Here is a 115,343-nt window from a genome sequence, read left to right as displayed (position 1 = left end):
TGCTTGTCTGCAGACCGTTTTGGTCAACTTGATGCGGCCTAAAATCAGAGCGGAAATAAAAAAAGAATTAGAAGAAAATCCTCCTAAGATTAAAAAAGATGTTTCTAAGGTTGAAAGAAAAATTGATACTGCAGAAAAAGTTTCAAAAACTAGCACATCAAATAACTCAGATAATCTTCATAATAAAAATAGAAAACGGAATGTTGGAAAACAAAAACGGGGTCCAAAAAAATAGTTTTCAGATATTCGCAACTTCATTTTCTGTAAGTAAAACCGTTTTATTAAGTATAAAAAAGCTGTGTCGAAAGTTTATTTTTGACACAGCTTTTTTATACTATTAATTATCCACAATTATGTTTTCTTACATCTTATTTCATTGTTTTTATTTTTACTCATTTCCGCCTTGTCCACTATTATCAGACCAACGATAAAGAGGTATAGCTGGCTTATCGCTTTGGCTGTTGTCTTTCGTTTCAAATAAGCCTTTTTTGCTTTTAAATCTCACTTTTTGCTTAGCACGTTCTACATCTTGAGCAGTTTTAATGTTTTGCCTTTCCCAGCTTAACAAAATCTTGTCAATATATTTTAAACTATAGGCTTGGTTAAGCACAGCTTCTCGTAATGCCAAGATTATCAAATCAGGAGCATAATTATCTTGGTGAAGCCAAGAATCAATTGTTTCAATTTCAATTGGAGACAATGGACGGCCAAATTCTACTTCAATACTGCTGTACACTTTATCTTGAGCAGCCTTTCGATTATTTTGACCCTCGCTTTGCTGCTTTCTCTTACCTAGTATTTCGAGCTTTTCATACAGCAGATCAAAACGGTAAACATCCTGGCTCTTCCCATCTTCATCAGGAACACTAACAATTTGCATGACTTTTTTTTCAATTAGGCCATGCAACATTTGATAAACTTCCTTTATCTCCTTACCCATCCTTTGTGCTGTTTTTTCAATAGACGGAAACAAGCTACCTGCTTGCTGTTCACTCATCAATTCCATTAAAAGTACAAGTTCTGCTTCATCTAACCCCAGTGAAGGATAATTACGCAAAATCAAGTTTGAAATTGTAGTTTGTCCGGCTTTTAAATATTCTTCAAACGTTTTGTCCATACCACCATCCCCATTCACTGTTTTGAACTAAAAAGCAGTCAAGATATTAAAAATAAAATACCCTGGCTACTTCACATAATCTATTTTACGGATAAATACGGTTAAGCAATCTCGGAAATGGGATAGCCTCTCGAATATGCTCCTCACCGGTAATCCAAGTAACAGCACGTTCCAATCCTAGGCCAAAGCCAGAATGGGGTACACTGCCGTAACGGCGTAAGTCCAGGTACCATTCATAGTCACTCTTATTAAGCCCAGCCTTTTCAAGCTGCTTTATTAAATAATTAACATCCGTTGCCCTTTCAGAACCTCCAATTATTTCACCATAACCTTCTGGCGCCAGCAAGTCGGCACAAACCACAATATCATCCCGAGTTGGATGCGGCTCCATATAAAAAGGTTTAATTGCTTTAGGATAGTTCACCACAAAAACCGGTTTGCTGAAGTGCTCTGCTAAAAATGTTTCTTCAGGGGAGCCAAAATCTTCTCCCCATTTTACATCTGGAAACTCTCCGGATTCTGTAAGCATTTCAATTGCCTTATCATATGAAATACGTGGATACGGTAATTGAGTATAACGTTTCAAAATTTCAGGATCACGTTCTAGCAATTTTAATTCATATTGACAATGGTCAAGTACACTCTGGACAAGAAAAGCAATATAGCATTCCTGAAGTTCTAAACTCTGTTCTTGGTGCATAAACGCCATCTCAGGTTCAATCATCCAAAACTCAATTAAATGTCTTCTGGTTTTAGATTTTTCCGCGCGAAAAGTCGGTCCGAAGGAAAATACTTTTCCATATGCCATCGCGCCAGCTTCTTCATATAACTGACCAGACTGTGAAAGGTAAGCATCTTTATCAAAGTACTTTGTATGGAAAAGCTCTGTCGTTCCTTCGGGCGCAGAACCAGTCAGAATCGGAGCATCAATTTTGATAAAACCTTCTTTATTAAAAAATTCGTAAGTAGCCCGAATCAATTCATTTCTGATTTGCATAACTGCAAATTGTCTTTTTGAGCGTAACCACAAATGCCGATGGTCCATCAAGAAGTCTACACCATGTTCCTTAGGTGTAATAGGATAGTCTTCACTTTTACCTACTTCCTCGATATTGGAAACCTCAATTTCATATCCAAAATGAGAGCGTTTATCTTGATGAATAGTTCCGGTGACGTATAGGCTTTCTTCTTGCCTGATCTCCTTTGCAAGTTCAAAGGTTTCTTCACCAACATTGTTTTTCACTACTACGCCCTGAAAAAAGGCCGTACCGTCACGAAACTGTAAAAAAGCAATTTTGCCACTGGAGCGTTTGTTTGTAAGCCAGACCCCAATTTTTACTTCTTCATTCACATGCTCTTTTGCGTCTATAATACTAATTGTCTCCAACAATATATCCCCCTACATATGTTTATTGATAAATTTTTTCATTCTTTGAAGAGCTTCTTTCAAGTCAGCTAAATCAGTTGCATAGCTGAGTCTTATATGCGTTGGCATCCCAAATGCACTCCCAGCTACTACTGCTACATGCGCTTCTTCTAACAAAGCTGCTGCAAAATCTTCAGTAGTTGAAAAGCCGGTTAACTTAACTGCCTCAGAGACATCCGGAAAAAGATAGAAAGCTCCTTCAGGTTTATCTTTAAGCAAAAAGCCCGGCAATGAAACCAGTAAAGGGTAGACAATATTCAAGCGTTTTTCAAATTCTGAACGCATTTTTTCTACAACACTCTGATCACCAGTTAATGCTGCTAAGGCAGCATATTGACTTACAGCTGCTAAATTGCTGGTTGCATGTCCAATAATTGCTCCCATTTTTTTTATAACTTGTTGAGGACCAACTGTATAGCCGACACGCCAACCTGTCATTGCATAAGCCTTTGACAAGCCGCTCACAAGGATCGTTTGCTTATTGATTTTTTCACCGAGTTCTATCAGTGAAGTAAAGTGATTTCCATTATAAATCAGCTTGCTGTACATATCGTCTGTAACCAATACTACATCATGTGCTACTGCCCATTCTCCAATTGCTTGCAACTCATCCTTAGTATAAATTAAACCTGACGGATTTTGCGGGGAATTAATAATTAAAATACGTGTTCGTTCAGTATAGGCCTTCTTCAATTCGCTAACACCGATTTTTTTGCCATTTTCGGGACTAACAAAAACCGGCACGCCTCCAGCAAGTTTTACCTGTTCACCATAACTTACCCAATAAGGAAGAGGAATTAAAACCTCGTCTCCTTCATTAAGTAAAGTTTGCGCAAGCACATAAAGCGAAAACTTTCCTCCTACAGTAATTGCAACTTGACTTGGTTCGTAATGAACTCCAGAATCAGCAGCAATTCGGTCGCAGACAGCCTTTTTTAGGGCTGGAATACCAGTAGCAACAGTATAAAAATCGGATTTTCCAGAATTAATAGCCTCAATTGCAGCTTCTTTAACATGTTTCGGAGTGTTAAAATCTGGTTCTCCAATTCCTAAATTAATCACATTTATTCCTTGTGCTGTCATTTCTTTGGCCTTAGCAGAAAGTGCAAGTGTTGCTGATGGCTGAATTTGTTCAGCTCTCCTTGATATTTTCATTTTTTCACCCTCATATTTTAAAGATTTTCAATTTCTTTGACTACTTTCCCATTTTTGAATGCAAATAAAGTGTAGCACAGGTTGCCTTGGTGATTTAAGTAGGTGACCTCCCACACAGGAGATTTCTGCCATATTCCAAGAGTTGTTTTAAGAATTTTTTGCGGTTTTTTATTTTTTTTAATCAAAGAATTTGCTTGCTGTTCACGGATTCCGCTACTTTGCTTAAGGATCACTGTTTGTCCACCTTTTTTTGCAATAATTACATAAATTTGCTGATTTTTATTATTAGTACCGGCCACTGTAAAATAGGTTTTTTTTCTATTAAAAAGATAAAAATCCGTTTCATCTTTTAAGCCAGCATATTTGCGTGCAAAGTTTACGGCATTTGTTTTAGCATCCCTTCGAGGAGCAGCAGATTGCCAAAAAATTATTAATCCTCCAAAAAAAACTATAGCTAAAACAGCTAAGCTGATAAGTCTTCTCATATTCGTATGTCTGTGTTTCATTCTTTGCATGCTCGTCATCTCTTTTATTAATTAGAATTTTTTTACATCCGTCTAATTATACCAATAAATAAGATTCTTTTGTACCCAGCTATATTACTTTTGCCAAAAGCTGTGCAAATAAGTTTCAAGTTCCTTTGTTTCAACTATCCTTACCGGCAGCTCTTCAGGAAAAGCAGTGCGTAGCCTTGAGCCATAGGTTCGGGAAATAACACGGCTGTCCAAAACAATCAAAACTCCCTTGTCTTCTGGGGTCCTTATTAGACGACCGAACCCTTGTTTTAAACGCATCATTGTTTCCGGCAAAGCAATCTCTGTAAATGAATTGAGTCCTTGCTTTTCAATTAAACTATATTTGGCTCGGTTTAACAAAGTATCGGGCGACTGGAAGGGCAGACGTGTAATTACAAGTAGCTCCAGCTTATCCTTTGGAAGATCAATTCCCTCCCAAAAGGCTCCTGATCCGAGTAAGATTGCACTTTCAGCTAATTTGAAACTCTTAACGACTTTTTCATTACTGCCAGTAATTCCCTGTGCCAGTACAAGCCTTTTTTCTGTAATACCCGTTTCTTTTAAATGATCATAAATTTTCTGAATCATTGTAAGCGAATTGAAAAGCACCATCATTCTGCGTTTATTATGCAAAATAATATTCTCCAGCGTTTTACCTATATATTCAGTATACTCACTTGCATTCTGAGAAACATCAGGAGCATCTGCTACTAAAAGCGCAAGTGCCTGTTTTCGATAGTCAAAGATCCCCTTAAAACTAATAACCTGAGTCTCATGCGCTAGATCAAGCTGATCCAGCATATAATACGGTGAACTGGGCAATACCAAACTTGCCCCTACAAAAAGAACGTGTTTAAAATTAGCATAAACATTCGGCTCTAAAAAGTTTTTTGTTCTGAAAAGGCTGAAGCGCAAGCGTAAATGTGCACCCGGCTGATGCAATGGAAGTGAAATACTGACAAGAATTTCAGTGGATAGTTCCTCTAATTCATCAAGCGAAAGCCGTTCCCAAGTCTTTAAAGACTCAATAAGTCCCTGAAGCTGACTGCAAAAATCATATAAAAATTCCTCGGCAGTCCTGTCAATCCGATTTTCAGCTTTAAAGTTTGAGAAACGGATCGTCAGTTGTTTAAAGATTCTTTGTAAGGAAAAAGCTGCTTTACTGATCTGTTTGATATCTCCTAAATTTTCTTTTACAAAACCGAAAAATTTATCAAGTCGAAGTGTTTCTTCATAGAAACCCGTTGTAAACAAGGTTTCATTTACAAAACGTTTGTAAAGTTTATCCCGCAGCTTAGGAATTCTTTGATCAATAAGCTGAACCTTTTTAATTATTTCTTTTGACTCTGCAATTGTCAAGAAGTGTTGTGCGGACAAATTCTTTAACGAAAAAGAAACTTTTGATTCCATTTTAACTAACAACGTATCGCAAAGAATCTTCAATTCATCAAAATCAATTACGTCACGATTATTCTTTAGTGCGATTTCTCCAAGGTGCTGTGCTTCATCTACTATCAGATCTCTTTTCTTGAGTCCTCCGAGTTCAGCAGCATGTCTAACTAAATAAGCATGATTTGTAATGATCAAATCCGCATTTTTCTCTAACAACTGCTGTCTGTGAACAAAGTCGACACTATAAAAAGTATCACTGCTATCAAGGCTTGCAGGTCCATGGTGCCTAATTTCATCAAAAAGAGGATTTTGATATTTTGTCAGATGCAATTCTGTTAAATCGCCTGTTTTAGTAATCGTCAACCACACAAGCAATCTTAATTGCAATAAACGGGTCTGTGAATTTTGTACTTGTTTAAGAGTTCGTGCAAATTTTCCAAGGTCAATATAATTTTGGCTGCCCTTGAAAACTGCGACTTCAAATTCAAAGGGCAGGATTTGTCTCATCAATGGAATTACCTGTTCTAAAAGCTGCGTCTGCAATGCAGTGGTTGCTGTTGAAATTACCGTTCCTTTTCCTGCTTGAGAAGCATATGCAGCAGGTATCATATAGCCTAGAGTTTTCCCTAAGCCTGTGGGTGCCTCTAATATAGCCCTTTCAGAACCACTTTGACTTAAAATAGCAAAGACCCGGTTCATCATTTCTGACTGTGCTTTGCGCCAATTTAAAAAATTTAAAAACAATTTTTTCTTTTCAGCATCAGTTCTAGGAAACTTGCTGCTTTGATCAAATTTTATATTTTTTTCAATTCGTCGTAACAGCATCCCAGAAACATTTTCTAAGTAGTCAGGAACTACATTTGCATTTTTCTGCTTAAGCCGTAATGCATTAAGAAAACACTCACCAGTTTGAAAAAGAAGTGAACTGCGGAAACGAACTGCTTGTTCCAGTAGTTGTATTGGAAGATTTTCAATTTGTTTTAGTAAAAAAAGTAAAAGCTGTGCTGTGACTGAAGCATCGCTGTCAGCGCGGTGGGGATGAGAATGAACAATATTCAGATAACTTCCTAAATATGCTAAGCGATAGCTTGGAAGCGTAGGAAGCAGTATTTGACTAAGTTGAACCGTATCTATTCCATCAATTTCAAGAGATGGATAACCGCAGCGTTCCAGCTCAGTGTTCAAAAAACGGTAATCGAAGTTAATGTTGTGTGCTACAAAAACTGTCCCTTGTAATAATTCATAAATTGTACCAGCCAGATCATCAAAAAGAGGAGCCTTGCGAACATCTTTAGGAGTAATGCCTGTAAGCTGTTGAACTTCTTCTGGAATCTTCATCAAAGGATTAACCATTGTATTAAATATATTTGCAATCTTGTTGTCTTTTACCAAAACGCAACTGAATTGAATAATTCTGTTGCTTCCATCCATAGCAGTCCCTGTGGTTTCAATATCAACAACTGCATATATTGGTGCTGGGCTCATTGTTCCACCGACTTTCTCACATACTCTAAACGCAATTTTATCACAAATATATTTTTTTCGTATATTGTCTAGTAATCTTATGTTGGGCAATGTAATCATCCTACAATATTCAGATAAAAGCCGCTCATTATTGTTATTATTGTTATAAATATGTATAATTTTACTTGCTTATTCTTGGAGAAAGATGATATTAATAAATAATTGAATTTTTTGTAGTATGATAAAAATGTCATTGAATAAAAATTGGAAAGGAAGCATTGTCTTGAGTATGTTCAATATGCATTCCGCATGTGGAAAAAGTCATGCTAAAATCATTCTGATTGGGGAACACTCCGTTGTTTATGGAAAACCAGCGATTGCTCTTCCTCTTTCGGAAGTCACCACACGGGTTCATATCAATGGTACCTTAGACCCCGTTCAAATGATTCATAGTCGCTATTTCGAGGGACCTATTGGGCAGATGCCCCGCACAATGTATGGTATTCACCACCTGCTTTCTTTAATTTTGAATAAGCACAATGCACTTGACAGTTACTTTGATCTGACCATTAAAAGTGATCTTCCAGCTGAGCGAGGAATGGGGTCATCCGCAGCAACTGCAGTTGCTCTTACACGTGCCCTCTATCATTATTTTGGATGGGAACTCTCTCATAGTAAACTTCTCCAGCTGGCAAATGTCTCTGAAATTGACATGCATGGAAACCCCAGCGGCTTGGATGCAGCAACTGCAGCCAGTGCAAACCCTATTTGGATGATAAAAGATTATGCGCTTACCCCTATCCCTATAAAAATGGATGGTTGTCTTTTAATTTGCGATAGCGGAATAAAAGGACGAACTGGAGAAGCAGTATCAAGTGTGCGTACACTTTTTAACGAAAATCCGAACCTGACCAGCAGGATACTCGATAGATTATCAGAACTAACTTTTGATGCCAAAAATGAGCTTGCAAAAAATAAAATTATAAAACTAGGAAAAACTTTAGACCAGGCACAGACTCAACTTGAAAAACTAGGCGTCAGCAATGATAAACTCAACCGTTTAATTACAGCTAGTCGTACATTGGGATCCTTGGGAAGCAAATTAACTGGTGGCGGACGTGGAGGCTGTTTTATCTGTTTAATGCGTGATCAAAAAGCAGCGGAAAAAGCGGCCGTTCATTTAAAAAAGTTGGGAGTAACCCAAACATGGACACAGCCTTTGGCTTTACGGGCCAAGGAGGAAGTCAACTGATGCGAACTGAAAAATATACTGCCCGAGCACATACAAACATTGCTTTAATCAAATATTGGGGCAAACTAGACCAAGATTTGATCATTCCAATGAATAGCAGTCTATCTTTGACACTAGATAAATTTTATACCGATACAAGTGTTTTTTTTGATTCAGATTTAGATCAAGATAGCTTTATTTTAGATGGGGTAAGACAACAAAATACAAAGGTAACTCATGTTTTAGATCTACTCCGCAGATTTTCCGGGGAAAAAAGATTTGCAGTGGTTGAGTCTTTCAACCACGTTCCCTCAGCTGCAGGACTTGCTTCATCAGCTTCAGCATTTGCTGCACTTTCTTTAGCAGCGAGTAAAGCAGCAGGTTTAAACCTCGATAGGCGTGCGCTTTCCAGGCTGGCACGCCGAGGGTCCGGATCAGCAACCCGTTCGATATACGGCGGCTTTGTAGAATGGCAACAAGGACATGATGATGCTTCTTCCTATGCGGTCCCCTTAGAGGAGAATTTAGGCTGGAATATCTGCATGATTGCTGTCGTAATTAATGCAAAGCAAAAGAAAATCTCCAGTCGTGTGGGTATGCAAAGAGTTGTTTCAACTTCTCCATACTACGAAGGATGGAAAAAAACTGCAAAAGAAGACTTGATTGCAATAAAAAGGGCAATTAAACAAAGAAATTTGGAACGTGTCGGAATGATTGCAGAAGAAAACGCATTGAAAATGCACGCTCTTAATTTAAGTGCGCGTCCTCACTTCAGTTATTTTGAACCTGGCAGCTTATTGGCTATGAAAATTGTTGAGAATTTGCGTTCTGAGGGTATTTCTTGTTATTATACTTTAGATGCTGGCCCAAATGTTAAAATTATCTGTGCGAAAAAGGACACAGAAGTTATTCTTTCAGCTCTGGAATCGTCTTTTTCTAGAAAAGATTTAATTGTTGCTGGACCAGGGCCAGGTGCTGAACTTATTGATAACCCATAAATTAATTAACTCGTTGAAGGGACATGATTTTTTGATTACCGTCAAAGCTCCGGGAAAACTTTACATTGCAGGTGAATATGCAGTGGTAGAAACAGGTTTTCCGGCAATACTAGTGGCATTAAATCAATTTGTCACTGTCACAGTCGAAGAAAGCAACGACTATGGCTCAATCAATTCCAAACAATATCAGGAAAATTCTCTTTACTGGAAACGTGAAGGCAACAACATGGTTTTTGATAATAGAGATAACCCCTTTCACTATATTCTATCGGCAATTCGCTTGACAGAAATATATGCACAATCATTAAACAAAGAAATGAAATGTTATCATTTACACATAGACAGCAGCCTTGACAGCCCAGATGGAAAAAAATATGGCTTGGGCAGTTCTGCAGCTGTTACAGTTGCAACTATCAAGGCTCTATGCCGCTTTTATAATCTCCAAATGACTAAAGATAAGCTCTTCAAATTAGCTGCAATTGCTCATCTGGATATCCAAGGAAACGGTTCTCTTGGTGACATCGCAGCCAGTGTTTACGGCGGCTGGATTGCATATCGCTCTTTTGATCGCGACTGGTTAAAAACTGCTCGTAAGATCTATTCGCTACGTAAATTAATTACCCTAAAATGGCCTGCACTTAATATTGAATTACTTGAACCGCCCAGCAACTTGCAGCTTTTAATTGGCTGGACCGGTTCTCCGGCATCTACTTCTCACCTAGTTGATGCAGTTAGCCTTAAAAAAACGGAACAAAGAGTAGCTTACGAACAATTTTTAGCAGAAAGCAAAGCTTGTATCAGCAGAATGATTACGGGTTTCCGCTCAAAAAGCATTAACATAATTCAAAAAGAAATCAGATTTAACCGGCATCTGCTCAAGAACTTAGGCAAGTTAAGTACAGTTGAAATAGAAACTCCGCTGTTGCATCGTCTTTGTGACTCTGCAGAAGCTGTTAACGGCGCAGCAAAAACTTCTGGTGCAGGCGGCGGTGATTGCGGAATTGTCGTAATTGATAAAAGATTGGACACAACAGAGTTGAAACGATCATGGGAAACGGCAGGAATCGTGCCATTAAACCTTCACGTCCATCGAGTTACCGATTAAATCTTTTGGAGGTACTGTATTATGGATGAACTGCATGCACACCGTAAAGACGAACATGTTTTTATTACACAAAAGCAGTATCAAGCAGACGCTCAAAACGGGTTGAATCAGATAAGGCTTCTACCTAATAATTTACCGGAAATTTCCTTTTCAGAAGTGGATTATAAAACAACACTCGCAGGAATTGAGATGAAAATTCCTTTCTTCATTAATGCAATGTCAGGTGGAAGTAAAACTACTGCTCAAATAAATCAAAAATTAGCTACAGCAGCAGCTAAAACTGGACTTGCGATGGCTACCGGCTCTCAAAGCATTGCGCTACGTTATCCTGAGACAGCTCCTGGATTTAAAATAGTTCGAAAAACATTACCGCATGGACTTGTAATAGGCAATCTTGGTGCAGGACATGGATTGCATGATGCAAAAAATGCTATAAAAATGCTTAAAGCTGATATTTTAGAACTTCATCTCAATGCTGCACAAGAAATCGTGATGTCTGAAGGAGATCGTACTTTTTTTTGGAAGGACAATATTAGAGAAATAGTCGGCAGATTAGGTCGTCCTGTTCTTATAAAAGAAGTCGGGTTTGGAATTTCACCCACCACTTTATCTAAACTGAAAGAACTTGGGGTAAAATACGTTGATCTATCTGGTCGAGGTGGTACCAACTTTGCCAAAATTGAAAATCAGCGCTTGCATGGTGAGGATTTTTCGGTTTTGAACAATTTTGGACTAACGACGGCTGAGACTCTTATTGGCAGTCAGTTTTTTCAAAAAGATTTTTCTTTCACCGCTTCTGGCGGTATTCGAAATGCTTTGGATATTGTTAAATGTCTTGTCTTAGGCGCGGACAATGTAGGAATTTCTGGTCTTTTTTTACATACAGTTATAAAAAAAGATGTTTCTGGTCTAATTAGCTTGATTAATACCCTTAAACATCAGGTTAAAGCTATTATGACCATTCTAGGCTGTCATGATATAACTGAACTTCGTCAAACAGACTACGTTCTTTCTGTAGAGTTAGAAAACTTCAAAAAGCAATTGCACAAACATGAGTAGTTCAATATAGTAAAAAAAGATTGTGGTATGAAATACTGCCACAGTCTTTTTTAAACTACTTCTAAACAATTTTAAAAATAGTTGTGCAATATCTTGAGTTTAAGGTTTAAACCGTAACCCCTTGGGGAAGAAGTTTTTAATAGTACCATTCACAAACTTTCCAAAACAGAAGCTCTTATCCTTGCAGGTTAATAAGTACCACCCGTTTTCTAATTCAGCTTTTGATCTGAGAGTATTTCCTCCCACAAAGATTTTCCACTCAGCCAAAGAAACGGCTATTTTACGTTTGCAGCTGCTTTCTGAAAGAGAAAGTGCTAAAGAATATGCTGGTTCAAATCTATTCTTTTTAAAAGTACCTAGTTGAAATCCAGGACGTATGAACTTTAGCTTTGAAATATCTGGCCACTCTTGCGGATAACGAAATAGTCTATCTCCCCAGCAGCGCAACTCAATATCAGGAAAAAGTTCTCTGCCCAGTACCTCTCTTGAAAAAGTATGCCACAATTTCGCTTCATCTTTGTTTAAATTCCGAAACAACCTTGTTTTTTCTTTTTTTCTAACTTTTTTCCTTTTATCTGTTCTTGACAATGCTTGTCTTTCATCTTGAAACTTTGCAATGAAGTGACCCTCACCCTTAAAATGGTGTGGAAACAAACGTACTGTATCAACAACACAAGGATTACCGCCAGCAACTGCACTGAGTCCGTGGTCCATTCCCGGCCATTTTTTCAAAGGAATGGTTTTTATTTGGTACTTTGCCAGTAACCATTCTACAATCTGTTCGTCTTCTTCAGGAGCAAAAGTACAAGTTGAATAAATTAACTGTCCGCCAGGTTTAAGCATCTTTAATGCCTCAGACAGTATCTGACGCTGCCTTTTTGAACATTCTATTGGATAGTCATAGCTCCAATAACCGATTGCATCAGGATCTTTGCGAAACATCCCTTCCCCTGAACAAGGGGCATCAACCAAAATTTTATCAAAAAATCCGGGAAATTTTTGAGCTAGATTTGTCGGATTTTCATTGAGAACAATTACATTAACTGCGCCTATCCTCTCCAGATTTTCCGCTAATACCGTGGCTCTCTTCCGGTTGATTTCATTTGAAACCAATAGTCCTTTCCCTTTCATTTTAGCGGCGATTTGTGTAGACTTGCCTCCAGGTGCAGCACAAAGATCAAGAACAATATCTCCAGGCAAAACTTCAGCAGCTTCACCTACGTACATTGCACTAGGTTCTTGGCTGTAAACGTACCCCGTCTGATGTTCAAGAGAATGCCCGCTTACCGCCCCATAATATCCAGTCAGAACGTAAGGAACTGGATCTTTCAATGAATAAGAAACCCTTTTCGCTTCTTCTTTTAGCGGATTGAGTCTGAATGCTTTTACAGGCTCGTCATTTAAACTCTGGAAAAATTCTTCGGCTTCATTTCCTAATATTTTTTGATACTTTTCAATGAATTCCTTAGGTAACTGCACTTCTCAAAACCCCTATTTTAAATCCTTTATTTTTTTACTTATCATCCAGATAAAAAGCAAGTTATTTACCAAGTAAATTGCAAAATTATAACTCAATAACCCTAAATAACTGCTCAGGTCAAAAAATAACATTCCGGGAATTATCCCAAAAAGCATCCCCAAACCATAAAACAATGCAAAGAATTCCCATTCAACGTAAACCAATCGTTTTGAACTCTCATTTATAAAAAGCAATTCACGATATCTGGAATTACCAAAGAAAATCCAAATAAATGGAGAAGCTGCAAGTCCAAACGCTAAAATAATTAAAACAATTAGCTCTTTGAAATGAGATACAATCCACGAATCTTGCTCAATCAAAAGATGTTGACGATTTGCATGAGATATTCTTGAAGCATCTAAAACATCAGCCAGCTTTTTTTTGTCTAATGGCTTCTTTCCATCAATAATAATTCTGTAGTTATTTGCCATCATCTGAGAACGCTGTTCCATACTTGGCATAATGAATAACTGATTATCAAGCTCGGTATGGTAGCTATCTCCCATTACACCGATAACCGGCAAATAATGTCCGTTAAACTTAAAATAACTTTGATCTTTCGGCGTGTACAGCTTATCTTTATAATTTTTCCCCACTACTGCAATTGAAACCGAAGAGTCAAAATCATTGCTTCCAAAGAAACTTCCCTTAATCATTGGCGGAACCGGAAAGTATTTAACACCGTAAAAATAAGTTAACCTCTTATTTTTTTTATCTTGAAAATGAATCTGAACATTTGAAATACCGTCTGCCTTGTCTATTCTTTCAGCAACATCTTGCAGTGTCATTTTACTTTTCAAAACAACATGATATGCATCAGGTGTTAGATTATGGTTATCCAGCTGAATCATTAATGTCCGCTGCTGAATTTTCACAAACAAAAAAACACTGAAAAAAACCAGCATTGCTGAATAAAAAAACAGCCATATTCTTTTCTTTAACAAACCGACTTCTCCTCGCTTTTAATGAATGCCTAAAGTCATTTTTGCATATCGCGACATCCTAGAAATTGTCCATGCTGGTTCCCACACAAATTTGACATCGACCTTTTTAACTGCTGGTATAGGCTGAAGTGCTCTCTCAACCATATCTGCTAAAATATCAGTAAGCGGGCAGCCCATAGTTGTCAATGTCATTTTGACCACACATACTCCAGTTTGATCAAGGTCAATTTGGTAAACAAGACCCAGGTTAACAATATCTACTCCCAGTTCAGGATCTACCACATCTTCAAGCTTTTCAATAATTTCTTCTTTAAGTTCCGCAAGCGTCTCTTTTTCAACCATAAAATGATCACCTCGGCTTAAGCAAAATATTCAGCAAATTTATTTGCCATTTCAACAGTTATTGTGTAGGGTACTTTGTGTATTCCTCCCCTAGTCGACGTAAAGGTAACATTTTCAGCATACGAATGTGCGGCTATTTCATCGTAAAATTCCTTAGTAGGCAAGTACGGAACCATTTTATCTGCCGTTCCATGCCAGAAATGAACTGGTCTTCCAGCAATGCGCTGTGGATTTTCTGATAAATCGATTATCTTAAGCTGTTCAAGCTGTTTTTCAACATATTCTGGGTCAGCATCTTGGACTCCCGGAATCCGTTGCAGGAGTTCACGAGCAAAAGCTACCGGCCTTGGCGAACCCATCAAACAAACTGCTGCGCTGATTTGAGGATAAACACAAAGCAGTGCACAAGTTGTGATTCCGCCCATTGAAAGTCCACTAACACCGACTTTATCATCTTTTATTCCAAATTTATTTTTATATTCTTTTATTATTACTGGAAATTCTCTGACCGAATTTGCAACAATCTCCCAGAATTCCAATTTATGTTTTTCAGCAGGACCATCAACTTGACGCTCTCCATGATATAAAGCTTCTGGTAGGATAACTCTAAAACCTTTTTTTGCAATTTCATACCCTTGGGTAAGTACTTGCTCCTTGCAGCTTGTCCATCCATGATAGAAAAATACAAGCGGAAGTGCTAAATCACTTTTTTCACTTTGAACCAATTCCAATACAGGGATATTTTTAATCTTTTTTGATATAACTGTTATCATTTATCCTACCGCCTCCGTTTGATTTAGTTAATTATACAACGTTCGTAAAGTTAATCTCTAGTAAAAATAATACTTTTATGGTAAATTTAGTTTTATGAGTTTGGGTAAATAGAAGGTGAATTATTTTGGAACAAAAGTTGATCGCACTTGATTTGGATGGTACAACTCTTAACGAGCACTCACAAATCAGTACACGTACAAGACAAGTCCTACAAAAAGCCAGCAAAGCTGGCCATATTGTTTCAATTGTAACTGGACGTCCTTATCGAATTTCAAAAGATATTTATGACAAATTGGGAATTAAGACACCAATGGTTAATTTTAATGGAGCATTGGGGCATATTCCGCATCAAAACTGGAACAGGGAGTATCAAGACACATTTCCACGTGAAATTGCTTTAGATTTACTTAACAATAAAGAGAAACTGGGAATCAAAATGATAGCGGCAGAAGCCAAAGACATGCTTTTGGCAAATAGTTCCGATTCCAGCTATAATGATGATTTTTTCCCGAGTGTGCTCGCTAAAAACGAAATTTTAAACGAAATAAATCTAAAGTATGATCCGGCCTCTATAACAATGTTAGTGGAAAGAAGAGCAAGAGAAAAAATAATTGCTACACTCCAACAAATATATGGGGAAGCAATCGAGGTCGGTGTCTGGGGTGGGCCAAATCCCGTTTTAGAACTTGAGCCAAAAGGAATCACCAAGGAAAAGGGACTCAGATATCTCGCCAAAAATTTTAATATTAGTCGTAAAAATGTAATTGCTTTTGGTGACGAACATAATGATATTGAAATGATTGATTATGCCGGCTGGGGAGTAGTAATGAAAAATGGAATCGACCCCCTTAAAAAAATTGCAAACGATGTTACTTCGCTTGATAATACCCAAGACGGGCTTGCAAATTATCTTGAAGATTACCTGCAGTTAGCAGAATAATTGTTATTGTATACTGATTACAAAAGGCGATACCAAATTAATTTGGTATCGCCTTTTTAATCAAGTAAACTCACTACAAACTAAGCTCACACCGCAGCATATCTGCATACGTCTCTCTTTTAATAACCAATTTATCTTTGCCATTTTCACAAAATACTACCGCCGGACGTGGATTACGATTATAATTACTTGCCATCGTATATCCGTATGCACCAGTTGACAGGATTGCAAGAGTATCGTTAGGATGTGTTACCGGCAAAAGCGCATCCCGCACCAAAATATCTCCAGATTCACAATATTTTCCCACAACCGTTACAATCTGCTCTTTAAGGGCTTGGGGCTTATTCGCTAAAACAGCCTCATACTTTGCCTGATAAAGTGCCGGTCTGATATTATCGCCCATTCCGCCATCTACCGATACGAAATGACAGACACCTTCGACATCTTTGCGTGAACCAACAGTATATAATGTTACCGCTGATTCTCCCACAAGTGCACGTCCCGGTTCAATCCAAATTTCAGGAAACTTAAGCTTTGCTTCTGCAATTTTTTCCTTAACAGCCTTCACTATCTGCTTTACAAATTCATCCGCAGGCAACGGCTCATCAGAATCAATATAGCGGGTTCCAAACCCCCCGCCAATGTTCAGTATTTCAGCAGTAAAATCATATTTTTCTTTCCAAGCTTTTAAAAGCTGAACCATTTTATTGATTGCCATAACAAAACCTGCAGCGGCAAAAATTTGCGATCCTATATGACAGTGAACTCCCTTAAGATTCATCCGCGGGTTATCAAGCAGCAGTTTTAAAGCTTTTTCTGCTTGTCCGCTGCGGACATCAAATCCAAATTTTGAATTCTCCTGTCCTGTAGAAATATATTTATGAGTCTCCGCTTCAACCCCTGGGGCAACTCTTAAGGTAACTGAGATTTTGGTTTTTTTAGCTTTTAAAATATTGTCAAGGAACGATATTTCCTGGAAATTATCGACTACAATACAACCAATTTTGGAATCAACAGCTAATTCAAGTTCTTCAGGCAGCTTGTTATTACCATGGAATTCAATTTTTTCAGGAGGCATTCCGCCCTTTAGAGCCGCATACAGTTCACCTCCAGAAACCACATCGCAGCCTAGTCCTTCTTTTGAAATCAGCCGGTACATTGCAAGTGCAGAGAAAGCTTTACTAGCATAAGTGACACGATAGGGAACATTTCCATCAATGAAAGCCTGCTTAAAGCGTTTTACCTGGTTTTTTATCTTGGCCACATCGTAAGCAATTAATGGCGTTCCATATTTCTTAGCCAGTTTAAGCGCGTCAACTCCCCCAATAGCCAAATGTCCAGCTCCATTGATTTCAACAGTTTCCGATAACTTTGTCAACTAAAACACCCTCTCTAAAAATAAACTAAAAAAGCCAGGTACTCTTGCCTGACCCGCTTTAAAAACTACTTTTCATCACTTTTAAGCACTCCGCCCACGCTGTAGCGGTTTTTTTTCATTTCATTCAGTACCACATGTACATGTTCTGCTGGCGCTCCTGTATTCTTAGTAACAGCCTCAGTAACGTCTTTAACTAGCTGTTTAAGTTGTTCCTGTGAACGACCCGCTATTAATTCTATATGGACTAATGGCATTTTTGTACCCTCTTTCGATTTTTAGGATGCGTTAAGTTCATTAAAACAGAAAAATTATTAGAAAGCAATTAAATTTTAAAATTAAGAGACTTAACTACAATTTACTTATAACCAGCTTTTATTTTATCTTGCTGCACCGCATTTGCAAAATTTCCTGCGACATCAGCAGTATTAACAAAGTTAATAAAAGCAGCCGGATCTTCTTGCTTGATTAACTGTTTAAAACGATAAAGTTCATACCGGGTTAATACTGTCATTAACGTTTGGCTGTCTCTTCCTGTATATGCCCCCTTTGAAGGCAATACGGTTACGCCGCGAACCAAAGTCTGCTGAATAGCAGGTAAAATTTGAGCAGCTTTCGTAGTAACAACAAAAGCAGTCAGTTTTTGGTGAGAAGTGTGAATACTGTCCACTACACGAGTAAGGGCATAATTAGAAATAATTGTATAAAGTGCGCTCTGCCAGCTAAAGTAAAAACCTGCTGTCAGGATAATTATCATGTTAGTCAGCAACATCAAAAAGCCAACTGAACGTCCCGTTGTCATGTTTAAAAAAACAGCAACAATGTCCATTCCTCCGGTTGAAAAACCATACTTTAAAGAACAACCCACACCTACTCCTGTTATTAACCCGCCAAACAAAGCATTCATCAGAGGATCGGTAGTAAGATGTTCAACAGGAAGTGTAATAGTTAAGACAGTTGTTGTAATGACTGTCAAAATACTGTAAAAAGTAAAACTCTTTCCTACTTTTAACAAGCCTAAAATAACCACTGGAATATTCAATAAGAAAATGAAATAACCTGTATCGACTCTCCAACCCACTGTTTTTTTAACAATTGCAGAAATCAGCTGTGCAATTCCATTTAATCCCGCTCCAAAAATATTTCCTGGCAGCAAAAAAAAATTCAAACCCACAGCTAACATCAATCCTGCAAAAATAACAATCAGCAGTCTTTTAACCCCATTTGAATATTGAGTTATCATTATTCTCCCTCACTTTAAGTGCTTAGCAGATTAACTAAAACATCGTTGCTATCACTCTTTTGTTTTCTATGCTAGAATTATTTTAACTAAATCCGCTGTAAAAAGAAAGAGGTATTCGTATTGACAGACAACACAAAAGATTTTTCAGCCTGCACTAGTATTTTGGTCGGTAAAAAAGCAACTGCTGACGGCTCTATTATGATCGCGCGCAACGAAGATTTTAAAACGGCTTGGCCTAAACATTTTGTTGTTCATCCTCACCATAAGTCTTTAAAACAACAAACTTTTATCTCCTCAGATAATGGCTTCAGACTTGAATTACCTTTAATCAGTAGCAAGTACACTGCAACACCAGAATGGACAGACCAATATGGTACTTTTGAAGAAGACGGAATTAATGAGGACGGTGTTGCAATGAGTGCAACAGAAAGCGCATATGCCAATGAAAGAGTCTTAGGTGCAGACCCCCTTGTAAAAAACGGGATTGGTGAAGAAGCAATTGTTACAGTTGTACTTCCCTATATTAAGACTGCTCGTGAAGGTGTTGCGCGACTGGGAAAAATTGTCGAAACCAAGGGAGCAAGCGAAACAAACGGTGTTCTCTTTGCAGATAATGACGAAGCTTGGTATATGGAAATCGCAACTGGGCATTGCTGGGCTGCACAGCGCATCCCAGATGACTGCTATGCAGTGGTTGCAAATCAGTTAGCTCTTGAAGAAATTGATTTTGCAGATACCGCCAACTTTATGACTGCTACAAATTTAAAAAAATTTGTAACTGAAAATAGACTTAATTCTGATAATTTCTCATTTAACTTTCGCAAAATCTTTGGAACTCATGAACTTAGTGATGAGATCTACAGTACTCCACGTGTCTGGTATGGGCAAAAACAATTTACTCCTAGCATCATCTCAGAACCGACAAGTGAAAGTTTACCATTTATTCAAAAACCGGACAATCTGCTTCATAGAGAAGATCTGGAATTTTTACTGGCATCTCATTTTCAAAGAACTGTTTATGATCCATTAGGTGTAGGCACAGCTGAGCAAAAACATAGATTCCGTCCGATCAGCCTTGCCGAAACGCAAGAATCACATATTCTTCAATTACGTCCATGGCTGCCAAAAGAAATTAATGGCCTCCACTGGCTTGCGTTAGGAGTGACGGCTCAAAGTGTATTTGTTCCCTTCTATGCTTCATTGAAAGATACGCCTGTTGAATATCAAAAGGGAATAGAAACGTTTAGTTTTGATTCGGCTTATTGGCGGTATAAGCTGTTAGGCATTCTAGTTGATCCGCACTATTTGACTTATGGAGAAAAACTAAAGGCTTTGCAAAAAGATTTACGAATAAAATTAAATCATAGTGTTCACATCAGCGACAGGCAAGCTTTAAAAATTTTTAAAAAGGATAAATTAATTTCTTACTTGACCAAAAAAAGTCATGAAAATGCTGCTTTAGCATTAAAAGAAGTTGATAAATTAACTGCACAGCTAATTACACAGTCAACTGACCTATCCCCTCTTAATTTCAAAACAGACGAAAACTTGTAGTTGAGCTGCTCACTTTTATTTTTTGATATTTATGGCAGTATTTCTCATTTATTGTAGATGTATTTAAAAATTCAGGCTAAATTAATTTTAACAAAAAGGAATTTTAATAATGCTAATTGATGAAACTGGAAACCTCACAAAAAAAAATACAGATGAACTAATCTTTAAAGATGGTGCTGATTTTCTCCAAGTCGATGTACGTAAAAAGAAAATTTGTAGACAATGTTTGTTAACATACTTCTCTTCAGCAAATTTAAGGGCGCTCTATCAAGCAAGTCCATGTGAAATATTCTATGTTGGTTTTGATTTTTTTGTCCTCTTGCAAAAGATGCAGCGCTTTGGCCTTATCCCACAACTAAATGCTAAACTTAAGATAATCCCTGAAGGCTATCCTCAGCAGTTTAAAAAACTCCAGATTTCAGTTTACAAAAATGATGATACTATTTATGGCTCACTCTCGCTCATTATAAAACATAAGAAAACAAATACCCTGTACTGCAACTTTTTTACCCAGAATGGAATGCATAAAAAAAGAGTTAAAAACTGGAAAAAAGCTGCAAAGCAGCTTCCAATAGCAAATTTGATTATCGGTTCTGAAATGTTAATATCCCCCTCAGCGCAATTACCAGCAAGCGAGGTTGGTCTTCAAAAACATTTCCGCAAGGTACTCGAAAGACTTCAGCCGGATCAAATGACAAAAATCGTTTTATCGCCATGGAACCCAGAACGGTTATACCATTTCAATGAAATAGCAAACGGCTATGATATAACAATTATCTGGCAGCCCTCCTTCTCACACTTGCTTCATTACTTTTATCCGCACGAGACTTTTACAACAACAAAAATAAAAAAAAGGCCTGAAAAAATGATTTTCCAAGCCGATCTTGCTAAAAGCAAGAAAGGACAAACTTTTAGTTATACAGATCAGGCTTTACAAAATAATCTGATGCTTTGGAAAAACTATTCTTGGACTGATAAAAATAATTTCAACCGGCTGGGTTCTCCAGAAAACAAGGAATTATGCCGTCGATTGAAATTAGAACTTCAACCTCAAAGATTTATCTTTTTTCCTGTGAAAAATGTCAGTGAAGGTATTGATTAAAAAATGATATAACACATTGCTCATATTTGCGCGGATAATTATAATATGCCATAGCGTGTCCCGTTTTGGGAACTACCCATATTTTCCGAATACCTGAGGTAGCCGCATAATTTTGATAGACCATTTTTGTAGGAACAAAAGTATCTGCTCCACCATGAATTAAAAAAAGCGGTAATTTATTTTTTCTCAGTTGATCAATAGTCTTACCATCGTTAAAATTAAAGCCTGTTTTCATAAAAGTGAACCAGCCAGCCGTTGTAATCAACGGCTCTTTGGGTAAATCAAATTTTTTCTTTAATTCATAGGTGAGCTCGGCTCCAATACTTGAATATCCTGAGTCTGCCACGATCGCTTTTACCTGCACAGGAAGTTTCTCGCCACTAGTCATCATAACAGTTGTGCCTCCCATGCTTACTCCAAACAACCCTATTCGTACATTTAGGCCTTCTCGTTTAACTATTCTTTTTACCCATTTTACATAGTCTAAGCGATCAGGCCAGCCAAAGCCAATATAATTTCCTTGACTTTTACCTGCACCACGATCATCCGGTGCAAGCACATTGTATCCTTTTGCATGAAACATTCGAATATAACTAGCCATCATTAAATGATTTTCTTGGTATCCATGAGCTACAATTATCGTTTTGCGGCTAGAATATTTTGCAGGTACAAAAAAGGCAGCTAATTTCAGCTTTTGATTTGCTGCTGTTTCTGTCCACGTTTCTTGTTTTACATGCTTAAGCCATTTCTGATCTACTGTCAGTCTGGCTTTCTTTTTTTCCGGCATCCTGCTACTCAAACTTTTTTGTGGCTCAAAAGCAAAGTTATACAAGTAAGCACTTGCTGCCGTCAAAAGACAAATAATTAGTGCTAAAAAAATTATTATTCCAAACAAAATTATATTTTTTTTATTTTTCAATTTTTACTCCTTAGGTTTTTGATTCTATTTTAAGAAGAAAATAAAAAGACACTGGGACAGTTACTGCCCAGCATCAATAATATGAATTATTTATTGATATTCAAAATTTCAAAGAATTGGTGACAGCAAGCGGGAGAAATACTGCTTGAACTTCATCCACGCAGATTGTACCTGAAAGTCTTCAATAGTTAGCTTTGTAGAATGCAGCATATCTTCTTCGAAAATATTACGCAGTTGCATACTAATTCGCTGATCATACAAAAAAGCATTAGCTTCAAAGTTTAATTTAAAGCTGCGGTAATCCATATTAGCAGAACCAACAGAAGAAATCTTCCCATCCACTACAAGAACCTTCGAATGCATAAATCCGTTATCATAACGATAAATTTCTACGTTGTTTTCTAATAGTGCTTTGGCATAATACTGAGTTGCACGATAAACAAAAGGATGGTCGGGTTTTGCTGGAATCATAATTTTAACTTTAACTCCAGAAAGAGCTGCCAGAGAAAGTGTTTCAAATAAAGAATCATCAGGAATCAAATATGGTGTCTGAATTAAAACATACTCAGCGGCACTATTTATCAGTTTGATATAACCCAACTTGATTTTTTGAACTTCGTTATCAGGTCCGCTTGAAACAATTTGAATGCTAGTTTCTCCTTGTCTAGGAACAAGAGGAAAGTAATTTTCTTGATAATTAATCCGACGCTTTGGCACCGTTGCATTCCAATCCATAAAGAAACGTGATTGCATTGCCTCTGCTGCGTTTCCGCTGACCCTTAGGTGTGTATCACGCCAGTGGCCGAACTTCAAATCGCGTCCCAAATATTGATCACCAACGTTGAATCCACCAATATATCCTACTGAACCATCAATAATGACCAGTTTTCTATGATCACGATAGTTTAAACGAAAATTTGAAAAAGAACGATGATCCCCAAAAAAAGACTCAGCCTCTCCTCCAAGACTTCGAAGGTGTTCAAAAAAGCGCTTTTTGGTTCCTCTAGAACCGAGACTATCATATATTATACGGACCTTTACCCCTTCTTTTGCTTTTCGTTCCAATAAGTGCAGAAATTCATTTCCAATTTTATCATTATAAAAGGTATAGTATTCAACATGTATATGATTTTTAGCTTTTTTAACATCCTCAAAGAGACGCTGAAATTTTTCTTTACCATCGGTAATAATTTCAACACGATTATGCTTTGTTAAAATAGCATTATCAGTTTCTAAAAATAAATGAACCATTTCGCGTGCAGTGTCTGAGATCTCTTCAGCAGGCAAAAGCTCCTTTTCATTCCATTGCTCTTTTTGAAGCTTAACCAATTGATCGATTCCAATTTGTTGCTGAGTTCTAATATCATAAATTCTATTCCGCGGCAACTTTTTGCCCACAAACAAGTACATAATAAAACCGACTACCGGCAAAAAAGTTAAGACAAGCAGCCACGCCCAAGTAGCAGCAATCTCACGCTTATCCTTAAAAACAGTAATAACTGCTGCCACCAAGTTAACCCAAAGCACAACTTGCAATACAAAATTGACATAAGACAATTATTTCACCTCTTCACTAGTCTTACCTTTTCTTTCATAAACATAAATAATCCGTAATCTAGTGAAAGTTTACTCTCATTCAAGACATTTGTCATTTTATTTCCCTATCTCTACTGAATTATCAACTCCGAACCATTTTTGACTGATCTTCTTCATGGTTCCATCGCGATAGAGTTCCTGCAAAGCGCCATTAATTTTGCTACGCAATGTTTTATCTCCCTTTCTCATCCCCACTGCGAAATCTTCTGTTGGAAATCCAATCGGTGTTTTTTCGTAATCCTTAGCATTTTTTTGATGTTTAATATAGTAATTAGCGTAAACACTATCAATCAGAAGCCCTTGGATCCTGCCTGCATTCAAATCCATAAAGGCGTTGTTAAAAGTGTCGTATTGAACAGTATCATGTACATACTTTTTCAACACTTGCGGATTATCTGTATAAGATTGATAACCGGAAGAACCACTTTGAACTCCCAGTATTTTATCTTTCATACCTGCAGCATTCTTGATGCCACTAGCCTTTTTTGTAACTAAAATTTGCTCATTTTTTAAATATGTTTTGCTAAACGCAACGTTTTTTTCACGGGCAGACGTTTTTGTATAACCATTCCAAATTAAGTCAATCGTCTTATTACGTAATTCTGTTTCCTTCATAGACCAGTCAATTGTTTGAAAATCAACCTTTATGCCATATTTTTTAAAGACTGCACGTGCCAAATCAATGTCATACCCGACAAGTTTACCGCTTTTTTCGCGAAACCCCATGGGAACAAAACTATCATCAAGTCCTACGATTACTTTTCCTTTTTTTTGAATTGTCTCCCAATTGTCAACAGTATTAGCCCGTTGACGTACGTTAGAACAACTGTTTAAACTAAGAAATACGAGCAGCAAAAAGCATAATAAGACAGATAAAGTTATTTTTTTTTGATTTTTCATGCTATCAGTTCCTCTTTTTAACTTATTTTTTCAAAACTTCAACTTTAAGAATCTTATCTGCAATTTGTTTTGCAAACTCCATATCATGTGTAACAACTATCTGAGTTATACCGTCTTTTTTCAAGGCAACTATAATTTTCTTAACAGCATCTCGTAATGCTGGATCAAGAGCTGAGGTTGGCTCATCATAACAAAGAATTTTCGGTTTCATAGCTAATGCTCTTGCAATAGCCAGTCTTTGTTTCTGCCCCCCCGACAGTTGATAAGGATAAAGATCAGCTTTATCTTTTAAAGACAATTTTTCTAAAAGGTCTTGAGCTTGTTCTTTTGCCTGTACCTTTGTTTCTTTCAGAACTAATTCAGGTGCAAGCATGATATTTTCTAAGGCTGACAAGTGAGGAAATAACTGAAATTCCTGAAATACAATTCCAATAACTGAATCTTGGTTTTTAGTGTTTACTGGATCGAACTTTTTACCATCAACCAAAATTTCTCCCGCGTCTGCTCTTTCTAATCCGCTGATACAACGTAAAAGGGTTGTTTTCCCAGCACCGGATTGTCCGACAATACACAAGATCTTTCCATCGTCGATTGAGAAGTTTACCCCATCTAAGATTATACGTTTATCAAATTTTTTTGTAAGATTTTTAAGTTCCAGCATCAAATAACCCTCCTATCTCCAATAACTGTAATGGCGTTCTAATTTCTGTAAAATATAAGTGCAAAAAGCAGTTAATATCAAGTAGATAATTCCAACTAAAATCAGCGGTGTAAGCGTCACATCACGACTTGTTGCAATATTGCCGGCTCGAAGAAGATCACCAAGACCGATCACATATACTAGGCTGGAGTCCTTAACCAGATTAATAACTTCATTTCCAATTGAAGGCAAAACAATTTTTATCACTTGCGGAGTTATTATTTTACGAATTGTCTGCCAGTATGAAAGACGTAAAACCTTTGCACTTTCATACTGACCTTGATCGATAGATTGTAAACCTCCACGAAAAATTTCAGCAAAATACGCAGTATAATTTAAAATAAATGCAAAAAGCGCAGCGTCATATCTTTCAAGTGTGAAAACACCATTTGCAATCAAAGGAAGACCATAAAATACAAAAATTAATTGTAAAAGTAGCGGCGTTCCTCGCATTAACCAAACATAAAAACGTAAAAGTGCCCTTAAGGGCATAAAACTAGAAGTCAGTCCCAACCCAACTAGCAATCCTAAAGGAAGCGAGCCGATAAGAGTCCAAAAAAATATTTCTAACGTTAGTTTTGCACCGTTTAATAATGAAGGCAAAATCTCTAAAATATAATTCATTTTCCCATCCCCTTAATTTATTTAAATATAAATTTATTATAACAACAAAAAACCCTCTTAGATTAAAAATCTAAGAGGGCACAAAAAAGCGCGATCCCACCTCATTTTACCATCTTTTCACAAAGACAGCCTCAGTAAGTTAAAAACTCACAGTGTTAACGGCCCCAAACCGAATATCTTTACTAGTTTCAAGATGCTGACTCGCAGATGTGATTCGTTCGTCTTTCATTCTATCCTCACAGCTTCCGGACAGTCTCTGAAATTGAAAAACGCCTACTCTTCTGTTCCTTGTCATTATTTAATTCATTTATAATTTAATTGTTCTTAGGTTATCATCAACAATCAAAAATGTCAACATTACTTCTTGTCAAACCAGCTCTTAAGTCTGCTAAAAATACTTTTTTTCTCAATAGAAGCTATACTCATCAATGGGACAGTTTCACCTTGCATTCGACGAGCAATATTACGATAACCTTGAGAAGCGGGATTGCGTTCGTTTAAAACAATTGGCTCTCCTTTGTTTGAAGTGGTAATAACCTGATCATCATCAAAAACGATTCCTAAAAGTTTAATGGAAAGATGGCGAGTAATTTCATCGATATCCATTGCCTGCCCATCATTAATCATATGTGTCCTTATTCTATTAATTATAAGTTGCGGCGGCTCAGACAACGATTCTTTCTCCAACAAACCAATTACACGATCAGCATCTCGGACAGCTGAAATTTCCGGTGTAGATACAACAATTGCCTGGTCAGCACCTGCAACTGCATTTATAAACCCCTGTTCAATCCCCGCAGGACAGTCAATCAATACATAATCAAAATCTGGTTTTAATTCAGTAACAATTTTCTTTACCTCTTCTGGATTTAAAACAGATTTATCTGCATTTTGCGCTGCTGGCAGTAAAAAAAGCTTGTCTTCAAAACGTTTATCTTTAATTAATGCTTGCTGTAACTTAGCACGTCCCTTTGCGACATCAACAATGTCATAAATGATTCTATTATCAAGCCCTAAAATTACATCTAAATTACGCAAACCAATATCAAGATCAAGCAGACAAACTTTTGATCCTGAAAGAGCAAGTGCAGTACCTAGATTTGCAGTAGTTGTAGTTTTACCAACACCGCCCTTGCCAGAAGTAACAACAATTGCTTTACCCATCTTAATATCCTCCCATACGTGCAAACAATTTTGGTCGAATGGTCTTTATTTCTGTATGTTTTGTATAATCTAAGACATGCAGGTCATTAACAAATACTACAGTTTCTTTGCTCTTTGCAATTTTTTCTTGCGCAACAATAGCTACAGCATCAGCAATTCTAACCTGTTGAGCAGCATGCACATCACCTACAATAATTGCTTCAGAATTACTTAAATAACCTGCATGTACAATTCCTTCACATTTTCCCAAGAGAAAAACATTACCGGTAGCACGCAGCATGCCTCCTTGATGGAGATCGCCGACATATAAAACATCTCCTTGGATGTATTCTACTTGACCATTACGAATAGTATTAGCATCTAGATGAATGGATTTACTTTCGATCATTTCTAAAGCATCTTGAACCAACATTACTTCAGAAGTGATTTTATGTATTGAAAATAAAGGAAACCGGCTAACAATTTTTTCAATTTTTTTCTTTTCATCAGCATTAAGAAGTCTGCTTCCAGTTGTTATGTTAAAGGAAAGAGGCTCACTATTCATTTTTTCATCCTGCTGCAGTTGCTCAAAGAGTTCTGTCAGCTCACGCAAAATGTCAATAAACCTTGCATTCGATTTCAAATTGATCACATAACCGTCTTTGTGTCCTTTTAAAATAACACTTTGCATTTTAACACTCCATTCATCTTGAAAAAGTCTCGATAAAACGCTGTACTGGTATATAAAGTACCACAAATACAGCCAGATTATATGCCAGTGTCGGACCTAAAGTCATACTGATAAAATCTGCCATCGAACTATTGGTAAACCCAATCATTGCGTTTATCAAGTAGAACAAAAAAGTCACCAAAGTAATATCTATTAGATATATTAATAATACCACAATAAACGAAGGCTTAAAAAAACTATACATTGTTTTGGTTAAATAAACTATTAATGGCACAATCATTGTAAAAGGACCAATAATACCAGTGTAATAAAGATCAAAGACAAGCCCGACACAGATCGCCCATAGATAAGGGCGGTTCAAATCTGTAAAGCACACACACATAACCAGCCATAAAATGAAGATTCGACTTTCAATCGAAAAACTCAAAGTAAACATTTGTTTCGAAAAAGCATTGCTTAATGCTCCATCTAGAAAAAGAGTAAAGAACAGACCCAACGGAAAAAAATATCGCATTTTCGGAATTCTCATTATCTGCCACCTCTAATCCGTACGATTTGCGACAGTGACGACAGTGAGGTCAGTTAAATCAGCAGCGGGTTTTATCTCAATTTTTGAGGCTAACCCATAGTCATCTTTTTCAACTTTTGAAACACTGCCTACATATATTCCTTTGGGAGAATTACCGCCCATTCCCGACGTAATAACTTTGTCCCCCTTCTTAATCTTTTTTTGAGAAGTAATCTGTCCCATTATCAAACGGTTGCTGTCTTTATCATAAGAAGTAATTAACCCATTGATTTCGCCTGATTCAGCTAAGATCTGGGTTGCAAAGCGATTTGCCGTATCATTCGTTGAACTGATAAGTTCTACTTTACTAGATGCTTTGTTAACCTCAGTGACTCTTCCCACTAGACCTTCTTGAGACAAAACCGCAGCATTTTTCTTTATTCCAGAAAGTGAACCTTTGCTAATAGTTACCTGATTTTGCCAAGAAGACGGCGCTCTGCTGATCGCATAAGCGCTAATCTTTTGAAAATTTGTCAAGGACTTATTGAGTTTAAGCTGTTTTTTCAATTGGGAATTTTCTCTTTGCAAGGTCTCTTCACTTGCTTTTTCAGCAGCCAAACTGTCAACTTGACTCTTAAGTTTTTGATTCTCGCTGTATGTACTCAGCAAATCAGAAACAGTAGCACCTGCTTTTTCTATTCCAGTAACAGGATAACCCACCACACGATCAACAATTCCCACAGCATCATTACCAAACTGCTGCACTAAAGGCGGTGTAGCCTTATTATTTCGTACAGTTATCGAAAAAGCGATTAGTAAAAACCCAATAATCAGTGTCACCAATACAATGATGAGTCTTTTATTGAAAAAAAATCTTTGCATAATTTCCTCCATACAACAAAACTAAAATTGTATCAAAAATTAAGAGGTTGGACGACTAATCCCCCAACCTCCTACACGATACTCTTTGAGTGCCACTATTATTTTTTCTTCATAACATCAATGCTCTTCAAAGATTCACCAGTACCAATTGCAACACAATCAAGCGGTTCAGAAGCAATAAATACTGGAACTTTTGTTGCATCAGAAATTACTTCAGGTAAATGTCTTAATTGAGCACCGCCCCCGGTTAACACAATTCCGTGATCAATAACATCTGCTGCAATTTCAGGTGAAGTTTCCTCTAAAGTCTCTTTGATAGCAGAAATGATTTCCTGAACTACTTCTTGGATTGCAGTTGCAACATCACTCGCTTCAATTTCTATCGTCTTTGGCAAACCGCTAACCAAATCACGTCCGCGAATGGTTTGATTATCCAATTCTTTTGCTGCTTCAACTGATGCAGATGCCACATCCATTTTTAACTGTTCTGCAGTTCTTTCACCAATCAACAAATTATAATGCTGACGTACATAATAAACAATTGCATCATCAATCTTGTCACCGGCCATTCTGATTGAACGACTAGAAACGATTCCACCAAGAGAAATTGTTGCAACATCAGTTGTTCCGCCACCAATGTCAACTACCATACTCCCTGTTGGGTCCATTACAGGCAACCCTGCACCTATTGCTGCAGCGAATGGTTCTTCAATTACATAAGCATCGCGAGCTCCTGCCACGCGAGTGGCATCAATCACTGCTCTTTTTTCAACTTCTGTAACACCACTAGGAACACAAACCATAACATACGGTTTGCCTGTTTTATGACCCAGGGCCTTATCAATATAGTACTTCATCATTGCCACTGTAGTATCATAGTCAGCAATTACACCGTCTTTCATGGGTCGAATTGCTACAATGCTTGCAGGGGTTCTGCCAATCATATCACGTGCCTCAGAACCCACTGAGACGATTTCTTCAGTTTTAGTATTTTTAGCTACGACGGATGGTTCGCGTAACACAATTCCTTTGCCTTCTGCGTAAACAATTGTATTAGCGGTTCCCAAGTCGATTCCAATATTTTTTGTCCCGATTCCGAACACTATTTTTCATCCCTTCACATTTACCGCACCTAAACTGGTGCTATTCACAATACCCGTATTATATCATACTTATTGCTGCCATTTAACTCAAATTGTATACTACTTTACCATACTAAAATTGTAGGTAAAAATCTCGTTTTGTTCTTATTCTTAACTAATTATTTATAATGTCTTAGCCTAAAAGAAATACACTGCAAGATAGATGTCTTTACATATTAACCTGCTTTGATAATTTTGTCATTTATCCTGATAAACTTTTTCAGCTTAACTACAGGAATTTTAGCATACCCTGTCAGCTCTAACAAGAAATTAAAAAAATTAGTTGAGAATTCCTTCTTCACGCATACTCAAGTAACATGTCGAACCTACAACCAGATGATCCAATAACTTGATCCCCATTATTTCACCGCATTTTTTTAATCGTTCAGTCAGTTCAATATCATTTCGAGAAGGTACCGGGTCTCCGCTCGGATGATTATGTGCTACAAGTAAACGTGCAGCACAATAACGCAATGCCAAACTAAAAATTTCACGCGGATGAACTGTAGCAGCGTCCAATGTCCCAGTAAAAACACTTCTGGATTCCAAAATTTGATTTTTAGTGTCTAACAAAATTACAACCAACTTTTCCTGTTGAGCAGTACCCAATTCTGCGACCATTTGTTTGCCTATTTCTTGACTGGTATAGACACGCCCTAAAACCATTTTGGGACGACGCATGAGCCTGAACGCAAGTTCACAAAAAATTTTCTTCCACTTAATCAGCTCCGGTTTCCCCCAGAGAAATAGAAGTTCCTGATCCGTTAAATAATTTAATTGGCGCAAGTCAGAGTACTGTGTGAAAAAAAGGGCTGTTTTTTTACCAGCCTCTTCCTTGTTAAAAAAGTTATTTAAAAATAAAAATATAAGTTCTTGATCGCTTAAATTTTTCGCTGTATATCGTTCAATACGTTCAAAAAGACCCTTTGGTTCAAATCTATTCGTCAACAAAATTGAAACCCCCTTTAAATATAACATACGTGTTTTAAAGGAGATTCTTCTTAGCCTTGAATAAATGACTTGACTTCATTAAGATCAGAAAGCACTGCAAGTGTCTGCGAACTAGCCTCTGGAGTTGCTGGAATCAAATCAGGGATCATAATTGAAGGTATTTTAGCATTAAGAGCCGCACGAATTCCGTTAAAAGAATCTTCCAAAACAAGTGCTTTTCGTTTAGCTGGGGCTCCTGCTAAGGTCCAAGCACGTTCAAAAATATCAGGAGACGGCTTTGAATGCTGGACATCATCAGCTGACACAATGTATTCAAATTGCTGATTAATCTTTGCTTCTTGCAGGAAAAAATCAATTGCAACCCGATCATTACTAGAAGCTAATGCCCTTCTAACGCCATTTTGGGCAAGAAATGCGCTTAATTCCAAGAAACCTTTTTTAAGCGGTAATCCTTTTTCTTTGATTACATCAAAAACCAGATCATGGCTCAAATGGATAAAGTTTTCAACTAAACTACGGCTGCCATAGTCAAGTGTCATGGCATCAAGCATTTTTTTAGTACCGGTGCCTATGTATTGCCGATAATATTCAAGTGAATAATTCATCTTTAATTGGTCTGCTGCACGCTTGTTAGCTGCATAATAAATCTTTTCCGAATCGACCACTAAACCATCCATATCAAAAATAACCAAGTCTAAGTTCATTATTATTCTCCTTTATTTTTTGGCATTTATTACTTGAAAAAGCGGCGTACTTCCGAAATAAAGTAAAGTGAACCTGTGATCAGCAGTACATCCTCTTCGGACATCTTATGCACGGTTTCAACCATTGCATGTCCCCAATTCTTTTCATATTCAATTTTTTGATTCAAGCCTGTTAATTTTTGAGCATCTGCAACCTTTCGCGGACCCGCAAAGGTAGTTGCTATTACTGTCGTGTTGGCCATTGCAGCTAGTTTATTCAACATTTCAAGCGGTTGTTTATCTGCTAAAATTGCAATAATGATATAAACATGCTGCTCTTTAAAATTTTGTTTCAACGAAATGACCAGTTCATCAACAGCTGCTTCGTTATGAGCTCCATCAAGAATAACCAGAGGTTCCCTATTAACCGGCTCAAATCTTCCCGGCCAAGCAGTACCTCCAAGAGCAATTCTAATATCCGAAGCTTTTACCACGATATTGTTGGCAAGCATCCAAATCAAGTAAGCTGTCAAAGCAACCGCCGCATTTTTTACCTGAAAACGTCCTGCAAGGCTGGTGCGCAAGTCGATAAAGTGGTGTGATAGACCGGTATATGAAAAATTTTCTCCCCAACCTTTTTTTTTCAGTGTCTGTATTTGGTAATCTTCTTCCAAAACGTAAAGCGGCGCTTTTTCTGCTGCGGCTTTTTTACGAATAACTGCTAAAGCACTTTCCGGTACATCTCCCACAATTACCGGACGCCCCTCTTTAATGATACCCGCTTTATGCTGGGCAATAGAAGCGATTGTAGAACCTAATAGATTCATATGATCATAAGCAACAGTAGTGATCACTGACATTAAAGGGTCAATCACATTAGTTGAATCATATGTACCGCCTATCCCAACTTCAATTAATGCAATATCAAGATTAGCTCCTGCAAAGTAAACAAACATCATCGCAGTCAGAATTTCAAATTCTGTAGGCCCACCTTCTTCATCAGCCAACTCAGTATCAAGGTTCAAAACAACAGGTCCGACACGATTTACTAAGTCCACTATTTCTTCATCGGAAATCATTTTCCCGTTAATTTCAATTCTTTCATTGAACTTTACTATAAAAGGTGAGGTATAGGTGCCAACTTTCAATCCTTGTCTTTGAAACAGTTCCCGTAAAAAAGCAACCGTTGATCCCTTGCCATTGGTTCCCGTAATGTGAATCATTGGAAATTTTTTTTCCGGGTCGCCTAAAGCTTTGACTAACAGTCTCATTCTCTTCAATGTCGGACTTTTCTTAAACTTTGTCCTTCCATGGATAAATGAAAGAGCTTCATCATAATCTTTTACCAACATTTTTGTCCAACCTTCCTATCACACTTGTTATTTTACTATAAAAACGCTTTTAGAACAAAAAGACTGTAATTTTTTTAAAAATAGTCATAAGAGTGTTTACCCCCAAAGTATCTTTCTTAAATTCAGAGTAAATAATTAAATTTGCCGACTGCGTTTAAAAAATTCTAAAACAGCGAAAGGGACAAGACAAAAAATTACTTTGTCTCATCCCTTTTAATGTCGCAGCGGGCTTTATCCATCCAGTTAGGGTTTGAAATTTAAAACTTTACTTATTTTTTATCTGCTTTATGCGTTCATTTGTAGAAGCTGACTTTGCCTTGTAGTCAACAAGCTTTTGTCTTTCTTTTTCAACAACCTCAGTAGGAGCATTAGCAACAAAGCGCTCATTTGAAAGTTTCTTTTCTGCACGGGCAACTTCACTATTTAACTTGGCTGCCTCTTTTTGCAACCTTATAATTTCCTCATCTAAGTCCACTAAGTCAGCTAATGGCAAGAACACTTCGGCACCCGTAATAACTGAAGTAATCGCCAGATGCGGAGCAGCTACATCTGACCCGATTTCTAATTTTTTTGAATGGCAGAACCGTTCGATATAATCAGTGTTAGTTTCAAATATTTTCTTAGTTTCATCATTCTTTGTTTTAATAAAAATATCGATTGCACTAGACATTGGAGCATTTGCCTCAACACGGCTATTACGCACTGCCTTGATTAATTCTATTAAATTCTCCATTTGCTTTTCTGCAGTACTATTTTCATACTTGGAATCAGCAACCGGGTATTTGGCTGTAACGAGTGAAGTTCCTTCATGCGGCATTTCTAACCAAATTTTTTCCGTTACAAACGGCATAATAGGATGTAAAAGCCGCAAAGTCTGGTCCAAAACGTAGCATAAAATATTTTGTGTATTAGCTTTGACAGCTTCATCATCACCATTTAAATCTTCTTTAGCCATCTCGATATACCAATCGCAAAAATCATTCCAAATAAAGTTATAAAGTGCACGCCCAGCTTCGCCAAATTCAAAGTTTTCAAAAAGCCGTGTAACATCAGCAACTGTTTGGTTCAATCTACTGATAATCCATTTATCAGACAATTGCCACTGTTTCCCTTCCGGCAGCTGTGCCTTTGTACTTTCAGAAAGGTTCATGATAACAAAGCGACTTGCATTCCAGATTTTGTTAATAAAGTTCCAAGCTGCATCCATTTTAGTGTAACTAAAGCGCACGTCTTGTCCTGGAGTTGATCCAGTAGACAAAAACCAGCGCAGCGCATCAGCACCGTACTTGCCAATAACATCCATTGGATCAATCCCATTGCCCAAGGACTTACTCATCTTTCGACCTTGCTCATCACGAATCAGGCCATGAATTAAAACGTGTTCAAAGGGACGCTTCTTTGTAAACTCGAGGCTTTGAAAAATCATTCGCGAAACCCAAAAGAAAATAATATCATAACCAGTAACAAGTGTATTGGTTGGAAAATAACGTTTGAAATCAGGAGCGTCTTCGTTTGGCCAGCCCATTGTTGAAAATGGCCATAAAGCACTGGAAAACCATGTATCGAGCACATCTGTATCCTGTTCCCAGTTTTCAATATCCGCTGGTGCTTTTTCACCGACATAGATTTCCCCCGTTTTTTTGTGATACCAAGCTGGAATCTGATGCCCCCACCATAGTTGACGTGAAATTACCCAATCATGAACGTTATCCATCCACTGAGTAAAAGTATTTTCAAAACGCTCAGGAACAAAATTTACCTTTTGAGCTGTTTTTTGATTTTTAAGAGCTGTTTGAGCCAAAGGTTTCATTTTTACGAACCACTGTGTTGAAAGACGTGCTTCGACCTGGACACCCGTTCTTTCTGAATGGCCCACACTGTGAACAATCGGTTCAATGCGTAACATCCAGCCTTCATCTTCAAGATCCTTGACAATCGCCTTACGAGCTTCAAAACGATCCAAGCCTTCATATTTACCAGCATTTTCATTCATTGTTGCATCTTCGTTCATCGTATTGATTTGTTCAAGATGATGACGGTTGCCTACCCCAAAGTCATTCGGGTCGTGAGCCGGTGTAATCTTAACCATCCCTGTTCCAAACTCAGGATCAACATATTCATCAGCAATAATTGGAATGTGGCGTCCCTGCAGTGGTAATACTAATGTTTTCCCAATCAGTTCTTTGTAACGTTTATCACTAGGATGAACCGCAACTGCAACATCTCCCATCATCGTCTCAGGACGGGTTGTTGCAATTTCGATATAGTTTTTACCATTAAAGATTGTATCATCAGCAAAAGGATATTTAACATGATAGAAAGCACCCTTTATATCTTTATGGATAACTTCAATATCTGACAATGCAGTTCGTGCCTTAGGATCCCAATTAATGATATACTTTCCACGATAAATCAAACCTTTTTTATAGAGCGCTACAAAGACCTTACGTACTGCTTTCGAAAGTCCCTCATCAAGGGTAAAGCGCTCACGGCTGTAATCTAAGGATAATCCCAACTTTTTCCATTGCTGATGAATGATATCAGCATATTCGCCTTTCCAATCCCAAACGGTTTTAATAAACTTCTCTCTGCCAAGGTCATACCGTGAAATTCCTTTTTCAGCTAAACGTGCTTCCACTTTTGCCTGAGTAGCAATTCCGGCATGATCCATCCCTGGCAGCCAAAGCGTATCAAAACCTTGCATCCTCTTTTGACGAATAAGCATATCTTGCAATGTGGTATCCCATGCATGTCCAAGATGCAGTTTCCCGGTTACGTTTGGTGGTGGAATAACAATTGAGTAAGGCTTGGCGTCCTGATTTGCACTTGGTTTGAAAACATCTTGTTCTAGCCACTTTTCATAGCGGCCTGCTTCAACTTGCTGCGGATCATATTTTGTTGACATTGAAGTTTCTCTTGTCATTTTCTTCATCCTCTCTGACTTTTGCTAAAAACAAAAAAGCCGTCCTAAAATATAGGACGACTGTGCCGTGGTACCACCTAAGTTGGGTTTTTACCCCGCTCTTTCCTCGTTAACGAACAGGTTTCGGCCCAGCTTACTATTATTTCAGCCGGACAGCTCACAAGCTACTTCTCATACCAAAAATCATGAGATATCACAGCAAAACTATCTCTTCTCTGATAATTTTCGGACAGATCACTCTTGTTCAAAGCTTATGCAAATATAATAACTTTCATCAACAGTAACGTCAAGCACTACTAAAGCAATTCTGCAAAACTATTACTATTTTCAGCTAAAAATTTTTCACCGCTTCTAATTTCAGTAACTTTAATGCCAGCAATTGCTCTTTTAATCAGGTTATCAACATCAAGACGCGATTCATAAAGACGGGCACGTTCCAAACGCGGTTTAGTCTTAGGAGAAGGCGGTGCAAAAATAGTACAACAGTCCTCAAAAGGCATAACTGATAATTCAAATGTTCCAATCTTTTGTGCAATATCAATAATTTCATTCTTATCCAATGAAACTACTGGGCGCAACACCGGCAAAGATGTTACGTCATTAATCGCTACCATACTTTCTAAGGTCTGTGAAGCAACTTGACCTAAGGATTCTCCATTAAAAATTGCAAGGTCCTCTCTTTTATGAGCCAGCAAATCTGCAATTCTTAACATAAATCTGCGCTGGACAGTCATTAAATAACCAGCGGGAACATCGCTTTTGACAGTTTCTTGGATCTCAGTAAACGGTACCTCAATAAATTTAATTTTTCCTGTAAAAGGAGCAAGCTTTGCAGTTAGCTCCTTAGCTTTGTTAAGTGCCTGTTCACTTGTATAAGGTGGGCTGAAGAAGTGGATCATTTCAATTGCTACGCCCCGTTTCATTGCAAGATAACCTGCAACAGGAGAGTCGATCCCGCCTGACATCATCAGCACCCCCTTGCCGGCAGTTCCGACAGGAAGTCCGCCAGCTCCATCTATAGTGCGATTTGAAAGAAATATTCCATTTTTACGAACCTCTACCCGCAAGGTTAAATCCGGAGATTTCATTTTAACTTTAATCCCGGGAATCTGGCGTAAAACATATCCACCCAGCAAATCATTCATTTCATTTGTATCAAGTTTGAAGTCATGGTCGGAACGCCGGGTATTTATCTTAAAAGTCATTCCTTCTTGGTACTGTTCTTTAATCATCTTAACTGCAGTTTCTTTAACATCTTCGACATTTTGTTCCACTCTCACAGAAGGCGAAAAGTTTTGAATTCCGAAGACCAGCTGCAATCTTTCCATAACAGCATTACCGTCTTCACTATGCAGTTGAATATGCATTCTGTCGCGGTTAGCTTTCACCACTAATTCAGGAAAATCATGTAATGTTTCACGTACATTAAAACCAAGACGATCAATAAAAGCGCGTCTGTTCTTTCCTTTTGTAGACAGTTCGCCATAACGAACCATTATTTCAGTATACCGCACGTTATTATTCCTTTCTCTTATAAAAAACTATGAATTTATTTTTGTAAACCGCTGATAAAGTTCATCAAATACTCTAACAAAACTCTGTGCTTCTTCTAACGTATTATGTTCATCCAAACTGACACGAATTGCGGAAGTTGCAATCTTTTCCGGTATCTTCATTGCGTTTAACGTCCCGGAAACTAAATGTTTTTTAGAAGAACAAGCACTTGTTGTTGAGAGATAAATCTGATGTTCTTCAAAAGCATGCACAATTGTTTCACCTCTAACCCCATTAATAGTAAAACATAGAATATGAGGGGCAAACGTCTTATCTAGTTGTGAAAACATCGTTACTTTCGGGTAGTTGAACACATGTTCATAAATGAATTTTTTTATCTCCGCTTGACGTTTAACTTTTGCCGCTTCATCAGTCAGTAAAAGTCTTAAAGCTTTTGCCATGCCAGCAATTGCCGGAAGATTTTCTGTACCGCTGCGCATATTTTTTTCCTGACCACCGCCACTCATTAATGGTGCCAGTTTACGTCCTCTTTTTTTATACATAAAGCCAATTCCGCGCGGAGCATGAAATTTATGTCCAGAAAAAGTTACAAAATCAACCCGTTCATCCATTATTAGTTTTTGAATTCCCTTACCGATCGCCTGAACCGCATCAACATGGAAATGCACCTTTGGATGATCTTTTAGTACCTGTGCAATTTGTTGAAGCGGTTGTATTGCGCCAACCTCATTGTTGACAGCCATGACAGAAACTAAAATAGTATCCGGCCGTAAAGCATTCTTAACATCGGTTGCGGAAACATGTCCATATTCATCGACAGGAAGATAAGTAACTTCAAATCCTAGTTTTTCAAGCTGTGCCATAGAATTTAAAACAGCAGGATGCTCAATGCTGGAGGTAATAATGTGTTTACCATAAACACGCTTTTCAATTGCTGTCCCCTTGACTACCCAATTGTCTCCCTCTGTACCGCCACTCGTAAAATAAATTTCATCCGGTGCAACTCCCATTAAATTTGCAATTTGTAAACGAGATTGTTCCAATAGCCCAAAAGCATTTTCGCCCAATGCATGCAAAGAAGATGGATTACCCCAAATCTTTTCACTGACTTTTGAATAAGTGTTTAAAACTTCCGGTGCGACCTTTGTTGTTGCACTATTATCAAAATAAATCATTGCTATCCTTCCTAATATTACCCAGTATTATACCTTTAGTACGCTAAAAATATATTTAGTCATTTTCTTATAATATAAGCTTCTAAAAACAAAGTCAAATTCTTATCCAAACATTTATATATTTCATAAAAAGAAATGTACTAATAGTCGTTAGACTTTTAGCATTAACTGCGAATTACGAACATAGTCAGAATTTAACTATGAGTAATTCGTGGTTAAACGAAAAAACTGACCATTGAAACACTTTAATATAGAAATTACAGGAGAGTACAAAAAAGCTGAGTCAAAACATAAGTTTTAACCCAGTCCTATAGTCTTAATATGATAATGCTGTACCAACAAATTTCGGTCTTCTGTGATATTTCCCATTATTTTACTAATTAGATTACTCTTTGGCATGCCGAGTACGATAATATTCATCTTCAATTTTCTTATATGCTCCCGGCTCTACCTTATCTACTGCAGTTGCAATCTTTTCAAGACTGGCAGCATAGTCGAAACTTTGATTAAATAATGAATATGCTTCATTTGCGGCTTGAGAAATTTCAGGATACCGGGCCCGGTAACGATTAGCATACTGTAATAGTCGTTCACTCAAAGAGGAACTATCAACAATATCACTGGTCTTCTCACTAAGTACATCTAAATCAGACTGTACATCCAGTAAAGACTTAGTAATTTCTTCCATATTGATCTTGGATTTTTCAAGATTAGCAGCCAAAGCATCGATCTCATCGCTAACAGCATAGAAGTAATCCAAATATTCTTTTTTCAGCCCAGGAAGATTGAGCTTTTCAACTTCTCTTTTCAAACGATGAATCTCAAGATCAAATTCCTTAACTGCGTTTCTTGCTTCTTTTTCTTCACTCCAAAGATCCTGAATGCTATTTCCAATTTCAATTTGTTTTTTTTCAATCTCCCACAGCAGCTTTTTTTGTTCTTTTTGCTTCTGAAAAGCTTCAGAAAAAACAACCGACTTTTCTTCTACTTGCTTTTGAAAATCTGCAAAATCTGTTTCAATTATCTTCAGCCTTTCATCAAGCTTTTTCCCTTCGCCCAATTCATTGTGGTTAAAAGTATAGTTTTGGTTCAATCTGTCTAATTCAATAAGCAGTTCACGCTGATTACGACGTGCGTGTTTGATAAATTGTGCCAATGTAGACTGCAATTTTTCAACCTGTGGCCTTGCTTTTAGTTCTTTTTCCAGTTCATCATAAAGCTGATTAATTCCTGTTTCAATTTTTTTGTTGCACTCGTGTGCTTCTTCAACTTTAAGTTCTTTGAGGTTAATAATATTTTCCGCAATCAGGTTCTTCAATTCTAAGATTTTTTTAGCAAGATCTGTTTTAAATCCATAGCTTTGTTTCTTCATCTGTTTGCTGCCTGCGGTAATTTCTTCGAGTTGAACTGGAAAAACATTCTTTAGATTTCTATACAGCGATGGAATCGCTTGTAACATTTTTTCTAATGAAGATGTTTCTTTGGTCACAGTACTCAATATCCTAGAGGACTTAATATAGTCTCCATCCAGTGCTGTCTTAGTGTATGTATCGAAAGTCTTTTCAATGCTTGCCAATTTTTCTTCCAACTGATCAATACTGCTGCCATAAGAAAAGTTTTTTGCTAGAAGAGTCTTACGCAAATTCTGATATTTTTTTTCAAGTTCTTTAATCTTTTTTTGATGCTCAGAATCGTTCTTTTTTAATGTGCTTAGTTCCTCTTTTACATGATTTTCAAGTTTTTGCGCTGCCGTTATTTTTATATCAATGAGTTTTAATTCGCGGTTAACATCAAAAAAACGATAATGATCGTTACTATTGTTTAATTCATCTAAACGCTCAGAAATTTCCGGTAAATCATGATTGACCATATAAAGATAATCTTGTTTTGTTTCCTCAAAGCGGGAAAGTGTTTCACCCGCTAACCTTTTTTTCTTTGCATCCATTAATTGCTCACGTACTTCAGAAACCGCAAGCTGGTCAATTACTGCTTTTTTCAAACCTATTTCATTAGCATATTTGCGTTGAAAATAAAAAAATGAAAAGTAGGCTACAACTGCAACTATTACGATTGCACTCAAAACTAGCATCATTCAGTCCACACTCCTAATTATTCACCAAAATTCGTTTAACATTAGTTTTTGGTGGGAACACTCATTTCTTTGGGCTTGCTTTACCTTTTTCTTAAGCCTAAAATCTATTTAATTATAGCATAATATTAAGCACGTATACACTAGATAACTATATATAGAAGGAGTTTTCAAATGAAAGAAGATCTGCTCAACCGTCAATTAGAAACCCTGTTGGCAAATGAAACAAACTTAATTGCTAATTTGGCCAATGCATCAGCACTTCTTTACCATTCTTTACCTGAAATCAACTGGGCTGGATTCTACCTATACGACGAAGGAAAGGATGAACTTGTATTAGGACCCTTCCAAGGCAACGTTGCATGCGTAAGAATCCAAATGGGGAAAGGTGTTTGCGGAAACTCTTTTTTAGAGCAAAAAACACTACTAATCAAAGATGTTTCTACTTTTAAGGGACACATCGCGTGTGACGCAGCGAGCCGCTCAGAAATAGTAATTCCTCTTTCCAAAAAAGGTTCACGAATAGGTGTCTTAGATATTGATTCTCCTAAAACCGCTCGCTTTAAGGAAGAAGACAGGTGCCGCTTGGAACGCTTTGCAGAAATTTTGCTAAAAAGCTGCTGAACAGTTAAATTTTTTACAACCAAAAACCTTGACTTAGACTATTGGTTTGGCTATACTAAATTTTGTGTAAAATAATGCAGCAGTCTGCGGTAAGCTCGTCAACAGTTTATTGCCCACAATCTGGTTCAATTAGTACCTCTTCGGCTGCAAGAGTGAACATTGTAAAATAAACTGCACGAATACTAAGCAGATAATCGCTTATTTTACTCCAAAAAAAATATTGGAGGAACTCAATTTATGTCTCGATACACAGGTCCAAGTTGGAAAGTTTCCCGCCGTTTGGGAATCTCTTTAAGTGGTACAGGAAAAGAACTGGCTCGTCGCCCTTATGCTCCTGGTGATCATGGTCAAAATAATCGTCGTAAGTTATCTGAATATGGCTTACAATTACGTGAAAAGCAAAAGTTACGTATGATTTATGGTTTGTCAGAAAGACAATTCTCTAATTTGTTTGTACGGGCTGGTAAGATTCGTGAAGGCCGTCATGGTGATAACTTCATGATCTTGCTCGAACGTCGTTTAGATAATGTTGTTTATCGTCTAGGCTTAGCTACGACACGTCGTCAAGCACGTCAGTTAGTAAATCATGGTCATATCACGGTAAATGGCAAGCGTGTTGATATTCCTTCATACGAAGTAGAAATCGGCGAAGTTGTTTCATTGCGTGAAAAGTCAAAGAACCTGCAAATCGTCAAGGATGCTCTCGAAGCAATCGTAGGTCGTCCACAATTTGTAACTTTTGATGAAAATAAGCTTGAAGGTTCACTTGTTCGTTTTCCAGAACGTGATGAACTTGAAGGCGAAGTTGATGAAGCTTTGATTGTTGAATATTATAACAAACTCTAATAACTAGGTTATTTGACTCAGCAGTATTGATTTCACTGAGTCCAAAGGTCCTCATTCATTTAAATGAATGAGGACCTTTTTAATTTTATAAACCTATTTCTTTAATAATGCAGTTAATAACTTTGTTGCTACGTCCATGTCGCCATTCATAAGAGTATGCTCGTGAATTGTTAGATTGGGGTATTCATGTGCATTCAAAAAAATAAATTGTTTTGTTTTTTTAGCTTCTTCTAACGGTTGATATAAGTTTGAAATTATAACATCTAAAGCCCCATTTTGCATTTTAAGAACTTGTGCGAGCCTTTTTATTTCTCGCACATAAGAACTTTGCATCTCTGAAATGCACTCTAAGTACTCGGTTCCGCTTCCAACTTCAGTGTCAAAGCGTAGGAAAAGTTGTTTCCCGCGCGCCAAAACAGTTGTCATTGTTCTGCCTTGAACACTAATATTACGTTTCTGCAATTCTTCAAAAGGAAAACTTCTTTGCAAAGATGCAAATTTTTTCTTTTTTCGAGTTACTAATTCTGCAATTGTGCTATGCCCATCACCAACAATATTTTGTGCACAGCGTTCAAGAATACTAATAGGTTCCCCTCTTGCAATAAGTATACGATAAGATGTACCATTCAAATACTGTTCAATCACGCATTTTTGTTTTACCTTCAAAAATCCACGCACAGCTTGATAGAAATCCTTTTTGGTTGATGTGTTTCTAAAGGAGACGACACCAAAATTCTGCTCGCCTTTTAAGATTATTGAAGCGTCTTTAAATAATTTATGGGCTGCCCTAATTTGAGATGTGTTCTTAACTATCCCCCAAACAGATGGCACTCCAAAACCATTTGCTTGTACTAAATCCTTGCAAAGAAGACGGTTATGCCAAATTTTTGCGTATAAACTACTTGTTCGCATATCTTCTATTCCATTCAGAACCAATGTCTTTCCGACTTTTAAAAGCTGTTTATCTGCAGAAACGACTTCAAATTTTACTCCATTTTTAAAAGCAGCTTTAAGAAGAAAATACGAATCAGCATCCAACAGCTGCTGTTTCTCTTCTCCTACTATAAAATTTTCCTGTCCTTGAATAAAAAAGTTTTGCGGCTGCTTTCCGCTTCTCAAAATTTGAGCAGCTGGAGTTTTCAAGGGATCATCAATAATTTTTTTGAACTTTTCTATCCCAGATAAAAGTTCAAACAAGTTGTTATCTTGTACAAAATACAATAAATCTGCCATAAATTTTTTTGCCCGTTTATAACAACAGCTTTGTGCAAAAGGGTTTTCATCAGCAACTTCTGCGTCCAATTTTCGTGAATCATGCAGATACTCGACCATATTTTCGGTTGCAATTCCTGGAATACTCATAAAATAGGCAGTCATAACGCTCAATAAATCTAACAATTCTTCTTTAAAACCTATTTTTTCAAACGGACTGAGTTCAATCCTATTTATTTTAAAATATGCAACATTTTCTTTTTTTAATAACTGATCTTTATTTTCGTCTCTTACAACAAATACCCCTTCTTGTGCTGAATCATCACATATTACAGACTTAAAATAGGCGGCACTTGTTTTATAATTAATCTTTTTCAAACAGTTGAAGTTCTTGCTGTTTTCACTATGAATTGTACTTCTTTGCGGACTTTCAGATTGACTTGATGCCTCTGAAAAAGGAACAGCGCTGGTTAAATATGTCAAAAACCACTGATGAGCTGCAAACTGCTGTAATACCTTAAGATACAATTGGTTACGAAAAGTGAGATAATCTATCTTTGTTTTCTTGAATTTCTTTTCATACAAAGTAACAAAAAGTCTTTCAGGAAGCCGCCAGTAAAGTGCCGTACCGCTTTGGTCCCCTTTTTGAGAAATGGTCTGTACTTTATTTTCTGTTTCTAGTGAAGATTGGAGTAAAGATAACAAAAGCTTACATTCAATAAGAACCTTTTCTTTACTTAGACTTGGATGAGTTTTTAGAGTAACTGAAGATTCTTGAGCAGAGAATGCAAAATAGCTGCTGTTTTCAACAGTTATTTTGCGTGCCTTTTGGTTTTCCTCTGAAACATCAACTTTTCTTATCTGTTCAATCTTCCAGCGTAGTGCACTAAAAGCATTCATCAGTCCCTCCGTAATGATCTCATTACCGATTTCATCATATTGCATTTTACATTCACCTTTTCAAATTTATCTTAGTGTCTATTATAACAAAATATGCTGCTATTTTTTAGAAATGATATACTATATTTAGAAAGGAAGATAAACTATGAGACAGCCATTGGCTTATCGAATGCGGCCTCAAAAAATTGATGATTTAGTGGGTCAGCAGCACCTTATTGGTCCTGGAAAAATTATTCGCCGCATGGTCGATGCAAAGCTATTATCCTCAATGATTCTTTATGGACCACCTGGAACTGGAAAAACAAGTATTGCAAGTGCTATCGCAGGATCTACAAAATATTCTTTCAGAATGCTGAATGCCGCGACTGATACAAAAAAGCAGCTTGAAATTGTAGTTGAAGAGGCGAAAATGAGCGGTACAGTTGTTTTGCTACTGGATGAAATTCATCGTCTCACCAAACCAAAGCAAGACTTCCTACTTCCCCACCTTGAAAATGGCAGAATAATTTTAATAGGTGCTACGACTGAAAACCCGTATATCGCAATCAGCCCTGCTATTCGCAGCCGTACACAAATCTTTGAAGTCAAACCTCTCTCCGAAAAAGATATCGCTGTTGCGCTAAAAAGAGCTCTAACTGATTCGGAAAACGGCCTGGGTAAAATGAATATTTCTCTTTCAACAGATGCCAAGCTTCATCTTTGCCGCGCAACTAATGGTGATTTACGCAGCGCTCTGAATGCCCTTGAACTAGCCGCTAAATCAACTGTTCCAGATACAAACGGATCAATAGAAATAACACTTGCAGTTGTAGAAGAATGTTTACAGCACAAAGCGCTGGTTCAGGATAAAAATGGTGATGCACATTACGATGTTATTTCCGCTTTTCAAAAGTCAATTCGTGGTTCTGACGCAGACGCTGCCCTTCACTATTTAGCACGTTTGCTGGCATCTGGAGACCTTATCAGTGTAATCCGTAGATTGCTTACAATTGCCTATGAAGATATTGGTCTAGCAAATCCGCAAGCGGCAGCACGAACAGTTTCAGCCGTAACTGCTGCAGAAAAAATCGGATTACCTGAGGCTCGAATACCCTTAGCAACTGCAGTAATTGAGTTATGCCTGGCGCCAAAATCAAATTCAGCAATTGCTGCTATTGATTCTGCACTTTCAGATATTAATAAGGGTGGTTATGGAGAAGTTCCTGCGCATTTAAAAGATGCCCATTATAGTGGAGCAAAAAAATTACACCGTGGAACAACATATCTTTATCCGCATGATTATCCCCATGATTGGACTGCACAGCAATATTTACCAGACCCTTTAAAGGGGAAAAGCTACTACAAACCTAAGAGCAATGGAAAATACGAACAAGTTTTGAAAGTTCAATATGAACGGCTTAAAAAAGCACAAGCTGGGCATCCCTTAAACTGAATGTAATTGCTTTCAAATTGCTAATGATAATTGAGTATGCTAGAATAAAGATGGATCTGGGATGTACGCGTTATCTCATAATGTAAGGTTGACCGAACACCTATATATTTAGGTTTCTAGAGCGGCTGGTAGATGACATGCCCATTTTGGGAAGTTTGAAATCAGTCTAAAGGAAACCACCTGCTAGCCAGCGGGTTCAACTACAGAGATGATTAACGGCATCAGACGGATTAGCAAGTTTAAAGCTTGCTTGAAAAGGGCTGAGTTAAAAGTTAACTTTTGACTCAGTCTTTTTGTTTTAATTTGTAATATGCGCATTAACGCATTGCAATAATCAGTCTTTTTCGCTTAACCATGAATTACTCATAGCCAAATTCAGACTATGTTCGTAATTCACGGTTAATGCTCAAAACCTAACGACATTGGCATACTCCCCTTTTTATAAAATACTGTCTCTTCAATTGGGTAAATTACAACAAACCTTTTTTATAAATAAATAATTTTTTGAGACACTGTACTTTGTTTTTTATTTAACTTAACGTACAATAAGGGTGAGAAAATAAAGGGGTGATTCATATGTTACAACAATACAAGAATATTTTGGTTCCTGTTGATGGTTCAAAAGAAGCTGAACTTGCTTTTAAAAAAGCTGTCTCTGTTGCACAACGAAATGGTGAAAAAACCAAGGTTCATCTGCTGCATGTTGTTGATACCAGAGCTTTCCAGAACATCTCAAGTTTTGATACAACAATGGTTGAACAAGTTGCCGACAATGCCAAAGAAATTATGGAAAAATATGTTAGCCAAGCGAAAGATGCTGGATTGACAAACATTGATTATGCCATTGAGTATGGTGCGCCTAAACCTGTAATTGCAAAAGATATCCCTGATGAACAAAAAACTGATTTAATAGTACTTGGTGCAACCGGACTTAATGCAGTTGAACGATTACTGATAGGATCTGTTACAGAATACGTTACTAGAACAGCAACGTGTGATGTTTTAGTTGTACGGACTGACATTGAAAATAAGCCGGTTACTGCTAAAGATAAAAATAAGTAGTCAAAAAGATACTTGCTTTTATATGTAAAAGGGACTAGGTCAAAGGTTAACTTTTGACCCAGTCCCTCTTTTTAATCTATAATTTGCTGTTAATGCTCAAAGTCTAACGACTATTAACACAATTCCTTTTGCCAAAATTTGACATTAGCAACACTATTTAAATAAATTACTTTATACTTAGGTATTTAAAATAAGCAAATGTATGAAAAGATACTTGTTGCATTATTTTAACTCCTCTTTTATTACTTAAAAGAACAAGTTTCAATATGGTCGTTTACCACGCCCGTTGCCTGCAAAAAAGAATAAATAATAGTCGGGCCCACAAAATTGAAACCCATCTTTTTAAGATCAAGCGCAATCTTAGCAGATAAGGGGGTCTTCGCAGGTACCTGCTCACTAAATTGCCAATTGTTATTAATTGGACGGCCTTCAGTGAAATGCCACAGATATTTTGAAAAGATAAATCCGTTTTTTTGTAATTGTAATAAAACTCTTGCATTATTAGTAATTGCAAGAATTTTACGTCGATTTCTAATAATTTGTGAATTCTGCATGAGTGTTTCTATCTTTGCATCTGTAAATAGTGCAACTTTAGCAATTTCAAAATTATCAAAGGCCCTTTTGATTGCTTGCCGTCTTTTTAAGATCAGCTCCCATTTTAAACCAGCCTGCATTATTTCTAAACTGAGCAGTTCAAAAATATCTCTTTCATCTTTATGTACTTTACCCCATTCATTATCATGATAAGCAATCAAAAGACTACTTTCAGAAGTCGCCCACGAGCATCTCATAACATTAACATCTCCCCTTTATACTAGCTGACGACTATACATACGCAATTAATTGAAAAACTCGAAGATCCTTTTCCGAACAATTCGGATGAATCCTCGAGTTTTTTAAATTAACATAATTAATCAGGCAGTTTTTCCTTGCCTAATTCAACAAAATCATAGTGTAGTTTAGCATTATCATTAAATTCTTCAATAGCTAATTGAATCAGTCTATCAAGTAGCTTACTATAACCAATTCCAGTAACTTCCCATAACTGCGGATACAAAGAAATATTAGTAAAACCTGGTAAAGTATTCACTTCACCGAAATAAGGGACATTATTTTTATCAACAAGAAAATCCATTCTTGCCAAACCACGATTATCTAAAACCCTAAAAGCATCCAGTGACATCTGGGCAATTTCAGCAGCAAGTTCTTTAGGAAGATTTACAGGCAGTTGAAATTCCACGCCAGAAGCATCTACAAATTTATTGTTATAATCGTAGAAAATATCACTTTCCGGAATCTTAATTGCTCCAAGCTTTGATGCTTTAATCTTGCGATTTCCTAAAACTGAACATTCAACCTCACGAGGGTGTTCAATCGATTCTTCTACCAATAACTTGAAATCATAGTGGAATCCATCTTGAACTGCCTTATCAAATTCTTCCTTATTTTCAACTTTATAAATACCAACCGAAGAGCCCTGCCTTGCCGGTTTTACAAAAAGTGTCTTACCGAGTTTATCACTGCATTTTTCATAAGTATACTCATCCCTATTTTCAGGAGTTACTACTACATATTTAGTATTACGAATACCATGGTAGGAAAGCAGCTGTTTTGTCAGATCCTTATCAAAAGAAATACCAGAAGAAGCAACCCCGCTACCTACCCACGGTTTATTCAGCAGTCGAAAAAGGCCTTGCACAGTCCCATCCTCACCCATGTTCCCATGGATAACAGGGAAAAAGATATCAATATTTTTAACTTCTGAAATATTTTGAATATTAGCCAGAGGGTTAGTAAAATCAACATGCGGCAATACGTCTGCTACCACTTTATCTTCGTCTTCGCCATCAAAAATTCTTTTCGAAGCTTGGTTGCCTAATAAATACCCTTTCTTAGTAAACATAAATACGGAAACATCATATTTATCTTTATCCAGTCCATCATAGATATTATGTGCGGAACGTTTTGAAACATCATGTTCAGATGAATTTCCTCCAAAAAATAACGCAATGTGCAATTTTTTCTTGTTCATGAATATAACTCATTCCTATTCGCTAATCTTATTATACGGTTTATTCTATTATACGATAACTTTTATCTTAAGCCAGTAAAAAGCAAATCTTACTGCTCTAAAAGATAATACCACGAGTCACCTGTTTTTGTCAGTTAATTGTGTCCATAACTTTTTATCGCATTTTATCATTCATATTTACATAATCTTTTCTTTATAACGGCTATTAACATGTTAAAATTAACTTAGTAATTAAAAACTGAGGTGAGTTATTTGGCGGAAAAATTGTATGGTATCATTTACATGACTTCAAGACAAGTTAACCTTTCAATAATTGTTTTACGTTCACTTAGAGTAATTGAAGGTGCTACTTCTAATTTTTTTGATAATCGCAGTTATGAATATAAACACAACATAGAAACAATCGCTACAGCATTAAACGGTTTTTTAAGATTACTGAAGGGATATGGTGTTAAGAATTATAAATTCTGGGCTAACCAGCAGTCTTTGGATGCAATCAGCGCCCGCTACTTAGGAGAACAGATTTATATTCGAACATCCTTGAGAGTACGCTGGTTAAATACCAGCCAGTTAACTTACTATAAAGCTACAGCAATTATTACACACTTAGAAAATTTTAAAAAAATTAGTGCTACATCTACTTTTTTATTGAGCCTAGGCTCCGAACGAGTTTCTTTTTCACATTTCAGCAAACAAAAATTTGCGTCAACTTGGAATATTGATTTAGGTACTGCACAAGTCCATGAAGTTTCTGCAGCACTAAAACCAGAAACCAGCAATCCCGTCGAAGTACTTGACGATTATATTGGAAGCAAGCTGGAACATTTGCGCCACGTCTTTTCCGGTAATAAAGAACCTTCCAGTTTAATTATCCAAGATGCAGCGGCCATTAACAGTAAATACATTCCCGCTGGAAAAAGTTATTTCACAATGGACAGTGTCAACTTTGACACTGTCTATCAAAAACTGATAAATTCATCTGATCAATTCATAATGGATTACTTTAATGTAGATGAAAATGAGGTTGTACGGATTGTACCTTATTTTTTGTTGATCCATAAAATCATAAAACTCACCAATGTTGAGAAGATTATTCTTACAAATATTACTGTTTCAGATGGATTAGCACTTGAACGTGCCCGTAAAGTCGGCATCAATAAACAGCATTTGGAAAAGATAATCATTACTGCGGCCGAAAATATTGCAGGTCGTTACTTGACTAGTAAGTCACATCGGGAAAACGTTTCAAAAATTGCTCTTCATCTTTTTGACCAGCTTAAAAAAATACACCATTTGGGAAAAAGAGAACGTCTTTTACTGCAGATTGCCTGTATTGTTGATGATATCGGCAACTATATCAATCAGCAGGGGCATTATCGCCACTCTGCCTATATTCTTGAAGCTAACAAACTAATTGGCCTTTCAAACGAGGAAAACCAGATTATCGCAGAAGTTTCCCGCTATCACAGCAGCGAATCACCTAAATCACAACAGCCTCATTTTCAAAAACTCGATCCTGAAGTTCAGATGAAAGTTGCCAAACTAGCTGCACTTTTGCGTTTAGCAGACGCACTCGATGATTCACGTGAAGAAAAGATCAACAAAATTTCTGTTTCACTTCGTGGTACAGAAATGATTATTTTTGCTTATTCTAATCAAAATCTTGCTTTGGAAAATTGGTCTTTTCATAATAAGTCAGATCTTTTTGAAAAGGTTTTTGGTATAAAACCAGTCTTGAAACAACGGAGGCAAGTAAAATGATAGATAAATTCAATAAACATAGTTATTTTAAAAACCGCGAATTAAGTTGGCTCGATTTTAACGGCAGAGTCTTAGAAGAGGCTCGTGATCCAGAAAATCCTCTTCTCGAAAGAGTAAACTTCTTAGGAATAACTCAAAGCAACGTTGACGAGTTTTTTATGGTACGAGTAGCTTCTCTTAATAAGATGTATTCTGTTAATATTCAAACAACGGACGCATCTGGAATGACTCCTAAAGCACAAATCGATGCTATCAACGTAAAGGAACAAAAAATGGTAGAAAAAAGGTACACTACCTATAATCGTTCTTTACTGCCACAACTTGAAAAAAACAACATCAAAATTATTAAAGCTGCAGATGCTACTGAAGGACAATATAAATTTATCAGACGTTACTTTAACGATGAGCTTTATCCGGTTCTTACTCCATTAGCTGATGATTCTTCCCGTCCATTCCCATTTATCAGCAATAACTCGATTAATATTGCAGTCAGAATTCATGAAAACAGCAACCAAAAAAATAAGCGTTTTGCAACCGTGCGTATCCCAGATGTTTTTTCTCGTTTGGTCCGTTTGCCTCATGAAGAAAATACTTTCATTCTTATCGAAGATATTATCAAAGAATTTATCGGCAGTCTTTTTACTGGTTATAAAGTCAGTGAAGCTGCCGCTTACCGTGTTATTCGTGATATGGATTTAGACGTTGCAGAAGAAGATACTTCTGACTTACTGCGGGAAGTCCAAAAACAATTGAAAAAGCGCGAACATGGCGGAGTGATGCGGCTTGAAATTGAAAATACAATGGGGAACCGCCTTAGTAAGAGACTCATTGAAACACTGGGTGTTGAAGACAAGGCGATTTATCGAATAAATGGACCAATCGACCTAACCTTTCTTAAAAAACTATCAGGCCTTGTTGAGGGCCATAAAGAACTTCGCTATAGTTCCTTCACTCCCTTCGTAGATCCTAAGCTGACATCTGGGAAAAATATTTTCAGTGCTCTACGAAAACGGGATTTCTTTTTGCACCATCCTTATGATTCTTTCTCAACAGTAGTTCGTTTTATTGAACAAGCAGCGACAGATCCAAATGTTTTAGCAATCAAAATGACACTCTACCGTGTATCTGGAAATTCTCCAATCATTAAATATCTTGGTATGGCTGCCCAACATGGAAAACAAGTTACCGTACTAGTGGAAGTCAAAGCACGTTTTGACGAAGAAAATAACGTACGCTGGGCTAAACAGCTGGAAAAAATGGGCTGTCACGTAATTTATGGACTGGTTGGTTTAAAGACTCATTGTAAGATTGCTCTTGTAATCAGACATGATGAAGATGGAATTAGACGTTACTTGCACCTTGGAACTGGCAACTACAATGATGTTACTGCTAATTTCTATACCGATATGGGTATATTAACCGCAAATAGCGATATCGGTGTAGACGCCTCTAATCTTTTCAATATGCTGTCTGGGTATTCCAAACCGCCTTATTTCCATAAACTTCATATTTCACCACACAAAATTCGCGAGTTTATCGTAAAAAAGGTTGATGATGAAATCAAAGTTGCTCAAACTGGTCAAAAAGCATTAATCAGGATGAAGATGAATTCACTTTCTGATCAAAAAATTATTGAAAAACTTTATGAAGCATCAGCTGCAGGTGTAAAGATCGAATTGATCATTCGTGGAATCTGCTGTTTAAAGAACAACATTCCGGGCATCAGTGATAACATTGAGGTCCATTCAATTATTGGCCGTTTCTTAGAACACAGCCGTATCTATTATTTCTATAATGAAGGTAAAGAAGATGTTTATCTTTCAAGTGCTGACATGATGACAAGAAACCTCGATCGTCGTGTCGAACTTTTGTTTCCAGCACTTCAAGAAGATTTGCAACGCAAAATCATTTCAATTTTCATGACAATGTGGGAGGATAATGTTAAAGCACGAGTTCTTAGTAATGACAGTTTTGTTAAAATTGATAGACGTGGACTTTCAAGGCTGAATTCTCAAGAATACTTTATAAAGGAAGCTCAAAAAAAGAATAAATTATTGTTAGAAAGACAGCAAGAGGAAAAAAATGATGCTGCTGCATTTACCCCAATGACACATCATGAAGACCCTGTACAGTTGCCTGACAATAAGAGAGAGGAATAAAAAGTAATGATAAACTTTGTGGTAATCGATCTTGGCTCAAACTCTGTTAGATTGAAAGTAACGCAAGTTAAGAAAGATGCCAATATGGTAGCTACACATCAGCTCAAGGAAATGGTCCGGCTGTCAGAAAACATGGGACCAGAAAAAATCCTACAAGAAGAGCCGATTAAAAGAACGCTTAATGCATTAAAAGAATTTAAAAAAGTCTACACTGCGCTGCCAAATGTCCATATTGAAGCTCTCGCTACTGCAGCCGTCAGACAGGCTGCCAACCAAGCATATTTTTTAAAACTTGTAAAAAGGGAAATTGGGCTTGATTTTCAAGTTATTACTGGTGAACGCGAAGCATATCTAGACTTTTTGGGAGTTACAAAAACACTTAATGTAGGTGATAATTGCCTGATAATTGACACAGGCGGTGCCAGCACAGAGATAATTCTGGTTAAAAATCAACGGGTGCGTCAACTAATCAGCCTCCCCTTTGGTTCTGTTACCATTTCCCAAGGTTTCAAGTTAGACAATGAAGTTCAAGCTTCAAGTCTCTTTCGTGCAATGACAGCAATCGAAAAAGAAATGACCGACATTAATTGGCTTTTTGAAGCGCATAAAAGTAAACTCGTAGTTTTAGGTGGAAGTAACCGGACTTTAGCAAAGATAGCCCGCAGAAAGTTAGGTGTTGATCCACTTCCTGATCTACATGGTTTTAAACTTCCAAGTAAAAAAGCTTTTGAAATTTTTGAAAATTTAGTTGACTTAGACCGTAAAGAACGAGAAAAGATACCTGGATTAGCGAAAGTACGCTCTGATGTCATTGTAGGTGGTTTAATCCCGATCTCGCTTGTTTTGAGAATATTACATATACCAGATATTTTATTTTCAAACCATGGTCTTCGAGAAGGTGCCCTTTTTGACTACCTTGAAGATCATAATGAAGAAGGTTCAAAAGCATAGTTTCACTTAACAGTTAAAATAAGGGGCTGGATCAAAATATAACTTTTGACCCGGCCCCTTTTTATATTTAAAATATCTTTTTTAAATTCAACTTTGCCTGAAGCAGCCCTTCTATGTACTCGTGTGCTTATTTCTAAAGTGAAAGAACAGCATCCTTATTTTTTATGGTTTCAACCATTCTGTCTGCCATGGTACCAAATTTACGGCCAGAATGAGTCAGGTTGTAATCGCAAATTTCAAGTGCACAAAGGAACAGTAAACACCGCTGCAGTGCATGACTGGGTATTTCAAATTCCATTACAGAACTGTAACCCGCAATGAACTCTTTACGCAAGGTAGGATTTGTAACTTCCTTATAAAAGAATTTGATAAAGTCTTCATATGCGGCACCCGTATGTGCGCGTTCAAAATCAATTAAAATATTTTTACCCTCAAATTTCATAATATTACGAATACTAAAGTCACCGTGTAAGACAACTTTAGGCATCTGTTCATATTCAAGGTTTCCTTGTGCAAAATCGCTCCGCAAAAGTGCTAATACCGCTTGCGTACTTTTTTCATATGGTGTATTTGTAAGTGCTTGTACTTTCTTATTTAATTGTTCTGATAATTTTAATTCAGATCCGGCTACCAAAACTCTTCCAGTTAACTTCTTATGAAAATTTCCTAAAAGTTCACCAAATTCATAGGCTTCTTTTTGATCCATCTTATTTTCGTCAAGATCGTGAAGCTCCCTGTCTCGCAAAGTCACGATGTAGCTATCTTCAAAAATAACACTGTCAAGGTAAATTTCCGGATAATAAACTTGATTGACATGTTGTTCTGCATAAAACATTTCGGGGTCCTTGAAAATTTTTACGAACAAAGCGCCGTTGTAGATTTTACTATTTCCAACCAAATGCTGGTTGCCCGCAACATCATGTATACTTTTTAAGTCAGCTTGGTAATATTCATTCAAAAAATCTATCAACAACTTCTTCATCCCCATCCTAAACTAATTTAATTGTACTTAATAACTGCTGAAATAGCAAGATTACATTACCCTATCTCTTCTAAACACTTGTGTTAACTGTCCACCCGGTTTATTATTAAAAGATAAATCTTAATTTGAAAATTTATTTTTGGGAGGAAATATGCCAAGAAATAAGATCATAAATGCTTTGTCCTATCTGTCAATCTTTTTTGCCCCTTTTATCTTTCCGTTAATTGTTTGGATTGTTTGTGTTGATGAACCGGATGTTAGACATCATGCAAAAAGTGCAATGTTTCTGCACCTTTTCCCGCTTATATTGTCTTTCATTGCTGTTATATTAGTAGCCACAACTGGAATTTTAACCGAACACGCGCAGTTTACAGTTTGGCTTGCAGTATTGACACTTGCTGTTGTCTTACTGCTAGACTGTATTTTGTTCATCTATAATTTATACAAAGGAATTAAAATATTAGTTAATTAATCAATTTATACAAAAGATAATAGTACTTTGTTAATTTTATAAGAATATAATTGCATATCAACTGCAGTGGAGAAGAGTCGTTAAACTTTGAACATTAACAGCGAATTGCGAACATAGTCTGAATTTGGTTATGAGTAATTCACGGTTAGGCGAAAAAGACTAACTATTAAAACATGTTAATACGAAAACTGCTGAAGAGGACAAAAGAAGCTGAGCTAAAACATAACTTTTGGCTCAGTTTCTTTTGTTCAACAGAAACTATAAAATTATAAAAGAAACATACTAGCCAAAAAAATAGCACCTATAATTTAAGCTATAGGTACTATGTTAACTTTCAAATTTACATTCTTAATTGTGGAATATATTGAATACGGGAAAAGATTATCTTTGCCCCCTTCATATCTTACAAAGGCAAGTCGCCTACTTGCTAGGAGATATAAGGACCACTTCCTTTCAGTTACTTAAGCAACATTTTTTCGGAAATGCATTCAATATCTCTCACCCCCTTAATATAAAGAGATCAATTCCACAAACATATTTTAACACAGCATTCTTCATTATTGCTAGTTAAAACTCAGTTCAAAATTGTAACTAAAAAGCACGTTATGTTTCTAGTAACGTTTTGCTTTATCAAAATTTAAGGAAATTTTTTTCTTGATTCTAACGATCTAGTCTACTCTATCTTTAAAAACATATTTTCAAAGTAGTTATCTACAGGCTGTTATTATATGCTCATCTCATTTAGAAGTTTGGCTTATTTTCTTAAACTGTTATTCTAACTTTACTTTTCGATCTAATGGTGACAATGTTAACTTTTAAATTAACAAATGTTTTTTAGAAAATTAGTAAAGTTTGACATTTTCTTTGGAATGAGAGTGTGACATACGTCGGTAAAATTTGAGTACTAACAAGAAATTACGAACATAGCGAGTAATTTGCTATGAGTAATTCGAGGTTAGACGGAAAATTTTGACTTATGGAACACATTTATCCGGAATAAGTAGAGGAACTAGGCTAAAATTTCACTTTTGACCCAGCCCTTTAACAAAAACAATAATTTTTAAATGGCAGTATTGTTGCAGCTTTAGTAAGTGGAGAAGCAGTAGTTAAGCAATAAAAAACCGTTACCTAAACTAATAAAAACATTATCAAGAAATTCACAATTACATTGATAATTGTGTTTCACAACCGTTTCGTGAACCAATTAAACTATTTAACAAACAAATAGCCCTTAAACACTACAACAGCATTTATGGACTATAAATTTAAATTAACCAACAGAACCCTCCATCTGATACTCAATCAGCCTGTTAAGTTCGACAGCATATTCCATCGGTAATTCTTTTGTAAAGGGTTCTACAAATCCCATGATAATCATTTCGGTCGCCTTTTCTTCTGAAATGCCGCGACTCATCAGGTAATAGAGCTGTTCTTCTGAAATCTTAGAAACTTTTGCTTCATGTTCCATTGAGACGTTACCGTTTTTAATTTCATTGAAGGGAATTGTATCACTGGCACTTTTTTCATCCAAAATAATTGTGTCACACTCTACATGAGAAAAAGACCCGTCACTATGGCGTCCAAAACGAACTTTACCGCGATAATCAACTCGGCCGCCATCTTTGCATAATGACTTGGAAACAATTGAACTTGAGGTATTCTTTGCATTATGAATCATCCGTGCACCTGTATCCGAATCAATGTTCTTACCAGCAAATGCAATCGAAAGCATGGTTCCTCGTGCACCTTGTCCATTAAGATAAACACTGGGGTATTTCATTGTAACTTTAGAACCCAGATTACCATCTACCCATTCCATAGTTGCGTTTTCTAATGCTGTAGCCCGCTTAGTCTCCAAACTATAAACATTATCGGACCAGTTTTGGATTGTCGTATACCTGCAATATGCATCCCTCAAAACATTAACTTCAACCACAGCAGCATGCAGGCTGTCTTGAGAATAATTAGGTGCAGTACAGCCTTCAACGTAATTAATACTTGCCCCTTCATCCACAATAATCAATGTTCGCTCAAACTGTCCGCTGTTGCCGGCATTAATGCGAAAGTAGCTTTGTATCGGAATTTCTGTTTGGACACCCTTAGGAACATAAATAAAGGTTCCTCCTGACCAAACAGCCGAATTTAATGCTGCAAATTTATTATCAGAAGGCGGAATCAATTTTCCAAAATACTTGCGTACTAATTCAGGATACTGCTGTACTGCAGAATCTGTATCCATAAAAACAATTCCTAAATCTTCAAAATCTTTGCGCATATTATGATAAACGACTTCTGATTCATATTGTGCTGAGGATCCCGCCAGATATCTACGTTCAGCTTCCGGAACTCCTAAACGGTCGAAAGTCTTTTTAATATCTTCAGGCACATCTTCCCACTTACGCGCAACTTGGTCGCTGTCACGCCGAAAATAATTAATGTGCTTCAGATCCAAAACAGACAGATCCGGTCCAAAATCCGGCAATTCCATTTCCTGATAACGTTTGTATGCTTTAAGGCGAAAGTCGAGCATCCATTCCGGTTCATTTTTTGCAGCTGAGATCTGACGAACCGTCTCTTCGGTTAAACCTTCCCCGGTTGTCAAAATAGGTGTGATTTCATCTTTAAAACCGTACTTGTATTCACCGCCTAAGCCAAGTTCGTTTGTATCTGTCATTTTGTACCTCCCTATTTTTCCTATGGATGCAGGTTATTCTAAGCGTCCTGCTTTTTGCAAGATTTGGTAAATAGCCTTCCATGCAAGTGTCGCACATTTAATTCTTGCAGGAAACTGAGCAATACCCTCAAAAATCATGGCATCTCCCAAAAGTTCCTGCACACCTGTCGTCTTTTCTCCAGTTACCAGTTCAGAAAAAGCTGTCACCATTTTTTCAACCTGCACTGGAGTCTTGTGCAAAACTTCAACTGTCATGATACTTGCGGAAGCTTGGCTGATAGTACAGCCTGATCCAGAAAACGCAATTTCGTCAATCCAGTTATCTTTTAAAATAACTTCTAATTTTAAAATATCCCCGCAAGTCGGATTATGCAACTCCAATTGCTCCTTGCTATCTTTCAAAGTACCATAATGACGCGGATGTGCTGCATGGTCAAGAATCACCTGACGATATAGATTATTCAATTTAGACAGTGTCATTTTTAAAGAACTCCTTTGTTGCTTTAATCGCTTTTACTAACTGCTGAACATCCTCGCTGGTATTATAAAAATAAAAACTAGCACGTACCATAGCTGAAACACCTAAGTATTCCATTAAAGGCTGTGCACAGTGGTGCCCTGCTCTCACTGCAACTCCCTGCATATCAAGAGCCGTTGCGACATCGTGCGGATGAAGCTGTCCCAGATTGAAAGAAATGATTCCAGAATGCTGTACAGGATCGAGCGGTCCGTAGACCTTCAAGCCCTCGATTTTTAACAATTCGGGCAGAAGATTTTCGACTAAAGAACGTTCATAAAGCTCAATCTTTTCCATTCCGATTGCTGACAAATAATCAATCGCCGCACCCAAGCCGATAACTCCGGCGATATTTTGGGTACCACCTTCAAACTTCCAGGGAAACTCCTTGAAAGTAGTCTGCTGCAGTTCAACACTGTTGATCATTTCACCACCAAATTCAAGAGGAGGCATTTCAGCTAAAAAAATACTTTTTGCCCATAAGATACCGATTCCTGTCGGTGCAAGCATCTTATGACCGGAAAAAACAAAGAAGTCTGCCCCTAATTGCTGCACGTCAATCTTCATATGGGGAGCAGACTGCGCACCATCAACTACTAACACTGCACCATGTTTATGCGCTAAATTTGCAATTTCAGTAATAGGATTTACGACTCCCAGTACATTAGAGGCATGAGCAACAGCCACGATGGCTGTTTTATCAGTGATCAGCTTTTCAGCACTGCCCATATCCAATCTTCCATCAGAGAGCAGTTGAATATATTTAAGCTGTGCGCCCGTTTCGTGTGCCAGTTGCTGCCAGGGAACAAGGTTGCTGTGGTGTTCCATGTAAGTAATCACGATTTCATCACCCTGTTTCAGATGCGTCGAACCATAACTTCTAGCTATCCAGTTTAATCCCTCAGTCGTCCCTTTGGTATAGACTATTTCGCGTTCACTTGAGGCATTAATAAAATTTTTTACTTTAGTGCGCACTTTCTCAAAGCTCTCAGTCGCACGTTCTGCTAAGGTATGGACTCCGCGGTGAACATTTGCATTATCGTGATAATAGTAATTGGCAACTGCATCAATCACGGGACGCGGTTTTTGCGAAGTTGCAGCATTATCTAAGTAAACCAGTTGTTCATCATTAACCTTTTGTCTTAAAATAGGGAAGTCTTGCACATAATCATTCATCTTTTTGTCCATCGACAAGCTTCCTTTCAATCGTCACCATTAATTGTTTACGAATTAACTGCGAAGGAATTTCTGCCAATACAGGTCCCAAGAAACCACGTATCACTAACCGCTCTGCAATTTTTTTTGGCAAACCTCTACTCATCAAATAATAGAGCTGTTCTTGGTTAACCCGGCCAACACTTGCAGCATGTCCTGCAGTAACATAGTTATCATCAATCAACAATATTGGGTTAGCATCACCTTTAGCCTTGGTAGACAGCATTAGAACTCGGCTTTCCTGCTGCGCATCAGCGCCTTTTGCCCCTTTTAAAATATGCCCAATTCCGTTAAAAGTCAGAGTAGAACGTGAGAGGATAACTCCATGCTGCAGAATATGGCCAATGGTATGTCTCCCAATGTTTGTCACTCTTGTATCAATTCCTTGAACCTGTTTCCCAGTTGAAATTGCAACGATCTTTACTTCTGAATGTGCACCATCACCAGTGAGATCAGAATCAAAATCGCCAACAATATTGCCGTCATTCATCATTCCCATTGACCAATCAATTTTAGCATTTTTACCTAAATGGCCCCTGCGATTCAGGTATGTTGTAGTGTTGCTTCCCAAACGATCAACACTTGCAAATTTAACGTGGCTGTTATCTTCTGCAATAACTTCGACAATAATATTAGCTGTCGTTTTTTCTTGCCCGATAGTCGTCAAATTCTCCAAATATGAAAGTTCACTGCCTTCTTGTGCAATAATGGTTACATGGTGAACATAATCAAACTTTTCAGTTGCATCTTGTACAAAATAGGTTGTGAGCGGTTCAGTTAAGACAGTATTTTTAGGTACATAAATAAAAAGTCCGCTGGTTAAATAAGCAACATGCTGTGCAGTCAGTAAATCTTCATCAAGTTTAACCGCTCTTTTCATGAAATACTTTTTCACCAGGTCGCTGTGTCTTCTTAAAGCGGTTTGCCAATCACAAACAATTACTCCTTTTTCTTCAAGCTCGGAGATTCCTTCAGCTGATACAAGCTGTTGGCCTAGTTGAACTATCAGGTGTTGAGCTCGTTCAAACGATAACTCTGCTAATAATTCTGGTTTGGAAAACTGCTGTTTTAGCGGTCTCTTCAGCTGGATCGGCCAGCGCTGATACTTTATTTTTTCAAACGAAGGTAACTTCAACTGCGGAATTGCTTTTAACGCTTTGATTCGCAAAGCTGTAAACCATTCTGGTTCGTCGACTGCTTTTGTATAATCTTTGATTTCAGGATAACTCTCGGCTTCAACTGTCATAAACATCTCTCCTTTAAGCTTCTTCATCAACAAGCTTTATCTTCAAACCAAGTTCATCGCGCAGCCGCGCATATCCTTCATTTTCCAGCCTTTCAGCTAGTTCCGGTCCTCCTTGTTTCACTATTCTGCCGCCCATCATCACATGTACAACATCAGGAACAATATAATTCAAAAGACGCTGATAATGGGTAATAATCAAGGATCCAAATTCTGATCCGCGCATTTTGTTAACACCACGTGAAACAACCTTCAAGGCATCAATATCAAGTCCAGAGTCGATTTCATCCAGAATAGCAAACTTAGGTTTAATCATCATCATTTGCAAAATCTCATTCCTTTTTTTCTCCCCGCCGGAAAAGCCCTCATTTAAATACCGTTCTGCCATCTCATCAGTCATATCAAGTACAGCCATTGTTTCGTCTAGCTTTTTCAAAAAAGCACGAACTGATAACGGATCATCGTCTGGACGACGGGCATTTATGGCTCCTCTAATAAATTCTGCATTTGTAACTCCTGGAATTTCTGCCGGATATTGCATTGCTAAAAATAAGCCCGCACGCGCCCGTTCATCAACCGGCTTGTCTAAAATATTAACACCATCAAGCAAAACTTCTCCGTCAGTCACCTGATATGCCGGATGGCCCATGATCGCTTCTGACAGCGTCGATTTTCCAGTGCCGTTCGGTCCCATAATTGCATGAATTTCCCCCGTTTTCATTTTCAGGTTGACGCCTTTAAGAATATTTTTCCCGTCAATTGAAACATGTAGATTTTTAACTTCGAGTGTTGTCATAATTGTTTCCTCCAATGTAAAAATTGCTTTGATCCATTATAACTGTGAGCTGTTTTAATTAGAATACCATTAAATTTTACTTTTATGGTACATATCTTTCATCAATCATTCTTTATTGAAACAATTTGTTAAGAGAGCTTAAAGCCACTCCTGCTCGTAAACTTCATCTTTAAAACCACAGGTAAAATGGGACCCGTCAATCATTAAAGGACGTTTAATCAACTTACCGTCACTCGCAAGTAATTCACTTGCTTGCTTATCACTAAGGTTTGAAACTTTATTTTTAAGATTTAATTCACGGTATCTAATACCACTTGTATTAAAAAAATATTTGATTGGGTGTTTTTTAGTAGAAATCAAATGTAACAATAAGGCACTATCAGGCGGGTTTTCAACAATTTCAATTTCTTCATAGGCTACATTATTTTGGTTCAACCACTTTTTAGCTTTGGCGCAAGTGCTACATTTATGATAACAGTAAAATTTATTCATTGATTTGTGCTTCCCTTCGTATGATATACACAATTCTATTATACAAAAAAGAAGAACTACAACATAGATAAAATTATTCTGCAATTTTTAAAATACCGCTAAAATCTCTGTGAAAAAAGGCTGCAATAAAATCTAACGATTTATCACAACCTTTTTATATAAATTCTTATAATATTTTACCTTGCAACCATCTTCATTTAAAAATATTATCCGCTAAAAATAACAAATGATGATAGTCAACTTTAATGAAATTCTCTGCTGTTACTGAACATATAACTTTTGTTATGAAACCTCATCGACATTACCAGTCCAATACCAATCATGTTACCGATCAAAGATGACCCCCCTTGACTAATAAATGGTAATGGAATACCTGTCAGAGGAAGCAATCCGATGCTCATACCGATATTTTCAAATACATGAAAAAGGATCATCATAATCACGCCTGTAGAAACATAAGCATAAAATTCATTTTTCGTGTCAAAAGTAACCTGTATCATCTGAAAAATTAAGAGAAGATATATAAAAATTAAGACGCAACCACCGATAAAACCAAAGTTCTCTCCAATTACTGAAAAAATCATATCCGACTCACGTACTGGGACATATACGTTGGAAACATCAAATCCCTTTCCAACCAATTTTCCCGAGCCAATCGCCTTCATGCTCTGCCACAGCTGATAACTGCTGCTTGAGGTGTTAGCAGAAGGATCAAGCCATGCTTCGATTCGCTGGAACTGATAATTTTTAAAACCAATCTCCATTAAGATACTACGTCCATATAGAACCAATGTTATTGCAGCTGTCCCTAACAAAACAACTGCAGATGCAACGGGTGCAATGATCTTCCAAGTTATACCGGAAACTAAGATAACACCGCCAAGAATTGCGAAAAAAACAAGCATTGTTCCAAAATCATTTTGTAATTTAAGTAAAACTGCTATAGGTATAGTCCATAAAAACATTTTACCCAGCAAACGCCAGTCACTGTTTACAGTGTGTACAGGGAACTCATTGTTATGCTGTGAAACAATGCGTGCAAGCATCACAATATATGCTGGCTTCATAACTTCAGAGGGCTGAAATGTAACTCCCCCAAGCGCAAACCAGCTTTTAGCTCCTGAATGGTTAAAGTACTCTCGACTGTATAGAAACAAAACAAGTATTAAGAGTATGATTCCAATACCATAAGCGATAGGAGCCAATTTCCACAACTGTTCAGCATCAAATTGCATAATAACTACCACTGCAATTATCCCTAACAAATACCAAATCAGCTGCATTGCTAGCATTCTTGCGATATTAGTAGTACTCGTATCATGGTTTGCTGCCACAAAAATTGAGGCCATTCCTATCACAGCTAAAATAAGCACAGAAAAAATAATTCCATAATCAATACGCGTATCTGTGTTATCTTCTCTTGTCAGCTGTTTTTCTGCCAAAATTGCCCCTCCTTAAAAATGAAAACTATCTCAAGAAACAAGAGAGTGTGACATAAGTCGGTAAAATTTGAGTACTAACAAGAAATTACGAACATAGCGAGTAATTTGCTATGAGTAATTCGAGGTTAGACGGAAAATTTTGACTTATGGAACACATTTATCCGGAAAAAGTAGAGGAACTAGGCTAAAATTTAACTTTTGACCCAGCCCCAAGAAACAAATGCCGACTATTCAGTCGGCAACTGCTTTAATTACGATGAAGATGATACTCACGGATTAAAAGATTTACAGCTTCCTCATGAGATACAGCTTTAAAAGATTCTCCATTTGGAAATAAGGCTACAAAACGTGCCCCTTCTTGCTTAATCGTTCCCACACCAACAGTACCAATCTTCAAAATAGTTTCAAATTGTCCATTAACTTCCTTGTCTTCTTCTATAACCTCAATATTTTTCTCTCTTTTTGACACAATAGACCTCCTATTGTCACTCAACGTGTTTTCTTTTTGTACTTCTTTTCAAGCTGAACTTCTTAGGCACTGGGTCATATCCTCCGTGTATAAACGGCTGACACCGCAAAATTCGACTGACTCCCATCAAAGTTCCTTTCAAAACACCATGCATCTGAATGGCTGTAAATGTATAATTGGAACATGTTGGGTAGTAACGACAACTGGGCGGAAAAAGCGGAGATATGAATTTTTGATATCCGCGAATCAGTAAAAGCAATAGGCTTTTCATAAGATGTTCACCTTTCAGGGCTGTTATCTGAATTTCTTATCTTTTTTCTTTCCCTTTTCAATATGCTCTAATAAGAACCCAGTTCCAAGTGCAACATCATCTAGAGGAGTTTCAGCAACTACCACCGGAACTTTAAGATAGCTGGCAAACAAGCTATCTATACCATCCAGAAGTGCTCCACCACCGGTCAAAACTATTCCCCGATCAATAATATCAGCTGCTAATTCTGGAGGGGTCTGTTCAAGCACCTCTTTAGCTGCAGAAATAACAGAAAGCATCGTATCATGCAATGCTTTTTCAATCTGGTTAGAAGATAGAGTGACGGTTCGTGGAAGACCGTTTACAATATCTCTGCCGCGTACTTCCATTTCCTTGGTCCGGTGGTTAGGAACTACTGTTCCAATCTCAATTTTAATCTTCTCGGCCGTATGCTCACCAATTTGAAGGCCATGTGCTTTTCGCATATAAGTAATAATATCAGTGTTCAAATGATCGCCTGCAACTCTGAGCGATCTGCTGACAACAATATCGCCTAAAGAGAGAATTGCAATATCACTTGTTCCTCCTCCAATATCAATTACCATATTACCGCGCGGTTGAAAAATATCAAGGCCAGCTCCGATTGCTGCCACCTTTGGTTCCTCTTCAAGGTAGACATTTCCTCCTCCGGACTTTTCAGCAGCTTGTCTAATAGCCTTACGTTCAATGGAAGTTGTACTTGTAGGACAGCATATTAAAATGTTGGGCTTCGACATAATTCCCTTTACATTTAGTTTCTTTATGAAGTAAGACAACATTTGTTCCGTCACATCAAAATCTGCTATCACACCATCTTTTAGAGGACGAATCGCACGGATATTGCTGGGTGTACGTCCAACCATCTTATATGCTTCTGATCCAACAGCTAAAACTTTTGCAGTATGGGTATCGATTGCAACTACTGAAGGTTCATTTAAAACAATTCCTTTTCCCTTAATATTTATTAAAACATTAGCAGTTCCCAAATCAATCCCAATATCTTTGGCCATAATCATTCTCCTTTAATAACACACTTATGTATTATATTCATACTTCTATCAACTGAGCTATACCGAAAAAACCTATTTAATTATAGCATAAATAGGCGTACACAAAAATATATAATCAAACAAGCTATTTTTCTTGTGAATAAAAATACACAGAACAGAGACATTCAAGTTTTTTACGAGTTACTTAAATTTCTAATATTTTCTGTTACTATTTCTTCATCAGGAACTCTAGTAATTTCTGCTCCTAATGATGCAAGCTTGCGGTGGAAATTATAATAACCGCGATCAAGGTACTTCAAATTAGTAACTTGTGTATATCCTTCAGCTACCAATCCAGCCAAAACAAGAGCTGCTGCAGCGCGCAAATCGGTTGCCGCTACTTCCGCACCATGGAACTTTGTAGGGCCCTGTAAAAAGGCTGAATTTCCGTCTATTCTAAACTTTGCATTCATTCTTCTTAGTTCTTCAAAATGCATAAAACGATTCTCAAAAACTGTTTCAGTAACCACACTCTCCCCAGCTGCAAGTAGCTGGAGAATAGAAACTTGAGGCTGCATATCAGTAGGAAAGCCTGGATGAGGCATTGTTTTAACATTGGCTGGCTTTAAATTATCTGTCCCAATGACTCTAATACCATCTTGCTCTTCTGTGACAGATACCCCCATCTCTTCAAGCTTGGAAATTAAAGGACGATTATGTTCTGCAATAGCATTTTTAATTAAAACATTTCCTCTTGTGGCAGCTGCAGCAACCATGAAAGTTCCGGCTTCAATCCGATCTTGCACAATGGTATGTTCAACCCCATGCAATTCACTAACACCAATAACTTTAATCCTTTCCGTCCCAACACCTGAAACTTTGGCACCCATTTTATTCAGTACGTTTGCTAAATCAACAATTTCAGGTTCACGTGCAACGTTTTCAATAATAGTCGTTCCCTTTGCCAAAGTGGCTGCCATCATAATATTTTCCGTCGCACCAACACTTGGAAAATCAAGATAAATATCGGTTCCTACAAGGCCCTTTGTTGTAGCTTCAATAAAACCATCGTGTTGTTCTACATGTGCCCCCATTGCCTCTAAACCCTTGAGATGCAGATCAATAGGTCGGGAACCGATTGCACATCCTCCTGGCATAGCCACCTTGGCGTGTTTAAGACGTGCCAAAAGCGGTCCAAAAACAACGATAGAAGCACGCATTTTAGAAACATACTTAAACGGTGCTTCATATGAAAGCTGATCAGAAGCATCGAGATCGACTGTCTTTTTTTCTTCATTCATGTTTACTTTAACATTTAGAAAGCGTAAAACATTATTCATCATATAAACATCAGATAACACAGGCACGTTATCCAAGTGGAATGTTCCTTCATCAGCTAATAAACTTGCAGCTAAAATTGGCAAAACTGCGTTTTTTGCCCCTTCAATTTGAACTGTACCTTCCAGCCTGTTTCCTCCATGAACAATTAATTTTTCCAATATGAATTCCTCCAAAATAGGTCTCATTAAGTTAATTCAAAACAATAAATTTAATTTTAAAGAAGGTAGCCTAAGCTACGCACATTATTAATAAAATCAATAAAAAACGAACTGCATGTATAACCGATTGCCACAGAAATTAGAACAATAAGAAGCTTGAAACTTCCTTGCCTTTGCAGGGATATGTACCTATCCAACCTTAATGATTGAAGACCAAAAAAAGTAAGCAAAATGAACGTAAAGTTACTAATTATATTCATTATTGCCATAATTCCTTCGTATTTCATTTTTATACCCCCATACTTCATAGATTAATAATATCATAAAAAAAAAACGACGTCTTGCGTCAAGTAATATTTTTGTAATATTTTAATATTTCAGAACAATCTATACGTTTTTTCAAGAATAAACTTTAAGAATACAAAAAAGGCTGGATCAAAATATAACTTTTGATCCAGCCTTCTATTTAACTTGTAATATACAAAGTAATGTGTTTTTTAAGTCAGCTTTTCCCCTTTAACCGCAAAATACTCCCAGTAGTCAAATCCAGACTGCGTTCATAATTCATAGTTAGTGTTCAAAACCAAACTGCTATTGGCACACCCACTCTTTTACTATATTAGTGCTTTGAAACATTCAAACGATTGACAGCTCTTCTTAAGGAAACTTCAGCACGTCTCAGTTTATCAGTATCCTTTTCTTGACGAGCTTTCTTTAAACGTTCTTGTGCTCTCTTCCGTGCACGTTCAGCACGTTCAAGGTCGATATCTTCTTTACGTTCTGCACTATTAGCCACAACTGTCGCAACATTATCAGAGAATTCTACAAAACCCCCGTTGACAACAATTTCATCGAATTTGCCCTCAGTGTTCGGAACTTTGACCCGGACCTCATCGATCTCAAGTGAAGCCAATAATGGAATATGCTCTGGCAGAATTCCTAATTCTCCAACAGTTGTCCTAAAAACAGCCATAGGAGTCTTTTCGTCATAAACACTGCCATCAGGGGTAACTACATTAACTGTCAATAGCTTTTCTTCAGCCATTTTGCGTTACCTCCCTATTTGCTTTTGCTAGTCATTTTTTTTGCTTTTTCAACTACTTCTTCAATCCGACCGACAGCACGAAAAGCATCTTCAGGAAGATCATCATACTTGCCTTCCAAAATTTCCTTGAATCCCTTTACGGTTTCTTTAACCGGAACGTATGAACCAGGGACACCCGTAAATTGCTCAGCAACATGGAAGTTTTGCGATAAGAAAAATTGGATTCTTCGTGCACGTGCAACAATAACTTTTTCTTCATCGGACAGTTCATCCATCCCAAGAATAGAAATGATATCCTGCAACTCTCTATAACGCTGCAGCACATGCTGAACTTCAGTAGCAATCTTATAATGCTCTTCACCAACAATTTCTGGTGAAAGTGCACTTGATGTTGATGCTAACGGATCAACAGCAGGATAAATGCCTTGCTGTGTTAAACTACGCTCTAGGTTAGTTGTAGCATCCAAATGTGCGAATGTAGTTGCTGGAGCGGGATCCGTATAGTCATCGGCAGGAACATAGACAGCTTGAATTGAAGTAACTGAACCCTTTTGGGTTGAAGTAATTCTTTCTTGTAACTGACCCATTTCTGTTGCAAGAGTCGGCTGATAACCAACAGCAGAAGGAATTCGGCCTAACAAGGCAGAAACTTCAGAACCAGCCTGTGTGAAGCGGAAGATATTGTCAATAAAGAGCAAGACATCTTGTCCTTCAGTATCACGGAAATATTCCGCAATTGTCAAGCCCGTCAAAGCAACACGCATACGAGCACCAGGCGGCTCGTTCATCTGACCAAACACCATGGCGGTCTTCTCCAAAACCCCTGATTCCTTCATTTCAAAGTAAAGGTCATTACCTTCACGTGTACGTTCTCCGACACCAGTGAAGACAGAGATACCGTTATGTTCCTGTGCAATGTTGTGAATCAGCTCCTGAATTAAAACTGTTTTCCCAACACCGGCACCGCCGAATAACCCAATTTTTCCGCCTTTAATATAAGGTGCTAACAGATCAATAACTTTAATCCCTGTTTCGAGAATTTCAATTTTTGTATTTAACTGGTCATAAGGAGGGACATCACGGTGGATCGGATTACGCTGTGCATCCGCGCCAAATTTCTTACCTCCATCAATTGTCTGACCTAAGACATTAAAAACCCTTCCTAATGTTTCTTTACCAACTGGAACACTAATCGATGAACCAGTATCTTCAACATTTGCTCCACGTTGAATCCCATCTGTAGAATCCATCGCAATTGTTCTCATTACACCATCACCAAGTTCAAGTGTAACTTCAACAACCAAATCTGAGCCATCTTTACGCTCAACATTCAATGCATTGTTGATATCAGGCAAAGTCCCACTAAGAGGAAATTGAACGTCAATAACAGGTCCGATAACTTGAATAACTTTACCAGAACTCATCTACTCATTCCTCCCATCATCTTAATCCAAAGCTGCTTGTGCGCCGGTAATTTCAGTAATCTCGGTTGTAATTGCACTTTGCCTTGCACGGTTATATTGCAATTCCAAGGAGGAAATAATATCCTTGGCATTATCAGTAGCAGATTTCATCGCGGTTGAACTTGATGCATGTTCAGCAGTCTTAGCGTCAAGAATAGAACCATATATCAAACTTTCAGCGTACTGCGGCAATACAACTTCTAAAATAGCATCCTCGGAAGGCTCCATCTCATATTCAGCCGAATAGCCTGCCGCCGAATCTTCTCCAAGGCCTTCACTACCAATATTCATTGCAGAAATCGGCAGCATCGGTTCTGCTCTAAACTCAGAAGTCAATGAATTGACAAAGTGATTATAGCAAACATACAGTTCATCAAAAATTTCTGCACTATACATTGTAATAATCCTCTTTACCAATTCATGTGTTTCTCTAAATTTAGGAATATCACTTATACCGCGATATTCATATGCAACATTAAAACCACGTTTTTTAAAGAAATCTGCCCCTGTTCCACCAATTGCAATAATGACAATATCGTTTGTGGAATGATTACCATTTGCAATCAAATCCAGCGTTTGCTTAATGACATTGCTATTATAGCTGCCAACAAGACCCCGATCAGAAGTAATTACAATGATACCAGTTTTTTTAACAGGACGTTTAACAAGCATTCCCAATCCGTTGATCTGATCACCAGCTTGGTTTGGACTTGCTGATATACCAGCAGCTCCATTATCCAAAAGGTGGGATTTTGCAAGATGAGTAATGACACTGCGGATCTTTTCCGCATATAGCTGATATCCAGTAGCATGCCGCTGAATTTGACTTAATTTAGCGGTTGAAACCATTTGCATAGCCCCTGTGATCTGCTCTGTTTTCTTTGTTGAAGAAATACGTCTTTTAACTTCTTGCAAAGAAGCTCCCATTAGCTCTCACCAACCTTTCTATTTAGCTGTAGACTGAAAACCGGCAGAAAAATCTTTAATAGCCGCATCTAGCTTTCCCGTCTCCGGTAAATTGCCAGTCTCTTTAATGCTGTCAAGCAAGTCTTTATGATTATTATCGAAAAATTCAAATAATTCATTTTGGAAACGCGTAATATCATCAACTGGAACAGCATCTAAAAATCCATGTGTCAAAGCATATAGAATAAGAACCTGTTTTTCAACGACCAGCGGCTTATGCAGCGGCTGTTTCAAAACTTCAACGGTTCTGCGTCCACGTGCTAGCTTTGCCTGAGTAGCTTCATCCAAATCAGAACCAAACTGTGCAAACGACTCCATCTCACGATAAGAAGCAAGGTCTAGACGCAAAGTTCCAGAAACTTTTTTCATTGCTTTAATCTGAGCAGAACCGCCAACACGCGAAACTGAAGTCCCAGCATCAATCGCAGGTCGAATACCAGAATAAAAATTATTACTATCCAAGAAAATCTGACCATCGGTAATCGAAATCACATTAGTTGGAATGTACGCAGACACATCACCGGCTTTAGTTTCAATGAATGGCAATGCAGTCATAGAGCCGCCACCCAATTCATCACTCAACTTAGCTGCACGTTCAAGAAGTCTGGAGTGAAGATAGAAGACATCACCAGGATAGGCTTCACGACCAGGTGGACGTCTCAAAATTAAAGAAAGTTCACGATAAGCATCTGCTTGTTTGGTCAGGTCATCATAGACAATCAAAACATGCTTCCCATTGTACATAAACTCTTCACCCATCGCAGCCCCTGCATATGGTGCAAGCCACAATAATGGCGCTGGAGATGAGGGACCAGCCGAAACAACGATTGTATAATCCATTGCACCAAAGCTGCGTAGCGTTTCAACTTGGCTTCTGACAGTCGACTCTTTTTGACCTATTGCAACGTAGATACAAATCATATTTTGACCCTTTTGATTGATAATTGCATCAATTGCAATTGAGGTCTTACCTGTCTTACGGTCACCGATAACCAACTCACGTTGTCCGCGGCCAATTGGTACCAGTGCATCAATAGCTTTAATACCAGTTTGTAGTGGTTCTTTAACCGACTGGCGTTCCATAACGCCCGGAGCCTTTTTTTCGACTGGACGGGTTTTATCAACTTTCAATTCTCCTAGACCATCGATAGCTTGACCTAAGGGATTGACAACACGGCCTATCATTTGTTCACCAACTGGAACTTCCATAATACGACCTGTGCGTTTTACACTATCACCTTCACGAATTTGCTTGAAAGAACCTAAAATAACAATACCGACATCATTTGACTCTAAGTTTTGAGCCATTCCATAAGTACCATCATCAAACTCTAACAGCTCTCCTGCCAAGGCATTATCTAGACCAGTTGCACGAGCGATCCCATCACCAACATATGTAACTGTCCCGACTTCATCAACTCTGAGCTCATCTTGATAATTTGCTAATTGTTGCTTAATCAGAGCACTTATTTCCTCAGCCTTAATGCTCATAGAAGTTTCACCTCTTTATTAATCATTTCAATAGCATCCTTCTGATACGAGCGATTTTTAGTTTCAAAGAACCATCATAAACATAGTCGTCTGACCTTAAGACAACTCCGCCAATCACAGTAGGATCAACTTTTTCATCAAGAATAACTTTATTTGCCCCAACTAACTTTGCAAAAGCAGATGTCAGCTTGCTTTTTTGCTTCTCTTCAAGAGGAATTGCAGTTGTAACAGTTGCGCGAACCGTTTCTTCAAAAATATCATTTAGTCTTATATATTCATTAATAATATCTTCTAGAGAAGAAATTCTTCCATAATCAAACAGCATTCTTAAAAGATTAGCAGCTAATTCAGATGAAGAAATAGCCATTTTTTCAAGTATACTGCGACGTGTTGAAAGACTAATTTGTTTACTTGTAAGGAAAATCATCAACCGTGGTTCATCCTTAACAGCTTTCTTCAGTTCAAGCAGCTCAGCAAGCAAATCTTTGCGTACATCCTTTTCCTTTGCAAGAGCAAATAAAGCACTTCCATAACGATGTGCAATTATTGTTTTACTTAACTTCATTTTGCTTCCCCAACCCTTCAATATATGAATCAATCAAGGCCTTCTGGTCATTCATCTGTAGATTCTTAGAAATGACCTTTGAAGCAATTTCAAGTGATAGTTCAGCAACATCATTTTTCACGCCTTCGAGTGCATCTTGGCGTTCACGTTCAATGTCTTGCTTTGCCGTTTCCTTCAAAGCCTGAGCTTCACTATGTGCACCTGTAACAATCGTGTTCTTTTGTTGTTCGCCATTTTTTCTTGCACGTTCAACTATTTGAGACGCTTCAGCATGAGAATCTTTTAATGCTGCTAAGCGTTGCTGTTCAACCTCTTCAGCTTTTTTTCGTGATTCTTCTGCAGAATCAATATCATTTGCAATTTTGGTAGCGCGCTTATCCATCATTTCTGTGACGGGGCCCCAGGCAAAATGCTTAATCAAGGCCATCAGTACGATAAAAAGTACTGCATAAAAAATCATGTCGCCCCATTGAACTCCACTAGCAGCACCTAACACAAATGTTAAGCCCATTTATTGACACCTCCTCTTTTATATTGCTTCGGAAACCGAATTTGTAAAATAAAAGATTATTTTGCCAACAAAAGGAATGAAATAACGATTGCGATGATTGGAACAGCTTCGACCAACCCAACACCGATAAACATGTTAGTACGCAGTTTTCCTTCAAGTTCCGGCTGACGTGCCAATCCTTCAAGCATTTTTGAAATAACAAGACCATTACCAATGGCTGCACCGATCGCAGCACCAGCAGCTGCAAGACCTGCACCAATTAAAGCTAATGTACTCATAATAAAATCCTCCTTGTTTACTCTTTTTCAACCTTTTGAGAAATATAAACCATTGTTAATGTTACGAAAACATAGGCTTGGATACTCCCAATGAAAACTGAGAAGCCTTGCCAAATAATTTCAAGTGGAATAGCAGGAATAAACGATGCAATTCCAAAGGATTTACCAAATTCGTAAATCAATTTCAGCAAAACTTCACCAGAATAAATATTACCGTATAAACGAAGAGCCAGCGTTAGAAAGTTTGTAAATTCTTCAAGTACGCTTAGCGGAAGCAAAAAGGGAAGCGGGCTCAGATAAGTGTTTTTAAAGTAACCTTTGAATCCAAATTTTTTGACACCCAAGAAATGTGCTGTCAATAAAACAATAAAGGCAAGTGTCATTGTTGTCATTACATTTGCCGTTGGACTCTTGATATAACTCACATTATTTACACTAACCTGCAGCATCATCCCTAATTGGTTTGACACAAATATAAATGAAAACAGCGTAAATATTAGAAGCCCAAACTTGCTGCCTTCCTTGCCCGGCATTGTACTCTTAATAATGCCGTTTGTAAAATCAATTATCCACTCAATAAAGTTCTGTTTGCCAGAAGGTTTGAGCTGAATTCTTCTTGATAACCAAAGCATCGTAAAGAAAACAATTATTGCTGCAAGCAGCCCCGGTAAATCATTGCTAATATTGAAAGGAATTCCAAAAAATTCTTGAACAGATGCTCCTTCATTCACCAAGTCTCACCTCTTTTCTTCTGACGCATGACCCATCAAATTTGAAAAAATGTTGCAAAACCCCCAAAGAACGCGCCTTTGAGTACACAAAAGATCATACCACCAATCTATAAAAAACACAAAATAGCCGAAAATAAAAGTTAAGCGCTATCTATACTGACACAAGAGGATTATTTAAAATTTAATAAAATAAAAAGAAATTAAAAAAGTACGTATTTTTAAGTGCTTGTGAGGAACCACGCAAGTTTTCAAATAATTTAAAATAAAAACGACTATTTCTAAAAGGAATAAAGTCGTTTTTTAGCAAAATTTATTATTAGTGTTCAAAGACTTATTGCTGCCTTACATACTTTTAATTATTTTGTTCCAAAAAGCCGATCACCAGCATCTCCTAATCCTGGCACAATATAGCCTTTTTCATTCAGGTGATCGTCGAGAGCAGCTGCAAAGATATCAACATCAGGATGTGCTTTTCTGAAAGCTTTAACACCTTCAGGCGCAGCAACTAAACAGACAAACTTGATGGCAACAGCGCCTCTTTTTTTAAGAGCATCAACTGCCATAATAGCAGAACCGCCTGTTGCCAGCATTGGATCGACTACAAAGATTTCACGGCTTGACAAACTGTCTGGCATCTTAACAAAGTATTCTACCGGCTTTAGTGTTTCTTCATCGCGGTACATTCCCACGTGCCCGACTTTAGCTGCAGGTATAAGTTGTAAAATACCATCAACCATGCCTAATCCTGCACGCAAAATCGGTACAATAACCACTTTCTTACCCGATAAATGCTTTTTAGTAGTCTTAGTAATCGGAGTCTCTACCTCGCAATCTTCCAAAGGCATGTCGCGGGAGACCTCATAGGCCATCAATTCGGCAATTTCATTAACAACTTCTCTGAACTCTCTTGTTCCACAATTCTTGTTACGAATGATTGTCAGCTTATGCTGAATCAACGGATGATCCAATACTTCAAATTTTCCCAATTTTGCCACTCCTTTATAATCCCAATATATTTTAGCGGATAATTGCTCATTTGGCTAGTTTAATCAATCATTTCAGGTGCAAAAAATTGATCACCGGCAGATTTTTTCAAACGGTTCATATAAGCGGTTCCTAATTCCTTTTCTGGGAATCCGGCTGCTAAGATCCAGTTCACCTTGTTTATGTTGTCAAAATAACGCAGTCCGGCAAAAAGGCGCTGACTTGCAGTTGCAACACTTTCACCCAAATCAAACTTATCGCAATTTTCAGGAAAGTTAGTATTGAAAACTTCACTAGGTGCCATAACACCGACTTTTTCCTTTTGTTTTGAAGCCCATTTTAAAGCAGCCTGCCAATCATGCTTTCTTACTATTAAAACCTGTGCGTCCGGTGCATAATGTTTGTACTTCATTCCAGGCGCCTTAGGAACCTCTTTTTCACTGACCTTATGTCGGTCAGTTGCAATTTCTTCACCCAAAAAAGAAGCCAGCTCTTCGGCAGTCACTGCACCTGGTCGCAATATTGCCGGAGTCTTTGCTGACATATCCACAATTGTAGATTCAACACCGACTGTTGTAGGACCATTGTCAACAATTCCAGCAATCTTACCTTCCATGTCATGATATACATGCTGTGCTGTTGTTGGGCTGGGTTTACCAGAAGAATTAGCAGATGGTCCAACAATGGGAACCCCGGCTGCCTCAATTAATGCACGTGTAACTTTATTTGCCGGCATTCTAAATGCAGCCGTTGACAGTCCACCTGTAACTACTTTAGAAAGCGCACCCGGTTTAATTTTAAAAATCAAGGTTAACGGGCCGGGCCAGTATTTTAAAATCAGCTGTTCAGCAGACTTGCTGATTTTACTGACATACTTTTTCATCATCTCTACCGAAGAAACTGTTACTATTAGAGGGTTATCCGAAGGTCTCCCTTTCGCAAGGTAAACTCTTTTAACAGCCTGTTCATTAGTTGCATCTGCCCCCAGTCCGTAAACTGTTTCTGTCGGGAAAGCAATTAATTCTCCTCTTTTTAATTCGGAAGCCGCTTCTTCAATGTCTTTCGGCGAGTATATTTTTGTAATCATCATCTTTTTCACTCTTTCAATTTAGAATTCAACTCTAACCATCCGTTCATTTCCGGTAATATCCTTTTTAACAATAACTTCGGCTGCAGGAAATTTACCCAAAAAAATCTGTTTGACCGCCTTACCTTGTTTAAAGCCTATTTCTAGATAAAGGCGTGCGCCTTTATCTAAGAAAGGTTTAACTTCATTTGCAAACCTGTTATAAAACAATAAACCATCCTCAGGAGCAAATAACGCACTGGCGGGTTCATGTTCAAGTACTGTTTTATCCATCAAATCTCGTTCTTTTGGCGCTATATATGGCGGGTTGGAAACAATAATTCGATATTGCTCCTTCAAAGGCGCAAAAAGATCTCCTTGAAATATTGAAACTTTGCTTTCCAGCATGTCTGCATTTTGCCGTGCCATTTTTAGTGCTGCAGCTGAAATATCGGTTAACGAAACATCCCAATTGGGGCGCTCTTTTTTCAAAGAAATCCCAATTGCTCCAGTTCCTGTGCCGATATCTGCTACTTTTAAAGAAACCTCTTTTTCAGGAAAATCAGCAAGAATCCATTCTACCAATTCCTCTGTCTCCTGCCTTGGAATCAGCGTGTGTTCATTAACCTTAAAGTCTCGACCGAAAAAAGTTGCTTCACCTAATAAATACTGGACAGGCCAGCCCTTCTCGTAATAAGAAACCCACTTCTTGAATTGAGTAACTTCTTGTGGTGTCAAATAATCGTTGTAGTGACAAAGAAGTTCAAGAGTGTTCCATTTGCGTAACCCTTTAAGAAGCAATTCTATTGCACTTTCTTCCCCGCCGCTTTTCGCTACAAAAGAAAAAGCCCATTTCTGAGCCTGAAAGAAAGTCAAACTACTCATTTTGCAGATTCTCCAACGCTTTAGTTTGATCATAAAGAATAAGGGCATCAATTACATCTTCAAGTTCCCCATTCATGATACGGTCAAGCTTATTCAGAGTCAGGCCGATACGATGATCTGTGACTCTATTTTGCGGATAATTGTAGGTCCGAATCCGTTCTGAGCGATCTCCTGTCCCTACAGCCGACTTACGGTTCTGATCATACTCATTTTGCTCTTTTGAAGAATAGTAATCATAAACACGTGCTTTCAAAATTTTCATTGCTTTTTCGCGGTTCTGCTGCTGTGAACGCTGATCTTGCATTGCAACTACAATCCCAGTCGGTAAATGAGTCATTCTAACTGCAGAAGAAGTCTTATTGATATGCTGCCCGCCGGCTCCTGAAGAACGGTAGACATCGACTCGGATATCCTTGGGGTCTATCTCAATTTCAACGTCTTCTTCTTCAGGCATTACAACAACAGTGGCAGTTGAAGTATGCACTCTGCCTGCAGATTCGGTTACTGGTATTCTTTGAACACGGTGTGCACCGCTTTCGTACTTAAGCTTAGAATAAACACTTTGACCATTGATTAAAATTACAATTTCTTTAAAACCGCCAACTTCAGTTACATTTTTATCCAGCACTTCAATTGACCAGCCCTGTTTTTCTGCATATTTAGCATACATGTTAAATAAGTCTGCGGCAAAAAGACTTGCTTCATCCCCGCCTGCAGCACCTCTAATTTCCATAATGATATTTTTTTCATCATTAGGGTCCTTAGGCAGTAAAAGAATTTTAATTTTTTCTTCCAGCTGCTCGCGTTTATCTTTAGCACCTGCTAATTCATCTTTAACCATTTCAGCCATTTCATCATCTAATTTCTCACCAAGCATTTCTTCATCATCAGAAATAGTCTGATTTACTTCTTTATACTCATCGTATTTTTCAACTGTTTCGCGTAAATCAGCCATTTCCTTGGATAGCTTAGTGAAACGTTGTGTGTCCGAAATCACTTCAGGATCAGATAACAGCTCGCCCAATTCTTCATAACGATCAGCAAGTGTTTGCAGCCTGTCAAATAAATCTTTCATTATAAAGTTTCCTCCATAAAAAACTTTTCTACTATTATATAGTATACACTATTACTTTATTAAACGAACCCATCATAAAGAATCAAGCGGCGGTTGCAAGTAGTGGTACCGGCAAACTGGGTAATATGACTCATTGCCGCCAATCATTATCTGTTCTCCATTATAAACAGGTTTGCCATCGTTAATACGCAAATTCATAATTGCTTTTTTATTACAAAACCAGCAGATCGTTTTCATTTCCTCAATCTTGTCAGCATATAGCAATAAATATTTTGAACCTTCAAACAATTCGTTACGAAAATCATTTTTAAGCCCAAATGTCATCACAGGGATTTTCAGTTCATCAACGATCCGCGCTAACGCCACAATATGGTGTTTCAATAAAAATTGTGCCTCGTCAATCAAGACACATGCCACTTGATCAGGGCATTTGCTGATTATTTCGTAGATGTTTGTTTCAGTATAAATGGGTACCGCCTTGCGTTTTAATCCAATCCTGCTTGTAATACAGCCAATCTGGTTCCTGTCATCCACTGCGCTTGTCATAATTACAACTTTTTTGTTTTGCTCCTCATAATTATGAGCAACTTTTAAAATTTCAATACTTTTTCCGCTATTCATTGCTCCATATCGGAAGAATAACTGTGCCAAAAATAATTCACCTCAAATTTAGAATTTCTAGTTAATTATATCTGATTTTCGACTGAAATTCACTAAACAACTTAATTTCGTCAAAAAGAATGCAAATTACCCGCTGTTTTTCATTTTGTGCTATCATACAGAATGTTATTAATTAATTGAAAACCGAGCTAGGTTTAAAAACGGAGGAATTAAACATGTCGTTCAAAAGCTCAGCAGCTATTGCTGCCGGTCGTTTATCCTATTGGTTCTTGCATAATTTTCTACACGGCGGTACTGCATTGCCGGGAAAAGTAACTTTGGCAATGGATCCTGACGTTTTACAGGAGCTCTCACGGAACTATGACGTTGTGATCATTACTGGAACTAATGGTAAGACGCTGACCACAGCACTGACTGTTAAAGTACTGCGTACATCTTACAAGCATGTATTAACTAATCCGAGCGGCTCAAATATGAAACAAGGTATTGTTACAGCCTTTTTAACAGCTCAAAAAACAAATTCTGGAAAAAATCTGGCTGTCCTTGAAACGGATGAAGCAAACGTAGAACTTGTCACGCGTTATGTACATCCTAAAGTTTTTGTGTTAACGAACATTTTTCGTGATCAAATGGACCGATACGGGGAAATTTATACAACTTATAAAAAAATTCTTGCAGGGATAAAACTTGCTCCTAAAGCAACAATCATTGCAAATGGAGACGCTCCGATCTTTAATAGTAAAAAACTGCCTAATCCACTTATATATTACGGGTTCGATGCAAAAAAAGATCAAGAACAGCAAGCTTTGCCGAATACCGATGGATTGTTATGTCCTAAGTGCCAGCACATACTGCATTATAAACAGCTGACTTACGGCAATCTGGGAAAATATTATTGCCCAAACTGTGACTTTAAGCGGCCTCAACTTACACACCGTGTTACAGAACTATCAGCAGAAACACCTCAAAATTCGGTATTTTCAATTGACGACACATCAATTACACTTCAGATCGGCGGAACCTATAACATCTATAATGCTCTCGCCGCGTACAGCATCGGCCGTTTTTTCAAAGTGCCTGCTGCAAAAATTGCAGATGCTTTGAGTGACCAAGACGAAAAGGTTTTTGGACGACAAGAAGTTATCAAATTGGAAAAAAAGGAAGTTACCCTTATACTTGTAAAAAATCCAGTGGGTCTAGATCAAGTTCTTGAAATGATTAAGACTGATCCGCAGCCGTTTTCTTTAGCTGTTCTTTTAAACGCTAATTATGCCGACGGAATTGACACAAGTTGGATCTGGGATGGACGTTTTGAAAATCTTCCTTTTGCGCGAATTCAAAGTGTGTTGGCAGGCGGTGAACGCTATCGTGATATTTCATTCCGCTTAAAAGTAGCTGGAGTACCCACTGAAAATTTCCAAGAACATAAAAATCTTGAAGAAATTGTGACAGCTGTCAAAAAAATGCCAACAAAACGCATCTATATTCTAGCAACTTATACAGCAATGCTGCAATTAAGAAAACTTCTCGCAAATCAAGGATATATCAAGGAGGGGATGGAATAATGGATTATAAGTTGAAAGTTGCCCACCTTTATGGAGATCTGCTGAACACTTATGGTGATATCGGAAATATTTTAGTGCTTGACTACTATGCCAAAAAAATGGGTGTTGTCCTCAAATCTGAAATCGTCAGTATCGATCAAGAGTTTGATCCGCAAAAATTTGATCTTGCTTTTTTTGGAGGCGGTCAGGATTACGAGCAGATGATAGTTTCAAAAGACATCCAGTCAAAAAAAGAAAAAATCATAGACTTTATCGAAACAAACGGTCCAATGTTAGCAATTTGCGGCGGCTATCAATTGCTTGGCAAATATTATATTGGAGCGCAAGGAGAAAAGATCCAAGGAATCAGCGCTTTGCCTCATTATACTGAAAGTCAAGACAACAATCGTTTTATCGGCGATATTGTAATTCAAAATGGTGAAACAAAACAAAAGTATCACGGTTTCGAAAACCACAATGGTGTTACTTTCCTTGGTAAAAATGAACGTCCTTTGGGAAATGTTTTGCAAGGACATGGCAATAACGGTAAAGATAAAACTGAAGGTGCAATATATAAGAATGTTTTTTGTTCCTATTTTCACGGCCCTATTCTTGCCCGTAATGGGGAACTCGCAAAAAGACTGCTTATTCTGGCTTTAAAGCGCAAGTATCCACAAGCTGATTTCACTGCACAGGAGCAGTTAGAAATTAAACCTACTTACTAACTCACTAAAAAACGAAATTAAGCGAATCTTTAAATGCAGCGTGGCAGTGTGAGAATTAACTGAAAGTTGCGAATGTACCGCTAACTTTACTATTAATTAATAATTTACATTTAAGTAAGAAAAACTGGCTGCTTAAACACGTTAATTCCCGTATTGCAGAATGAAGCCAAGAATCTGAGTCAAAACTCAGATTCTTGGCTTCATTTATAGTATCAGAATCAACTTGCACCAGTTTTAAAACAGCTAACCTTTTTATTTTGAATGCACAATTTTATATATTTGGCTTGTTAGTTTATAAATTTTTTATTATCTTTGCACTATTTCTTCGACATAACTCAAAACACCTTGCTCTTCATTTGAAGCAGTACGATAAGAAGTTATCTTCTTAACAGCAGAAGAAGCATTTTCCATAGCTACACCCTCCCCAACTTCAGAAAGCATTTCCAAGTCATTACCGCCGTCACCAAAAGCACACATCTTAGAAAATGGGATTCCAAATTTGCCACCTAAAACCCTCAGGCCTGCTGCTTTATTCATACCAGGTTGAATAATATCAATCCCGCCACGACCGCTTGAAGTCGGTTCAGCAATTCCTTTTAATTTTTTGCGTAGTTTCAAGACAACGTCTTCTGTTTCCTCTGGGGAACAACTCAATGCAAATTTTAAAATGTGATCGTTAATCATGTCAAAAGCTCTAACCGCTTCGAGACGTGGATAATACTTGTGCGAAAGGATTATAAAATCCTTTTCTGCATTAGAAAGGTAATATGCACCCATCTCTCCACAAACTAATACCTGCAATTTTGGAATTTGTGTCAGCTTTTCAAGTATCTGCTCTGCATTTTGCGAAGAAAAACTTGTTTCTTGATATACCTGCGCTTGACTTCTAATATAGGCTCCATTTTCAGCAATATAAAGCAACTCCGGGTAGTCTTTAAAATACGATTTTAGTTGATAATATTGATTCCCGCTTGCAATTACAAACTTGATGTTTTTTAACTTCATTTTTTCATATAGGTTTCTAAATCTGCTGCGATTATAATCCATCATATTATTCAAAAATGTCCCATCCATATCAGTTGCAATTAATCTGATTTTTGTCACGTTTCATATTCAGTCCCCTCGTTGCTTAAACTACATAATTTCAAAAGCTTTAAAACTTGGCTCCGTAATTATAAAATCCTGAGCCTCCTAAAGTCTCCAAACCGCTAATAATGATAAGGCTTACATTATTTCTTTAGACAACCATGCTTACAGCTACCAGCCAGTTGTTTATTAAAAATGCTACTTGTTTCAGGCCCTTTCCCCCGGTTCTGAAGCAATTATCTCCAAAGTTCCCGTTAACGTCCACTCTTTTACATCAAATGGCAAAATCAGATGCTGACCTTTTTCCAAAGAATACTTCTGATTAGAAATCACTAATTCTCCAGTTCCAGAAAGAACAGATATTAAAGTATACGGCGCTTCCTGCCGTTTAAAAGTTGCTTTACCATCTGAAATTTTCCATTTATACACACTGAAAAAGTCTGTTTGGACAAAAGTGGTAACAGCTGCATCCTCGTGTTTAACAGTTTTAATGTTAAGTTGCGGGTCAACATGCGGAACATTAGTGACTGCAATTGACTGTTGAATATGGAGTTCACGTTTTTTACCTGTTTTTTTATCAACACGATCAAAATCGTAAACCCGATAAGTAGTATCACTGCTTTGCTGTGTCTCTAAAACCATAATTCCTCTGCCGATGGCATGAATTGTACCGCTTGGGACGTATAAGAAGTCTCCAGCCTTAACTGGAACATGACGTAAAAGATGCTCCCAATCTCCTTCATTTATCATCTCTTCAAGCTGTTTCCTCGTTTTTGCATGGTGCCCGTAAATCATTTTCGAGTTTTTATCAGCAGCTAACACATACCAGCACTCTGTTTTACCAAGTTCGTGTTCATGTTTCCAAGCATACGCATCATCGGGATGAACTTGAACAGAAAGTTCAGACTGTGCATCTAAAATCTTTGTTAAAAGCGGAAAGACTTCTCCCTCAGCATTTCCAAAAATTTCACGATGTTCATCCCACAATTGATTAAGCTTTTTGCCCTTATAAATCCCATTCACAACTGTAGCCGGTCCGTGCTTATGTGCTGAAATTGCCCAACACTCACCCGTATGATCACTTGGAATATCATATCCAAATTGTGTTTTCAACCGTTTGCCGCCCCAGATTTTTTCCTGAAAAGCGGGTTTTAAAAAAAGCGGTTCCATTAACATTTTAATTACCCCTTTCAACAAAAGAATACCCGTTTATTATAATCCCTTTTCGGTAAGGTATGCACTAATTATTGCATCTCTTCTTTTCAAAAACTTATCATTAGGCGTATGTGGATGTACCCGATTGGTTAAAACGATCAGTGCATTTTGGTTTGCTTTATCGATTAAGATAAAAGTGCCAGTATATCCAGTATGATAAAGACAAGCCTTATTTTGAGAATCGTACCGCAGATCCCATCCGTATGAACGTCCTAATTTATGGTCAGGAGTTTGATCGAAGAAAAGCTGATTAATCAAAGAAGCAGGAATTAGCTTATGACTTGACGAATCATCCAACATCCACTGTGAAAATTTAATGAGATCATGTAATGTTGTAAAAAGTCCTGCAGAAGCACAATGTCTTCCCAAAATATATGCCTTCGGGTCATGAACTTTCCCACAAATCAGGCCGCGAGTAGGCACAATCTCTGTTGGAACACATTCAGCTGCTTGTGGACAGAAAGTACTTTCCGTTAAATCTAAGGGACGCAGAACTTTTTCAGCAATCACCTGCTGAACAGGCTGATTGTAAATTTTTTCAATTATCAGGCCTAAGAAAATTAAACCTATATCCGTATAAACGACTTTTTTTTCAAACCAGTCTCCTACATGAAGCTGGTAAAGCGCCTCCAGCAATTCATGGGCACTTAATTCATTACGATTTTTAATGTACCCTGTAATAGCTGAAGTATGGGTTAATAAATGCCGCACTGTAACTCTCTGATCAAAAAAACGGGGTAAATATTTTTTTATTGGGTCATCAAATGCTAATTGTCCCTTTGCTACCAATTGTAAAATAACATTGGTCGTTCCTACCACTTTGGTAAGGGAAGCTACATCATACTTCAACCCTGCAGAAAGCTTTTTTACTTCAGGTTCTACTTCCTTGTTACCGAAAATTTCAGCCTGCAGCTGTCCGTCATGCAGCATCGCGTAAGAAACACCAGGAACAACTTTTTCACTGACAAGCTGATGTAACATTGCAGTTGTTTTTATATTGAACAATTTTCACCACTTCTTTTTTATTTACGTTCAACAATTGAAAATTTTCCTTCTTTATAATTAACTTTGCTTAAATGTGTATTTCGCAAAAATAAAAAATGGAAGTCTTTGTCCAGATTTTCAATAAAAATAGATAAAATCAAAGCATGAGCTACAATCAGCAGGTTTACTTCTTGATTTTCATACTTCATTCCACTTTGCGTTAAAATCCTTACAATTCTTTCATTCAATTCTGCAGCACTTTCCACCTGGATACCATCATTAGTATCCCTAAACATATCAACAATTTTTGAAACTCGTTTAGGTCCTCTTATAATTTTTAAAATTTTTTTTGGCCCTGCTTTTTTTAAAACTGCAGGAATCATCTGTCGATTTTTCATTTCTTCATAAAAACCAAAACTTAATTCCCGTAAATCCGGTTCACAGTAAATTTGTGGCTTTTTCTTTTTATTTTCGGCTACAATGATTTCAGCACTGGTTTGTGCCCTTTTCAAATCGCTGGCATAAACAGCTTGAAATTCAATTTCACTCAATCTTTGCCCAAGTTTATATGCTTTGGCAGCTCCTTTCTTAGTTAGTGGAGAATCTGTAATGCCTTGAAGCCGATGCAGCCTATTCAACTTTGTCTGTCCATGGCGAACCAAGTAAAAATGAACTACCACTGTTCATCACCTTTTCATCTTGCTTTTCATAAAATTTTCTCACAAATTATTAGAACAGTTCAATTATACCAAAATTACTGCTACAATTGAGCTAAACATTTAAAGGAATGATAAGTGTGGCCAGTAATTCAGATTCAATTTTTCACTTGTTATCATTTTTGAAGAGACATCCTGACAAATTAAAACTATTAAATACTGACTATGATAATGTAGTCAGAATAGCTGTTAGTTCAGATGTTCCAATTGCAGATACCGACATTTATTTTCCTAAAGATAAGCTGATGGTCAATCGTCTAAGTGATGACTTTGTATCTCAACATGGAGAACTTCTCAACTTTTACATGAAAATGATTTCGATTCAAGAACATGGTTTCCTAGAAGCTTGGGTGACCACAGCTTATCTTTCGCGAAGCAAAGTATATTTTCTTGAACTTTCATTTGAATAAACAAAAAGTAATCTTACAATATTAATTATAAGCTTAAGATTCGTTAATAAAGTTTTATCTATATAAACACATTAATGAAAAAGAGTGATTGAAGAAAATAAATTTTTCAATCACTCTTTTTATATTTAAATATAAGCGCTATTTTATTTATTCCACCTGTAAAAGTAAAATTACGGTTAACCATTTTAAATGATTAGCTATGAAATAAAACAACTTATTTACTATCGTCCATAACTCGATAAACTATGATTAGATTTAAAACAATCAATAAAGAAGTAACTAAAAAAACGCTCTGATAGTCAAATATGCTTGAAACGAAGGATCCTAACAGCGGACCGATAACGCCGCCTGTGGCTTGAAAAGATTGGTTATAACTAAAAATTCTACCAAAAGCTTCGTCTGGCACGTCAATAGTCAAGATAGTTTGAACTGCAGGTAATAACGCTGCGCTTGAAAGGCCTAGTATAAAACGTAAAAAACCTAATTGCCATGGAGACACGACAAAATACATTGGAAGAAATACTGCAATTGTTATAAACAATCCAAAAGTCAAGACTTTTTCCGGCTTACTACGGTCCATTAAATGTCCAACTTTAGAAGCCACCAATAGAGTACCGAATCCTGGCATAGCAGCTACAATTCCGCTAACCAATGAAATATTTCCCTGGTTATGCATCAACTCTCTAACAAATAGGCTGATAATAGGAGCAATTGACATTAACGAAGACTGCACTAGCAAAGTTGTCAAAAACATAGCAATAATTAGACGGCGGTTGGTCAGCTCTTTAAAGATCATGACCATCGACTTCATCTTTTTTGCAGGAACCGGTTTAAAATGCTCTTTAGTGTACAAAAAAGTTAGTACAAAAACTAACGCCATTAATAACCCGGTGATAAAAAAAGTACTTCGATAGCCAACTGCTCCAGCAATAACACCACCGAACAATGGTCCCAACAGTGTTCCTGAAACATTAGCTGTCATCAGGTTACCCATCACCTGACCGCTTTTTTCATGTGAAGTTTCTGCAGCCATCAGCGCAGTTGCATTGTTAATGTAGCCTGAAAAGACTCCCTGCAAAAACCGCAAAAAAATTACCATCCATACACTGTTAGCAGCTCCCACCAAAAAGATAGTACAAGCCATTACACCTGAAGCGCGCAGACACATTAATTTTCTGCCCTTTCTGTCTGCTAAACTTCCCCAAAAAGGAGAAACAATTGCTTGAGAAAAATATGTAATAGCAAAAGCTACACCAGAATAAAGATTCAACTGCCAGTTGCTAAAATGCCCCAAAGTATCAAGATAAAGCGAGATAAAAGGCATTGTCATCGAATAACCCAAAGCGGTAATAAAACAGCCAAACCATAACGTTAGGAAACTACGCCGCCAGATTTTTTTACTTTTTTCGATTTTTTCAGTCATCCAGCTGCGGACCTCCTTCTAAAATAAAATAAACAATTTCTATGGTACCATTAAATTTGTATTTATCCTATTCAAATTTTTAATATTACAGAAGACGCGCTAACCAGATTAAATAATACGAAATTCTTTCTACTGTTATTTAACCGATTTATGTCTGCAAAAAAACTAGCCTGAGGAATAAAATTTAAAAGATTCCACAAGCTAGATTTAATTTAAGTATAATTTAAATACAAGGGCTTAATCGTCGAGGTCACGTTCAATATCCAAACCATAGAGTTTGCTGACCGGTGCTTCTTTGTCAACCGGATGCACTACCAAAATCGTAGTAGCACCCTTTTCGCTAACATAGCCTGCAAAACTGGCAACTTCTTCTACTTGATAGGCAAGTCCATCAGAATTATAAATATATTGCCCGCTAACAGGCATATTTTCGAAACTGACTTTATTCATCCGGTAATATCCCTCATTATGATCATGCATTACTAACAAAGCTTTGAACATTGTGATCACCTCTTAGAAAATTTCAACTGCGTCTATAGTTTCACTGAGGAAGACCCTCCTGAATCTTATTTTCAAAAATCTATACATTGATAACTTTATCTAGAAAAGACTTCGTCCTTTCATTTTGCGGATTGTCGAAAATTGCATCTGGACTACCCTCTTCCATAACTTTTCCATCTGCCATAAATACAACACGATCAGCAACTTCTTTAGCAAAGCCCATCTCATGTGTTACTACAACCATTGTCATCCCATTTTTTGCAAGGTCTTTCATTACTGCTAAAACATCCCCGACCATTTCTGGATCAAGAGCAGAGGTCGGTTCATCAAATAACATTATATCAGGATTCATAGCCAATGCACGCGCAATGGCAACACGTTGTTTCTGCCCACCAGAAAGAGAATATGGCATTGCATTGTATTTATCTTCCAAACCAACTGTCTTTAAAAGCTTTTTAGCTGCTTGAGCTGCTTCTTCTTTACTGCTTTTTCCCAATTCAGTTGGCGCAAGTTCAACGTTTTCTCCAACTGTTAAGTTATTGAACAGATTAAAGTGTTGGAAAACCATCCCGATGTTTTCACGGGCTTTATCAATATCAGTCTTTTTATCGCTGATATCATTCCCATCAATTACAACTTTTCCGGAAGTTGGCACCTCAAGTCTATTTAAGCAACGTAAAAGGGTACTCTTCCCAGACCCTGATGGCCCAATCAATACAACTACTTCATTATTAGCGACCTTAAAATCAATTCCCTTCAAAACATGATTGTCGCCAAAATTTTTATTTAAATCTGTGACATCAACTTTTAAATGCTTCATTAGTCTTTGATCCTCCGTTCAACCCACTTTGATAACAATGTCAAAAGGGTAATAATAACCAAGTAAATGACTGCTATGATTGTCCAAATTCTAAAACCTTCTAGGTTACGAGCAATAATAATTTTACCAGTTTGAGTAAGTTCAAGAATCCCAATAATCGATAAGATAGAAGTATCCTTCAAAGTAATAATAAATTGATTAATAAATGAAGGGACCATTATTTTAAGTCCTTGCGGTAAAATAACCCTTCTCATTGCTTTTCCAAATGGTAGCCCCAAACTACGGGCAGCCTCCATTTGACCGGTGTCAACAGCTTCTATTCCACCCTTAACAAAGGCAGCCGTATAAGCACCTTCATTCAAAGTCAAGGTAATAATACCAGCAATAAATGCAGGAATTTTAGAACCGGTAAGGCTTGGAACACCATTATAAATAAACAATGCTAGAACAAGTAAAGGAAGTCCCCTGAAAATATAAATAACGGTTGTTGAAAATCCTTGTGAAAACTTGTTAGGAATCACACCCAGTAAACCAATCAAAACACCAAAAACTGTTGCACAAATAATCGAAACAACTGTTAGTTCAATCGTTTCCCAGACACCCTCAAGAAGTGCATCTTTATTTTGTTTAAGTAAACCGACAAAAGTGTGCCCATCTGCATCTTTTTGCTTATTTTCTTTCTTCTTTGAACTTGTAGCAGCACTGCCAGTATATTTTTCTATAATCTGATCATATTTTCCATTCTTCTTAAGTTTTTCCAGACCTTGATTGAACTTGCTAAGCAATTCCTGATTCTTGCCCTTTTGGACTGCGAAACCATATTTACCAGTGTTGGTAGGCTTAGTAACAATCTTTAAGCCTAAACCAGTTTTTACACCGTAATTTAAAACAGCACTATCATCAAAACAAGCAGCTGAATTACCATTCTTAACGTCATTATAAACATTATCTGAGTCATCAAATGTAACCGTCTTGAAACCATACCGGTCTTTAATTGAGTTAGCATAATCTGCACCGGAGGTCCCGGTTTTTATTGCAACTCTTTTTCCTTTCAAATCTTTTAAACTTGTAATTTTGCTCTTAGGAGCAACAGCCATTACAATTCCTGATTGATAATAAGGAGTTGAAAAATCAAATTTTTGCCGCCGTTCATCTGTAATTGTCATTCCCGCAATCACACCATCTATCTGTCCTGAACTTAAAGATTGGACAGCCGCATTGAATCCTATCGGTTTAATGTCAGCCTTAAACCCCTCTTCTTTGGCAATTGCTCGTATTAACTCCATATCAATACCGACATACTTATTATTTGAATTTGCATATACGAAAGGAGGAAACGTCACATCAGTCCCAATCGTATATGTTTTTTCTGCAGCCTGTACTTTAGGCTGTGAAAACATAATTCCAGCTATTGTAATGCTAAAAATACAGCTGAGTAAAACAAAAAATTTTTTCATCTAACCTACCCCTATTTCTCATAATAGTAGTAAGTATATCATAAATTTATTATTGAGAGCTGGGGGTCTTTAATAATTACAGTTTACATGCCTCAATACTTTGTCTTTCAAAGTTAATTACTTGTTAAACTTTTATAAACAAACTTTAATAACTTTTTTATATTAGTTAAACTCTTCTTCTAGTTATTCAATTACAACTTTAGTGCCGACTTTAAGATTCTCGTACATCCATTTTGCATCCGGCACAGACAGGCGAACACAACCATGAGAAGCTGCATGTTTTCCTAATTTTTGCGCCTCGCTAATAATATAATTTCCATTCTTATCTGTTGGCACACTGTGGAAAAGATAGATACCATGGTCTTTCCAAGAAACCCAATAATGAGCACCCTCGCCTGAAGCTGCATTGTAAAAGAAATCACCCTTTTCTTCTTGTACTTGATATGTCCCAAGCGGCGTGCTGTTATCATCAGTTTCTGTTTTTTCACCGCTTCCTGTAGAGGTATACATTGTATAAACTGTTTTAGACCCGTCTTTTAAATATACACGTTGTTTCTTTGTAGAAACCAGTATCCAAAAATTTTTTAACTCATTCAAATTAGGATAAGCTACAGTCTCAGAAGACTTTCTCCAATCTATAGGTTGGCGCATTACTGTCTTCTTTACAACCTTTTTCTTTTTTTCTTTCTTTTCTTCATTTTTTGCTGATTTTTTTACCTTTGTTTGAGTGGTCACCTTTTTAGTGCTGTTATTTATGAAAGTCTGATTAGACAACTTCCAACCGACCAATAATAAAATAGCTCCGATAAGAATTACGATAATAATGTTTCTTTTCATTTTTCCCTTATTCCTCCTACAATAATAAGCCTGTCTTTAGCTTAAAAAAACTCAATAAAATGGTAATTCTAAATCAGCTACTCCTCTTCTTACTAGGTTGGGATTCCCTTCACTCCAATATAATTCTCTGAACCACAACAGAATTAAAATTAAAACACGCCTACTAATCCAAGCGACATTTAGTATTAATTATAACAGCTATAAGTTAAATTTCAGCAAAGGTTGCTTATTTTGCCACAATAAAGTTTCCGATACTATTAAGCCATTTAAAAAATCAGCAACAATGCAAGTTTATCACCCAAAACTAAACGATTAACAGTACACATTAAAAGCTCTTTTTATTTATTTGAAAAAGACAAAATTTTTAAGCAGCATCTTTTTATGTCACCAATATATCCTCAGTATACTAAAATGCTGTATAATGCAATTGAAACCGAGTACAAAATATTTAAAATCGCTCTATCATAAGAGAAGTGAGGTATTAGTTTATGAAACAAACAAAAGAAAAGATTCCCAACCTATCATCTGAATTAAGAGCCGACATTGTTGAAACTCCTGAAATTATCCGCAGGGCTTCAGGAATCAACCTTTTTGGAAAAAGAATCAAAAGTATTATTTATACAACTGATGTCGCGGTAATTGCAAATTGCAATGCAGATGCCGTCTTAGTTGTTTATCCATGGACACCTAATACACGTATCCTTGATGCAGTTTCTACTGTTTCCAACATTCCAATCCTTGCAGGTATCGGCGGTGGTCTTACAAAGGGATTACGTTCTGCAGTTGTCGGTTTTTTTGCCGAGGAAAGCGGCGCCCAAGCAGTTGTTCTTAATGCGCCTACTACGATTGAAACAATTCAAAGTGTAAAAAAAGCAGTGGATGTTCCTATCATTTATACCATTGTTAATCAAAATGTTGATCTTAAGGAAAGAATTGAAGCCGGTGTAAAAGCATTTAATATTGCTGGAGGCAAAGATACTGCCGCACTAGTTTCTTGGGTACGTCAAGAACTTAAAAACAATGATCTTGATCCGAACTTTCCAATCATTGCTTCGGGTGGAAAAGGTGATGATCAGATAAAGAAAACAATTGAAGCTGGCGCCAACGCTATCTCGTTTACTGCTTACGGAGTCACTGAAGCAACATTCCAGAAAAAAATGGAAAAATATCGCGAAGAAAACTAAATTATTCCTTATAAAATACAATCAACTTAGAATATGGCTGAAATGGATACATCACAAGTAAATTAAAATAGGCAATATTTAGTCCATCGAAAAGGCCCTTAACAGATTACGATTGTTAAGGGCTTTAAAATTAATTATGTAAACTAAGCAGGGTATGCAAATCTTTTGTATAAAAATAAATGCTACAGTACATTTTTGACAAAGCAATATAAAAAAGGATGGGAACCTGACCAAAAAATAAAAAGTAACAGGACTGAGACAATAATTAACCAGTGAAATAACAACAAAAAGCTGTTTCCGTATTCTTACCACCCTCTAGAAAGGTAAGCTTCTCAGAAACAGCCAAAAACAATGTTTAAACAGTGTCTTTCGTCTCGTTATGAGACAACTGCATTGTACTTTAAATTACAATAATTTTCAATCAATTATAAAAAGTAACTTCAAATTTATTGAACTTTTGCGTATCTCGTGAATTTAAAACCCCATATTTTACTACAAAAGTCATTTAGTAACTAGAAAAACAGATGAAAAGTGAATGTAAAGAAGTGTAGATAACTTCCCAAAACAAGTTCATCTGCTCAGAAAAATTTTTTAATTTAAGTATTTTTCAGGCTAGTTTGCTTAATAACTACATTTTTAGATTATCGCTTAAAAGTCTTTCATATAGTTCACGCATAACAAAAATAATCATTGCAGTTAAGAAAAATGAGAATGTCACATCAGAAAAGAAATGCGCCCCAATAATCACACGTGATATTGCAAGTAAGATCCCATAAATGATTCCTGTAATCCAAAGACGTTTGTGCCACTGTGGCTGTGTCGCAAACCAAGAAAAGACGATGCATAAGGTTCCCGCCATTGTATGTCCTGAAGGAAACGATTTATGTCCGTTGATACCATTAGGGTGAAACCAAGGTGTGAAATCTTTTTGAGAAGAACTTAATTCATAAGGGCGTACGCGACCCCATACGTCTTTCAAAGTTAAATTGACTTCCAAAGCAAACCAAACCGTTAGCGATGCAAAAATAGCCACGATTAAATAACGATTTAACTGCTCATTATTTTTTTTGCTCATCCAGTATTGTACTAAAATTGTGAAAACTGCATAAACCACTAACCATAAAATAATAGCTGTCCCAGTTGCCAGCTTAGCGGTAGCAGCGTCACTATTTGCTAAGCCCATACTCCTACCTGAATGAATGTTATTGAGAGCAGATATAGCGTAACTTTCAATCTCGTTTAGATATTGTTTTACCTGCCATAGTGAAAGGCTGAGACCTCCAATAAATAAAATACTCGAAAATAAAAGCTCTTCACGGTGCCTTAATGCATAAGCCATAGCAATTTCACCGCATAAAACAAAAATACAGTAAACTGGAAATTCACCAAACGTTTGGAAAATTGTCCCAAAAATACTGTTGTAGTTTATTACTGTATTGCTGATTGCCAAATCACCAAAAGCCGCAATAAAAAGCAAAACTACACAAATAACTGCTGAAACTGAAAAAAATTTCTTTTTAGTCTTATAATCCATTTTCTCATCTCCCTTAACTTAAGTTTACCGTATGCTTGTAAAGTTCTTGTTACGATTTATTATTTGTTATGTAAATTAATAAATAAAAACATTTTCAATGCTAAAACTTATTGTTTTATTTCAGCTAAACAATGTTTAGGGTACCGGCAATCCTATTTTTTAGAAGTACCTTAACTAACTATGTTAAACTTCAAGTAGGAGATGACGCTATGAAAAAAAGAATACACAACCTTTTTTACTTACTGCTTGCAATTATTTTAGTCGAATTCATCGGCTTTTTATCTGCCCTTTTTGCAGGAAACATAAAACAAGCTTATCATAACTTAACATTGCCGCCTCTCTCACCGCCAGATAGCCTTTTCGGAATAGTATGGCCGTTTCTTTATTTATTGATCGGTATTTCTGGTTACATGATCTTCTTTAAGAACATGCCCCGAAAAACTAAGGTAATCTCTGGGACTCTCTATTTTTTACAGCTGTCCATCAACTTCATCTGGAGCATCGTATTTTTTGGAAGAAATAACTACTGGCAAGGTTTCCTATGGATCATTGTACTTGACTTGCTGGTACTTTCTTATATTTTGTATCTGCGTAATCGTAACAGAATTGCCGCCATCTTATTTTATCCTTACTTTATCTGGATTCTATTTGCAACCTATCTAAGTTTTGGAGTAGCAATACTGAACTGACTGCTTCCAGTTAGTTTCACGCAGACCTTACTTTCAGCTCAATAGACTGGCTACAAAATTGATTACAGTTGCTATTAAGACTGTGTTAAATAGAAACGAAATTAACGCTTGTCCCAATGCAGCTTTACGGAAAGCAGTAGTAGAAAAATCAGTATCGGATACTTGGTAAGTCATACCAATTGTAAAAGATAAGTAGGCAAAGTCCCAAAAATTAGGAAGTTCATTGTTGTTAAAACTGACTCCCCCTTCGCCTTCACCATAATTATCCTTGTAATAAAGTTCGGCATAGTGCACTGTATACAGAACGTGGATGAGATTCCACGAAGAAAAAATACTGAAAATGCAGAACCCAATCTCCACAGGGCTGCCCTTGCTAACTGTCAGTAACAATATCACCACGATAAGACTTACTAGGCTTGCTAAAATTATTAAAAAATCCAAAACAGGATAACGGACTCTTTCATTTAAAGTTATTTTTTTTGTTTTTTCCCCGCTATGCGGAAAAAACGCAAACCAAATCAAAAATACCAGGATCAATGAAGCTGCATCCCAGCCTAACAGTAAAGCCATTTTCCAATCTACTAAAAATAAAGCTAAAGCACTCACTAAAAATCCAAAAAGATATGAAATAACAAAACGGCCCTTTTTCTCCTTAACCATTTTTCTTTTATGTTTATTTCCTTTCAATAAGAAATTCCTCCTTTATCCGACTTTGTTTTACCACTGGCTTAATTTCTTGATTTTTCTCGACAATTCTCCAAAGTATGCTGCTGAACTAGCAAAAGGTTCACTAGGAAACTTTTTTCACTGACAAGCTTGTCTATATTTTATATTCTGCCAGCCCTTAATTTTTGTCCTTATAAATCTTCAAAAACCACCATTAACTTAAACTAAATTACACAAAAAAATAAAATTATTTATTTAATTTTAAGTTTACTATTTTAAGTAAAGCTGGCGCAGATCACTAAGATCAGAAACAGACAACTGCATTGCCTGTTTAAAATATGTCTGCATGCTGCCATAGTTTTTAAAAATTGCCTGTTGCGCTTCGTCCAAAGAATTTCCCTGAACGTAAAAAGAAGAATTCATTTCGTTAATAAAATCTGCTAGATTGTCGTTTTGTAATTTTTGCCGCAATTCATCTTGATCTGTTGTTTCATATACGAGGTTTGTCAGCAAATAATCACGTTTAACAATTGGATAAGCTACTCCGAGTGCAGAAAGAATCAAAAAACCCGCGACTCCAGTACGATCTTTGCCAGCAGCACAGTGAAAAACTACTGATTTATTATCTTGATCATTCTTTAAGAGAGTAGTAAAAAGCATCCTAAAAGCGAGCTGAGCATGGCTATTCATGACCATCATTTCATATGGATCTAAAACACCATCGCTATCATCTTTTTCTTCCTTTTTTAGAGGCAGGTCAGACCTTTCATCATTGCCTAAAGGATAAACTGGATAAGAAAGGTAACTGGTTCCTTGAGGAATACGATCAGGTGCCATTTCATGCTCAAAAGGCGAACGCAAATCAATATCATAATTAAGTCCATAACGCGCTAATTGCCATCTTGCTCTTAAGGTTAAATTGCTCATATCTCCAGATCGCAGTAATTTTCGCCAACGTACCACTCGCCCATCCTGTGTCGGATAACCACCCAATTCACGCAGGTTGACACTTCCTGAGACATTCAAAATACGCTCTTTCTTCATATTATCTATCTCCCACAGTTAAAACTTCTGGTAATGTTATAATCTCATCTATAAGCAGCTTCTTTAATTTTAAAACTTTACCAGCATAAAATAAATTCATTAATCTTAACTCACTTAGTTAAGTACTTTATAAACAGTTATATAAAAAATATCTGGAGGTAAAAAAAACGGATGTGGCAAGAGTAAAAATGTCACATTCGTTCATGTCATAAAGCATAAATTTTATACGATGTACATCATTTCATTCATAGCGCAAATAGGCGACAGTTGTATTTAAATACTCATCAAAACCATGTTTACCGTCAGCTCCGCCTAATCCAGACTGACGCCAGCCTGCATGAAAGCCGGTAATAGCTTCTTCTGCTTCACAGTTGACATAAACTTCGCCGAATTTCAAACGGTTGCTTAATTCCATAGCTTCTTTCAAGTTTTCGGTAAACGCATAAGATGACAAGCCGTAAGGCGAATTATTAGCTTTATTAACAACTTCTGTCAATGTCTTAAAGGTAGCCACAGGTAAAACAGGTCCAAAAATTTCATCATGCATAATTGAAGAACCCTCAGAAACTCCCGTAACAACCGTTGGCTCGTAGTAATTACCGGGACGATCTATAATGTGACCGCCAGTAAGAACTTCAGCACCTTCAGAGCTTGCTTTTTTGACCTTTTCATCAATAGCTTTTAATTGTTTTTGGTTAATAATAGGCCCCATGTCTGTCTTAGCAGACTTGGGGTCGCCGGCGACTATTTTTTTCATAGCCTTAACCAGTTTTTGAATAAACTCCTCAGATACATTTTCTTGCACATAAACTCTTTCAGGACAAGTGCAGACCTGCCCGCTATTATTAATCCGGGCTGTTACAATATATTTCACAGCTTTATCTAAATCAGCATTTGAAGTAACAATTGCAGGAGCATTTCCGCCTAATTCAAGATTGACTTTCTTTACATTGGCTGCAGCTGCTTTCATCACAGCCTTGCCAGCGCTGGTACTGCCCGTAATTGAAATCAAATCAACATTTTTATTCTTTGCCAGTAAGCCACCAACTTGTGCACCACTGCCAGTTACAACCTGAACAAGCCCAGCTGGAATATCTGTCTGCTGCAAAAGCTCAGCAATCTTCAAAGTACCAAAGGGTGTCTCACTGCTAGGCTTGACGATGACAGAGCAACCAGTTATTAAAGCAGGAATCAATTTGCGCATTAAAATTAGGATTGGCGCGTTCCAAGGAATAATACCTGCTGTTACACCAATTGGTTTTTTTACCAGCATAATAGTTTCGTTTTCAACTTCGTTTTGTAAAACTTCGCCTATATCAGACTGTGCTAATGAAGCCATGTACTTAATATAGCCGATTGACTTCTCAATTTCGCCAAGAGCAGCTGCCCAAACTTTTCCTTGCTCATCTTGGTAAATTTTCGCTAGCTCATTTTTATTTTGGCTAATCAAGTTTGCTAGTTGCAAAACCAGTTCAGCTCTTTTTATCCGATTAACCTGTGCCCATTTTTTTTGTGCTTTTGCAGCCCCAGCAACCGCCTCGTAAACATCTTCTTCGTTTCCTCTAGCAATTGTACCGATTTTTTTATTGTTAGCAGGATTATAAACTACATCTGTTTCACTTGAATCACTTGAAACAAATGAACCGTTAATAAATTGCCTGTTTTGTACATCCATATAGTTAAAATCCCCCTCTTTTATTCTACTTAATCATTCTAGAATAGAGTTTTAAAGAAGTCTAACAAGTTGTTTTACTGCAGCTTTTTCTTTTACTCTAAGAGAGTTATACTTTAAGCCATAGCAAAGGAGAATGAAATATGATTGGTTGTAGCAGTCTTACCTTGAGTACCAAGGATAATAAACATTTATTATCACGAACAATGGACTTCACCATCGAAATGGCTGAAGAAATCCTTTTTGTGCCAAAAAATAAGAATTTTAAAACCAGTTATGGAACGGATGAGGCATTTAATACAAAATACGCGTTTATGGGTGTCGGCAAACTCATTGAAAACGATCCTGTTTTATTTGACGGTATTAATGAAAAAGGGTTGATGGGAGCTACTCTTTACTTTCCACGTTATGCACATTATGAAAAAAAGCCCTTATCAGGCAAAATCAACGTTTCACCTGACAAAGTAATCGCCACGGTTTTAGCGAGTGCAAAGGATTTAAAAGAAGTCAGCAGATTATTTAAAAACTCGCTTAGTATTCTTGCTCAGCCTAATTCGGTCATCGGCAGCGTCCCTCCTTTACACTATATCTTTAGCGATAAAAGCGGACATACCCTAATTATCGAGCCGCGAGAAAACGGCATTGACATTATAGAAGATTCTATCGGTGTGATGACTAACAGTCCCGATTATTATTGGCATGAAAACAATCTGCGCAACTATCTCACTGTTACTCCTAAACAGCATAAGCCAATAAAATTTCTAAATAAAGAATTATTTCCCTTCAGCCAAGGATCTGGGACCTTCGGTCTTCCCGGCGACTACACTCCTCCTGCTCGTTTCATCCGAACAGCATTTTTAAAAAATGCTGTTGAACAACCTGCAAATGAAGTATCTGCCGTTTCACTGCTTCACCACATTTTAGAAGCAGTCAGTATCCCTAAGGGGGCAGTGATTAACGAAAAAGGGGCAAGTGATTATACATGCTATACTGCTCATATGTGTGCTGAAACCTTATCTTTCTATTATTCAACTTACTTTAACCAAAGAATCAACAAAATTTCTTTGAAACCGCTGTTAGATAATACCGATTATAAAACATTTAAAATCGCTAATCATGAAGATATAAATAAATTAAATTAACGAGATGCATTTTATCAAGTTTGAAAATAACTTCGGCAATCAAGTAAAATAATCAGAAAAAAATTATCTAAGAGACAGGAGGAATATCCACTATGACAAAAGCACTGCTTATCATTGACTACACAAACGATTTTGTTGCCACTAAAGGGGCCTTGACAGTCGGAGAACCTGCACAAAAAATTGCTGATCCAATTGTTACTTTGGCGACACAATTTATTTCTAACGAAAGTTTTGTTTTTTTACCAACTGATGTCCATACTCCAGGCGATCCTTATCATCCTGAAACTAAACTTTTTCCGCCGCATAACGTTCGTGGAACTTGGGGACGTGAATTATACGGTCCGCTAGCACAATGGTACTTGGATAATAACGAACGCGGAAATGTCGCTCTTTTTGATAAAACACGTTATTCAAGTTTTGCAGGTACCCCTCTGGATATCTGGCTGCGCGAACGCGATGTTACCGAAGTTCATCTTGTAGGTGTCTGCACTGATATTTGCCTTTTGCATACGGCAGTGGACGCATACAATTTGAACTATTCTATAGTAGTTCACCAAAAAGCCACCGCTACATTTAAACCAGGTGGACAAAAATGGGCACTTGATCATTTCAAAACAGTATTGAATGCTAAAATCGTTTAAGAAATATTCGCTATAGTTTATCAACATCAAAAAAGGAGCTGAGTCCAAGACTCAGTTCCTAATTTTATCCTACAATAGCAATCTTAATGAATATTAACAGTTAACTTTTCACAGTGAATGTTTGAAACCTAATGACTATAGGCACATTTCTTTTTTTATTATAATCATATTTTGCTAACTTAAAACATTCTTGCTATAAACGTACTTCGTACGATTGAACTATTTTATCAGCTACCATACGCCCTTCGTGAATTCCCCAGATAACTAAACTTGGCCCACGACGGGCGTCGCCAGCAACTAAAATTTGATCTTCATTAGTTGTATAATCGTCATTAATTTCAGTTATTCCAAAAGCAGAAAGAACTGATTGCTGCGCGCCAGTAAAACCCATTGCTAGTAAAACTAAATCAACTGGCTGATCTTTTTCTGTACCTGTAACCGGCTTAAATAATTGAACTTTACTGGTTGTCATGCTAGTAAGCATTCCTTGTTTTCCTTTAAAGCCGACTGCTGTAGCTTCATAAGTTGTCAATTCACTACCAAAAATTTCTTGTGCTTCTTGTTGACCATATCCTGTTTTAGCAACCATTGGCCATTGTGGCCATGGGTTGCTTGCCAACCGCTTTAATGGTGGGCGACGCGTAATTTCCAGCTGCTGAATGCCACTAGCTCCTTGACGAACTGCTGTAGCAATACAATCATTTCCTGTATCACCACCACCAATTACTACTACTTTCTTGCCTTTCAAGCGTTGGTTTGCTCCTGTCCCATCTTTGAGCACTTGTTTAGTTGCCAATGTAAGATAGTCGACAGCTTGCATTATTCCCTTAAGTTTGCGGCCAGGTACTTGCAAATCACGTGCTGCTCGTGCACCAATCGTCAAAATAATTCGTTCATATTTAGACTGAAGCTCTTGAGCAGTAACATCCACCCCAACGTTTGTATTGACTACAAATTTAATTCCAACTTCTTTCATGACGGCAATACGACGAGCGACAATTTCTTTAGGCAATTTCATGTTAGGAATCCCGTACATTGTCAACCCGCCAGGATGATCATCACGTTCATAGACTGTTACTTCAAAACCAAATTTATTCAACTGCCATGCAGCTGATAAACCTGCTGGTCCGCTACCTACAACTGCAATTTTTATTCCATTACGTCGTTGTGGTAACCCACTATTTGTTACCCAATTATATTTAAAAGCTTGTTCAATAATAAAACGTTCATTATCTTTAATAGTAATTCCTTGCCCATGAAGTGCTTCATTACAAGCAACCTCACAAGGAGCAGGGCAAACCCGACCTGTAAATTCCGGTAATGGATTAGTCTTGGTTAATCTTTCAAAAGCTTGTTTATCTTCTTTGCGATAAACTAGATCATTCCATTCAGGAATCAGGTTATCATCAGGACAACCGCTGACCGCACGACCACCTGCGTAAAAGAAACCTGCATGGCAATGCGGAACCCCACAGTTCATGCAGCGCGCTGCTTGTTTTCGGCGTTCTTCATCGCTTAATGGCCCTTGCATTTCCTTAAAATCTTTGATGCGTTCTGCCACACTGCGATATGGGTTATTGACCCGTGGATATTTCATAAAACCAAATGGATCTGCCATTTTCGCTTCCCCCTCTTATTTCATAATTGTTGGCTGCACACCAACAACAGCATCAAATGCTTTTTGTTTAAGTTGCTCATCACTAACTCCCTTGACCGCATACCTATCCATGATCTCATTAATTTGTCGATATTCTTTTGGATAGACTTTAACGAAATGATGTTGTTCTTTTTGCCAATTATCCAGCAAGTATTTTGCCTTCAGTGAACCAGTATAGTGATAGTGCTTTTTAAGCAACTCAAGGAGAAGCTGATCGTTGCCTTTTTCGTTCAATTTAAAAAGCTCGATCATTTCAAAATTACATTGTTGTGCGAAAGTATCTTCTGGATCATATACATACGCTAAACCACCAGACATTCCGGCACCAAAGTTGCGGCCTGTCGAACCTAAAACGACTGCGACCCCATCAGTCATATATTCACAGCCATGATCTCCGATTCCTTCAACAACAACATGTGCACCAGAATTACGAACACAGAAACGTTCGCCTGCGCGGCCGTTGAAGAAGGCCTCACCTGCAGTAGCACCAAAACATGCCACATTTCCTACAATTGGTGCATTACTGAATAGCTGCTGCGCACGTTTGGGAGCCCGGACTATTAATCGACCACCGCTCAAGCCCTTGCCAACATAATCATTTGCCTCACCGATCAACTCAAGTTCTAGTCCCTGAGTAATAAACGCGCCAAAGCTTTGACCGGCAACACCTGTATATTCAAATTTCAAACGTCCAGCAGGAAGCCCGTCATTGCCGAAACGTTGGGCAATCCAGCCACCAATTCGTGCTCCTACAGTCCGCATTCGATTGTTAATCGGCTGTTTAATTGTAACTTGTTTGCGTCCTGCAATAGCTGTTTGTGCAAATGCATTCAATTCTGGCCACTGATCTTTCGGTGCAAAAGGATTAACGGCCTTACGTTTGATTCCAATTGAAGTTCCCAAAATTCGTGAAAAATCAAGCGATTTAGCTTTTCCCTTAGCAATAAACCTTGGTTGCAGGTTTTCAGTGTGACCCACCAATTCATCAATTGTGCGGTACCCTAAAGTAGCCATTTCTTCACGTAAGTCTTCAGCGAGAAATTTCATGCAATTTTTAACGTGCTCTGGTTTACCAATAAATAATTTGCGTAAACCCGGATTTTGAGTAGCGATACCCGTTGGACATGTATTTTTACTACATACTCTCATCATGATACAACCAATCGAAACCAATACTAACGAAGCAAAGCTAAATTCCTCAGCCCCTAACATAATTGCAATTGCAATATCACGTCCGGTCATCAATTTTCCATCTGTTTCAAGTGTTGTTCGTTGACGTAAATTATTGAGTGCCAGCGTCTGATGAGCTTCAGCCAACCCCATTTCCCATGGTAGCCCAGCATCTCTGACCGAATTACGTGGTGCTGCTCCAGTCCCACCATCATAACCACTAATCACAACTTTATCTGCTCCGGATTTGACCACTCCAACAGCAATCGTACCGACTCCTGTACTTGAAACCAGTTTAACTGTAATTTTTGCAAATGGATTGACTTCTTTTAAATCATGAATTAACTGCTTTAAATCCTCAATTGAATAAATATCATGGTGAGGCGGTGGTGAAATTAATCTAACACCAGGAACAGAGCCACGAATCTCGGCAACCCACGGGAAATTCTTATTTCCTGGCAGTTGTCCACCCTCACCTGGTTTAGCACCTTGTGCCATCTTAATCTGAATTTCTTCGGCGCTCATTAAATACTCAGCATTGACACCAAAACGTGCTGAAGCGACCTGTTTGATTTTGCTATTTAAATTACGTCCATCTTTTTGAGGCCTGAAACGGTGGCGGTTTTCGCCACCTTCACCACTATTACTTTTTGCACCAAGTTCATTCATTGCCTGAGCAATGCATTCATGTGCTTCTTGAGATAAAGATCCAAAACTCATCGCTCCAGATTTAAAACGTTTAACAATTTGGCTGACAGGTTCAACTTCGCTCAAAGGAACTGCCGTTCTTTTTTGTTTGATCTCCCAAAGTGAACGAAGTGTTGTGGGTGTATTCAACTCCTCTTGTCGCATTTCTTTCACATAGTCTTGATAAAGTGCATAATCCCCGCTGCGAGCAGCCTGTTGGAATTTATACATTGTCAATGGGTTATAAAGATGGTGCTCGCCATCACGACGAAATTTAAAACTGCCACCAGAAGAAAGAGGCTCTACAGCTTTTATCCCGAAAGCACGTTGATAGCGTTCTAAATATTCTGCTTCAATCTGATCAAGCGTAAGACCACCAATCCGACTCTCTGTTCCAGTAAAATATTCATCGACTACTTTTTGAGAAAGTCCAACTGCTTCAAATAACTGCGCACCTTGGTACCCCACGATAGTTGAAATTCCCATCCGACTCATCACCTTGACAATGCCCTTTTCTGCCGCATGCCGATAGTTCGTCAGTTTATTACCTAATCCATAAGCTTCTAAAGTTGCGTAAGCTCCATAAGGGTGGATTGCAGAAGCTCCATAGCCCAGCAAAGTAGCAAAATGATGGATCTCACAGGCTTCACCAGTATCAACGATCACTGAAGCTAATTCACGTTTACCTTTACGCACCAAATAATTATTAAGACCTGAAACTGCCAATAATACTGGAATGATTAATTTATCCCGTGTCGCTCCACGATCCGTTAAAAGCAGTAGGTTTGCTCCATTATCAATTTGACTTTCAGCTTCCTTGAACATGTCATCTAGGGCTTGCTCCAACCGGTTCGTTCGTGGAACGTTTTCGTAACACAGTGAAACTTCAGCGGCCTTAAACCCATACTTACCTTTACCGTTTAAGTGACGTAATTTTTCATATGCCGCAGAACTCAGAAGCGGCGAGTCCAGCTTGATTTTTTTTGCATTTTGAGCAACATCACTAGTAATATCACCGTCAGCGCCTAAAAACATCTCAGTCCCGATAACCAACTGTTCACGAATTGCATCAATTGGAGGATTTGTAACTTGAGCAAACTGTTGCTTAAAATAAGTAAATAAAGACTGCGGTTTTTTGCTTAAAACAGATAAGGGTGAATCATAGCCCATCGAAATTACAGGTTCTTCACCATTTTGCGCCATCGGAATCAGTGCGTCTTGAATAACATCTTGAGTGTAACCATGTCGCCGCCAGAGTATTTTTAAAGCGTTGGCTGACAAGTTTTCATCAACATCTGCTGCTGGTAAATCATTTAATAAACATTGTTCGCTCTTTAACCAAGTGGCATAAGGATGCTTTTTTGCATAGTGCTCTTTAATTTCAGCAGTATGATAAAATTTGCCCATGTTAGTATCTACTAAAATCATATCTGCAGGTCCGAGGATCCCCTTTTCAAGAATATCCCCAGGTGCAACGTCGTAAACTCCGGTTTCAGAAGCAACCACTAAGAAGTTCCCCTTAACCAACTGGTAACGTGATGGCCGCAACCCGTTTCGATCCAACGCAGCACCAACCTGAATTCCATCAGTAAAACAAAGCGCCGCTGGTCCATCCCAAGGTGCTATAAAACTAGCATTATATTCATCAAAAGCTCTTTGCCTTGCAGTCAGCTGTGTTCCTTTTCCCCATGCTTCTGGTACCATCATTAATAAGATCTGTGGAATATCACGTCCATTACGATAGAGATATTCCATACAATTCTCTAATTTAGCGGAATCAGAATCTTCTTCGTTATAAATTTCAATATTATGGCTGACCATCCAATTTTCAGCCCGTTTTAAAGTATTAATTTCTCCGTTATGAGCTACAAAACGAAATGGTTGTGCTCGTTCCCAACTAGGAAAAGTATTAGTTGAAAAACGTGAGTGGATCAAAGCAATAGCCGCTCTCATTGTTTCATCGTGCAGATCCGGATAAAATTCCCCCACTTGGTAAGCATGCAGCATTCCCTTATAACAAAGTGTCCGACTGGAAAAACTAACAATTGCGAATTCTTCGACCGAGAAAGTTTTTTCTAAGTGGCGCCTTAGACGATACAATTCATCTTCAAATGCACGTCCGACTGAAATACCAACCGGCTTACGAATAATCACTTGTGCAAAACCAGGCATCGCTTTTTGTGCTGTCGGTCCGCAACTCTCATATACATAAGGTACATCACGTACTGCTAAAACTCTAAAACCAGTTTCAGTAATTTCGTCCATCACGGAATGTAACATTGCTTGCTTCTCATTTTCTTTTTGAGGTAAAAACAGCATTCCAACTGCATATTCCCCAGCCGCTGGTAATTCAAACCCTTTTTGAGCTGCATATTTCCTGAAAAATGAATCCGGCATGGATAATAAAATTCCAGCACCATCACCAGTATCAGGTTCAGCACCTGTTCCTCCACGATGATTCATGCGCTGCAACATAGTCAAGGCTCGTTCGACTAACTCATGACTTGCAGTGCCGTCAATCTGAGTGATAAATCCCATTCCACAAGCGTCATGTTCAAAAGCCGGACTATACATACTTTTATTATTAAATTTCATTGACTTCCCACCTTAATCTACAATTGTACCCTTTTGCTAGTTAAAAACTGAGCATTTTAAAAAAAGCGTTTATTAAAATAAATCTAATGGTGTTTTAATTTTAAATATCAATTTAGAAAATAACAAGCTGTTACAAGCAATTCTTTGCAAACAAAAGTATTTGGCCATAAAATTTTTGTTATATAATATTAATTACTTTTTTAAAATTTTTCTTATTTAACTAGGCTAATGCTATAGTTATGATTTTTATTGAGCATTTCTCTGAATTATTTTTATTTTCTAAGCCCATTTATCCTATTAATTCTTGCAAAAGCTTCGCGTTGCTGTAGTTTTGCAAGCAACTACAAAATACTGTACGCTTAACATAACAGCTCAAACATAAACCCTGTAATCACCTTATAAAACAGTTAATGATGTTTAAAAATGAAAGCAAGTTTAAAACTCATCATTGAAAAAAATGTAGTTTGCAGCATTTAAGGCTCTAAATTATCTTTTAAGAAAATACGTAAAATTTTAAAAGAAAGGCAGTGAAAAGATGTCATTATTCAATAGTAATAAAAATATGAATGGGATTTTGCAAGACAGGGGCTCTCAGATTTAAATCCGGATTCTCTTTGGCAGGTCAAAGCTATTTTAAGCGAACTTGAAGAAGAACAGCTGCTCAGAAACAGTAAAAAAATCGTCTCTAGTGATCTTGTTTCAGAAAAAGCTATTGCTAATTATTTAAGAGCGATTGTTGAACAAAATTGGATCTTAATATCGCAAAATGATCAGCTCATCAAAAAACTCGACTCAAAAAACAGTAGTTCAACTGAAAATAAATAGTTTCTAAAAAATTCAAAAAATTAAAGAACAACACCTCGCATAAACCAGAAATCTTTAAAATGGATTTAGTATAGTTTTGTAAATCGTAAGCAATATCACCTCTAATAAAAAACTAACTGGACATTGCTTCCTGATTTACTGCTGAATTTCAATTATTATACTTTTCTTTGTCTAGACGTTATACTCACAAGTAGTATGAGATATATTAAATAGGAGGTGTGTAGCTTGATTAAGTTAAAGCTGACAGTAAATAAAAATACCACTTTTAAATCTGAAGACAAAAAATATTTTGTTCAAGCAATTGTTTACCAAGAAGTTGGTAAAGATGCGATCAAAGCGGATATATCAGATAGTAACATTGACAGTCTTAAAGGTAAAAAGCTCGATTTTAAAAACATTGACGACGTTTTAGAAATTAAGGTTCCAGATGGCAGCCTTAAAATTGGATTCTAAAAAAATAATAAAGGAGTGTGGCTGCAACTTTGCCTCACTCCTTCTATACATAATAATTCTAATTCTGCTTCTGGTTTGAATATAATATTTTTTATCACTGAGTTTCTTTAGTGTCTACACGCTTAATGCTATCTTCAGTGGAAAACCCATGCGGGTAGCGCTTCTTTAATTTATTAATATTAAGCTGCGCAATCTCAGCTAAATCAAGGTTTTCAAAGCTCGCAATTTGAGAGATATACCACATTACATCCCCTAACTCTTTTGCCATATCCTGCTTATCTAGCTTATGCCCATGGAAATATACTTTCTTGATCAGATCTGTAACTTCACCCGCCTCACCTGAAATACCTAATCCATAGCATAATATTTCATTTTTCAAACTTGGTGTAACAGTTCTTGCTGATATTTTTTGATACTCGCTAAAATTCATTGCCGGCTCCTTTTTTTATATTTATCCATCTCAGAAATGATTTTTTTATAATATGGCATTTTTTATTTTAAAAATGCAATTAATATTACAAAAAAGCCAACAAATAAGTTGGCTTGAATAATTTTCAGTTTCAATTTGGTTAAACCATAGTAGCTATTTTAATGAAGCGCAGTTGCAAATGCAAAGATACCAAAAAAAATTCCTGGTAAATTGGCCAAAAAAACAGGCCAATCACGATTCTTTTTAAAATATGCATAGATACACCAAAACAAACAATTTATCGCTGCAACTAGCGGCTGAATTGGATTTCCATAATCTCCTTGTAAATTACTCATGATCTGTGGAATATATGAAACATACATTAATACAGATAACACTGTCGCAACCCTGCCTAAAACTTGGATAAATTTATCTTCTTCCTTCAAGAAAGAGCCTCCTTAAATCAATACCAGCTTCAATATAAATGCAATTGTATAACATTCACAAGAATGATTGCAAGTAACAGCTGCCCTTTCAGTGTCGCATAACCACACTTCTACCAAGAAATATCATGCATCAACTAGATCATAAAAAAACACTATTTTTCGTTTTAAAATTCCCTTGTTATGTATCATTATGTCATTATTTCACAAATACTTTTTACCTATATAAAGCACTTTTTACGTTTTCAAACTATACACAAAAAAATAATAAGCCGCTCTATTATTTAATATTCATTTTGTCTTAAATGATGGTTAAGCACTAGCAAAACAACTAGAGCAATAGCCGTATATACAGCACCACCAATTCCTAATGACTTAAGACCAAAAGAGCTCACCAAACCTCCGCCTGTCGCAGAGCCAATCGCAATTCCAAGATTTGAAAAAATTGAATTAAATGAAGAAGAAAGGACCATTGATTGAGGATACGAAGATTCAGCAACACCCATATAAAAAATTTGAATAGGCGAGTTTAGCAAGTACATTGTAAATCCTAAAACAAATAAGTCGAGCAATGCTATCCATTTAAAATCAAAAAAAAGAGGCAGCAAAAGCAAACTCAACCCCTGAAAAAGATAGACCTTTTCCATTGTTTTAAGACCTTCTTGATTGGCAATCCGACCACTGATCTGGTTACTCAAAAGAGCCGCAAAACCGTATGCAAACAAGACAACAGTAACAAAATTATCACTGAAATGAAGACCAGAAACAGCAAGCGGTCTTAAATAAGTGTAGACAACATAAACTCCTGCCAAATTAAGAGTGGGCAATAAAATGCCAAGCATAATCCGCTTATCCTTAAAAATTGCTAATTGTTCAATAATTCGTGTTGCAGGCCCCTGTGTCAATTCCTTAGGCAAGGAACGAGATACCAAAATCATCAAAATAATTGTAATCCCAGCTATTATCCAAAAGACAACCCGCCATCCCCAGTGATCACTCATCCATGTACCTAGAGGAACCCCAAATACGGATGCAACGCTAAAGCCGGAAAAGACCCATGAAACCAGCCAAGCTCTTTTTCGCGGTGGAGCAATGAAAGCAGCAAATGTGATTGAGATTGAAACAGCAGGTCCTGAAACAACTGCGGTAATGATTCTTGAAATATTTAAAATCGTATAATTTGGGGCAAGAGCAGTTAATATATTACCAATTGTAAAAACAATAAATAATAAGGTTAGAGCATTGTACAAGCGATGCTTTCCAACCATCACCGTTACAATTGGAGTAGCAAGTGCATAAATAAAAGCAAATGAAGTAACTAGAAAGCCTACCTTAGTAATACTAACATCAAAGGTAGCTGCTAAGTCATTCAGAATACCAATAATAATATATTCGCTCATTCCCAAAACAAATGAGAGTGCAACCAAAAGTGCACTTTGCACACCAAACCTTTTCATCTCTAGTACTATCCCCCTTGAATAATAAGAATAAATATTTGTTTACTATGGCATAAACAAAACACTTAAAGCATAAACTCAAAACAGTTTTTTAGGAAAAAATCAGCTTAAAAATAATAAAGAAGCCCATAAGAATACCGTTAAATTAGCCTTCTAGGCTTGATTTAACGGTTAATAAAACATAAAACCGGCTGCAGGAAACTTTATTCTGAATAATTTATGTACATCAATGCAAGAAACAAGACTGCTGTCAAAAGTAATATTGCACAAAACAACTCTAGTTTTTGTAATCTTCTTTGAACTTCAATGATATTCTTTTTATCTTCACCGACAGCAAATCTCAGGTCATTATCTGGATGAGTATTTAAATACTTTTTTTGAAGAATATTTTTCTTCCTTTGCAATTTGTTTTTGAAGAACCAGACCACAGTAAATGTCACTATCGGCACAAACAACATTATATCATCATACTCAAGAAAATTAACCTGCACATTATTATCACGCCCTCAAGACCCATAGAACACAGTATCAAAACTGTGAAGGTCCTGACAGCCTTGATATACTTTGAATCGAGCTTCGCAAACTCATAAACAGTTTTAGCATTTCTGGCTTTAATTCTATGCTTGTCACTAAAGTATTTTAAAAGTCTTTTTCTTTCTCATTTATTTAGCCTTTTTTCGTGATGCCCGCAGTAATTAACGAATAGAGCCTTATTATTAACAATACATAAAGTAAAAAAATTCAAACCAAAATACTGCTATTTAATCATTCTCCTAACTTGTACCTGTACCTCTTTCTCAAAGATGCTGAGATATTTCATGTGTTCTGCTTTAACTTCTCGCAACTTTTAATTGCCGAAAGTAAGATCCAATAAAACAGAGAAATATTTTATTGAAAAAAACAAACACAACAGCTGTAATCCAAACAAAAACACCCTCATTAAGATAGCAGCAGATGGTCCCCAAAAATACTTGTTTTCAATATACTTAAACTTCACTGCACAGCTGAAAAAGATAAGAAAACAAGGTATCATAAAAATTATGTACTTGCCCTTACCCCAAGAATTTACAGCATTGATTCCGACATGCATTGGAATAACATTAGGTAAATAAAAGTATAAAACACAACTTAGAATCAATTCCAAAATATAGATTGTAATAAAACAGTAAAACGAACTTTCATAAATGATATTAAATTTATTCATTAATCTCATCTCTTACCGAGGATCGAAGTGATTATAGCATGGTTTCAAAAAAAGGAAAAGCATTGGTCAGCTAATTGGTATATCCCTAAGTTTATAATACTTAGGCCAGTACTTAAAGTACAAAATAATTCGGTCCATTTAAGCGCAAGCATTATTAAATACAAGAGTACTCTATTAATCAAAGTAAAGGCAATGATTGTAATAGAGATAAGAATAGCTTCACTAATATTGCACCGGGTATGTTTGACAGATACTTTTAGTTTACAAAATCAGGTTTGCATATATAATTAATTCCCATTAAAAAATTGGCAAAACAAAAATTGCATATTATATTTTTCACCAAAGGTCTACAGAATTCAGACTTATGTGTAATGGTATGATTCCAGGTAAATAAAAATATAGACTACAAGCTAAAAACAACTCCAAAACATAAACTGCTATAAAAAAATAAAAAGAACGTTTATAAATATTATTGTTTTTTCCACTTATATCTTTTCCTTTTTTTGATCTAAAAAATTATATCTTTTTAGTGACAGAAGAAAATTTTCCAATGCAGCGTTCGTATAGAGCTTTGTATGTTCCAAGCAGCTTAAAAATATGAACATAAAGGACACCGTTAAAATTGTGCATACTGTATGTTTGATTAAATAACACATATACCTTAGTTAAAAACATCACGAAAACGTTATCTGATACAAAAGGACCGTTAATTCAGCGCCTCTACAAAATTAAACTGCACTCTAAAATCATCTGTAATTAAATATGTTTAATGCACAAAAGGAGTGTGCCAATAATCGTTAGACTTTGAGCATTAACTGCTACTTATGAACATAGTCCGAATTTGACTATGAGTAAATTTGTGGTTAAACGGAAAAGACTGACTATTGAAACACGTTGATATAAAATTGCAAAAGAGTCCAAAAAAACTGAGCCAAAACATAAGTTTTGACCCAGTCCCCTATTATGAAATCAAGAAACTTTTATGAGATAAAGCAACTTGACTACTAAGTAAACCGTAGCTAATGTCCCATGTAAGCAATTATAGGAGTAGGTTATAAAGGAGCACTAGCTATGGTTGCAAGATTATCATAAGGCATGTTATTGGGCAAGAATATAAAGCAAAAGCTTTTATTATAAATAAGTTTTCGCTTCCATCTTTTTAACATTAACCTGCTACCTTACTGCTGAAGAAAAAACAAATTATCTCTACAATAAACATTATTTTATATCGTCTATATCGTCAATTATTTTTTTGAATAAGGCTTAGTTTTTCTTTCAATAAAATCATACAATTTATCAAATGTTTCTGTATCTCCTGTCGGTTCATTACTTATAATACGAAATGTTTGACAGTTTTTAGCAGCAACATGATAGGCTGATATTGTTCTTAAAAACTTGTTACCATTGTCATAGTCTATATAACAGTAAATAAAATGAATAACTTCGTCTTCCAATGTTTTTGGCCGATAGTAAAAACCATTTTTCATATCTCGTATATATTTATTTTTACCATACAGATAGTTTCCCTTCCTCAAAATTTTGTTAAGTAAAGTCAAATATTTTGAATAACTAATCAAAATTTTTTTAGTCCGTCCCTTTTCATTTCTTTTTAGACCGGCTAAGTTCATAGTATTCTGTAAAAAAATTTTCCAGCGATTGCTATCAAACCACCTGCTAATGCTGACAAAACCGATAGACTAGTTGATGTGAATTTCATCACTTTAACTCCTCTTTTTATATTCAAATCCTTTAGAAGCATAGCACGAAAAAAGGACTAGCTTTTCACTCACAACTTCAGGCCTAAATACACTGATATACAATAAAAAAATATACCCACTTGATATATTTTATGTAAACACTATAATGTTTTCTGGATAACTATTAGTTATATTAAATAATAATTTTTAATGACTATTGCTTAGTAAGCAGGAGAAAAATAATGGAGAAAGCACAAAAACATTTTATTTATAGTTTAGATAAACGCATAGAGCAAGCGCTTAACGCGCAGGAAAAAGAGTTGCATAGTTCAGAAACCCTTAACGATGATTTGGCAATGTTTAAAGTAATTGAGCACCTCAGAAAATATATTTCTGAAAACAGATTCATTCAGCTCAGACTTTATAAAATGTACCAGAAAAATAAAGAAGCTTTGAACACTATTAATGAAAGAAATAACTTCTATTAACTTACTACACATACAGGGAGTGTGCCAATAGTCGTTAGGCTTTGAGCATTAACTGCTAATTACAAACATAGACCGAATTTGACTATGGGTAATTTGTGGCTAAACGGAAAAGACTGACTATTGAAACACGTTGATATAGAATTGCAAAAGAGTCCAAAAAAACCAAGCCAAAACATAAGTTTTGACCCAGCCCCAATTCAATCGAAAATGATTCAATTTTGCCGATAAGTTTTCCCAATTACTTTAATTTCTAATTTTGAAGCTAACAGAAGGTTAACAACTTTCCAAATAATTACGGCTACGAAAATAAAAAATAAAAAAGCTGGTAAATCAACGATTTACGAAGATTTACCAGCTTTACAAAACGTATAATTGGGCATACTGGACTCGAACCAGTACATTGCGGATTCAGAGTATAAGGGCTGATATAACAACATTTCTAATATTAAACTAAGTAATATTAACAAAAAACATTCACAAAAACATTCACAAATTTCAAAAATACTTAACCGACAAGGAGTGACACCTATTTAACGAGGTGTCTTTATTTTGGATTAATTTTCAAGACTTTTTACAACATATTGTGTGCAAATGGAAGTCAAGCACCGTATATGGTGTTTTTTGCATTGACCTATTATTTAAAAAATATTATAATTAAATCATCTTAGGTAATGAGGGTAATTTATGAGATACTTCAACAAAGTATACATGAAGACATTAAGATTTATTCTGTGATTGCAACATTTTTTCGAAATGAATAATGAACAACAATAAATTAAGGAGATAAATTAATGAAAATTTCTGATTATTTTAAAGTAAATCCCAAGGATTTAAATTGTGTTGATGTTGATAGTTCTACAGATATTAAATTTTACCTTGACCCTACAAAGATTGCACTTTGTAAAAACAAGTATTTCAGAGGCGATATAGCTTCAAAAAAGATTGAAGATTTTTTTGAAACTTTATTAAATCTAAAAGAACAAGGAAAGACAAAAGAAATTAAGGACATACTAAATGATATTCATGAAATTAATGATACGCATTTAGGTAATTCTAAGGTTAAATCTAAAGGACATGGTCCGAAAGTTATCCCACTTCAAAACTCTATTTCTAAAATATATGATGTAGAATCAAAAGTGGAAAAAGAAATATCACTACTTACTTTACCTATCATGTTTGGTCTCTTTGTAGAAGATTTTGGTCCTGACAGTTACTCAGATATTATTACAAGTATAATTTATGAGGAATTAGAAGAGTACACAGAAAAAATTCTTGGGAAAAATCATCAACATGCTATACACTTGGATATACCAGATAGAAAATCATGGAATGAAAACACTCATTCATGGCAAAAGATTAATAAAAAATACTTTTCAATAAATGGTGATAGAATAGTATTTGTACCCAAGAAAATAGCCGTTAGAAATCATTCACTTTCATCCGTTAGTTACGTTAACTCTATAGTTCTCAAGTTTGTAAAGAAGTCTTGGGAAAAAAAACATGGTGTAAAAACTACTCAAAAGAAAATGGCTGCTTTAGTAAAGTCTGAATACCCTCAAATGCGAAGTAAACAAATAGCTTATATGATTGGCTTAAAGAATCCCAGAGAATTTTTACAATTTGCTAATAGAACAAGTAAAATTATCTGAAAACTATAATACCTCCTTTAATAAAATTACGATGATTTCTCCTTTAGGCTTAGTCAACCTAAAGGTTTTTTGTTATGGTGTAATTTATAGGTACTACTACATTAATTTAGACATTAAATAACACTTCACAAACTTAATTGCATTACTGTTTCCTATTTAATCTATCTACTTCTTTTTGACATTTCTTACAAATTCCATTTAGCTTATCTGGCTTCGTTAAATTTGCATAAAAAGATGTTACTCGTTTTCTTTTATGGCAACGTTGACACACTTTAGTTACAGGCATAAGAGCTCATCTCTAATATAACTTATAATCTTATCTTAAAACACAAATAAAACTAAATCTACTTATCTATTTCTAACATACATATACATATCTGATATTATCTATTTCAATTTCATGTAACTTGTCTTCCACATCTTTTAAGATAATCATCCCACCATTGTATCCTTGGATTATTCCTTCAAGTTGCTCAAGTTCTTCATCTGTTGATACGTTTTGCAACTGAATGGTAGCATTTATCTTGTACTGCCAACTTAATTTGAGGCGTTTAGAGATTAATTCTAGTGACTGCTTAGGTTTAGTAACAATTTTAGGCTTATTAAATTCCCTTTTTAATGCTGCTGTGTGGTCTGATAAAAAGAAGCCTTTCCATTTCAACATACCTCGGTCGTGATAGTCATACTTAAAGAAGTTATTAACGATATCCATAAACTCATCATCTTTTTTATCCAATGTAATTCACCCTATTCAAATTATACGAACATGTGTTCAAATTGTAAACAAAAAAAGAGCCATCTTCCATTTCAGAAAGTGGCTATTCTTACTATTCTTTTGAATAAGTTATTATATATGACCCTAAAGTACTTTCAACTTTTTTAACTTTTACAATTACTGATTGCCCTTTTTTCACTTTAGGATTCTCAGTAGATACAAAATTTAAATGCTTACCAGTTTCTATGTTATACCCAAAAGCACTATTTGGAGCTAACTTTGTAACCTTAATTTTTACTGTTTTACCATCAATACTTTTCCCCTTATTCAGAGCTTGTTCAGCCTGTGCTGTTGTATAATCAGCCTTTTGTGTACCACCACAAGAGGTTAAAAATAATATTGATAACAACATGATAATAATTATTTTACTTTTTTTCATTAATTTACTCCCCCAATGTTATATTTTAATATTACCTTATTTTTAGATAAATTTTCAACAAAAAAGAGCCTATCTAAATTAATAGATAGACTTCCCTATAAGTAACTATTTCTTAGAATTTTAATTATATCACATTTAAAATGGCTTTACACCTGCTCCTAAGTCAATATTTGGTACATGTTTTTCTAGACACTTGTTCTGATTCTTTCAGTGTTGAACCAATTAATATAATTTGAAATCCTGAGAATTAAATCCTCAAAGCTTGAGAAGTGCGTTTGAAAGACAAATTCTCGTTTTAATAATGAGTGAAAAGCTTCTATTTGGCTATTATCGTAAGGATACCCTTGCTTAGAATACGAATGGACGATTTGATGTCGT

The 115,343-nt window shown here is 36.9% G+C and carries 107 protein-coding genes, 1 other RNA gene and 2 other annotated features (1 of these 110 running past the window's edge); of the genes, 27 read left to right on the top strand and 81 right to left on the bottom strand.

The features are described from left to right. A protein-coding gene (gene yidC / locus FD46_RS05740; protein WP_057896211.1) for a membrane protein insertase YidC crosses the window boundary here: on the top strand, positions 1-235 show its 3' portion. 713 nt of this gene lie to the left of the window's left edge; 235 of the gene's 948 nt are visible here — the last part of the coding sequence; its start codon lies off the left edge, out of view; it ends in the stop codon at positions 233-235. Between the two features lie 153 nt (positions 236-388). On the opposite strand, the gene FD46_RS05735 is transcribed toward yidC, so the two are convergent. The 5 genes from FD46_RS05735 to FD46_RS05715 form a co-directional block, all read right to left on the bottom strand. Beyond that, entirely contained in the window at positions 389-1,117 is a 729-nt protein-coding gene (locus FD46_RS05735; RefSeq protein ID WP_057896210.1) for a DnaD domain-containing protein, read from the bottom strand. Positions 1,118-1,202: 85 nt separating this feature from the next. Beyond that, positions 1,203-2,504, bottom strand: coding sequence for an asparagine--tRNA ligase (asnS, locus tag FD46_RS05730; protein WP_057896209.1), 1,302 nt, complete (start codon positions 2,502-2,504; stop codon positions 1,203-1,205). A gap of 12 nt (positions 2,505-2,516) precedes the next feature. After that, positions 2,517-3,698: a pyridoxal phosphate-dependent aminotransferase gene (locus FD46_RS05725; protein WP_057896208.1), complete on the bottom strand. Its 1,182-nt coding sequence runs from the start codon at positions 3,696-3,698 to the stop codon at positions 2,517-2,519. 17 nt (positions 3,699-3,715) lie between these two features. Next, on the bottom strand, positions 3,716-4,183 hold the full coding sequence (locus tag FD46_RS05720) for a cell wall elongation regulator TseB-like domain-containing protein (RefSeq protein ID WP_235805581.1): 468 nt from the start codon (positions 4,181-4,183) through the stop codon (positions 3,716-3,718). Positions 4,184-4,297: 114 nt separating this feature from the next. Further along, positions 4,298-7,180, bottom strand: coding sequence for a helicase C-terminal domain-containing protein (locus tag FD46_RS05715; protein WP_235805580.1), 2,883 nt, complete (start codon positions 7,178-7,180; stop codon positions 4,298-4,300). Positions 7,181-7,358: 178 nt separating this feature from the next. Here FD46_RS05715 and mvk point away from each other — a divergent pair, with 178 nt between their 5' ends. The 4 genes from mvk to fni are packed head-to-tail and all read left to right on the top strand — an operon-like array spanning position 7,359 to position 11,462. Next, positions 7,359-8,321: a mevalonate kinase gene (gene mvk / locus FD46_RS05710; protein ID WP_057896205.1), complete on the top strand. Its 963-nt coding sequence runs from the start codon at positions 7,359-7,361 to the stop codon at positions 8,319-8,321. Next, positions 8,321-9,298 (top strand): diphosphomevalonate decarboxylase, encoded by a 978-nt coding sequence (gene mvaD, locus FD46_RS05705; protein WP_057896204.1) that lies wholly within the window; start codon positions 8,321-8,323, stop codon positions 9,296-9,298. The genes mvk and mvaD overlap by 1 nt, the downstream gene beginning before the upstream one ends. 31 nt (positions 9,299-9,329) lie before the next feature. Then, positions 9,330-10,403, top strand: a complete 1,074-nt coding sequence (locus tag FD46_RS05700; protein WP_057896849.1) for a phosphomevalonate kinase — start codon at positions 9,330-9,332, stop codon at positions 10,401-10,403. 21 nt (positions 10,404-10,424) lie between these two features. Then, complete coding sequence (fni, locus tag FD46_RS05695) at positions 10,425-11,462, top strand: type 2 isopentenyl-diphosphate Delta-isomerase (protein WP_057896203.1); 1,038 nt, start codon at positions 10,425-10,427, stop codon at positions 11,460-11,462. Positions 11,463-11,561: 99 nt separating this feature from the next. Here the strand turns inward: fni and FD46_RS05690 are convergent, their stop codons facing one another. Genes FD46_RS05690 through FD46_RS05675 form a run of 4 tightly spaced genes read right to left on the bottom strand, consistent with a single transcriptional unit; the run spans position 11,562 to position 15,040 of the window. Next, positions 11,562-12,941, bottom strand: coding sequence for an RsmB/NOP family class I SAM-dependent RNA methyltransferase (locus tag FD46_RS05690; protein ID WP_057896202.1), 1,380 nt, complete (start codon positions 12,939-12,941; stop codon positions 11,562-11,564). A gap of 12 nt (positions 12,942-12,953) precedes the next feature. After that, entirely contained in the window at positions 12,954-13,925 is a 972-nt protein-coding gene (locus FD46_RS05685) for an ABC transporter permease (protein WP_057896201.1), read from the bottom strand. 18 nt (positions 13,926-13,943) lie between these two features. Further along, on the bottom strand, positions 13,944-14,267 hold the full coding sequence (locus FD46_RS05680; protein WP_057896200.1) for a metal-sulfur cluster assembly factor: 324 nt from the start codon (positions 14,265-14,267) through the stop codon (positions 13,944-13,946). A gap of 17 nt (positions 14,268-14,284) precedes the next feature. Beyond that, entirely contained in the window at positions 14,285-15,040 is a 756-nt protein-coding gene (locus FD46_RS05675; RefSeq protein WP_057896199.1) for an alpha/beta fold hydrolase, read from the bottom strand. Between the two features lie 125 nt (positions 15,041-15,165). On the opposite strand from FD46_RS05675, the gene FD46_RS05670 reads away from it, so the two are divergent. Then, positions 15,166-15,981, top strand: a complete 816-nt coding sequence (locus FD46_RS05670) for a Cof-type HAD-IIB family hydrolase (protein WP_057896198.1) — start codon at positions 15,166-15,168, stop codon at positions 15,979-15,981. A 73-nt stretch (positions 15,982-16,054) separates the two neighbouring features. Here FD46_RS05670 and lysA read toward each other — a convergent pair whose 3' ends face one another. From lysA to FD46_RS05655, 3 genes are all read right to left on the bottom strand, one after another. Next, positions 16,055-17,359 (bottom strand): diaminopimelate decarboxylase, encoded by a 1,305-nt coding sequence (lysA, locus tag FD46_RS05665; RefSeq protein ID WP_057896197.1) that lies wholly within the window; start codon positions 17,357-17,359, stop codon positions 16,055-16,057. A gap of 65 nt (positions 17,360-17,424) precedes the next feature. After that, positions 17,425-17,613 (bottom strand): 2-hydroxymuconate tautomerase, encoded by a 189-nt coding sequence (locus FD46_RS05660; protein WP_057896196.1) that lies wholly within the window; start codon positions 17,611-17,613, stop codon positions 17,425-17,427. 101 nt (positions 17,614-17,714) lie between these two features. After that, a complete protein-coding gene (locus tag FD46_RS05655; RefSeq protein ID WP_187329023.1) occupies positions 17,715-18,599 on the bottom strand; it encodes a YitT family protein in 885 nt (294 codons plus the stop codon). A 120-nt stretch (positions 18,600-18,719) separates the two neighbouring features. On the opposite strand from FD46_RS05655, the gene FD46_RS05650 reads away from it, so the two are divergent. Both FD46_RS05650 and FD46_RS05645 read left to right on the top strand, forming a co-directional pair. Continuing rightward, on the top strand, positions 18,720-20,153 hold the full coding sequence (locus tag FD46_RS05650; protein ID WP_057896194.1) for a C69 family dipeptidase: 1,434 nt from the start codon (positions 18,720-18,722) through the stop codon (positions 20,151-20,153). A 109-nt stretch (positions 20,154-20,262) separates the two neighbouring features. Next, positions 20,263-21,255, top strand: a complete 993-nt coding sequence (locus FD46_RS05645) for a hypothetical protein (protein ID WP_057896193.1) — start codon at positions 20,263-20,265, stop codon at positions 21,253-21,255. On the opposite strand, the gene FD46_RS05640 is transcribed toward FD46_RS05645, so the two are convergent. The 17 genes from FD46_RS05640 to ezrA all read right to left on the bottom strand — a co-directional run bounded on the left by FD46_RS05640 (position 21,236) and on the right by ezrA (position 41,051). Continuing rightward, entirely contained in the window at positions 21,236-22,174 is a 939-nt protein-coding gene (locus FD46_RS05640) for an alpha/beta hydrolase (RefSeq protein ID WP_057896192.1), read from the bottom strand. The two genes, FD46_RS05645 and FD46_RS05640, sit on opposite strands and share 20 nt — an antisense overlap. Positions 22,175-22,282: 108 nt before the next feature. Then, a complete protein-coding gene (cls, locus tag FD46_RS05635) occupies positions 22,283-23,731 on the bottom strand; it encodes a cardiolipin synthase (protein WP_057896191.1) in 1,449 nt (482 codons plus the stop codon). Positions 23,732-23,827: 96 nt separating this feature from the next. Then, positions 23,828-24,670 (bottom strand): amino acid ABC transporter substrate-binding protein, encoded by an 843-nt coding sequence (locus tag FD46_RS05630; protein ID WP_057896190.1) that lies wholly within the window; start codon positions 24,668-24,670, stop codon positions 23,828-23,830. A gap of 22 nt (positions 24,671-24,692) precedes the next feature. Continuing rightward, positions 24,693-25,331: an amino acid ABC transporter ATP-binding protein gene (locus tag FD46_RS05625; RefSeq protein WP_057896189.1), complete on the bottom strand. Its 639-nt coding sequence runs from the start codon at positions 25,329-25,331 to the stop codon at positions 24,693-24,695. 12 nt (positions 25,332-25,343) lie between these two features. After that, positions 25,344-25,994: an amino acid ABC transporter permease gene (locus FD46_RS05620; protein WP_057896188.1), complete on the bottom strand. Its 651-nt coding sequence runs from the start codon at positions 25,992-25,994 to the stop codon at positions 25,344-25,346. 71 nt (positions 25,995-26,065) lie between these two features. Beyond that, positions 26,066-26,292, bottom strand: a binding site (T-box leader). Between the two features lie 59 nt (positions 26,293-26,351). After that, complete coding sequence (gene minD / locus FD46_RS05615) at positions 26,352-27,158, bottom strand: septum site-determining protein MinD (RefSeq protein WP_057896187.1); 807 nt, start codon at positions 27,156-27,158, stop codon at positions 26,352-26,354. 1 nt (position 27,159) lies between these two features. Continuing rightward, positions 27,160-27,828, bottom strand: a complete 669-nt coding sequence (locus FD46_RS05610) for a septum site-determining protein MinC (RefSeq protein WP_057896186.1) — start codon at positions 27,826-27,828, stop codon at positions 27,160-27,162. A 13-nt stretch (positions 27,829-27,841) separates the two neighbouring features. Further along, a complete protein-coding gene (gene mreD, locus FD46_RS05605) occupies positions 27,842-28,357 on the bottom strand; it encodes a rod shape-determining protein MreD (protein ID WP_057896185.1) in 516 nt (171 codons plus the stop codon). Positions 28,358-28,369: 12 nt separating this feature from the next. Continuing rightward, positions 28,370-29,218: a rod shape-determining protein MreC gene (gene mreC / locus FD46_RS05600; protein ID WP_057896184.1), complete on the bottom strand. Its 849-nt coding sequence runs from the start codon at positions 29,216-29,218 to the stop codon at positions 28,370-28,372. A gap of 98 nt (positions 29,219-29,316) precedes the next feature. Beyond that, on the bottom strand, positions 29,317-30,321 hold the full coding sequence (locus FD46_RS05595; protein WP_057896183.1) for a rod shape-determining protein: 1,005 nt from the start codon (positions 30,319-30,321) through the stop codon (positions 29,317-29,319). 318 nt (positions 30,322-30,639) lie between these two features. After that, the gene (gene radC, locus FD46_RS05590) at positions 30,640-31,311 is read right to left on the bottom strand and encodes a RadC family protein (protein WP_057896182.1); all 672 of its coding nucleotides are present in this window, start codon (positions 31,309-31,311) and stop codon (positions 30,640-30,642) included. Between the two features lie 50 nt (positions 31,312-31,361). Beyond that, complete coding sequence (locus tag FD46_RS05585) at positions 31,362-32,015, bottom strand: HAD family hydrolase (protein WP_057896181.1); 654 nt, start codon at positions 32,013-32,015, stop codon at positions 31,362-31,364. 29 nt (positions 32,016-32,044) lie between these two features. After that, positions 32,045-33,346: a bifunctional folylpolyglutamate synthase/dihydrofolate synthase gene (locus tag FD46_RS05580; protein ID WP_057896180.1), complete on the bottom strand. Its 1,302-nt coding sequence runs from the start codon at positions 33,344-33,346 to the stop codon at positions 32,045-32,047. Between the two features lie 265 nt (positions 33,347-33,611). Beyond that, complete coding sequence (locus FD46_RS05575) at positions 33,612-36,269, bottom strand: valine--tRNA ligase (RefSeq protein ID WP_057896179.1); 2,658 nt, start codon at positions 36,267-36,269, stop codon at positions 33,612-33,614. A gap of 49 nt (positions 36,270-36,318) precedes the next feature. Then, positions 36,319-36,526, bottom strand: a binding site (T-box leader). A 39-nt stretch (positions 36,527-36,565) separates the two neighbouring features. Further along, entirely contained in the window at positions 36,566-37,783 is a 1,218-nt protein-coding gene (thiI, locus tag FD46_RS05570) for a tRNA uracil 4-sulfurtransferase ThiI (protein WP_057896178.1), read from the bottom strand. A gap of 27 nt (positions 37,784-37,810) precedes the next feature. Beyond that, positions 37,811-38,959: a cysteine desulfurase family protein gene (locus FD46_RS05565; protein ID WP_057896177.1), complete on the bottom strand. Its 1,149-nt coding sequence runs from the start codon at positions 38,957-38,959 to the stop codon at positions 37,811-37,813. A 385-nt stretch (positions 38,960-39,344) separates the two neighbouring features. Further along, complete coding sequence (gene ezrA, locus FD46_RS05560; protein ID WP_057896176.1) at positions 39,345-41,051, bottom strand: septation ring formation regulator EzrA; 1,707 nt, start codon at positions 41,049-41,051, stop codon at positions 39,345-39,347. Between the two features lie 171 nt (positions 41,052-41,222). Between ezrA and FD46_RS05555 the strand changes: the two genes are divergently transcribed. Next, complete coding sequence (locus FD46_RS05555) at positions 41,223-41,672, top strand: GAF domain-containing protein (protein WP_057896175.1); 450 nt, start codon at positions 41,223-41,225, stop codon at positions 41,670-41,672. Positions 41,673-41,909: 237 nt separating this feature from the next. Then, on the top strand, positions 41,910-42,518 hold the full coding sequence (gene rpsD / locus FD46_RS05550; RefSeq protein ID WP_057896174.1) for a 30S ribosomal protein S4: 609 nt from the start codon (positions 41,910-41,912) through the stop codon (positions 42,516-42,518). 93 nt (positions 42,519-42,611) lie between these two features. On the opposite strand, the gene FD46_RS05545 is transcribed toward rpsD, so the two are convergent. Further along, positions 42,612-44,675: a hypothetical protein gene (locus FD46_RS05545; RefSeq protein ID WP_057896173.1), complete on the bottom strand. Its 2,064-nt coding sequence runs from the start codon at positions 44,673-44,675 to the stop codon at positions 42,612-42,614. 100 nt (positions 44,676-44,775) lie between these two features. Between FD46_RS05545 and FD46_RS05540 the strand changes: the two genes are divergently transcribed. The 3 genes from FD46_RS05540 to FD46_RS05535 all read left to right on the top strand — a co-directional run bounded on the left by FD46_RS05540 (position 44,776) and on the right by FD46_RS05535 (position 47,124). Next, complete coding sequence (locus FD46_RS05540) at positions 44,776-46,062, top strand: replication-associated recombination protein A (RefSeq protein WP_057896172.1); 1,287 nt, start codon at positions 44,776-44,778, stop codon at positions 46,060-46,062. Positions 46,063-46,112: 50 nt separating this feature from the next. Continuing rightward, positions 46,113-46,298: non-coding RNA, 6S RNA (gene ssrS, locus FD46_RS10230), on the top strand. Positions 46,299-46,638: 340 nt separating this feature from the next. Then, a complete protein-coding gene (locus FD46_RS05535) occupies positions 46,639-47,124 on the top strand; it encodes a universal stress protein (protein WP_057896171.1) in 486 nt (161 codons plus the stop codon). 242 nt (positions 47,125-47,366) lie between these two features. Here the strand turns inward: FD46_RS05535 and FD46_RS05530 are convergent, their stop codons facing one another. After that, positions 47,367-47,915 (bottom strand): DNA-3-methyladenine glycosylase I, encoded by a 549-nt coding sequence (locus FD46_RS05530; RefSeq protein ID WP_057896170.1) that lies wholly within the window; start codon positions 47,913-47,915, stop codon positions 47,367-47,369. Positions 47,916-48,034: 119 nt separating this feature from the next. Further along, positions 48,035-49,156: a D-alanine--D-alanine ligase family protein gene (locus tag FD46_RS05525; protein ID WP_057896169.1), complete on the bottom strand. Its 1,122-nt coding sequence runs from the start codon at positions 49,154-49,156 to the stop codon at positions 48,035-48,037. A gap of 243 nt (positions 49,157-49,399) precedes the next feature. Between FD46_RS05525 and FD46_RS05520 the strand changes: the two genes are divergently transcribed. From FD46_RS05520 to FD46_RS05510, 3 genes are read left to right on the top strand one after another with little or no spacing between them, the layout of a single operon-like run. Further along, positions 49,400-50,917 (top strand): exopolyphosphatase, encoded by a 1,518-nt coding sequence (locus tag FD46_RS05520; RefSeq protein ID WP_420805344.1) that lies wholly within the window; start codon positions 49,400-49,402, stop codon positions 50,915-50,917. Further along, positions 50,914-53,076, top strand: a complete 2,163-nt coding sequence (locus FD46_RS05515; protein ID WP_057896167.1) for an RNA degradosome polyphosphate kinase — start codon at positions 50,914-50,916, stop codon at positions 53,074-53,076. Before FD46_RS05520 ends, FD46_RS05515 begins: the two co-directional genes overlap by 4 nt. 6 nt (positions 53,077-53,082) lie before the next feature. Then, positions 53,083-54,027, top strand: coding sequence for a Ppx/GppA family phosphatase (locus FD46_RS05510; RefSeq protein WP_057896166.1), 945 nt, complete (start codon positions 53,083-53,085; stop codon positions 54,025-54,027). A gap of 133 nt (positions 54,028-54,160) precedes the next feature. On the opposite strand, the gene FD46_RS05505 is transcribed toward FD46_RS05510, so the two are convergent. Continuing rightward, a complete protein-coding gene (locus FD46_RS05505) occupies positions 54,161-55,015 on the bottom strand; it encodes a phosphotransferase (RefSeq protein ID WP_235805579.1) in 855 nt (284 codons plus the stop codon). Positions 55,016-55,160: 145 nt separating this feature from the next. Here FD46_RS05505 and FD46_RS05500 point away from each other — a divergent pair, with 145 nt between their 5' ends. After that, positions 55,161-55,481 carry a magnetosome magnetite crystal formation protein family gene (locus tag FD46_RS05500; protein WP_057896164.1) on the top strand — a complete coding sequence of 107 codons (321 nt, stop codon included), beginning with the start codon at positions 55,161-55,163 and terminating at the stop codon, positions 55,479-55,481. Between the two features lie 1,270 nt (positions 55,482-56,751). Here the strand turns inward: FD46_RS05500 and sufB are convergent. The 25 genes from sufB to FD46_RS05375 all read right to left on the bottom strand — a co-directional run bounded on the left by sufB (position 56,752) and on the right by FD46_RS05375 (position 78,817). Continuing rightward, positions 56,752-58,155, bottom strand: coding sequence for a Fe-S cluster assembly protein SufB (gene sufB / locus FD46_RS05495; protein WP_057896163.1), 1,404 nt, complete (start codon positions 58,153-58,155; stop codon positions 56,752-56,754). 33 nt (positions 58,156-58,188) lie between these two features. Further along, positions 58,189-58,635: a Fe-S cluster assembly sulfur transfer protein SufU gene (sufU, locus tag FD46_RS05490; protein ID WP_057896162.1), complete on the bottom strand. Its 447-nt coding sequence runs from the start codon at positions 58,633-58,635 to the stop codon at positions 58,189-58,191. Next, positions 58,622-59,860, bottom strand: coding sequence for a cysteine desulfurase (locus FD46_RS05485; protein ID WP_057896161.1), 1,239 nt, complete (start codon positions 59,858-59,860; stop codon positions 58,622-58,624). The genes sufU and FD46_RS05485 overlap by 14 nt, the downstream gene beginning before the upstream one ends. Further along, entirely contained in the window at positions 59,841-61,133 is a 1,293-nt protein-coding gene (gene sufD, locus FD46_RS05480; RefSeq protein ID WP_057896160.1) for a Fe-S cluster assembly protein SufD, read from the bottom strand. The genes FD46_RS05485 and sufD overlap by 20 nt, the downstream gene beginning before the upstream one ends. 13 nt (positions 61,134-61,146) lie before the next feature. After that, complete coding sequence (gene sufC, locus FD46_RS05475) at positions 61,147-61,926, bottom strand: Fe-S cluster assembly ATPase SufC (protein WP_057896159.1); 780 nt, start codon at positions 61,924-61,926, stop codon at positions 61,147-61,149. A gap of 138 nt (positions 61,927-62,064) precedes the next feature. Further along, complete coding sequence (locus tag FD46_RS05470) at positions 62,065-62,418, bottom strand: arsenate reductase family protein (protein WP_057896158.1); 354 nt, start codon at positions 62,416-62,418, stop codon at positions 62,065-62,067. Positions 62,419-62,660: 242 nt separating this feature from the next. Further along, positions 62,661-63,860 carry an FtsW/RodA/SpoVE family cell cycle protein gene (locus tag FD46_RS05465; protein ID WP_057896157.1) on the bottom strand — a complete coding sequence of 400 codons (1,200 nt, stop codon included), beginning with the start codon at positions 63,858-63,860 and terminating at the stop codon, positions 62,661-62,663. A 247-nt stretch (positions 63,861-64,107) separates the two neighbouring features. Continuing rightward, complete coding sequence (locus FD46_RS05460) at positions 64,108-64,329, bottom strand: DUF2969 domain-containing protein (protein ID WP_057896156.1); 222 nt, start codon at positions 64,327-64,329, stop codon at positions 64,108-64,110. Between the two features lie 16 nt (positions 64,330-64,345). Beyond that, positions 64,346-64,600, bottom strand: coding sequence for a membrane protein insertion efficiency factor YidD (yidD, locus tag FD46_RS05455; RefSeq protein ID WP_057896155.1), 255 nt, complete (start codon positions 64,598-64,600; stop codon positions 64,346-64,348). 23 nt (positions 64,601-64,623) lie between these two features. Continuing rightward, entirely contained in the window at positions 64,624-65,628 is a 1,005-nt protein-coding gene (mreB, locus tag FD46_RS05450; protein WP_057896154.1) for a rod shape-determining protein, read from the bottom strand. Positions 65,629-65,801: 173 nt separating this feature from the next. Continuing rightward, positions 65,802-67,106, bottom strand: a complete 1,305-nt coding sequence (gene murA / locus FD46_RS05445; protein ID WP_057896153.1) for a UDP-N-acetylglucosamine 1-carboxyvinyltransferase — start codon at positions 67,104-67,106, stop codon at positions 65,802-65,804. Positions 67,107-67,162: 56 nt separating this feature from the next. Next, positions 67,163-67,366 carry a DUF1146 family protein gene (locus FD46_RS05440; RefSeq protein ID WP_338040991.1) on the bottom strand — a complete coding sequence of 68 codons (204 nt, stop codon included), beginning with the start codon at positions 67,364-67,366 and terminating at the stop codon, positions 67,163-67,165. 359 nt (positions 67,367-67,725) lie between these two features. Then, positions 67,726-68,151: a F0F1 ATP synthase subunit epsilon gene (locus FD46_RS05435; RefSeq protein ID WP_057896151.1), complete on the bottom strand. Its 426-nt coding sequence runs from the start codon at positions 68,149-68,151 to the stop codon at positions 67,726-67,728. Between the two features lie 14 nt (positions 68,152-68,165). Next, the gene (atpD, locus tag FD46_RS05430; RefSeq protein ID WP_057896150.1) at positions 68,166-69,575 is read right to left on the bottom strand and encodes a F0F1 ATP synthase subunit beta; all 1,410 of its coding nucleotides are present in this window, start codon (positions 69,573-69,575) and stop codon (positions 68,166-68,168) included. Positions 69,576-69,596: 21 nt separating this feature from the next. After that, complete coding sequence (locus FD46_RS05425) at positions 69,597-70,541, bottom strand: F0F1 ATP synthase subunit gamma (RefSeq protein WP_057896149.1); 945 nt, start codon at positions 70,539-70,541, stop codon at positions 69,597-69,599. A gap of 18 nt (positions 70,542-70,559) precedes the next feature. Then, complete coding sequence (gene atpA / locus FD46_RS05420) at positions 70,560-72,071, bottom strand: F0F1 ATP synthase subunit alpha (RefSeq protein WP_057896148.1); 1,512 nt, start codon at positions 72,069-72,071, stop codon at positions 70,560-70,562. Positions 72,072-72,093: 22 nt separating this feature from the next. Continuing rightward, entirely contained in the window at positions 72,094-72,636 is a 543-nt protein-coding gene (gene atpH / locus FD46_RS05415; RefSeq protein WP_057896147.1) for an ATP synthase F1 subunit delta, read from the bottom strand. Continuing rightward, positions 72,623-73,147: a F0F1 ATP synthase subunit B gene (gene atpF / locus FD46_RS05410; protein ID WP_057896146.1), complete on the bottom strand. Its 525-nt coding sequence runs from the start codon at positions 73,145-73,147 to the stop codon at positions 72,623-72,625. Before atpF ends, atpH begins: the two co-directional genes overlap by 14 nt. A gap of 56 nt (positions 73,148-73,203) precedes the next feature. After that, positions 73,204-73,425, bottom strand: a complete 222-nt coding sequence (atpE, locus tag FD46_RS05405; RefSeq protein WP_057896145.1) for a F0F1 ATP synthase subunit C — start codon at positions 73,423-73,425, stop codon at positions 73,204-73,206. A 17-nt stretch (positions 73,426-73,442) separates the two neighbouring features. After that, a complete protein-coding gene (gene atpB / locus FD46_RS05400; RefSeq protein WP_057896144.1) occupies positions 73,443-74,156 on the bottom strand; it encodes a F0F1 ATP synthase subunit A in 714 nt (237 codons plus the stop codon). Between the two features lie 356 nt (positions 74,157-74,512). Next, entirely contained in the window at positions 74,513-75,142 is a 630-nt protein-coding gene (upp, locus tag FD46_RS05395) for a uracil phosphoribosyltransferase (protein ID WP_057896143.1), read from the bottom strand. 59 nt (positions 75,143-75,201) lie between these two features. After that, on the bottom strand, positions 75,202-76,230 hold the full coding sequence (locus FD46_RS05390; protein WP_057896142.1) for an L-threonylcarbamoyladenylate synthase: 1,029 nt from the start codon (positions 76,228-76,230) through the stop codon (positions 75,202-75,204). Between the two features lie 18 nt (positions 76,231-76,248). Further along, complete coding sequence (prmC, locus tag FD46_RS05385; RefSeq protein ID WP_057896141.1) at positions 76,249-77,091, bottom strand: peptide chain release factor N(5)-glutamine methyltransferase; 843 nt, start codon at positions 77,089-77,091, stop codon at positions 76,249-76,251. Beyond that, positions 77,084-78,166 (bottom strand): peptide chain release factor 1, encoded by a 1,083-nt coding sequence (prfA, locus tag FD46_RS05380; protein ID WP_057896140.1) that lies wholly within the window; start codon positions 78,164-78,166, stop codon positions 77,084-77,086. The genes prmC and prfA overlap by 8 nt, the downstream gene beginning before the upstream one ends. A 72-nt stretch (positions 78,167-78,238) precedes the next feature. Beyond that, positions 78,239-78,817, bottom strand: a complete 579-nt coding sequence (locus tag FD46_RS05375) for a thymidine kinase (RefSeq protein WP_057896139.1) — start codon at positions 78,815-78,817, stop codon at positions 78,239-78,241. 185 nt (positions 78,818-79,002) lie between these two features. Here FD46_RS05375 and FD46_RS05370 point away from each other — a divergent pair, with 185 nt between their 5' ends. After that, positions 79,003-80,352, top strand: coding sequence for a Mur ligase family protein (locus tag FD46_RS05370; RefSeq protein WP_057896138.1), 1,350 nt, complete (start codon positions 79,003-79,005; stop codon positions 80,350-80,352). Next, positions 80,352-81,056, top strand: a complete 705-nt coding sequence (locus FD46_RS05365) for a type 1 glutamine amidotransferase (RefSeq protein WP_057896137.1) — start codon at positions 80,352-80,354, stop codon at positions 81,054-81,056. Before FD46_RS05370 ends, FD46_RS05365 begins: the two co-directional genes overlap by 1 nt. Positions 81,057-81,362: 306 nt before the next feature. Here FD46_RS05365 and FD46_RS05360 read toward each other — a convergent pair whose 3' ends face one another. The 4 genes from FD46_RS05360 to FD46_RS05345 form a co-directional block, all read right to left on the bottom strand. Continuing rightward, a complete protein-coding gene (locus FD46_RS05360) occupies positions 81,363-82,160 on the bottom strand; it encodes a Cof-type HAD-IIB family hydrolase (protein ID WP_235805577.1) in 798 nt (265 codons plus the stop codon). 189 nt (positions 82,161-82,349) lie between these two features. Next, entirely contained in the window at positions 82,350-83,318 is a 969-nt protein-coding gene (gene manA, locus FD46_RS05355) for a mannose-6-phosphate isomerase, class I (RefSeq protein WP_057896136.1), read from the bottom strand. A gap of 36 nt (positions 83,319-83,354) precedes the next feature. Then, complete coding sequence (locus FD46_RS05350; RefSeq protein ID WP_057896847.1) at positions 83,355-84,338, bottom strand: serine hydrolase domain-containing protein; 984 nt, start codon at positions 84,336-84,338, stop codon at positions 83,355-83,357. A gap of 41 nt (positions 84,339-84,379) precedes the next feature. Beyond that, entirely contained in the window at positions 84,380-85,021 is a 642-nt protein-coding gene (locus FD46_RS05345; RefSeq protein WP_235805576.1) for a histidine phosphatase family protein, read from the bottom strand. 116 nt (positions 85,022-85,137) lie between these two features. Here FD46_RS05345 and FD46_RS05340 point away from each other — a divergent pair, with 116 nt between their 5' ends. Then, complete coding sequence (locus FD46_RS05340) at positions 85,138-85,467, top strand: hypothetical protein (protein WP_057896135.1); 330 nt, start codon at positions 85,138-85,140, stop codon at positions 85,465-85,467. 214 nt (positions 85,468-85,681) lie between these two features. Here FD46_RS05340 and FD46_RS05335 read toward each other — a convergent pair whose 3' ends face one another. From FD46_RS05335 to FD46_RS05315, 5 genes are all read right to left on the bottom strand, one after another. Further along, entirely contained in the window at positions 85,682-86,890 is a 1,209-nt protein-coding gene (locus FD46_RS05335) for an MFS transporter (RefSeq protein WP_057896134.1), read from the bottom strand. Between the two features lie 237 nt (positions 86,891-87,127). Continuing rightward, entirely contained in the window at positions 87,128-87,391 is a 264-nt protein-coding gene (locus FD46_RS05330; RefSeq protein ID WP_057896133.1) for a hypothetical protein, read from the bottom strand. A 79-nt stretch (positions 87,392-87,470) separates the two neighbouring features. Then, on the bottom strand, positions 87,471-88,211 hold the full coding sequence (locus tag FD46_RS05325) for an amino acid ABC transporter ATP-binding protein (RefSeq protein ID WP_057896132.1): 741 nt from the start codon (positions 88,209-88,211) through the stop codon (positions 87,471-87,473). Then, positions 88,211-89,668 carry an amino acid ABC transporter substrate-binding protein/permease gene (locus FD46_RS05320; protein WP_057896131.1) on the bottom strand — a complete coding sequence of 486 codons (1,458 nt, stop codon included), beginning with the start codon at positions 89,666-89,668 and terminating at the stop codon, positions 88,211-88,213. Before FD46_RS05320 ends, FD46_RS05325 begins: the two co-directional genes overlap by 1 nt. Positions 89,669-89,851: 183 nt before the next feature. Continuing rightward, positions 89,852-90,505 carry a L,D-transpeptidase gene (locus FD46_RS05315; protein ID WP_057896130.1) on the bottom strand — a complete coding sequence of 218 codons (654 nt, stop codon included), beginning with the start codon at positions 90,503-90,505 and terminating at the stop codon, positions 89,852-89,854. Positions 90,506-90,993: 488 nt separating this feature from the next. On the opposite strand from FD46_RS05315, the gene FD46_RS05310 reads away from it, so the two are divergent. After that, a complete protein-coding gene (locus tag FD46_RS05310) occupies positions 90,994-91,689 on the top strand; it encodes a hypothetical protein (RefSeq protein WP_057896129.1) in 696 nt (231 codons plus the stop codon). 628 nt (positions 91,690-92,317) lie between these two features. Here the strand turns inward: FD46_RS05310 and FD46_RS05305 are convergent. Further along, positions 92,318-93,223, bottom strand: a complete 906-nt coding sequence (locus tag FD46_RS05305; protein WP_057896128.1) for a phosphatase PAP2 family protein — start codon at positions 93,221-93,223, stop codon at positions 92,318-92,320. A 209-nt stretch (positions 93,224-93,432) separates the two neighbouring features. On the opposite strand from FD46_RS05305, the gene FD46_RS05300 reads away from it, so the two are divergent. Continuing rightward, positions 93,433-93,912 (top strand): TspO/MBR family protein, encoded by a 480-nt coding sequence (locus tag FD46_RS05300; RefSeq protein ID WP_057896127.1) that lies wholly within the window; start codon positions 93,433-93,435, stop codon positions 93,910-93,912. A 33-nt stretch (positions 93,913-93,945) separates the two neighbouring features. On the opposite strand, the gene FD46_RS05295 is transcribed toward FD46_RS05300, so the two are convergent. The 3 genes from FD46_RS05295 to aldA all read right to left on the bottom strand — a co-directional run bounded on the left by FD46_RS05295 (position 93,946) and on the right by aldA (position 97,297). Then, a complete protein-coding gene (locus tag FD46_RS05295) occupies positions 93,946-94,599 on the bottom strand; it encodes a DUF1345 domain-containing protein (RefSeq protein WP_235805575.1) in 654 nt (217 codons plus the stop codon). A gap of 249 nt (positions 94,600-94,848) precedes the next feature. Continuing rightward, positions 94,849-95,622: a tyrosine-protein phosphatase gene (locus FD46_RS05290; RefSeq protein WP_057896126.1), complete on the bottom strand. Its 774-nt coding sequence runs from the start codon at positions 95,620-95,622 to the stop codon at positions 94,849-94,851. Between the two features lie 241 nt (positions 95,623-95,863). After that, a complete protein-coding gene (gene aldA / locus FD46_RS05285) occupies positions 95,864-97,297 on the bottom strand; it encodes an aldehyde dehydrogenase (RefSeq protein WP_057896125.1) in 1,434 nt (477 codons plus the stop codon). Positions 97,298-97,437: 140 nt separating this feature from the next. Here aldA and FD46_RS05280 point away from each other — a divergent pair, with 140 nt between their 5' ends. Together FD46_RS05280 and FD46_RS05275 are read left to right on the top strand one after the other, a co-directional pair. Continuing rightward, positions 97,438-98,436: a choloylglycine hydrolase family protein gene (locus FD46_RS05280; protein ID WP_057896124.1), complete on the top strand. Its 999-nt coding sequence runs from the start codon at positions 97,438-97,440 to the stop codon at positions 98,434-98,436. 83 nt (positions 98,437-98,519) lie between these two features. Continuing rightward, positions 98,520-99,077, top strand: a complete 558-nt coding sequence (locus FD46_RS05275) for a cysteine hydrolase family protein (RefSeq protein WP_057896123.1) — start codon at positions 98,520-98,522, stop codon at positions 99,075-99,077. A 193-nt stretch (positions 99,078-99,270) separates the two neighbouring features. Here FD46_RS05275 and FD46_RS05270 read toward each other — a convergent pair whose 3' ends face one another. Next, complete coding sequence (locus FD46_RS05270) at positions 99,271-100,695, bottom strand: glutamate synthase subunit beta (RefSeq protein WP_057896122.1); 1,425 nt, start codon at positions 100,693-100,695, stop codon at positions 99,271-99,273. A 15-nt stretch (positions 100,696-100,710) separates the two neighbouring features. Next, the gene (gltB, locus tag FD46_RS05265; protein ID WP_057896121.1) at positions 100,711-105,186 is read right to left on the bottom strand and encodes a glutamate synthase large subunit; all 4,476 of its coding nucleotides are present in this window, start codon (positions 105,184-105,186) and stop codon (positions 100,711-100,713) included. Between the two features lie 1,050 nt (positions 105,187-106,236). Here gltB and FD46_RS05260 point away from each other — a divergent pair. After that, a complete protein-coding gene (locus tag FD46_RS05260; protein ID WP_057896120.1) occupies positions 106,237-106,464 on the top strand; it encodes a hypothetical protein in 228 nt (75 codons plus the stop codon). A 94-nt stretch (positions 106,465-106,558) separates the two neighbouring features. Here FD46_RS05260 and FD46_RS05255 read toward each other — a convergent pair whose 3' ends face one another. From FD46_RS05255 to FD46_RS05230, 5 genes are all read right to left on the bottom strand, one after another. Continuing rightward, complete coding sequence (locus FD46_RS05255; RefSeq protein WP_057896119.1) at positions 106,559-106,894, bottom strand: nucleoside triphosphate pyrophosphohydrolase family protein; 336 nt, start codon at positions 106,892-106,894, stop codon at positions 106,559-106,561. Positions 106,895-107,052: 158 nt separating this feature from the next. Beyond that, positions 107,053-107,319 (bottom strand): SemiSWEET family transporter, encoded by a 267-nt coding sequence (locus tag FD46_RS05250; protein ID WP_057896118.1) that lies wholly within the window; start codon positions 107,317-107,319, stop codon positions 107,053-107,055. A gap of 281 nt (positions 107,320-107,600) precedes the next feature. Beyond that, entirely contained in the window at positions 107,601-108,773 is a 1,173-nt protein-coding gene (locus tag FD46_RS05245) for an MFS transporter (protein ID WP_057896117.1), read from the bottom strand. 203 nt (positions 108,774-108,976) lie between these two features. Further along, a complete protein-coding gene (locus tag FD46_RS05240) occupies positions 108,977-109,264 on the bottom strand; it encodes a hypothetical protein (protein ID WP_057896116.1) in 288 nt (95 codons plus the stop codon). 1,957 nt (positions 109,265-111,221) lie between these two features. After that, positions 111,222-111,605 (bottom strand): hypothetical protein, encoded by a 384-nt coding sequence (locus FD46_RS05230; RefSeq protein WP_057896114.1) that lies wholly within the window; start codon positions 111,603-111,605, stop codon positions 111,222-111,224. 311 nt (positions 111,606-111,916) lie between these two features. Between FD46_RS05230 and FD46_RS05225 the strand changes: the two genes are divergently transcribed. Further along, entirely contained in the window at positions 111,917-112,162 is a 246-nt protein-coding gene (locus FD46_RS05225; protein WP_057896113.1) for a hypothetical protein, read from the top strand. A 791-nt stretch (positions 112,163-112,953) separates the two neighbouring features. After that, positions 112,954-113,811 (top strand): hypothetical protein, encoded by an 858-nt coding sequence (locus tag FD46_RS05220; protein WP_057896112.1) that lies wholly within the window; start codon positions 112,954-112,956, stop codon positions 113,809-113,811. Positions 113,812-114,169: 358 nt separating this feature from the next. Here the strand turns inward: FD46_RS05220 and FD46_RS05215 are convergent, their stop codons facing one another. The 3 genes from FD46_RS05215 to FD46_RS10220 all read right to left on the bottom strand — a co-directional run. Then, positions 114,170-114,547: a hypothetical protein gene (locus FD46_RS05215; RefSeq protein ID WP_057896111.1), complete on the bottom strand. Its 378-nt coding sequence runs from the start codon at positions 114,545-114,547 to the stop codon at positions 114,170-114,172. Between the two features lie 91 nt (positions 114,548-114,638). Continuing rightward, positions 114,639-114,965, bottom strand: coding sequence for a hypothetical protein (locus FD46_RS05210; protein WP_057896110.1), 327 nt, complete (start codon positions 114,963-114,965; stop codon positions 114,639-114,641). Positions 114,966-115,150: 185 nt separating this feature from the next. Then, on the bottom strand, positions 115,151-115,343 hold a 193-nt coding region (locus tag FD46_RS10220; RefSeq protein ID WP_157047095.1), incomplete at its 5' end, for an IS3 family transposase.

The sequence above is a fragment of the Liquorilactobacillus oeni DSM 19972 genome, from assembly GCF_001436275.1.
GTDB classification, from domain to species: Bacteria; Bacillota; Bacilli; order Lactobacillales; family Lactobacillaceae; genus Liquorilactobacillus; species Liquorilactobacillus oeni.
The sequence above is the reverse complement of the archived record's forward strand: the minus strand, read 5'-3'. Positions and strand labels throughout refer to the sequence as shown.

Coding starts and splice junctions, on each gene's coding strand:
- FD46_RS05735 (WP_057896210.1), bottom strand. CDS start 1,117: ATGGACAAAACGTTTGAAGAATATTTAAAAGCCGGACAAACTACAATT.
- FD46_RS05725 (WP_057896208.1), bottom strand. CDS start 3,698: ATGAAAATATCAAGGAGAGCTGAACAAATTCAGCCATCAGCAACACTT.
- FD46_RS05720 (WP_235805581.1), bottom strand. CDS start 4,183: ATGAGAAGACTTATCAGCTTAGCTGTTTTAGCTATAGTTTTTTTTGGA.
- mvk (WP_057896205.1), top strand. CDS start 7,359: ATGTTCAATATGCATTCCGCATGTGGAAAAAGTCATGCTAAAATCATT.
- mvaD (WP_057896204.1), top strand. CDS start 8,321: ATGCGAACTGAAAAATATACTGCCCGAGCACATACAAACATTGCTTTA.
- fni (WP_057896203.1), top strand. CDS start 10,425: ATGGATGAACTGCATGCACACCGTAAAGACGAACATGTTTTTATTACA.
- FD46_RS05680 (WP_057896200.1), bottom strand. CDS start 14,267: ATGGTTGAAAAAGAGACGCTTGCGGAACTTAAAGAAGAAATTATTGAA.
- FD46_RS05675 (WP_057896199.1), bottom strand. CDS start 15,040: ATGATAACAGTTATATCAAAAAAGATTAAAAATATCCCTGTATTGGAA.
- FD46_RS05660 (WP_057896196.1), bottom strand. CDS start 17,613: ATGCCATTAGTCCATATAGAATTAATAGCGGGTCGTTCACAGGAACAA.
- FD46_RS05655 (WP_187329023.1), bottom strand. CDS start 18,599: ATGATAACTCAATATTCAAATGGGGTTAAAAGACTGCTGATTGTTATT.
- FD46_RS05645 (WP_057896193.1), top strand. CDS start 20,263: ATGCTAATTGATGAAACTGGAAACCTCACAAAAAAAAATACAGATGAA.
- FD46_RS05630 (WP_057896190.1), bottom strand. CDS start 24,670: ATGAAAAATCAAAAAAAAATAACTTTATCTGTCTTATTATGCTTTTTG.
- FD46_RS05625 (WP_057896189.1), bottom strand. CDS start 25,331: ATGCTGGAACTTAAAAATCTTACAAAAAAATTTGATAAACGTATAATC.
- FD46_RS05620 (WP_057896188.1), bottom strand. CDS start 25,994: ATGAATTATATTTTAGAGATTTTGCCTTCATTATTAAACGGTGCAAAA.
- minD (WP_057896187.1), bottom strand. CDS start 27,158: ATGGGTAAAGCAATTGTTGTTACTTCTGGCAAGGGCGGTGTTGGTAAA.
- FD46_RS05610 (WP_057896186.1), bottom strand. CDS start 27,828: ATGCAAAGTGTTATTTTAAAAGGACACAAAGACGGTTATGTGATCAAT.
- mreD (WP_057896185.1), bottom strand. CDS start 28,357: ATGAGAATTCCGAAAATGCGATATTTTTTTCCGTTGGGTCTGTTCTTT.
- mreC (WP_057896184.1), bottom strand. CDS start 29,218: ATGCAAAGATTTTTTTTCAATAAAAGACTCATCATTGTATTGGTGACA.
- FD46_RS05585 (WP_057896181.1), bottom strand. CDS start 32,015: ATGAACTTAGACTTGGTTATTTTTGATATGGATGGTTTAGTGGTCGAT.
- FD46_RS05580 (WP_057896180.1), bottom strand. CDS start 33,346: ATGTTGGTAAAAGATTATGATGAAGCTCTTTCATTTATCCATGGAAGG.
- FD46_RS05575 (WP_057896179.1), bottom strand. CDS start 36,269: ATGACAAGAGAAACTTCAATGTCAACAAAATATGATCCGCAGCAAGTT.
- FD46_RS05565 (WP_057896177.1), bottom strand. CDS start 38,959: ATGATTTATTTTGATAATAGTGCAACAACAAAGGTCGCACCGGAAGTT.
- ezrA (WP_057896176.1), bottom strand. CDS start 41,051: ATGATGCTAGTTTTGAGTGCAATCGTAATAGTTGCAGTTGTAGCCTAC.
- FD46_RS05555 (WP_057896175.1), top strand. CDS start 41,223: ATGAAAGAAGATCTGCTCAACCGTCAATTAGAAACCCTGTTGGCAAAT.
- rpsD (WP_057896174.1), top strand. CDS start 41,910: ATGTCTCGATACACAGGTCCAAGTTGGAAAGTTTCCCGCCGTTTGGGA.
- FD46_RS05545 (WP_057896173.1), bottom strand. CDS start 44,675: ATGCAATATGATGAAATCGGTAATGAGATCATTACGGAGGGACTGATG.
- FD46_RS05540 (WP_057896172.1), top strand. CDS start 44,776: ATGAGACAGCCATTGGCTTATCGAATGCGGCCTCAAAAAATTGATGAT.
- FD46_RS05535 (WP_057896171.1), top strand. CDS start 46,639: ATGTTACAACAATACAAGAATATTTTGGTTCCTGTTGATGGTTCAAAA.
- FD46_RS05530 (WP_057896170.1), bottom strand. CDS start 47,915: ATGAGATGCTCGTGGGCGACTTCTGAAAGTAGTCTTTTGATTGCTTAT.
- FD46_RS05525 (WP_057896169.1), bottom strand. CDS start 49,156: ATGAACAAGAAAAAATTGCACATTGCGTTATTTTTTGGAGGAAATTCA.
- FD46_RS05515 (WP_057896167.1), top strand. CDS start 50,914: ATGATAGATAAATTCAATAAACATAGTTATTTTAAAAACCGCGAATTA.
- FD46_RS05510 (WP_057896166.1), top strand. CDS start 53,083: ATGATAAACTTTGTGGTAATCGATCTTGGCTCAAACTCTGTTAGATTG.
- FD46_RS05505 (WP_235805579.1), bottom strand. CDS start 55,015: ATGGGGATGAAGAAGTTGTTGATAGATTTTTTGAATGAATATTACCAA.
- FD46_RS05500 (WP_057896164.1), top strand. CDS start 55,161: ATGCCAAGAAATAAGATCATAAATGCTTTGTCCTATCTGTCAATCTTT.
- sufB (WP_057896163.1), bottom strand. CDS start 58,155: ATGACAGATACAAACGAACTTGGCTTAGGCGGTGAATACAAGTACGGT.
- sufU (WP_057896162.1), bottom strand. CDS start 58,635: ATGACACTGTCTAAATTGAATAATCTATATCGTCAGGTGATTCTTGAC.
- FD46_RS05485 (WP_057896161.1), bottom strand. CDS start 59,860: ATGGACAAAAAGATGAATGATTATGTGCAAGACTTCCCTATTTTAAGA.
- sufD (WP_057896160.1), bottom strand. CDS start 61,133: ATGACAGTTGAAGCCGAGAGTTATCCTGAAATCAAAGATTATACAAAA.
- sufC (WP_057896159.1), bottom strand. CDS start 61,926: ATGACAACACTCGAAGTTAAAAATCTACATGTTTCAATTGACGGGAAA.
- FD46_RS05470 (WP_057896158.1), bottom strand. CDS start 62,418: ATGAATAAATTTTACTGTTATCATAAATGTAGCACTTGCGCCAAAGCT.
- yidD (WP_057896155.1), bottom strand. CDS start 64,600: ATGAAAAGCCTATTGCTTTTACTGATTCGCGGATATCAAAAATTCATA.
- mreB (WP_057896154.1), bottom strand. CDS start 65,628: ATGGCCAAAGATATTGGGATTGATTTGGGAACTGCTAATGTTTTAATA.
- FD46_RS05440 (WP_338040991.1), bottom strand. CDS start 67,366: ATGAATATAATTAGTAACTTTACGTTCATTTTGCTTACTTTTTTTGGT.
- FD46_RS05435 (WP_057896151.1), bottom strand. CDS start 68,151: ATGGCTGAAGAAAAGCTATTGACAGTTAATGTAGTTACCCCTGATGGC.
- atpD (WP_057896150.1), bottom strand. CDS start 69,575: ATGAGTTCTGGTAAAGTTATTCAAGTTATCGGACCTGTTATTGACGTT.
- FD46_RS05425 (WP_057896149.1), bottom strand. CDS start 70,541: ATGGGAGCTTCTTTGCAAGAAGTTAAAAGACGTATTTCTTCAACAAAG.
- atpA (WP_057896148.1), bottom strand. CDS start 72,071: ATGAGCATTAAGGCTGAGGAAATAAGTGCTCTGATTAAGCAACAATTA.
- atpH (WP_057896147.1), bottom strand. CDS start 72,636: ATGAAGTTAAGTAAAACAATAATTGCACATCGTTATGGAAGTGCTTTA.
- atpF (WP_057896146.1), bottom strand. CDS start 73,147: ATGGGCTTAACATTTGTGTTAGGTGCTGCTAGTGGAGTTCAATGGGGC.
- atpE (WP_057896145.1), bottom strand. CDS start 73,425: ATGAGTACATTAGCTTTAATTGGTGCAGGTCTTGCAGCTGCTGGTGCT.
- FD46_RS05390 (WP_057896142.1), bottom strand. CDS start 76,230: ATGATGATTACAAAAATATACTCGCCGAAAGACATTGAAGAAGCGGCT.
- prmC (WP_057896141.1), bottom strand. CDS start 77,091: ATGAGTAGTTTGACTTTCTTTCAGGCTCAGAAATGGGCTTTTTCTTTT.
- prfA (WP_057896140.1), bottom strand. CDS start 78,166: ATGAAAGATTTATTTGACAGGCTGCAAACACTTGCTGATCGTTATGAA.
- FD46_RS05370 (WP_057896138.1), top strand. CDS start 79,003: ATGTCGTTCAAAAGCTCAGCAGCTATTGCTGCCGGTCGTTTATCCTAT.
- FD46_RS05365 (WP_057896137.1), top strand. CDS start 80,352: ATGGATTATAAGTTGAAAGTTGCCCACCTTTATGGAGATCTGCTGAAC.
- manA (WP_057896136.1), bottom strand. CDS start 83,318: ATGTTAATGGAACCGCTTTTTTTAAAACCCGCTTTTCAGGAAAAAATC.
- FD46_RS05350 (WP_057896847.1), bottom strand. CDS start 84,338: ATGTTACATCAGCTTGTCAGTGAAAAAGTTGTTCCTGGTGTTTCTTAC.
- FD46_RS05335 (WP_057896134.1), bottom strand. CDS start 86,890: ATGACTGAAAAAATCGAAAAAAGTAAAAAAATCTGGCGGCGTAGTTTC.
- FD46_RS05330 (WP_057896133.1), bottom strand. CDS start 87,391: ATGTTCAAAGCTTTGTTAGTAATGCATGATCATAATGAGGGATATTAC.
- FD46_RS05325 (WP_057896132.1), bottom strand. CDS start 88,211: ATGAAGCATTTAAAAGTTGATGTCACAGATTTAAATAAAAATTTTGGC.
- FD46_RS05320 (WP_057896131.1), bottom strand. CDS start 89,668: ATGAAAAAATTTTTTGTTTTACTCAGCTGTATTTTTAGCATTACAATA.
- FD46_RS05315 (WP_057896130.1), bottom strand. CDS start 90,505: ATGAAAAGAAACATTATTATCGTAATTCTTATCGGAGCTATTTTATTA.
- FD46_RS05310 (WP_057896129.1), top strand. CDS start 90,994: ATGAAACAAACAAAAGAAAAGATTCCCAACCTATCATCTGAATTAAGA.
- FD46_RS05305 (WP_057896128.1), bottom strand. CDS start 93,223: ATGGATTATAAGACTAAAAAGAAATTTTTTTCAGTTTCAGCAGTTATT.
- FD46_RS05300 (WP_057896127.1), top strand. CDS start 93,433: ATGAAAAAAAGAATACACAACCTTTTTTACTTACTGCTTGCAATTATT.
- FD46_RS05290 (WP_057896126.1), bottom strand. CDS start 95,622: ATGAAGAAAGAGCGTATTTTGAATGTCTCAGGAAGTGTCAACCTGCGT.
- aldA (WP_057896125.1), bottom strand. CDS start 97,297: ATGGATGTACAAAACAGGCAATTTATTAACGGTTCATTTGTTTCAAGT.
- FD46_RS05280 (WP_057896124.1), top strand. CDS start 97,438: ATGATTGGTTGTAGCAGTCTTACCTTGAGTACCAAGGATAATAAACAT.
- FD46_RS05270 (WP_057896122.1), bottom strand. CDS start 100,695: ATGGCAGATCCATTTGGTTTTATGAAATATCCACGGGTCAATAACCCA.
- gltB (WP_057896121.1), bottom strand. CDS start 105,186: ATGAAATTTAATAATAAAAGTATGTATAGTCCGGCTTTTGAACATGAC.
- FD46_RS05255 (WP_057896119.1), bottom strand. CDS start 106,894: ATGAATTTTAGCGAGTATCAAAAAATATCAGCAAGAACTGTTACACCA.
- FD46_RS05245 (WP_057896117.1), bottom strand. CDS start 108,773: ATGAAAAGGTTTGGTGTGCAAAGTGCACTTTTGGTTGCACTCTCATTT.
- FD46_RS05230 (WP_057896114.1), bottom strand. CDS start 111,605: ATGAACTTAGCCGGTCTAAAAAGAAATGAAAAGGGACGGACTAAAAAA.
- FD46_RS05225 (WP_057896113.1), top strand. CDS start 111,917: ATGGAGAAAGCACAAAAACATTTTATTTATAGTTTAGATAAACGCATA.
- FD46_RS05220 (WP_057896112.1), top strand. CDS start 112,954: ATGAAAATTTCTGATTATTTTAAAGTAAATCCCAAGGATTTAAATTGT.
- FD46_RS05210 (WP_057896110.1), bottom strand. CDS start 114,965: ATGAAAAAAAGTAAAATAATTATTATCATGTTGTTATCAATATTATTT.